The organism is Spirosoma arboris (genome assembly GCF_009754945.1).
GTDB classification, from domain to species: domain Bacteria; phylum Bacteroidota; class Bacteroidia; order Cytophagales; family Spirosomataceae; genus Spirosoma; species Spirosoma arboris.
This window is the reverse complement of sequence record NZ_WPIN01000001.1, coordinates 804050-919392: the sequence shown is the minus strand read 5'-3', so window position 1 is coordinate 919392 and position 115343 is coordinate 804050. Positions and strand designations below refer to the sequence as shown.

The 115343-nt window shown below is 47.6% G+C and carries 94 protein-coding genes and 1 pseudogene (2 of these 95 running past the window's edge); 52 read left to right on the top strand and 43 right to left on the bottom strand.

Annotation, left to right across the window (positions count from 1 at the left end; genetic code table 11):
- From GO755_RS03695 to GO755_RS03680, 4 genes are all read right to left on the bottom strand, one after another.
- A protein-coding gene (locus tag GO755_RS03695) for an ABC transporter permease (protein WP_157583197.1) crosses the window boundary here: on the bottom strand, positions 1-259 show its start. Its footprint begins 2414 nt before the window's first position; 259 of the gene's 2673 nt are visible here — the first part of the coding sequence; it begins with the start codon at positions 257-259; its stop codon lies off the left edge, out of view.
- 7 nt (positions 260-266) lie between these two features.
- Complete coding sequence (locus GO755_RS03690; protein WP_157583196.1) at positions 267-620, bottom strand: PadR family transcriptional regulator; 354 nt, start codon at positions 618-620, stop codon at positions 267-269.
- Positions 621-866: 246 nt separating this feature from the next.
- Complete coding sequence (locus GO755_RS03685; protein ID WP_157583195.1) at positions 867-2132, bottom strand: sensor histidine kinase; 1266 nt, start codon at positions 2130-2132, stop codon at positions 867-869.
- Entirely contained in the window at positions 2116-2808 is a 693-nt protein-coding gene (locus tag GO755_RS03680) for a response regulator transcription factor (RefSeq protein ID WP_157583194.1), read from the bottom strand. Before GO755_RS03680 ends, GO755_RS03685 begins: the two co-directional genes overlap by 17 nt.
- Positions 2809-3021: 213 nt before the next feature.
- Here GO755_RS03680 and GO755_RS03675 point away from each other — a divergent pair, with 213 nt between their 5' ends.
- From GO755_RS03675 to GO755_RS03655, 6 genes are all read left to right on the top strand, one after another.
- Positions 3022-3747 carry a phosphatase PAP2 family protein gene (locus tag GO755_RS03675; RefSeq protein ID WP_157583193.1) on the top strand — a complete coding sequence of 242 codons (726 nt, stop codon included), beginning with the start codon at positions 3022-3024 and terminating at the stop codon, positions 3745-3747.
- A 79-nt stretch (positions 3748-3826) separates the two neighbouring features.
- Entirely contained in the window at positions 3827-4453 is a 627-nt protein-coding gene (locus GO755_RS03670; RefSeq protein WP_157583192.1) for a hypothetical protein, read from the top strand.
- A complete protein-coding gene (locus GO755_RS03665; RefSeq protein ID WP_317165785.1) occupies positions 4450-4752 on the top strand; it encodes a winged helix-turn-helix domain-containing protein in 303 nt (100 codons plus the stop codon). Before GO755_RS03670 ends, GO755_RS03665 begins: the two co-directional genes overlap by 4 nt.
- A gap of 115 nt (positions 4753-4867) precedes the next feature.
- A complete protein-coding gene (locus GO755_RS41770) occupies positions 4868-4996 on the top strand; it encodes a hypothetical protein (RefSeq protein WP_262886977.1) in 129 nt (42 codons plus the stop codon).
- 34 nt (positions 4997-5030) lie between these two features.
- Positions 5031-6275, top strand: a complete 1245-nt coding sequence (locus GO755_RS03660; RefSeq protein ID WP_157583191.1) for a hypothetical protein — start codon at positions 5031-5033, stop codon at positions 6273-6275.
- Between the two features lie 118 nt (positions 6276-6393).
- Positions 6394-7038 (top strand): TMEM175 family protein, encoded by a 645-nt coding sequence (locus GO755_RS03655; RefSeq protein ID WP_157583190.1) that lies wholly within the window; start codon positions 6394-6396, stop codon positions 7036-7038.
- Here the strand turns inward: GO755_RS03655 and GO755_RS03650 are convergent.
- Positions 7035-8033 carry a glycoside hydrolase family 43 protein gene (locus GO755_RS03650; RefSeq protein WP_157583189.1) on the bottom strand — a complete coding sequence of 333 codons (999 nt, stop codon included), beginning with the start codon at positions 8031-8033 and terminating at the stop codon, positions 7035-7037. The two genes, GO755_RS03655 and GO755_RS03650, sit on opposite strands and share 4 nt — an antisense overlap.
- A 194-nt stretch (positions 8034-8227) precedes the next feature.
- Between GO755_RS03650 and GO755_RS03645 the strand changes: the two genes are divergently transcribed.
- Positions 8228-8833 (top strand): NAD(P)H-dependent oxidoreductase, encoded by a 606-nt coding sequence (locus GO755_RS03645; protein WP_157583188.1) that lies wholly within the window; start codon positions 8228-8230, stop codon positions 8831-8833.
- A 16-nt stretch (positions 8834-8849) separates the two neighbouring features.
- Here GO755_RS03645 and GO755_RS03640 read toward each other — a convergent pair whose 3' ends face one another.
- From GO755_RS03640 to GO755_RS03605, 8 genes are all read right to left on the bottom strand, one after another.
- On the bottom strand, positions 8850-10205 hold the full coding sequence (locus GO755_RS03640; RefSeq protein ID WP_198174741.1) for a GAF domain-containing sensor histidine kinase: 1356 nt from the start codon (positions 10203-10205) through the stop codon (positions 8850-8852).
- A 349-nt stretch (positions 10206-10554) separates the two neighbouring features.
- Positions 10555-11133 (bottom strand): NAD(P)H-binding protein, encoded by a 579-nt coding sequence (locus GO755_RS03635; protein ID WP_157583187.1) that lies wholly within the window; start codon positions 11131-11133, stop codon positions 10555-10557.
- Between the two features lie 99 nt (positions 11134-11232).
- Entirely contained in the window at positions 11233-12363 is a 1131-nt protein-coding gene (locus tag GO755_RS03630) for an aldo/keto reductase (RefSeq protein ID WP_198174740.1), read from the bottom strand.
- A gap of 206 nt (positions 12364-12569) precedes the next feature.
- Positions 12570-13556, bottom strand: a complete 987-nt coding sequence (locus tag GO755_RS03625; protein ID WP_157583343.1) for an aldo/keto reductase — start codon at positions 13554-13556, stop codon at positions 12570-12572.
- Between the two features lie 215 nt (positions 13557-13771).
- Positions 13772-14815 carry an NAD(P)-dependent alcohol dehydrogenase gene (locus tag GO755_RS03620; RefSeq protein WP_157583186.1) on the bottom strand — a complete coding sequence of 348 codons (1044 nt, stop codon included), beginning with the start codon at positions 14813-14815 and terminating at the stop codon, positions 13772-13774.
- Positions 14816-15005: 190 nt separating this feature from the next.
- Complete coding sequence (locus GO755_RS03615; RefSeq protein ID WP_157583185.1) at positions 15006-15431, bottom strand: nuclear transport factor 2 family protein; 426 nt, start codon at positions 15429-15431, stop codon at positions 15006-15008.
- Between the two features lie 87 nt (positions 15432-15518).
- Complete coding sequence (locus GO755_RS03610) at positions 15519-16433, bottom strand: helix-turn-helix domain-containing protein (protein ID WP_157583184.1); 915 nt, start codon at positions 16431-16433, stop codon at positions 15519-15521.
- Positions 16434-16512: 79 nt separating this feature from the next.
- Positions 16513-17097, bottom strand: a complete 585-nt coding sequence (locus tag GO755_RS03605) for a DUF1543 domain-containing protein (protein WP_157583183.1) — start codon at positions 17095-17097, stop codon at positions 16513-16515.
- A gap of 233 nt (positions 17098-17330) precedes the next feature.
- Between GO755_RS03605 and msrA the strand changes: the two genes are divergently transcribed.
- The 4 genes from msrA (at position 17331) to GO755_RS03585 (ending at position 19190) form a co-directional block, all read left to right on the top strand.
- A complete protein-coding gene (gene msrA, locus GO755_RS03600) occupies positions 17331-17861 on the top strand; it encodes a peptide-methionine (S)-S-oxide reductase MsrA (protein ID WP_227686855.1) in 531 nt (176 codons plus the stop codon).
- Between the two features lie 4 nt (positions 17862-17865).
- Positions 17866-18396 carry a peptide-methionine (R)-S-oxide reductase MsrB gene (gene msrB / locus GO755_RS03595; protein ID WP_157583181.1) on the top strand — a complete coding sequence of 177 codons (531 nt, stop codon included), beginning with the start codon at positions 17866-17868 and terminating at the stop codon, positions 18394-18396.
- Positions 18397-18510: 114 nt separating this feature from the next.
- Complete coding sequence (locus tag GO755_RS03590) at positions 18511-19032, top strand: hypothetical protein (RefSeq protein WP_157583180.1); 522 nt, start codon at positions 18511-18513, stop codon at positions 19030-19032.
- Entirely contained in the window at positions 19029-19190 is a 162-nt protein-coding gene (locus GO755_RS03585; protein ID WP_157583179.1) for a hypothetical protein, read from the top strand. The genes GO755_RS03590 and GO755_RS03585 overlap by 4 nt, the downstream gene beginning before the upstream one ends.
- A 171-nt stretch (positions 19191-19361) precedes the next feature.
- Here the strand turns inward: GO755_RS03585 and GO755_RS03580 are convergent, their stop codons facing one another.
- The 7 genes from GO755_RS03580 to GO755_RS03550 form a co-directional block, all read right to left on the bottom strand.
- Entirely contained in the window at positions 19362-21908 is a 2547-nt protein-coding gene (locus GO755_RS03580) for a TonB-dependent receptor (protein ID WP_157583178.1), read from the bottom strand.
- 248 nt (positions 21909-22156) lie between these two features.
- Entirely contained in the window at positions 22157-23284 is a 1128-nt protein-coding gene (locus GO755_RS03575) for an XdhC family protein (RefSeq protein ID WP_157583177.1), read from the bottom strand.
- A 137-nt stretch (positions 23285-23421) separates the two neighbouring features.
- Positions 23422-24321 (bottom strand): helix-turn-helix domain-containing protein, encoded by a 900-nt coding sequence (locus GO755_RS03570; RefSeq protein ID WP_157583176.1) that lies wholly within the window; start codon positions 24319-24321, stop codon positions 23422-23424.
- Positions 24322-24429: 108 nt separating this feature from the next.
- Positions 24430-26577: a molybdopterin cofactor-binding domain-containing protein gene (locus tag GO755_RS03565; protein WP_157583175.1), complete on the bottom strand. Its 2148-nt coding sequence runs from the start codon at positions 26575-26577 to the stop codon at positions 24430-24432.
- A 65-nt stretch (positions 26578-26642) separates the two neighbouring features.
- Positions 26643-27308, bottom strand: coding sequence for a hypothetical protein (locus GO755_RS03560; RefSeq protein WP_157583174.1), 666 nt, complete (start codon positions 27306-27308; stop codon positions 26643-26645).
- A gap of 141 nt (positions 27309-27449) precedes the next feature.
- On the bottom strand, positions 27450-27932 hold the full coding sequence (locus GO755_RS03555) for a (2Fe-2S)-binding protein (RefSeq protein ID WP_157583173.1): 483 nt from the start codon (positions 27930-27932) through the stop codon (positions 27450-27452).
- Between the two features lie 302 nt (positions 27933-28234).
- A complete protein-coding gene (locus GO755_RS03550; protein ID WP_157583172.1) occupies positions 28235-29095 on the bottom strand; it encodes a hypothetical protein in 861 nt (286 codons plus the stop codon).
- Between the two features lie 279 nt (positions 29096-29374).
- Between GO755_RS03550 and GO755_RS03545 the strand changes: the two genes are divergently transcribed.
- The 3 genes from GO755_RS03545 (at position 29375) to GO755_RS03535 (ending at position 32459) form a co-directional block, all read left to right on the top strand.
- Positions 29375-30421, top strand: coding sequence for a sensor histidine kinase (locus GO755_RS03545; RefSeq protein ID WP_157583171.1), 1047 nt, complete (start codon positions 29375-29377; stop codon positions 30419-30421).
- Complete coding sequence (locus tag GO755_RS03540) at positions 30421-31134, top strand: LytR/AlgR family response regulator transcription factor (protein WP_157583170.1); 714 nt, start codon at positions 30421-30423, stop codon at positions 31132-31134. Before GO755_RS03545 ends, GO755_RS03540 begins: the two co-directional genes overlap by 1 nt.
- Before the next feature lie 146 nt (positions 31135-31280).
- Entirely contained in the window at positions 31281-32459 is a 1179-nt protein-coding gene (locus GO755_RS03535) for a PQQ-dependent sugar dehydrogenase (protein WP_394350999.1), read from the top strand.
- A 60-nt stretch (positions 32460-32519) separates the two neighbouring features.
- Here GO755_RS03535 and GO755_RS03530 read toward each other — a convergent pair whose 3' ends face one another.
- From GO755_RS03530 to GO755_RS03470, 13 genes are all read right to left on the bottom strand, one after another.
- The gene (locus GO755_RS03530) at positions 32520-35210 is read right to left on the bottom strand and encodes an ABC transporter permease (protein WP_157583168.1); all 2691 of its coding nucleotides are present in this window, start codon (positions 35208-35210) and stop codon (positions 32520-32522) included.
- The gene (locus GO755_RS03525) at positions 35207-35545 is read right to left on the bottom strand and encodes a PadR family transcriptional regulator (RefSeq protein ID WP_157583167.1); all 339 of its coding nucleotides are present in this window, start codon (positions 35543-35545) and stop codon (positions 35207-35209) included. Before GO755_RS03525 ends, GO755_RS03530 begins: the two co-directional genes overlap by 4 nt.
- A gap of 228 nt (positions 35546-35773) precedes the next feature.
- A complete protein-coding gene (locus tag GO755_RS03520) occupies positions 35774-38413 on the bottom strand; it encodes a glycoside hydrolase family 2 protein (protein ID WP_157583166.1) in 2640 nt (879 codons plus the stop codon).
- A 104-nt stretch (positions 38414-38517) separates the two neighbouring features.
- Positions 38518-39618, bottom strand: a complete 1101-nt coding sequence (locus GO755_RS03515; RefSeq protein WP_227686854.1) for a glycoside hydrolase family 18 protein — start codon at positions 39616-39618, stop codon at positions 38518-38520.
- Positions 39619-39841: 223 nt separating this feature from the next.
- Positions 39842-42001: a plastocyanin/azurin family copper-binding protein gene (locus tag GO755_RS03510; RefSeq protein ID WP_157583164.1), complete on the bottom strand. Its 2160-nt coding sequence runs from the start codon at positions 41999-42001 to the stop codon at positions 39842-39844.
- Positions 42002-42025: 24 nt separating this feature from the next.
- Entirely contained in the window at positions 42026-43906 is a 1881-nt protein-coding gene (locus GO755_RS03505; RefSeq protein WP_157583163.1) for a 3-keto-disaccharide hydrolase, read from the bottom strand.
- Positions 43907-44110: 204 nt separating this feature from the next.
- A complete protein-coding gene (locus GO755_RS03500; RefSeq protein ID WP_198174750.1) occupies positions 44111-45259 on the bottom strand; it encodes a Gfo/Idh/MocA family protein in 1149 nt (382 codons plus the stop codon).
- A 47-nt stretch (positions 45260-45306) separates the two neighbouring features.
- Complete coding sequence (locus GO755_RS03495; protein ID WP_157583161.1) at positions 45307-46263, bottom strand: transketolase family protein; 957 nt, start codon at positions 46261-46263, stop codon at positions 45307-45309.
- 10 nt (positions 46264-46273) lie between these two features.
- Positions 46274-47131, bottom strand: a complete 858-nt coding sequence (locus GO755_RS03490) for a transketolase (protein WP_157583160.1) — start codon at positions 47129-47131, stop codon at positions 46274-46276.
- Positions 47132-47272: 141 nt separating this feature from the next.
- Positions 47273-48604 carry a xylose isomerase gene (gene xylA, locus GO755_RS03485; RefSeq protein WP_157583159.1) on the bottom strand — a complete coding sequence of 444 codons (1332 nt, stop codon included), beginning with the start codon at positions 48602-48604 and terminating at the stop codon, positions 47273-47275.
- Between the two features lie 14 nt (positions 48605-48618).
- On the bottom strand, positions 48619-50115 hold the full coding sequence (locus GO755_RS03480) for a xylulokinase (protein ID WP_157583158.1): 1497 nt from the start codon (positions 50113-50115) through the stop codon (positions 48619-48621).
- Between the two features lie 246 nt (positions 50116-50361).
- Positions 50362-51063 carry an NUDIX hydrolase gene (locus GO755_RS03475; protein ID WP_157583157.1) on the bottom strand — a complete coding sequence of 234 codons (702 nt, stop codon included), beginning with the start codon at positions 51061-51063 and terminating at the stop codon, positions 50362-50364.
- A gap of 165 nt (positions 51064-51228) precedes the next feature.
- The gene (locus GO755_RS03470) at positions 51229-56610 is read right to left on the bottom strand and encodes a fibronectin type III domain-containing protein (RefSeq protein ID WP_157583156.1); all 5382 of its coding nucleotides are present in this window, start codon (positions 56608-56610) and stop codon (positions 51229-51231) included.
- A gap of 265 nt (positions 56611-56875) precedes the next feature.
- Between GO755_RS03470 and GO755_RS03465 the strand changes: the two genes are divergently transcribed.
- On the top strand, positions 56876-57814 hold the full coding sequence (locus GO755_RS03465; protein WP_157583155.1) for a heme-dependent oxidative N-demethylase family protein: 939 nt from the start codon (positions 56876-56878) through the stop codon (positions 57812-57814).
- Between the two features lie 94 nt (positions 57815-57908).
- Complete coding sequence (locus GO755_RS03460) at positions 57909-58556, top strand: Uma2 family endonuclease (protein ID WP_157583154.1); 648 nt, start codon at positions 57909-57911, stop codon at positions 58554-58556.
- A 2-nt stretch (positions 58557-58558) separates the two neighbouring features.
- Here the strand turns inward: GO755_RS03460 and GO755_RS03455 are convergent, their stop codons facing one another.
- Positions 58559-59014: a hypothetical protein gene (locus GO755_RS03455; protein WP_157583153.1), complete on the bottom strand. Its 456-nt coding sequence runs from the start codon at positions 59012-59014 to the stop codon at positions 58559-58561.
- Positions 59015-59129: 115 nt separating this feature from the next.
- Here GO755_RS03455 and GO755_RS03450 point away from each other — a divergent pair, with 115 nt between their 5' ends.
- Together GO755_RS03450 and GO755_RS03445 are read left to right on the top strand one after the other, a co-directional pair.
- Positions 59130-59639 (top strand): GNAT family N-acetyltransferase, encoded by a 510-nt coding sequence (locus tag GO755_RS03450; RefSeq protein WP_157583152.1) that lies wholly within the window; start codon positions 59130-59132, stop codon positions 59637-59639.
- 43 nt (positions 59640-59682) lie between these two features.
- Positions 59683-60210, top strand: coding sequence for a hypothetical protein (locus GO755_RS03445; RefSeq protein WP_157583341.1), 528 nt, complete (start codon positions 59683-59685; stop codon positions 60208-60210).
- An 11-nt stretch (positions 60211-60221) separates the two neighbouring features.
- Here the strand turns inward: GO755_RS03445 and GO755_RS03440 are convergent, their stop codons facing one another.
- Together GO755_RS03440 and GO755_RS03435 are read right to left on the bottom strand one after the other, a co-directional pair.
- Positions 60222-63794: a carboxypeptidase regulatory-like domain-containing protein gene (locus GO755_RS03440; protein ID WP_157583151.1), complete on the bottom strand. Its 3573-nt coding sequence runs from the start codon at positions 63792-63794 to the stop codon at positions 60222-60224.
- A 42-nt stretch (positions 63795-63836) separates the two neighbouring features.
- The gene (locus GO755_RS03435) at positions 63837-64160 is read right to left on the bottom strand and encodes a putative quinol monooxygenase (protein ID WP_157583339.1); all 324 of its coding nucleotides are present in this window, start codon (positions 64158-64160) and stop codon (positions 63837-63839) included.
- A gap of 179 nt (positions 64161-64339) precedes the next feature.
- Here GO755_RS03435 and GO755_RS03430 point away from each other — a divergent pair, with 179 nt between their 5' ends.
- The 4 genes from GO755_RS03430 (at position 64340) to GO755_RS03415 (ending at position 69593) form a co-directional block, all read left to right on the top strand.
- Positions 64340-65311, top strand: coding sequence for an aldo/keto reductase (locus GO755_RS03430; RefSeq protein WP_157583150.1), 972 nt, complete (start codon positions 64340-64342; stop codon positions 65309-65311).
- A gap of 69 nt (positions 65312-65380) precedes the next feature.
- Complete coding sequence (locus GO755_RS03425) at positions 65381-66064, top strand: response regulator transcription factor (RefSeq protein WP_157583149.1); 684 nt, start codon at positions 65381-65383, stop codon at positions 66062-66064.
- Positions 66061-67320, top strand: a complete 1260-nt coding sequence (gene porY / locus GO755_RS03420; protein WP_157583148.1) for a sensor histidine kinase — start codon at positions 66061-66063, stop codon at positions 67318-67320. Before GO755_RS03425 ends, porY begins: the two co-directional genes overlap by 4 nt.
- Positions 67321-67388: 68 nt before the next feature.
- The gene (locus tag GO755_RS03415; RefSeq protein WP_157583147.1) at positions 67389-69593 is read left to right on the top strand and encodes a TonB-dependent receptor; all 2205 of its coding nucleotides are present in this window, start codon (positions 67389-67391) and stop codon (positions 69591-69593) included.
- Between the two features lie 82 nt (positions 69594-69675).
- Here the strand turns inward: GO755_RS03415 and GO755_RS03410 are convergent, their stop codons facing one another.
- Both GO755_RS03410 and GO755_RS03405 read right to left on the bottom strand, forming a co-directional pair.
- Complete coding sequence (locus GO755_RS03410; RefSeq protein WP_157583146.1) at positions 69676-71703, bottom strand: hypothetical protein; 2028 nt, start codon at positions 71701-71703, stop codon at positions 69676-69678.
- Positions 71704-71891: 188 nt separating this feature from the next.
- A complete protein-coding gene (locus GO755_RS03405; RefSeq protein WP_157583145.1) occupies positions 71892-72614 on the bottom strand; it encodes an SDR family oxidoreductase in 723 nt (240 codons plus the stop codon).
- A gap of 248 nt (positions 72615-72862) precedes the next feature.
- Here GO755_RS03405 and GO755_RS03400 point away from each other — a divergent pair, with 248 nt between their 5' ends.
- Both GO755_RS03400 and GO755_RS03395 read left to right on the top strand, forming a co-directional pair.
- Entirely contained in the window at positions 72863-73231 is a 369-nt protein-coding gene (locus GO755_RS03400) for a hypothetical protein (protein ID WP_157583144.1), read from the top strand.
- Positions 73232-73316: 85 nt separating this feature from the next.
- Complete coding sequence (locus tag GO755_RS03395) at positions 73317-75800, top strand: TonB-dependent receptor (protein WP_157583143.1); 2484 nt, start codon at positions 73317-73319, stop codon at positions 75798-75800.
- A gap of 95 nt (positions 75801-75895) precedes the next feature.
- On the opposite strand, the gene GO755_RS03390 is transcribed toward GO755_RS03395, so the two are convergent.
- Complete coding sequence (locus GO755_RS03390; RefSeq protein WP_157583142.1) at positions 75896-76423, bottom strand: YdeI/OmpD-associated family protein; 528 nt, start codon at positions 76421-76423, stop codon at positions 75896-75898.
- 52 nt (positions 76424-76475) lie between these two features.
- The gene (locus tag GO755_RS03385) at positions 76476-77546 is read right to left on the bottom strand and encodes a helix-turn-helix transcriptional regulator (protein ID WP_157583141.1); all 1071 of its coding nucleotides are present in this window, start codon (positions 77544-77546) and stop codon (positions 76476-76478) included.
- Positions 77547-77706: 160 nt separating this feature from the next.
- On the opposite strand from GO755_RS03385, the gene GO755_RS03380 reads away from it, so the two are divergent.
- The 13 genes from GO755_RS03380 to GO755_RS03320 all read left to right on the top strand — a co-directional run bounded on the left by GO755_RS03380 (position 77707) and on the right by GO755_RS03320 (position 90599).
- Positions 77707-78102: a pPIWI_RE_Z domain-containing protein gene (locus GO755_RS03380; protein ID WP_157583140.1), complete on the top strand. Its 396-nt coding sequence runs from the start codon at positions 77707-77709 to the stop codon at positions 78100-78102.
- Between the two features lie 114 nt (positions 78103-78216).
- Complete coding sequence (locus GO755_RS03375) at positions 78217-79575, top strand: ADP-ribose polymerase (RefSeq protein ID WP_157583139.1); 1359 nt, start codon at positions 78217-78219, stop codon at positions 79573-79575.
- A 1-nt stretch (position 79576) separates the two neighbouring features.
- Positions 79577-79834 (top strand): hypothetical protein, encoded by a 258-nt coding sequence (locus GO755_RS03370; protein WP_157583138.1) that lies wholly within the window; start codon positions 79577-79579, stop codon positions 79832-79834.
- Between the two features lie 203 nt (positions 79835-80037).
- Positions 80038-80490 carry a pPIWI_RE_Z domain-containing protein gene (locus tag GO755_RS03365; protein WP_157583137.1) on the top strand — a complete coding sequence of 151 codons (453 nt, stop codon included), beginning with the start codon at positions 80038-80040 and terminating at the stop codon, positions 80488-80490.
- Positions 80491-80589: 99 nt separating this feature from the next.
- The gene (locus tag GO755_RS03360; RefSeq protein WP_157583136.1) at positions 80590-81852 is read left to right on the top strand and encodes an ankyrin repeat domain-containing protein; all 1263 of its coding nucleotides are present in this window, start codon (positions 80590-80592) and stop codon (positions 81850-81852) included.
- Complete coding sequence (locus GO755_RS03355; protein WP_157583135.1) at positions 81815-82069, top strand: hypothetical protein; 255 nt, start codon at positions 81815-81817, stop codon at positions 82067-82069. Before GO755_RS03360 ends, GO755_RS03355 begins: the two co-directional genes overlap by 38 nt.
- Before the next feature lie 208 nt (positions 82070-82277).
- Positions 82278-83903: an amidase gene (locus GO755_RS03350; protein ID WP_157583134.1), complete on the top strand. Its 1626-nt coding sequence runs from the start codon at positions 82278-82280 to the stop codon at positions 83901-83903.
- A 93-nt stretch (positions 83904-83996) separates the two neighbouring features.
- Positions 83997-84356 carry a hypothetical protein gene (locus GO755_RS03345; protein ID WP_157583133.1) on the top strand — a complete coding sequence of 120 codons (360 nt, stop codon included), beginning with the start codon at positions 83997-83999 and terminating at the stop codon, positions 84354-84356.
- A 124-nt stretch (positions 84357-84480) separates the two neighbouring features.
- Positions 84481-85212, top strand: coding sequence for a hypothetical protein (locus tag GO755_RS03340; protein ID WP_157583132.1), 732 nt, complete (start codon positions 84481-84483; stop codon positions 85210-85212).
- 13 nt (positions 85213-85225) lie between these two features.
- Positions 85226-85858: an ankyrin repeat domain-containing protein gene (locus GO755_RS03335; protein ID WP_198174739.1), complete on the top strand. Its 633-nt coding sequence runs from the start codon at positions 85226-85228 to the stop codon at positions 85856-85858.
- An 84-nt stretch (positions 85859-85942) separates the two neighbouring features.
- Positions 85943-87025: a leucine-rich repeat domain-containing protein gene (locus GO755_RS03330; RefSeq protein WP_157583130.1), complete on the top strand. Its 1083-nt coding sequence runs from the start codon at positions 85943-85945 to the stop codon at positions 87023-87025.
- A gap of 126 nt (positions 87026-87151) precedes the next feature.
- A complete protein-coding gene (locus GO755_RS03325) occupies positions 87152-88468 on the top strand; it encodes a family 1 glycosylhydrolase (RefSeq protein ID WP_157583129.1) in 1317 nt (438 codons plus the stop codon).
- A 112-nt stretch (positions 88469-88580) separates the two neighbouring features.
- The gene (locus tag GO755_RS03320; RefSeq protein ID WP_157583128.1) at positions 88581-90599 is read left to right on the top strand and encodes a M13 family metallopeptidase; all 2019 of its coding nucleotides are present in this window, start codon (positions 88581-88583) and stop codon (positions 90597-90599) included.
- A 69-nt stretch (positions 90600-90668) separates the two neighbouring features.
- Here the strand turns inward: GO755_RS03320 and GO755_RS03315 are convergent, their stop codons facing one another.
- Genes GO755_RS03315 through GO755_RS03305 form a run of 3 tightly spaced genes read right to left on the bottom strand, consistent with a single transcriptional unit; the run spans position 90669 to position 92812 of the window.
- Positions 90669-91103, bottom strand: coding sequence for a hypothetical protein (locus tag GO755_RS03315; protein WP_157583127.1), 435 nt, complete (start codon positions 91101-91103; stop codon positions 90669-90671).
- Positions 91104-91159: 56 nt separating this feature from the next.
- On the bottom strand, positions 91160-91960 hold the full coding sequence (locus GO755_RS03310; RefSeq protein WP_157583126.1) for a class I SAM-dependent methyltransferase: 801 nt from the start codon (positions 91958-91960) through the stop codon (positions 91160-91162).
- A 12-nt stretch (positions 91961-91972) separates the two neighbouring features.
- On the bottom strand, positions 91973-92812 hold the full coding sequence (locus GO755_RS03305; RefSeq protein WP_157583125.1) for a class I SAM-dependent methyltransferase: 840 nt from the start codon (positions 92810-92812) through the stop codon (positions 91973-91975).
- Between the two features lie 277 nt (positions 92813-93089).
- Here GO755_RS03305 and GO755_RS03300 point away from each other — a divergent pair, with 277 nt between their 5' ends.
- The 15 genes and pseudogenes from GO755_RS03300 to GO755_RS03230 form a co-directional block, all read left to right on the top strand.
- Entirely contained in the window at positions 93090-95009 is a 1920-nt protein-coding gene (locus GO755_RS03300; protein ID WP_157583124.1) for a serine hydrolase domain-containing protein, read from the top strand.
- Positions 95010-95098: 89 nt separating this feature from the next.
- On the top strand, positions 95099-97384 hold the full coding sequence (locus GO755_RS41325; protein ID WP_227686845.1) for an ATP-binding protein: 2286 nt from the start codon (positions 95099-95101) through the stop codon (positions 97382-97384).
- 14 nt (positions 97385-97398) lie between these two features.
- Complete coding sequence (locus GO755_RS03285) at positions 97399-97785, top strand: response regulator (RefSeq protein WP_157583123.1); 387 nt, start codon at positions 97399-97401, stop codon at positions 97783-97785.
- Positions 97786-97807: 22 nt separating this feature from the next.
- Positions 97808-97933, top strand: coding sequence for a hypothetical protein (locus GO755_RS41765; RefSeq protein WP_262886976.1), 126 nt, complete (start codon positions 97808-97810; stop codon positions 97931-97933).
- A pseudogene (locus tag GO755_RS41320) lies at positions 97932-98103 on the top strand (ATP-binding protein); the annotation flags it as partial. The gene GO755_RS41765 and the pseudogene GO755_RS41320, both read left to right, overlap by 2 nt.
- 1 nt (position 98104) lies before the next feature.
- Complete coding sequence (locus GO755_RS03275) at positions 98105-100648, top strand: ATP-binding protein (protein WP_227686844.1); 2544 nt, start codon at positions 98105-98107, stop codon at positions 100646-100648.
- Positions 100551-102845 (top strand): ATP-binding protein, encoded by a 2295-nt coding sequence (locus GO755_RS03270; protein ID WP_198174738.1) that lies wholly within the window; start codon positions 100551-100553, stop codon positions 102843-102845. The genes GO755_RS03275 and GO755_RS03270 overlap by 98 nt, the downstream gene beginning before the upstream one ends.
- A 152-nt stretch (positions 102846-102997) precedes the next feature.
- Entirely contained in the window at positions 102998-104569 is a 1572-nt protein-coding gene (locus GO755_RS03265) for a serine hydrolase (RefSeq protein WP_157583122.1), read from the top strand.
- Between the two features lie 11 nt (positions 104570-104580).
- A complete protein-coding gene (locus tag GO755_RS03260; RefSeq protein WP_157583121.1) occupies positions 104581-105960 on the top strand; it encodes a DUF418 domain-containing protein in 1380 nt (459 codons plus the stop codon).
- Positions 105961-105985: 25 nt separating this feature from the next.
- Positions 105986-107386 (top strand): DUF418 domain-containing protein, encoded by a 1401-nt coding sequence (locus GO755_RS03255; RefSeq protein ID WP_157583120.1) that lies wholly within the window; start codon positions 105986-105988, stop codon positions 107384-107386.
- 21 nt (positions 107387-107407) lie between these two features.
- Positions 107408-108859 carry an amidohydrolase gene (locus tag GO755_RS03250; protein ID WP_157583119.1) on the top strand — a complete coding sequence of 484 codons (1452 nt, stop codon included), beginning with the start codon at positions 107408-107410 and terminating at the stop codon, positions 108857-108859.
- Positions 108860-108928: 69 nt separating this feature from the next.
- The gene (locus GO755_RS03245; protein WP_157583118.1) at positions 108929-110779 is read left to right on the top strand and encodes a serine hydrolase; all 1851 of its coding nucleotides are present in this window, start codon (positions 108929-108931) and stop codon (positions 110777-110779) included.
- Positions 110780-110781: 2 nt separating this feature from the next.
- The gene (locus tag GO755_RS03240; protein ID WP_157583117.1) at positions 110782-112458 is read left to right on the top strand and encodes a serine hydrolase; all 1677 of its coding nucleotides are present in this window, start codon (positions 110782-110784) and stop codon (positions 112456-112458) included.
- A gap of 57 nt (positions 112459-112515) precedes the next feature.
- Entirely contained in the window at positions 112516-114345 is a 1830-nt protein-coding gene (locus tag GO755_RS03235; protein ID WP_157583116.1) for a DUF885 domain-containing protein, read from the top strand.
- Positions 114346-114383: 38 nt separating this feature from the next.
- Positions 114384-115343, top strand: partial view of a serine hydrolase gene (locus tag GO755_RS03230; protein WP_157583115.1) — the 5' portion only. The gene runs 414 nt beyond the window's last position; 960 of the gene's 1374 nt are visible here — the first part of the coding sequence; the start codon lies at positions 114384-114386; its stop codon lies beyond the right edge, outside the window.

The window sequence follows — 115343 nt, the reverse complement described above, 5'->3', positions numbered from 1 at the left end:
TGTCAGTAAACAGGGGATTAGGATACTCGCTGTAATGGCTGGACTGGAACGTTTGTCGTTTGATAAAGAAGGGCGTTAAGCAATGCAGCACGGCCCAGACATAGGCACATCGGGCACGGGCCAGTCCCACCTGACCAACCTGCTTATGAAAGTCTTCATGTAAGTCACCCTGCACATACTCCAGCAGATGAGGGGCGACAAACCATTCTAATAGTCGGTCAGCCCAGCGAGGTGGTAGCGATTTAGGTTGCTTTTCCATGGTAGGTTTAGAGGAGAGTATCGGACAAGCCCAGTAGCTGAAGCTTACCCTGGGGAATGGCCTGCCAAATCCGGGTGCGCATCTGTTGACTATCTAACAAAGCCTGACCGCCAGCCTCTGTTAGGGCAAATAGGCGTTTACGCCTTCCTCCTCGTTCAGCAGTTGCCCCACCCACCGACGACGACAGAAAGCCTTTTTCTTCGAGTCTGTAGAGAGTTGTATGCACCGCACTGACGGTGAAACTTCGCCCAGTTTGCCGTTGGAGCTGCTCCATAACCGGTACTCCATAGACATCCTCAGTGCTAGCAGCAACAACCAGTAGCACCAATTCTTCCAACTCTCCCAGTACGGTCTTTTTCATGAATAAGCAAGCGAATCGATTAGATACAATATCTTAAATCAAATCCTGTGCCAGACATAAAAAATAGCTTTCAGCGCATTTATAGCCATAAATAGGAAGGTAACGCTGTCCAGAAACGGACGAATTATTGTCCATGATTGGACAGTAATTAATAAACATATAGATCGTTCATTACTGGAGTTAATTCCCTGTTAGGGAGGTCATAACTACACAGTCCATCAGGGCAACCAAAGCCATGCGGCTTCATTAGAAATCCACTTGAAACATGTGCCGACGCATGGCCCCTGTGTAGTCATACTCCACTCGCATTCCATACTGACTGGCAATTTCTTTCACCAGCGCTAAGCCCAGACCGGTCGACTGAGGTAGCGCCTGATTCCGGACAAATCGTTGAAAGAGCTGTTCCTGAGGGAAAGGCAAGGGGTCGCCTTCATTGGTGATAATAAAACTAGTTAATCCTACCTGCACAAAAATCGAACTGTTCGGGCTCCCGTGGCGAACGGCATTTTTGATCAAATTCGCAAAGAGGACTTCGGCTAACTGTCGGTTCATGGGTCGGCAAACGCCTTCTTTAATCATTCGATTGAAGGTGATGCCGTTGTGAGTTATATAGTCCATGTAATTATCAAGTACCTGATTAACCACCTGCCCAATGTCCACCGATTCACTATGGGTGAACTGATGGTTATCAATTTTAGCCAGCAGCAAAAGGGACTGGTTCATGGCCGATAGGCGCTTAATCGATTGCTGCGACCGCTGAATTCGCTCCAGATCAGCTTCGTCCAGATGATCTGACTGCTGCAGGAGGTCTAGCTCAAAAGACAACACACTCAATGGCGTTTGCATTTCGTGCGAGGCATTATCGGTAAACTGCTTTTGCTGAGCGTATTGATGGCGAGTTCGGTGACTCATTTCATCGAGTGACTGGCTCAATAATCGAAATTCGTCTACGTTGCTGACTGGAAAGACGGTTTCTTCTGGTCCGTCGACCCTATACTGTTGAAGCTGTCGGATGATCGCGTAAAAGGGCTGCCAGATTTGTCGGGATACGATTACATCTGCCAGCAAGAGCAAGGCCACAACCACCAGAAAACAAACAATAACCCCAATAGATAATGCACTGGCGATTTCGTCAAATTCCAGATACGATTGCTGAAGCGTTATCACAAAGTGTCGATTGCCTACCGTATAGCCGGTTCGTAGCATCCGAACGGCAACCTGTTCGTGTTCGCGAAAATCCAGCGTTGTCGAATCCCTGAAAGCTAGCCTATCAGATACAGGTGTCGTTACCAGCGCGAGCTGGAGGTTATGGTCCCAGCTATGGAGGTCGGTAGACGCGGGCGGATGCTGTCGAAGTTGATCTTTTACCAGTATCAGTTCACTAAGGAGTAGCTCGTCAATTTCATGCAACACCTCCCGATGAATGTAGTAATTCAGCAGAAAAACGCCCGCTAGTGCAATGGGAAATGCTGCGATCAGCAGATACAGTGCCGTTTTATGCAGTAGTTTCATTAGTTTCTGAGAAGATATACCCAGCTCCGTAGCGCGTAGTTATGTAATCCGGACTACCGGCGTCGAGAAGTTTCCTGCGCAGATTCCGCATATGAGTATACAGGAAATCGTGCGAGTCGATGCCATCCATATAATCACCCCAGACGTGTTCGACAATGACGGATTTAGATAAGAGTCGACCTTTGTTGGTCGTCAGAAACAAGAGCAGTTCATATTCTTTGACGGTCATTTCCACAGGCTCATGGTTAACCAGTACCTGTTTGCGAGCCGGCACAATCGTAATAGCACCAAATGTGAGCTGCATTTCACCCTCATGCTGGCGTCGACGCATCAACGACCGGATGCGGGCGTTCAATTCGGGCAGGTGAAAGGGCTTGGTCAGGTAATCATCGGCGCCTAATTCTAAACCTGTCAGCTTATCATCCAATGAGTTTTTGGCCGATACAATGATAATTCCTGCCTGCGAGTGTGCTTCCTTCAACTCCTTCACCACCGATAACCCATTACCATCGGGTAGCGTTATATCGACCACAATACAGTCGTAGTCATAATCATGCACTTTCTCCGAGGCTTTGTGGTAGCTGTTGGCCGTTGACACAGTGTATTTTTCACCTTCTAAATAGTGTCGCATAGCCACTAATAAGGACGGTTCATCTTCAATCAGCAGAATTTTCATGGTGCTTCACCTGACATATTTCCCCAAAGTACTGAGTCAAAACTGAATACATTTTGAAGTTGGTCACTCGATCTGACCAAAGTTGGCGTTCTGCCCAACTACAGATTCTCTTTAGGTTTCTCTCTTTATTTTACGCTGCCCGTATCAGCCTTACCAACCCACCCTTTGGGCCGCCAGTACGTACTGAGTAAATAGAACCTTGCATTATTCCCTATGAGTCGACCCCAACACAGGGCATCCTTACTTTACTTTTGGCTGTTAATCAGCTGGTTAACACTAGGCACAGCTATTGGGCAACCACTAAACGGCATGCCTTTCCGGGCGCAATGGGACAGTATTCCAGCCCAGCCCATTACGTTCCGCTGGGTTGCACCAACAGCGCTCATATCCATTGGGTTAGCCTTGTCGCCAGATTATCCGAATAGTCATTTCGACCGATTTTATATCAGAAGTGAGATTCAGGATAAAATTCATATTCGCACCAAAGTAGACGACTATCTACAATATGGCCCTGCAGCAGCCTGGGCTGGTTTAAGTCTGGCGGGCCTGAAAGGGCGCTCCCAACCGCTTGATCGGGCTTTTATCGGCTTGTTAGCCTATGGTATCAGTACAGGTGTAGTTCTGGGACTGAAACATACTACCAACGAACTTCGTCCCGACGGCTCTAATTACTTATCGTTTCCATCGGGTCATACAGCCAATGCTTTTACCGGGGCAGCTTTGCTGGATCGGGAGTTTAGTGGCGTTAGCGCCTGGATTCCTATTGGTGGCTATGCAATGGCTACCACAACAGGAGCCTTACGGATGATCAATGACAAGCATTGGGTATCGGATGTGCTGGTTGGAGCAGGTATCGGACTACTTTCTACGGAAGTGGCCTATCATGTCTATCCGTGGCTGAAGCGAAAATTCAGTCGGCATAAACCGGCTTTACCCTAAAAAATCAGTTATAAAAAATTCCGGTAGCTCTTGGATATTCGTAATCCTTGCATAACTTTGAATTTCAAAGCACTTTGAAATGAAAGAAGAGCAGGATTATATGCGGCATATTACTGAGATACGCTCAATGATGGAGCGTTCTTCGAAATTTCTGTCGCTTTCTGGTTGGGCAGGTATCATGGCAGGCATTTACGCATTGACAGGAGCTTATATTGCCTACACCTTTTTAGATTTCAATCCTGACAATGTTGTTTACAGCACCGCAAAAACAGGCAGTTTATCGTCTAGTTTGCCGAAGGTTATTTTTTTAGCTATAGTACTATTAATACTGGCGATAGGCACTGCTATTTTTCTTTCCTACAAAAAGGCTGCGAAAAGGGGCGAAAAACTTTGGAATGCTATTGCTAAACGGCTTCTAATTAATATGGCAGTTCCACTAATTGTAGGTGGACTTTTAGTACTCATTTTGATCGCCAAAGGATTAATAGGTCTTGTTGCCCCATTTACATTATTATTTTATGGCTTAGCCTTGTATAATGCCAGCAACTTCACTTACGAAGAAGTAAAAAGTTTTGGTCTTATTGAAATAGGGCTAGGTTTGATTAGTGCCTACTTTGTTGAATATGGATTAATATGCTGGGCTCTAGGTTTTGGGGTAGTTCATATTATTTATGGCATTTATATGCATTACCGATACGAAAGGTGAAAATATCAATTGAGGGATTAAATAAAGCATTTGAAAGTAGGATCAAGCTCGGCATCATGTCGGTGCTGGCGGTTAATCATATGCTTGACTTTAATGCACTGAAAGAATACCTTGATGTGACGGATGGTAACCTGGCAAGCCATATAAAGGCGTTAGAAAAAGAAGAGTTTATTGGTGTCGAAAAAACATTTGTCGATAGAAAATCCAACACCAAATATTTTATGACTAAAGAGGGCAAAAAAGCGTTCGATGAGCATCTAAAAGCATTGGAAAAACTGATTAAAGGAATTTCTGAATAGCTTATTACCTCCTAGGATAAAGACAGTTACTATTTTTTTTACATATCAACTTTGAATCTCAAAGTACTTTACAAGATTCTTTAAGATCACTTTTAACTTTTAAAACTAATTTAACATGACACAGAGAGATGAATTAACTACGCAATCGATTCATTCATTTTCATTAGGTAAACGAATGTTAGTGAGCGCAGGAATGATTGGCCGGTACGTTGTGGCATTAAACGCCCTGAATGATCAGAATTGACCGTTTTAACTCAAAAATTTAACTATATAAACTCATGAAAGAGGAAATACTCACCCACCTAAACGATCCCGGACAACTCGAAAAAATGTACCGAACAAACAAGGTGCCTTTCAAGCGAGAATTCAGTACACTATATCCGGAACTCAAAGGCAATATACTCGCGGATTTCTGGCATGAGCGACTGGCTTATGAAAATGATGAGATTAACTGGGGTACAAACAGAGAATTACTGTTTGTGATAATTGCTTCTGTACTGGCAGGTAGTATTGCAAAACTGCCCTCATTTTTGTCTATAAACGTCGACTTTTTCTATCCCAGAAATATTGGTTTTATCATTTTTCCGGTGCTATCGGCTTACTTCGCCTGGAAGAATAAATTATCAATCGGAAAAAATATTTTCATTAGTGGTGCAATTCTCGTAGGGTTAATTTTTATCAACTCCCTGCCCGATGTTAAGCAAAGCGACACATTAATTTTATCGTGTGTTCATTTAATTTTATTTCTATGGTCGATATTAGGTTTTGCATTTGTTGGCGAGAAGGGTAATAACGAGGAGAAGCGACTTAATTATTTAAAGTATAACGGTGACCTCGTGGTTATGACAACACTCATCCTGATAGCAGGCGGAATTATGACGGGTGTAACTATTAATTTATTCGATTTGATCGGTTTAAAGATTGAAAAGTTTTATTCTCAAAATATTATTGTATTTGGCCTTCCAGCCGCGCCAATTATCGGCACCTACCTCACCCAAACTAATCCTCATTTAGTTGGTAAAGTTTCTCCAGTAATTGCTAAAATATTCAGTCCGCTGGTATTGGTAATGCTGGTGATTTATCTCGTAGCCATCGTTTATTCAGGAAAAGACCCTTATAACGACCGGGAATTTTTATTGCTTTTCAATGGCTTATTGATTGGTGTTATGGCTATTATCTTCTTTTCTATTGCCGAAACAGCTAAAGCGACTAAAAGCCAAGCGGAAATTTGGGTACTTTTTCTGTTATCTGTTGTGACCGTAGTTGTTAATGGCATTGCGCTGTCTGCCATTTTGTTTCGGATTTCAGAATGGGGAATTACCCCCAACAGAACCGCGGTGCTGGGTAGCAATGCCTTAATTTTAATAAATCTGCTCTTAGTAACTGTGCAACTTTTCGGGGTTCTCTCCAGGAAGGCTAATTTAACCAAAGTTAGAAAAGTGATTGCTTCCTATCTGCCTATTTATTGCTTATGGGCTCTGATTGTCACCTTTCTATTTCCGTTATTATTTGGATTTAAATAAGGATAAGAATGTTTTCGTAAAGGATTCACGGGAAATGATTCATGTATCACACTAAAAATAGGCACGTTTTCGAGCGAAATAAGGAAGGGCAAATAGACTCAACCTATAAATTTGTTCTATGATAGAAATCGAAAAGGAAGAGTTGCCTTATGAACGAGTACTGTTTTTTAGCGATGCCATCGTCGCTATTGCCATAACATTGCTTGCTTTGGAATTAAAGATTGACATTCCAGAAGGGCAAAAAATCAACTTTGCCGATTTGATAAAACCCTGGCATCAATATCTTGCCTTTATACTTTCATTCATCAACATTTCCGGTTTCTGGAATACGCATCATCAGTTATTTATTTACATAAAAAAGATGGATGAGCGGTTGAAATGGTGTAATATGCTATGGTTGTTTTTCATCGTTATTCTCCCCTTTTCAACAAGTGTATTGAGTGATCATTTTAATGATAAGGCAGCCGTCTTTCTTTATGCGCTTAATATTTTTCTGATTTCCGTTTGTCAAAATTTTTTATGGGATTATTCGGTGTTGGATAGCTTTGTCGATAACCAGACTATTGACTCAGAACATCAAAAGCGATACCGGATCATGTTCAATCTGGATATGCTGAATGGACTGGTTTCGATAGTGGTTTCCTTCTTTGCCCCTGTTACCGCTTTTGTATTGTTGTTTTTCAAAATCCCTCTTATGCTGTTTGTCTATTTTTATATTGCTTCTATCAGAAGAAAGCAGCATGGAAGTGAACTACCTCGTTAAGGTGTATAAGGCTTACCGACGACTAACTTGTCACCCGAAAAGTCCACTTCGAATAAATGAGGAACCCGAACATTACGACCATTACTACTCCTATGACTGTGCAGGGACATTAACCATTTGCCATCCAGTGTTCGGAACAGCATACCATGACCATAGTTTGGGGGCGTTATAGGATCGCTTTCCTGTATCCAGGGACCATCCAGTGTACCACTTTTCGAATAGGCAACCCCTTGTGTATAAACATCATACACCCAACTAGTCCAGATCATGCCAAGTCTGCCGGTTCCTGTACGGAATAAATACGGCCCATCGGTCACTTTATTAGGCCCAACCTTATCGTTCACTTTCTCCCGACTCCATGGACTTTCGCTGGCCCGAAAGAGCAGTTTCCCTTCGCCAATCGAGCCGCTCAAATCAGGCTTCAGTTCTACTTTTTCAATGGTTCCATTCAGGTTTTGCAGCCATTCGTAACAATAAACCATATAGGGCTTTCCATCTTTATCCACCCAAAATGTGCCGTCTAAGGTGGGCTTGTCTGCGGGCAGATAGAGCGAATCCTTCATGGGAACATAAGGTCCCTCGGGATTATCGCTGACTAAAACATGACTGGCACGGCGTTCGATAACATTCTCGCCAACCGTATCAATCTTCACTGCCCTGTTGGTGAAGGTGGCAAAATAGTAGTATTTGCCTTTGTATGGGTGGAGTTCGGCAGCCCAAATCATTGGGTTCTTTCCCATCCAGGATGCAGGATCAGTCTTAGCTATGGAGACCGGACCAGTCCATTTTTTCAGGTCGTTGCTTTTCCACAACATGCCCCCGGTACCCGTCATATAGTAGGCTGATGTCTTTTTATCCGCCAAAATAAACGGGTCGCTCAGGCGAATAGAATCCAGGGGAATATCTTGTCTTAGTACTGGTACTCGGTTTTGAGAAAAAACCGAGGTCAGGCTACCTGCAAGCAATGCGGCTAGTAATAATGCTTTATTAATCATTGTATGATGCTATACTATTTTTGCTAAAACTTCATTTCCAATTACTTACTGCCTGTCGGCGTTTCGTTTGGAGGTTAGTTATCATCAGAAGAGAATGTACACCCATGAGTTACTTATTCTCGGACGTTGTCAATCCCCATTATGTACGACTTATTGCCATCTGAATCTATCGCGACCATTTCTGCCATTCGATTATGAATGTATTCATCGTGTACGCACATCCCAGTAAGAAATCATACACATATCAAGTATTAAAGCAGTTGACAGACGCACTGCTAGCCGAAAAGCATCATGTCGAGCTTTCTGATTTATACGACATGAATTTTCTGCCGGACATGACTGAGGAGGAATATGAACGTGAGGGGTTTTCAAATCTAAGTCTGCCCATTTCGGAGGATGTGCTGGAAGAGCATCGAAAAATAGAGAAAGCAGACTGTCTACTTTTTCTTTATCCTGTGTGGTGGAGCGATTGTCCAGCCAAACTTAAAGGGTGGTTTGACCGGGTTTATTCGGTGGGCTATGCCTATGGCTACGATGAGAATGGGCAACCGCTACGGCGTATGAAAACCCTGAAACTGGGCCTTGTTGTCTGTACGGCAGGGCATCCGACAGCGCATTTAACACAAACTGGCATAGCCCAAAGCATGCGAACAGTTATGCTGGACGATCGGTTGGGCAAACGATTTGACTATAAGAAGATGGTTATACTAGGGGGTACTTTGGCCTTAGATCAAGTCAGAGAAGATCACTCAAAACAGATTCGTGAACTTGTAAACGAACTAAAAGATCATCTAATGTAAGTCTAACGAAGTGCCGTTAGTTAGGCAGATACACACTAAAAGTTGCTCCCTGACCGGGTCGGCTACTGGCTGTAATCGCCCCGCCGTGATGAGCAACAACCTTATCACAAATAGCCAGACCAATACCCGTGCCTGCAAACTCGTTCTTGCCATGTAAACGCTGAAAAACCTGAAAGATCCGGTCGGCATGCTTCTGCTCAAAGCCAATACCGTTATCGGTTACATCGATTCGATAATAAGTCGGAGCCGAAAATGTAGGCTTTACCGAAGATGGTAAGTCCTTGACCAGTAGCGTATGGACACTGATTCGAATAAAGGGAACGATTGATCGGCCGGTTCGATCATTCCGACTAAATTTCAGGGCGTTACTGAGTAAATTCTGAAAGAGCTGGCCCAATTGAATCGAATCACCCAGCACGTCGGGTAACGGCTCGACCTGAACAATTGCCCTCGATTCAGCAATCACCAGTTCCAAGTCCGTGACTACCGTTTGCAGTATCGCTGACAAAGAGACCCAGGAACGCCTGTCCTGAATGGCCGAAATCCGGGAATAGCTCAACAAGTCCCGGATCAAGACCGACATGCGGCTGGCAGCCGACTCCATCCGCTCCAGATAGGTACGCCCTTCGCCGAGCTGGTCGGCATACTGGCTTTGCAGGATATGACTAAACGACTGAATTTTACGCAATGGCTCCTGCAAATCGTGCGAGGCTATTGAGGCAAATGCCTGCAGATTGCCATTGGACCGACTTAACAACTCATTGGCCTGGCTCAACTGGTCATTGGCTACTGTGAGCGCCTGAGTACGGGACTGTACTTGTTGCTCGAGTTCATCCACCAGGGTTCGATAGCGCTGTTCGCTAAGCTGCAAAGCGCTATTCGATTTTCGTAAGGTCAGCAGATTCACCACTTGTTTAGCTAAGGTTTGCAAAGCCGTCAACTGCAATTGGCTCAATTGTTTTGGCTTATCGTCAATGACACATAGTGAACCGAGTGGAAAACCATCGGCATCGACTAAAGGGGCACCAGCATAAAAAATGACATGCGGCTCACCTGTGACCAAAGGGTTTTCAGCAAAGCGTTCATCTAGCCGCGAATCCGGGACAATCAGGGTCTCCTGTGGATTGATGATGGCATGGGCACAAAAGGAAAATTCGCGGGGTGTTTCCCGAACATCCAGCCCATGATTTGATTTAAACCATTGCCGTTTATCATCAACCAGACTAATTAATGAGATGGGAGTCTGACAGATTTGAGAAGCGAGGTGAGTCATATTATCATAATCGGCCTCAGGTAAGGAGTCCAGGATAGCATAACTTCTTAAGGCATCCAATCTATTTATTTCCTCGGGAGAAGAGGGAGGAGTCAACATAATTCAGTAAAGTCAATGGCATTCCGGCACTATAAGTAGAGGTATAACTTGTTGGGAAAAAGTATGTTTACTAAATCGACTGTAGCTATTGCACAACATATCTTTTCTGGTGGGTATGTACGCAGAACCGCTGAACATAGTTCATTATTATTTTGCAATAACGCTATTCTTATTGATGCCGAGACTGGCACAGCCCCTTCCGTCAATAAATTAGCGTACGTGATGGCTACTCTAATCTCTGAGAGGGTTAGAGTAGCCATCACGTACGCTAAGGTTATAAAAGATAGAGAAGAGAGAAAGAAATCGTCTGTATAAGTGATTTGTATAGATAAAAGCGATTCGATCTACTCTAGGAATTAGGCTTGTTTACGCCCAGATTTGCACGTATATATTGTTCAGGGCGCTCGATAATATCGACAATCAAGGTTGCCAGGCTTTTTTGAGAAATGACTGATCCCTTCTCTGGCTCGCCTTTCCGGGTGGTTTCATAATCCACTTCGTCAACAGTAGTAAACCAGGTTGGGCGTAAAATCGTGTAATCCAGTCCGGATGCTTCAATTACATCGGCTCCTTTTCGATAAGGAATTAAAACGGATCGTAAAGGCGTATCGTAAATACCAATCGAACTGATGAAAATTATTTTTTTGACGCCTTCTTCCGACATAGCCTGAACGACGTTTTTAATCATCACTTCCAGGTCACCAGCCAAATTCACATACACGATATCCTGACCGGCAATAGCCTCTTTTAGTTGACTATAATTCAATACATTACCTTCAATAACGCGACGTCTGGAAACATCTTTATTACCTAACCGGCGGGCATCGCGTAGAAACAGCGTCAGATTGATATCTTCCTTTTTCACGAGCAGATTCGTGACCTGTTTGGCGATACTGCCACTGGCACCCAGAATGATTACGTTTTTCATATTCAGTTTATTGGCGCAAATCGAAAACAAGGCGATTGCCAGCGTAACCCGTAAAATGACGTTAGCAGCAAGGTTCCAACTTACCCTAAATGGTACTGTTCATTTTGTTTGTGGGGTTGGATAGCGGGCTCCAACAATGTTAATTTTTGAAATGGCCGCCGTAAAGTTTTTTAACTCGTCGGGGGTGAATTCAAAATCGGAAGACCATAGATTTTCCTGCAAATGAGCCAGTTTTGTTGTTCCTGGAATCGGGACAACCCAAGGCTTTTGCGCCATAAGCCAGGCTAATGCCACTTGTGCTGCCGTCAGACCTCGTTGGTTACCAAACTCACTCAGTACATCAATGAAGGCCCAATTGGCCTTTACTGCATCCGGAGCATAACGGGGTAGCGTAGGACGGTTATCATTGTCAGGCACATACATTGTCCGCTCATTGATATAGCCCGTCAGATAAGCTCGACAAAGCGGGCTGTAGGGCACAAAGCCAATGCCCAATTCTTCACAAACGGGAAATATATCGGTCTCCGGATCTCTCGTCATTAACGAGTATTCGGTTTGGATAGCCGTCAGCGGTTGTATAGCGTGCGCCTTGCGGATATTTGTCGGGCCTGCTTCGCTTAAACCAAAGTGTTTTACTTTTCCCTGGGCAATTAAATCTTTCACTGTTCCGGCAACATCTTCCATAGGAACAGCCGGGTCAACGCGGTGTTGATACAGCAGATCAATACGATCGGTCTTCAGTCTTTTTAGTGACTGTTCAACCACTTCTTTGATGTGTTGGGGTTTGCTGTTAAAGCCACCAGTCATCTTCCCATTCTGAATGTCGAAGCCAAACTTGCTGCACAGGGTTATCTTGTTTCGAAAAGGGGCGATGGCCTCTCCTACTAATTCTTCGTTTCTGAATGGGCCATACGCTTCAGCCGTATCAAACAAGCTGACACCCATGTCATACGCTTTTCGGATAACGGCAATCATGTCTTTTTTCTCCGGCACAAAGCTTCGATTCCAGCTCATGCCCATGCAACCGAGGCCAAGCCCATACGCCACTTCAATGCTATGCTTGCCTGAACCCAACGTGCGGGTCTTATTCTTTGCGGCCTTGTTACGGGCCTCGTTTCCCGATGATGCCTGTACTGCTGATGGCGTAAGGCTCATCAAGGAAGAAGCCAGAGCCGAAGCGCTTACCAGGGACCCAGTTTTTAAAAAGTTTCTGCGATCTTGATTTTTCATAATTGACCTATGTATCTAAAAATGATTGCCTTACTCAAGAAAAATGCACGCTTTCGCCTTCCGGTTCATCCCATAGCAGAAAGGAGGACAGCTCTGGTAAAAAGGCTGTCCCGGTTAAACCAGCATACAGAAGGAAGCCCTGACGGGAAAAGGATCTGGTAAGTTTAGTGATGGCCGATAGCGAGTAAATGCAGTCAATGAACTGATTACAGTCCTGTTGATTTCTCCATTTGTTCGGTGTATCGAGTGCCTACTATATCAATTTGGGCAGTCGCGGCCTTTATCTCCTGAAGTTCGTCGGCCATAAGCTGAATCGCAGCGGCTCCGTTGTTTTCTGTCAGGCGGTGTAGTTTTGTCGTACCTGGGATGGGAACAATCCAGGGCTTTTGGGCCAATACCCAGGCTAAGGCAATTTGAGCGTTCGTGGCATTGTGCCGCTCGGCAAACTGATCCAGCAAATCCAGTAGGGTTTTATTGGCCACACGGGCTTCTTCGGTATATCGTGGCAGAATGTTCCGAATATCACCTTCGGCAAATTTGGTACTTTCATCAATTTTACCGGTCAGGAATCCTTTTCCAAGCGGACTGTAGGCCACCAGACCGATACCCAATTCCTCGATTGTTGGAATGATCTCTTTTTCGTGCTGTCGCGTCCAGAGTGAGTATTCGCTTTGCAGAGCAGTAACGGGCTGTACGGCGTGTGCCCGGCGAATGGTTTGAGCACCGGCTTCCGACAGTCCAAAGTGCTTCACTTTACCTTCCTGAATTAGATCTTTTACCGTTCCTGCTACGTCTTCAATCGGTACATTGGGATCAACGCGGTGTTGATAGAACAGATCAATTACATCGATGCGTAATCGTTTCATCGATTCTTCGGCTACCCGGCGGATATTTTCCGGGCGGCTATTTAACCCAGTCTGTTTACCATCCTGAAAATTGAAGCCGAATTTAGTCGCAATTACGACCTTACCTTTAAACGGTTCCAGAGCCTCACCAACCAGTTCTTCGTTGGTATAAGGGCCATATACCTCTGCTGTATCGAAGAAGGTTACCCCCTGATCAACAGCGGCATGGATTAGCGAAATCATCTCTTTTGTATCCTTGGCCGGGCCGTATCCAAAACTCATGCCCATACAGCCAAGGCCAATGGCCGATACCTCAAGACCACTATTTCCTAGTTTGCGTTTCTGCATTGTTGTATTCATAACGATAGGTGTTAATTGTGGTACAAACCTACCAGAATGACAAAGGATTAAACAACGAAATCCAAACAGGAAATTACGAAAATCAAACAGCTAGAAATAACGCTAGACTTGACTGAACTGGGCTTCAACTATCCTCAGCACTTTACCCAGGTAGTTTTTAATCGCTCCGGGCTGCCGGAGCGATTAAAAATAACTTCATTTTACTACAGCGTTGCCATATCGATGACAAATCGGTAGCGCACATCGCCTTTGAGCATGCGCTCGTAAGCCTGATGAATGTCGTTGATGTTAATCAATTCAATATCAGATACAATGTTGTGCTCAGCACAGAAATCCAGCATCTCCTGCGTTTCGGCAATACCACCAATACTTGAGCCAGCCAGACTTTTACGGCCGATTATGAGACTAAAGGCCATCAGTGCTGCGGGCGTCGGTGGAGCTCCTACACAGATGTGTACGCCATTGGTTTTCAAAAGCCTTAGATATTGGTTGTAGCTATGCTCGGCAGAAACGGTATCCAGAATGAAATCGAAATAACCAGTTGCCGATTTCAACTGAGTGGGGTCACTCGTAACGATAAACTTATGAGCGCCCAATTTCCGGGCGTCCGCTTCTTTATTGGGTGATGTACTCAGAACGGTCACCTCTGCCCCCAGTGCCACTCCAAATTTTACGCCCATGTGTCCAAGACCACCCAGGCCCAAAACGGCCAGTTTGTGTCCTTTGCCTACCTTCCAGTGCTTCAGTGGCGAGTAGGTTGTGATTCCGGCGCAAAGTAATGGGGCTGCGGCTGCTAAATCCAGTTTCTCGGAGATATGAAGTACGAAATCTTCATGTACTACAATGGTGTTGGAATAACCGCCATAGGTAGGCGTTTTCTGATCCTGCTCCAGGCTATTATACGTAAGCGTATTACCATTCGTACAATATTGCTCCAATCCATCCTGGCAATTCGCACAGACGCGGCACGAGTCGACCATGCAGCCGGTACCTGCCAAATCACCGACTTTAAACTTGGTTACATGGTTACCGACTGCTACGACCCGACCAACAATTTCGTGTCCGGGAACCATTGGAAAGATTTCGCCACCCCATTCACCCCTGATCTGGTGAAGGTCTGAATGGCAAACGCCACAATAGGTAATATCAAATTGAACATCGTGCGGTCCCACTTCCCGCCGGTCAAAATTCCAGAGTGCCAGCTCAGTGTCTTTAGTTTGAGCAGCATATCCTTTCGTTGCAATCATGTTTTGGTTTTCGTTAGTGAAGAACTCTGAGGCATCTTTTTTCCGTTACAAAAGTGGGCAAACAATACGGTGATTTTTATATAGAAATCAATCAGATTTATATGAAAATCAAATAATCACGTTTGTCAGAGGGACTAAATCTGAACATGTAGCAAACGAAGATTGATCTCGTTGCTTTTGCGCTTAAAAACTAGTTCTGCTGAACAGCCTGACGAGAGATCAACTTCCACTGATTATTACGTTTCAGGTATACTTCGGTATAGACCATATTGTAGTTCATATCCTGCCCATTCATGGCAATATTGAACATGCCTTTACCAACTAAAATCGCCGTGTCGCCAAAGTCTTTTACGGTACTCTCTTTTATATCGATACTCTTGTAAATTGGTCGGCCATTTTTGATATCCTCGAAGTGTTCGGCGGTTGTTTTGATCAGGCCATTGTTATGCACCGTGATCGAGTTTGCATCATAGAGTGTCTTTAGCGAATCCAGTTTGCCTTCCACTAACCACTTCGCTCTTTTTTTAGAGAGAGCAACGATTTCAGATTCTGTCTTCGATTGACCGAAAGACTGGGAGACAAACAACATGGAGACTAGTGTAAGGAGCGTTTTCATTGTGTTTTATTGATTTAAATGACAACACAAAGTTCGCTCTGACACATCATGCCAGCTAAACACTAATCAAACAATACCCTATGGTATTCAAACATTTCTAAATTTTACCGGGCTAAGCTGCGTATATTTTTTAAAGAAACTGTTGAAGTAGGTCACTTCGGTGAAACCTAAGGCGTAGGCAATCTCAGACACCGTCCAGGCACTGTGCTTCAGGAGAATTTTGGCCTCATGAAGAATTCGTTCTGCAATGAGCTGCGAGGAGGTTTTCTGAGTAGTTTCTTTAACCGCCCGATTTAAGTGATTGACATGAATCATCAACCGACTGGCAAAATCGGAAGCTGAACGTAATTGCACGGTTTGTCGAGGATCGTCGATGGGAAATTGCCGTTCTAACAGCTCGGAAAACAAAGTAGAAATTCGCCGAGAAGCGTTGATAGCCTGTCTATCCAGATTGGCAGATGGCAGCATCTTCATGGAAAAATGAAGTAGTTCGAACACAAGATTTCGCAGGGCGTCATACTTGTAAATGTATTCAGAATCAAGCTCTTCGAGCATGCGCTCATAGATACCAACTGCCCTTTTCAGTTGCTCATCCGAGAGTTCAACTACATGATTTCCATTAGGCTGGAAGACGGAATATTGATTAAAATTTCCATACTGATGGAAGAACTCCTGATTGAACACAAAAAAATAGCCACTTGGCATAGCTCCCGTCTGTTCCCATTTATAAGGAATCGTAGGATGCGAAAATACCAATGCCTGTTTGTGTATCTCAATCACCTTATCGGCATAGTGTAGTTTGCAGTTCCCAATGACCAGGTTGACTTTATAATAGTCTCGCCTTCTGCTAGAGGCAGGCTTTGCCTTGCTTTCCAGATCGGAGTTAAGCCGAAATACATTGAAATGTCCAACATCCTGGCGAAGCGTATCAGGCATCCAGCGGAAGGCTGCTCCATCGAATTTTCGCTGATAAAACTCTTCTATAGTTTCAACCTTATCCATTCTAAAAACTTATGTATTTCAAACAACGCAGTCCAAAGATATTTGTTACTAATCTACCTTTGGAAAGATGTCTGGCGGCTTACGCTTTCGTTAAGCTGCTCAACTTTAGATAACCTAGAGAAATAGGATCTTCCGGTAAATCGGATGCAGGTAGTAGCTCGATCTGATACGTATCCTTTTGCGACAGCGACAGAATTTCCTCGATCTGATAAAGATCATCGACATCAATACCGTATTTATCATCGATATGGGAGACGGCCTTTTCGAAATGATTGTGCTTAAAAAAGAGCGTCTGTTTAGCTTCTTTGAAGGCGGCCGCCCGGTCCGATTTAACTGTCAGTAATACGTAGTGTTGTTCTTCGAATTTGTTCGGTTGATAACCTCCCAGATTAATAAAAAACAGTTTGCTGGTCTGCTGTTGGGACGTTTCGTCTGTAGGTGCAATCGTCCTTGGTGTGATTCTCACTTGATAGCCTTCTACGGCTGTCACTTTGCGCCAGGCATCAATGTGAAGCTTACCCGCAGCTTCCGGCCAAAACGCTTTCATGTCGGGAACAAGATCGTTCAGGGAAGAACCAATCCCGAAGAACACATCATGCTGTTCGACGTGTCTGCCTTGGGGTTTACAGCCCAATAAAACCATAAATAAGGTAACGCCTGGCATAAGTGATCCGGTTTATTATTGGCACAAAAGACGCATTTTTATCGTTACTAGATTGTGTAGGAAGCTGCTTTTTCTAGTGTGTTAACGTATTGATTCGCCTACGCAAAATCTATCATTTATTGATGAAAAGACGAATTGGTTATTTGATCGTATGGCTCACTGTGGGTTACTCTGCTCTGGCCTTTTATCCTGCTCCCCGTTTTAGCAATTCCGGCAATTCGACCATCCAACGGATGGATACCGCTACCTTTGCCACTGGCTGTTTTTGGTGTACAGAAGCTAAATTTCAACAGCTAAAAGGCGTCAAAAAAGTGGTGTCAGGATATGCCGGTGGGCATGTTGTCAAGCCCACCTACAAACAAGTGAGCACCGGTACCACCGGCCATGCCGAAGCCTGCAACATTGTGTACGATCCTTCAGAAATAACGTATGATGATTTGCTGGCCGCTTTTTTCAAAGCACATGATCCCACGCAACTTAACCGACAGGGTAATGATGTGGGGACGCAATACCGATCAGCTATCTTTTATCATTCAGCGGCTCAAAAGCAGAAAGCGGCTTATTATATCGGCAAGCTAAATTCAGAAAAGGTCTACAAGACTAAGGTCGTAACCCAACTGAATCCCTTTACTGTTTTTTATAAAGCTGAAGATTACCATCAAAACTTTTACAACCAAAACCCCAACCAGCGCTACTGTAAACTGGTTATACAACCAGAACTAGCCAAATTCAAGCAGGTCTTTAAAGACAAGCTTAAGCCATAAGTTCATGAAATTAGTCGTCATCTTTCTAGCAATTCTGCTCATGTCTCTCGATAACTCGTATTCACAGCATCTGAAATCAGATGAAAATCACAAAAACAATCCCTATTATTCACACACCGATACGCATCACCTGAACGTACCGAATGAGGAGTGGAGAAAGATCCTGTCCCCTGATTTATACGCAGTGGCGCGTCAGCAAGCCACAGAACGGGCGTTTACGGGCAAATACTGGGACAGTGAAACCAGAGGTACCTATTACTGTGCTGTGTGTGGAAACGTTCTGTTTAAGTCGGATGCTAAATTCGCCAGTACATGCGGCTGGCCCAGTTTTTTTGAACCCATCGGCCAAAATCATGTCCTCTACAAACCCGATAATTCGCACGGAATGCGCCGGACGGAGGTAACCTGTGGCCGGTGTGATTCCCACCTGGGCCACGTATTTGATGACGGTCCGGCTCCAACGCATAAGCGGTTTTGCATGAACTCCATTTCATTGGAATTTGAGCCAGACGGAGCGACAGTACACATGCCTTAACCTCAATTGAAAGGTCGATTTGATCGCTTGCGATCTAAGTGGAGGTTGGACTATCGATTTGCCCGTGGGGTCACGTCCTACAGGCAAGAGGTTGATTTATTACTCGATTCAAACTTGACTTTTATTCGTATCTTGTCAATACGTTTTGCCCTGCCTATTAATAAAGAATTGATTACCAATCGAATTAGTCAAGAACAGTTTCAAACAGTCTTTCTCGAAATTAGAACGAAAGACCTGCCTCGTTTAAATAAAAAGTTCTGGTCGTTTGACTGGAAAAGAGAAATTAAAGTGGCTAATCGGGTTGTTTATAAGTTAACTACTCAAGAAAACCCAGACGTCATACAAGGCTTGATCAGCTGGTCTGATTTAGGTGATCACATCTTTATTAACGTTGTTGAATCGGCTCCCTTCAATCGGGGAAAAGAGCGTTTGTATCAAGGCGTAGCCGGTAATTTATTTGCAATTGCTTGTCAGGAGTCGTTTGTGAGAGGATATGAAGGTTTCATTGTTTTTGAGTCTAAAACAAAACTGATCAATCATTACCAGGACTTATTAGGGGCCCAACGTCTGGGGAGCTCAATTCGAATGTTTGTCGATACACAGGCGGCTACCCATTTGATAAAACTTTACTTATGAAACCGAAAAACCCAAAGTTGATTGAAGAGGTAGACGTAGAAGTTGTCAATCGTCAACCAACGCTTGAAGAACGGCAAGAGATTAGTGCGTTCATCCGTTCTTACAAAGCGAAGCCTAAAGGAGCGCCTACTGTTTCAGCGCGCTCCATCAAAGCCTAGTGTTTTAGCAAGAGGTCGCTTGTTGCCTCAAAGTAGCCCAACGCGCTTTTTAACTGACCTAATCGGAACGGTTATTTGGTCATTTTTTAACCGCAGAGAGCGCAGAGTTTAGCGCAAAGTAGATTGACTCTGCGAGCTTTGCGCTAAACTCTGCGCTCTCTGCGTTAAAATCTAAAACCTTGGCTCCCACACCAGATTCGTGTAATAAAGTCCGCCTACGGCCGGGCCGCCGATGAAAGTATAGTAGTACTTATTGAGAATATTTGTGCCGCCTGCTTTCACCAACAGATTTAGTTTTTGAATCCGATAACTGACCTGGGCATCTACCGTGTTAATCTCCGATACAGTGCCCGTGGCCAACTCCGACTGCCATAAGAATGCGTCCTGATGTTTGTAATTCACCGAGAAGCCAATCCCCCGCCACAGGTTGCCATTCGAAATATTGACGTTCGTAATCCAGCGGGGTGTGTTGAATGAACTCTCCAAGCCGTCGCCGTTTTCAGCTCGATCAAGTTGCGCAAACGAGGCATTTCCGCCCACCGACCAGTTCGTCGTCAGACTATAGCGCAAGCCAAGACTAGCACCATAATTGAATACTTTAGTTTGCGAATTAGTCCAGAGCCGGTAACGATCCTGCGTTGTCGATGAGGAGAAATAATACGCTAATGAGTCAGGATTCGAACCTTTGGCTACGTTAGCGTTCACCTGGGCAATGAAATTCTTGTAGGCCATGTAATACGCGTCTATATCGACAAAAAGGCGTTGTTTAAAAAACAATCCCTTGTAACCCACTTCAAAACTGTTGACCTGTTCGGGCTTCAGATAGGTATAGGGGCTTTGTTTGAGTAGCCCTTTATTTTTCTGAATAGCCTGATCAGTCGTTAGGTGATTGGTATTTACATCTGTAGTGATAGCCGTCTGAAAGGCGTTGATGGAGGTAACGAGGTATGCGTTTTCGTAAATCCCTTTCGACATAATCGGTAAGCCACCAACACGCTTTACACCGCCCGAGTTGATATTGGTGAAACCTTCAAACAACGAAGGGAACCGATAGCCATTCTGGAAGGAAACCCGAATATTGTTATTCTCCGTTGGCGAATACACGACCGACAACCGAGGATTGAGCCGGGCATCGAAATAGTAGTTTTTGTCGAGACGCAACGATCCGAATACCTTTAGTTTATTGTCGAGAAACGTACGCGTCAGTTGAACAAAGCCCCCCGTTTTGCCATATACCAGATTTTTACCAGCCTCAGTAGGATTGATAAAATAGTTACCATCGGGAAACACCACGTACCGCCGAAAATCGAACCCAGCCTGAATTGTTAAGCCAGTCTGCTCTCGAAACCGCTTCCAAAGGACCCGTGTCGGTTCAACTTGTCCTTCTACATGATACATCCAGGACTGAACCCGCAGGGCCGCGCCAATGTCCCAGTTGTTAATGTCGCGGAGTTTGGCAATCAGGTCGTTAAAGGGTTGCGTTCCAGGAACTGGCCTTCCCTGGTCCGCTACTGACCGAGCATCTCGGAGCGCATCCGGAACAGCTGTACCAGCCTGCGTATCCTTATTGAACTGATTCGTAAAATCGGTGAACCACTGATTATCGGATTTAAACGACTTGTCAATGTTTTCAGCCATTGACCGGATGTTATACGAATCGCCCGTGTTTTCGCGGCTTCGATATGCCCGGACTTGGATCGAAGGTGTGGTTAAGGTTAAACTATGCTGGTCGAGCCGGTAATTCTCGAGTCGAAAGCGATTGGTACGCTGATAGACATTGTTTAACGTAGCGCCCTGATAAGTGTAGGCGAGTTCGACTGTCGGTGAGAATCGGTAATGCAGAGACAAATCACCCCGTAGATTTTTTAGTCCGTAATCGGTAGCCTCCGCTTCGTAGTAGCCCGTCCGCCCGATACTATATCGTTTACCGCCTAATGTGATCGTCCGTCGGTTAGCCGCTTCATTGCCATAGCCGTTGACGGGATCATACGCGGGATTATCAGCTCCGAACAAACTTAGGGATGCGTTGCCGTTGGGGTTCAAATCATCCCGGTTACCCGCAATCCAGTCGTAACCACTCTGATAAACCAGATTCACTTTGAACGCGAATCGCTGTCCAATCCGATGAGCATACCGAAGACTGGTTTCCGAATAGATCTTGGCCGATACAGCGGCATCGCCTACATGGTTGACACCGGTTTTCTGGCCGATGCTCAAGCCTTCCGAATCGAACGGGTTGCGAGTCAGGATGTTGACTAATCCGTTCAAGGCATTCATGCCATAGAGGGCCGACGCGACACCCGGCACCAGTTCGACCTGTTGAATATCAAGGTCTGAGGGAGCCAGCGCGCTGGCAATGGGTGCCCCAATGTGCGGAGCCTGATTATCGCGACCATCAACGAGTTGAACAAATCGAACGTTGGTCGTGGCGGCAAACCCACGGGTATTGTACACTTTAAAACCCAGGCTGGAGGTAAGCAGTTGAACGCCTTTGATATTTTCGATGGCATCGAAATAAGATGGCTGAGCGGATAACCTGATCCGCCGGGCATCCAGTACTTCAATACTAACCGGCGAGCGCAGGATTGATTCGGACACACGCGATGCCGAAACCACGACTTCGGTCAATTCTCTGGAACGCAGCGTATCGGGGTTAGGAATTGTATCTGTAGGAACATGGGTGGTTAGACTTAACCAAAGAAGTGTAGAATTAAGCATACAGGTTGGAAAAGTAAGTACTAATAAATTCGTTATGTTTTTTCGAATATAACGCCAGACAGACTGAGTCTGCCAACAAATAAAAATTTGTTAAGATTTTGTTAGGATTAGGTCTGTTACAAGCGGATTGATTTAGGAGTGTCTACAGTGATGTCGGTTACTTCTAACCGACATAGCGAGGTTTCTAAAAACCTAAACGTGTCAGATGAAAGCATCTGACACCACTAAAACTTAGCTTTCGTCCATCGTCACGCCAGAACCCGCTCAACAGGTAATCGTTCGTGAATCGGTCCGGGTTTCTCTTTCAAAAAGCCTCCCGATCGCTGACTGAAAAAGGCTTTGATTTCGCCCAGAATGGATAGCGCTATTTCATCAGGGGTTTCGGCACCCAGGTCCAAGCCGATGGGCGAATGCACTCGATTTAAACACATAGATGAAAAATGCTGGTCGGTTTTCGCCCACTCCATCTGCATCTTTTCATAACGCTTGCGAGGGCCTAATACGCCAATGTAGGGAATATCGGTCGTCATTAATTTCGTCAGAACGGCCATGTCATACTTGTAATTATGGGACATCAGAACCGCAGCCGTTCGATCGGTCAATGGAATTTTGTCCGTTACGGCCTCTGCATCGGCGTAGAGCAAACAGGTGGCAGCCGGGAAGCGTTTTGGGGCCAGGTGTGCAATGCAATCTTCGGTAATGGTGACCTGCCAGCCGATCTCGGTTGCCAGTCGCGTTAGGGGAATCGTATCGTAACCGGCGCCAAAAATCACCAGCTCGATGCCGGGATCGATTCGCTCGATAAATACGTCTACGATTCCTCCATTGACTTCATAAAGCTGGGTTACGGGTTTGCCGGAATGCATCACCGAATTCATATCCGAACGAAGCCAGTTGGGTATGTTTTCAACCGTTTGGTCGGTGAGCAAAAAACGGGCTCCTTCAGATAGGCCTGTTTCCCAGCCACTTTGGTAAACTGTAGCAATAACTCGTTTATCCCGAAGTTGTACAAATTCACGCAGCAAGGCAATGGGATTGGCCGGATTAGCAGGGTCAATTGGCTCAATAAAGACATCGATAATGCCGTTGCAGCCGAGCCCTATGCCCAGGCTGTTGGCATCGTCGTCCATGGTATCATAGCGCACGACCATCGGTTTCCCATCCAGCATAACTTGCCGGGCTTTACGCAGCGCGTCACCTTCCAGACAACCACCACTTATAGCCCCTTCCCAACGGCCATCGTCGGTGACAAGCATACGGGCACCAGGTCGTCGATAAGCCGATCCGGCCACATAAACGACCGTTGCCAGCGCCACTTTACGCGCAGACAAATCGATCTGTTTATAAACCTCCAACATGCGCTTTATCTCTTTCATACGGATTCTACGGATGTTATAAAATTAATCCGGCAGTACAACATGATTATGACTAATTGATGAGCTGTAGGTTTCCAGGGATGATTTACCATATCCCTGGTCTGAGAGGATACGATCTAGTGATCGACCTTCGTAACTCAGGCAACCTTAAACTTCATCGGGCTCATTTGAACATGCTTTTTGAAGAAGTTATTGAAGTGGGTCACTTCGGTAAATCCTAAAGCATACGCAATGTCGGAGACAGACCAGGCGCTGTGTTTCAGGAGCGTTTTTGATTCCTGCAAAATGCGCTCGGCAATGAGTTGGGAAGTCGTTTTCTGCGTCGTTTCCTTAACCGCCCGGTTTAAATGATTTACGTGCACATTCAACTGTGTGGCGAAATCGGAAGGAGATCGAAAGTTTACCTGCTGGTGGGTATCATCAAGCGGAAACTGGCGTTCTAAAAGCTCCAGAAACAGCGTAGAAATTCGTTGTGCTGCGTTGATCGGTTGCTTGTCAAATTTCGACGACGATTGCATTTTCAGCGCATAATGCAACAGCTCAAAAACCAGATTCCTGAGCACATCATATTTATGAATATAATCGGAGTTAATCTCCTCAAGTATACGCTCGTAGATACGCGCAACCTGAGTTACCTGCTCATCGGCCAATTCAAACAGGTGAGTACCGTTGGGCTGAAAAACAGCGTATTGGTTTAGATCGCCAAATTGAGCGAAAAAATGCTGATTAAAAATGCAGTAAAAGCCACTGCGAATCTGATCCAGATGTTCCCATTTATACGGAATATATGGATTGGAAAACGATAAAGCCTGTTTTTGTACTTCAACCACTTTATCGGCATAATGCACCTGGCTATTGCCAATAACCAGCATGACTTTGTAATAATCCCGCCGTTTATAGGGCACAGGTTTTGCTTTATCACCCACGATTGGCTCTAACCGAAACACGTTAAAATGCCCAATTTCATTACGAATAGTATCGGGCATCCAATCGAATTTCCGGGTATATAGCTCTTCTAACGTTTCTGCTTTATCCATTCAACTAGGGCGTATTTTTTCGACAGGATTTACAGGATGAACAGGATTTCTACCTACTCAAAAAATCCTGTTCATCCTGTAAATCCTGTCGAAAAAACTCTTTTATACTTAAACTGATGCCAGACTAAACGGAAGTTTACGGATTCGCTTGCCGGTCAAATCAAAGATAGCGTTTGTCAACGCTGGGGCGAAGGCCGGTAAGCCGGGCTCTCCTACTCCACCTGCGTCAGCATCATTTTCCATGATGTGTATGTCAATGGGCGGAATATCGGTGATGCGGGGCAGTTGGTACGAATAGAAATTCTTGTCGACGGGTATACCGTCCTGGAACGTTACCTGATGCATGGTGGCTGCGCCCAGTCCCATCACAATACAACCTTCTACCTGCGCTTTAATCGTATCTGGATTAACGTACCAGCCACAATCCATAACGGCCCAGACGTGGTCGATTTTTAGTTTACCCTCCGTATTACGGGATACTTTCACCACCTGGCCAACCGTGCTGCCAAAACACTCCGTAATAGCCGTACCGTAGCCTTCGTTTTTCTTCCGGCTTTTCCAACCCGATACTTCCTCCATTTTGTCAATCAGTTGGTGCAGGCGTTCCTCTTTTAGGTAATCTTTTCGGAACGCCAGCGGGTCTTTACCTGCTTCGATGGCTAGTTCATCCAGAAAGCTTTCGTAGGCAAAGCCGTTGGTAGATGCATACACTGATCGCCACCACATCGTTGGAATGGGGGTTTCAAACGGTACGTCCTGGATGCTCAGGTTTTTTATGCTATCAAAATAAGGCTTCAGAAAGCCTTCAGAAGCACTGCCATTCGGTTTATCCTTGCCACCTCCCCGCCAATGGCTGTTGTTTTGCCCGGCCAGCTTGACCTTGAACGCACTGATTTCGCCATTGACAACCACGCCCTCACAGCGATAGGAGATGCCCGGTCGATAAGGCCCCTGCGTGGCATCATCCTCCCGCGTCCAGACAACCTGCACCGGAGCACCAATTTCTTTCGAAATCACCGACGCTTCGTGCGGATAATCCATAAACGCTTTCCGACCGAAACCACCCCCCAGAAACGTCATATTCACAATAACCTTATCGCGCGGGATATTCATTTCTTTGCTGATGTAATCCTGCACCCACTCAGGCGCCTGGATCGGCCCCCAGATTTCGAGCTTACCATCCTGATAGTGAGCCACACAATTCAAGGGTTCCATGCAACTATGGTACTGATAAGGTGTTTCGTACACCACATCAATTTTCTTTGACGCCTGTGCGATAATGGCCGACGCATCTCCCTGCTGCTTAAAGGGCAGTCCTTCCTGTGTTTGTAGCGCTTCTGCCTGACGTTTGTAAATGTCAGCCGTGCTCAAATGCTCAAAACCGCTATCGTCCCATTCCACCTTAAGAACTTTCTTGGCCTGCATGGCCGTCCATATTGAATCGGCCACTACGGCAACCCCTTCTCGATAAGTGCTAAAGACGCCCATTCTCGTCTTGACAACGTGTTTAACACCGGGTATTTTGCGAGCTGCTGTATCGTCGAAGCTTTTTACTTTTCCACGAAGGCGAGGGTTACGCACCACCATCGCATAGAGCATACCTGGAATTTCTTTATCCAGTCCGAAAGTAGCGGTGCCATTGGTTTTCAGCTTGGTATCCTGCCGAGGGAGCGGCTTGCCAATGAGCTTGTAGTCCGAACGCTTTTTCAGGACGACATTCTTGGGTGTCTCCAGCTTCGACGCGTCAATAACTAGCTCTCCGTAGTGGAACTGCTTGCCAGATGGCCGGTGATACACATGCCCGCCCTGCGCGTAACACTCAGTTGGCGCAACACTCCACTTGTTGGCTGCGGCCTGAATGAGCATGGTACGGGCTGTGGCTCCTAGGTTCAGCAGATTCTTATATGACCCACGAACGGTCGAACTACCACCCGTGATCTGGTTACCGTATTTCTTATTATCGCCTTTAGCAAAAACGATGTTCACCTCATCCAGATTCACTTCCAGCTCTTCGGCAACCATCTGCGGGATAGCCTGATAAACGCCCTGCCCCATTTCGGCCCGATGACTGAAAATGGTAACCTTGCCCGATGTATCAATATGCACCCACGCATTCATTTCAATGCCAAAACTATCGGCCTCAACAGCTTTGATAATTTCGGCTTCTTCGGCATTGGTTGGGCTATAAAAACCCAAGGACAGAACCGCTCCGGTTAAACCCGATACTTTGAGGAAATTTCGTCTGGATACTGTCATGGTGTCTATAGTTGATGATTGGACTGACGATTCTTTTGGTTATAGGGCTTTCGCAAAAGCCTTACTTATGGCTTGGGCGCGTAAGCTCCTTTTTTGATCCAGGTAGTCCAGGCTTTGGTAAATTCGGCGTGGCTCATTGGGGGCAGCGTACGACCTTCGCCGGGATTCCAGCCCCCCAGCACTAATCCATCGTGGGCATGCTCAAGCAACTGCTCCTTCGTCTTATTCCCGTTCTGTTTTGGGTCCATTAGCTGTTTGGCTAGCTGATGCGGGGTACGTCCCTGAAAAACCATGCGCATCGTAGCGGGCGGTAAATGCCAGTTGGGGTTGCCCGGTGGCGTGTGTACTCCCGGTGTGTTGGTGGGCTGGTGACAGTTCGAACATTTCATGGCATAGAGTCCCTTGCCCTCTGCCCCCCGCTTAGGACCCATTGTATGTAAATGGCTGTCATCGCCTTGCAATGGCACATCACCTGCCGGATGGCAGTTCATGCAGCGAGGGCTCATCAACACTTTATAGACACTCGCAAAGGCTTTCACGGACTCAACGCTATCCCGATTAATGGGCGCCCGATTAGTCTTGTTCTTCGTTTTGACATCTTCCTCCGTCAACTTATCGGTAGTCTTGAAGGTAGACGCCATAATGGCCGTTACCGTCAGAATAACCCCTATGGCTATACCTGTTCGTATAGGTCGGAACGAATGTGTCTTAGGTTCAGTAGGCTGTTTCATTTCCTGAAATGGTTTGTAGCCCCTCTCCCGTTTTGGGAGAGGGGTTGGGGTGAGGGTAACTCCCAAGTTGCTTTTCCCCCACCCCCGGCCCCTCTCCCAAAACGGGAGAGGGGAGCATCTCTATGCTTGTTCTCAAAAGTTCTACTCATTTTTACCAACCTTCTGTTGCATGCCGCCGGCGGCTAAATGAATCGCCTTACGGATGCGCAGATAGGTGCCACAGCGGCAAATATTACCGGCCATTGCATTGTCAATATCCTGGTCGGTTGGATTTGGATTTTCCCGCAACAACACGGCGGCCGACATAATCTGGCCGGAGTGGCAATACCCGCATTGTGGTACGTCTATTTCCTGCCAGGCCAGTTGCAGGGGATGATTATTATTCTCCGATAAGCCTTCGATTGTCATTATCTTTTGCCCGTTAGCCCGACCAACTCGGGTAACGCAGGAACGTACGGCTTCTCCGTTTAGGTGAACAGTGCAGGCGCCACACTGGGCAACTCCACAACCGTACTTCGTGCCTTTCAGCCCTACCACATCCCGAATTGCCCACAGAAGTGGCATTTGCGGATCGACATCAATCGACTGATCCTTACCATTGATGTTAAAGTTGATGCTTGCCATAGCTATTATCGTTTAGCTGAAGATATTCAGAGCGGAAACTGGGCAAAAACCTGCTGTCTACAGCCCTCAAATTGACTTAAGTTTCTCATATACAACCACCTAATCATCCATTTGTTACTAACGAAAAACCAGCCCACATTACAACGGCTAAACTAGATATACGTATTCGCCTATCCTTATTGTATTCAAACAAAGAGTTACGAAAATCAAATAATTTGATCATTTAGTAGTTGCGTACATTCCTGTTTACCGAACAAGCAGTTTTTTATTCTCACCTGGCATTCCGAATTCAGGCTCTACTTCTATAAATCAATAGTCACGGGTATAAGCAAGGGTTTACTGTCTTGCCGATTTTGCTCAACGATTGCCTGCGGATTTGGGATTGACAATGGCTGGATCGTATAAGCCATCTTGTTCTCTTGTCGTTTTACCTTATAAGTAAACGGTTTGTTATCGATCTGTACAACTACCTGATAGGCATCGTGAGGCAGAGCCGATATATCCAGTCTACGGCGATACTGATCACGGTTTGTAAATTCTTCGTACAGCGCATTACCTATCTGATCGACGACCTTAACGGAGTAGCGTAGCCGCTCAGGGTTATCGACAATAAGGTACAATTTACCTGTCGAATTGACATAAGCGTGTACTAAGTAAGAAGCGGTCGCCGATGGGGATTCATGCGATGAGTTCGACCTTACAGATAGTCTGGGCGGGGTTGGTTCAACAGGTGTTGGAGGAAGCGTCTCGGTTTCAATGCGATTTGTCAGGAGCTGTTTCGCTAGTAACTGATCTAATAATTGATCAAACTGCTTCTGATTTTTTCGACTGAGTTTGACCCACTTTCCGGGTATAATTTCTTCATAAAGGAGTTCCTTAGCAGGGCCAAAAAACTGGATTAGTGTGCTACGGGTAGCTGCCTGGGTTTTTAATCGCCAATACCCTCGGCTTGAATCGATTTCGGCAGCGCTTTGCTGAGTCGTTGGATCGAACTGAGCCTGACCTGTATGGGCATGTAAGAGTAAAACGAAAACACTGAGCCATGCGAAATACCTCCGTCTAAAACCTACAATGTAGGTGGCAGGAATCACTAACCCGTTCGTTAAGAAGACTCTAAACAAGTGGACCAGGAGTGTGATCGGAATGATTCGACGGAGTAGCATAGTTAATGACCAGTTTAAACGTGACACGATTCATGGTTGTATTCCTATCGGCAAATCAATGAACTAGTTCAATACGTATGTGAGATTTTAGACTAACGACTCGAAAGCCCTTCCACACTACGTAAGCTATACACTCAGTGCTGTTGGTCGAGAAAATTGGTTGTTTGTCGAGTCATTTCCCTGTTGAGGAGCTTACGTACGTTGTTGAGCTAATTGGTCATGTTTTGATGAACAGAAGATGTAGATTTAGGCTTTTTTTGCGGCAGAAATCATTCAGGGATGGCTCGTTTCAGTACGCTTAGATCTTATCGGGAAGTTGGGGCTCAGGGTATTTTCTGGCTGGGGTACTTTCTGTTTGAATGGCTCAATACGGGGGCTTATCAGGATAATTTTCAGCAAAGTCTTTGTTTCATTACGCTGAACTTACCTCTGTTAATCGTAGCGGGCTACTGGCATCTGCTGGTAACTGTCCGTCACTTTCTGCTGTCAGGGCGTATGCCTGGGTTCTGGCTGAGTTTAATTGGTGGCTTACTGGTTTTCGGTCTGCTCAGACGAGCCGTCAATTACACCTGGTTCTACCCCGTCTATTATCCAAATGGTTTGCTCAAATCCTATTGGTACTGGCCTAAAATCTTGGCCGAATCCATGCAGTTGCATTTGGTAGTTGCCCTCTTTGTGACAGTTAATCTGGTTCGGCATGCTCTGCACCAGCAGCAATTGAGTGAGACCTATCGGCGAGAAAAGCTCTCGGCCGAATACCGCTTGCTTCAATCGCAGGTTCAACCCCATTTTCTGTTTAATACGCTTAATAACCTGATTTCCGTCTCGCTGCATCAGCCCGCCCAAATGCCGCATTTGTTGCAACGACTGGCGGGTTTGCTTAGTTATCAACTGCACGAAAGCCATCGTTCAACGGTATCGATTACGAAAGAACTGGCGTATTTGACCGACTATATTTCGCTGGAACAGATTCGCTACGGGAATCGACTGGATGTTCAGACAAACTTTAGTGAGTTAACGAATTTGACGAACCTACTGATTCCTCCCATGTTACTCTTACCCTTTGTGGAGAATGCGTTCAAGCATGGAGCCGCCCAAACCGAAGATGCTTGCTGGATACAATTACATTTGTTCCAGAGTGGCGACCGTCTGGTTTATTCGGTCGAGAACTCGGTGCCCGATGGAATTATATATCCGTCCACAACGGGTTTAGGCTTGACCAACTTAAAAAAACGGCTGGATATTCTCTTTCCCGGCAACTATGAATTAGTTACCCTACCAGAAGATGGTCAGTTTCTGGCCGTCTTAAAATTCAATGTAAACTAATGGCCATTCGCTGTTTTGTACTGGACGATGAACCCTTGGCAACCAATCTGTTGCAGGATTACATCAGTCGCTTGCCCGACCTGAATCTGGTCGGCATTTCCAACAGCCCGACTCAGGCCTTACAAACGTTACAGCATACACCGGTTGATGTCCTGTTTCTGGACATTCAGATGCCCCGTCTGACTGGTTTTGATCTACTGCGACCATTAGGGTACCGGCCTAAGGTTATTTTTACGACGGCCTTTCGGGAATATGCACTGGACAGTTACGAATTCGATGTTCTGGACTTTTTAGTAAAACCCATTTCATTCGAGCGCTTCCTCCAGTCGGTGGGCAAAATTTACCGTTTCTCCCCCATGACTCCTGTTGCTGTTGAGCCGCCGGAATCAGCCAAAACCGGAAAAGAGTACCAGTACTTCAAAGTCAATAAAGAGATGGTCAAACTCTTTCTGGAGGACATTTTATGGGTTGAAGGGCTGAAAGATTACGTACGGATTCATACGGTGTCGGGTCCTTTAGTATCTTACCTGCGGATTAGTTATCTGGAAGAGAAATTGCCCCCTGAACGATTTGTACGAATTCATAAATCGTTCATTGTCGCACTCGATCATATTCAGGCCGTTAGTGCGACCTACATCCGAATCAACAACGAGGAAATTCCTATTGGGCGAATTTATAAAGCCAAACTGGAGGAAGTCCTTCAACGGGACTAACCAAGTTGTGAGTTAGTAATTCGTTAGTATTTTTTGCCCTTAAACCTGTTTATTTGTCAAGCTTATTTACAATCAATCATTAATCCCAAATTCACGTTAATTAAGCAGTCAATAGCTGAACTCAAATGAAGAAAAGCATTCTAATCATGATAGCAGGCATCTCGCTGGCGTCGTCATCCTTTGGCCAAACAGCGTCACTTTCTCCTGTAGAGACCAAAGACCCCAATTCAGCCTATAAATCGGCTTTTCCTGGCCAAACCCGAATTGCCGGGATAAAATCAGCTACCAACTACGAAGGCAAGGTATTAACCGAAGCCTTGAAGAGTCCGTGGGGTATTACGAGCCTGCCTGATGGCCGACTGCTCATTACCGAGAAAGAAGGAACGATGCGGATCGTTACGACAGACGGTAAGGTGAGCGAGCCAATCACAGGTATTCCCAAGGTTAATCCATCTGGCCAGGGTGGTCTACTGGGTGTTCGGGTAGATCCCGCTTTCGAGACCAACCGAATGGTCTACTGGGTATTTTCAGATCCTCTTGCCGAAGGAAATCTGACGGCGGTTGCCAAGGGCAAACTGTCGGCCGATGAAAAAAAGATTGAAGGCGCAACGGTCATTTACCAGGCCACTCCTGCGTATAAAGGAAATCTGCATTATGGCGGTCGGATTCTGGTTGATAAAACCGGTAATCTGATCATTAGCACGGGCGAGCGTTCTGATCTGGTAACCCGACCACAGGCTCAGTCGCTCAATTCGGGACTGGGAAAAGTGATTCGTATCACGAAAGATGGTAAACCTGCTCCCGGCAATCCATTTGCGGGCCAAGCCGGTGTTCGACCCGAACTGTATTCGTATGGGCATCGTAATGTGCAAAGCCTTGCGTTTGATCCAGTAACCGGCGATTTATGGGAAGGGGAATTCGGGCCAAGAGGGGGCGATGAGATCAACCATATCAAACCCGGAAAAAATTATGGCTGGCCTACTATTACCTACGGGATTGAATACAGTGGCAAACAAGTGGGGGATGCCATTCAGCAAAAAGAAGGTCTTGAGCAACCCGCCTATTATTGGGACCCATCGGTATCGCCCAGCGGCATGACGTTCTACAGCAGTGATCGTATTCCAGAATGGAAGAACAATCTGTTTGTGGGTACGCTGAGTGGGATGCACATCGCACGGCTTGTTATTAAGGATGGTAAAATAGTGGGTGAAGAGCGATTGCTGGCCGATCAGTTCCAGCGTTTCCGCGATATAACTCAGGGTAAGGACGGTGCCTTATATGCCATTACCGACCAAGGACGGCTGTATCGCATCGATAAAAAATAGTGCTTAGCTGATCTGACTGATTTCCAGAAAGTAAGTACTTACTTTCTGGAAATCAGCATTTTACTCTGAACGTAAACTTTTGACCGGATTTATCAAAGCGGCTTTGATGCTTTGGAAACTGACTGTCAGTAGAGTAACCAATAGAGCCCCAAGGCCCGACACGGCAAAAATCCACCAGGAGATTTCAGTCCGATAGGTATAATTCTGGAGCCAACCAGTTAGAAAATACCAGGCCGTTGGGATTGCTATCCCCAGCGCAATGACGATCAGAAACACGAAGTCTTTAGAGAGTAATCCCCATAGATTCAGCACTGAAGCACCCAACACTTTGCGAACTCCAATCTCTTTGGTACGTTGTTCGGCGATGAACGAAGCCAGCCCGAACAGACCCAGGCAACTGATGAAAATGGCCAGTGTTGCAAAAAACGAAGCAAGCTTACTGATCCTTTCTTCATTACTGAATTTTTTAGCGTATTCTTCATCAACAAATTTGTAATCGAAGGCTGCCGAAGGGACTACTTTCTTGAAAACGGCTTCGATTTTTGGTAGGGCTTCGGTAGCACTGACGGTTGGTTTGATTTTTATAGCAATCTGGCTGGCGGCAGCATAATTAGCATCTAAAAAGAAAAACGCACGCTTCTGGGGCTCATAGGGCGAGGTCCTGACCATATCCTTAACCACGCCAATAATTTGCCGGGATGTTTTGCCGTCATAAAAGGTGATAAATTCTCCTATAGGGTTTTTCAGACCAAGGTAGTTAGCGGCCGATTCATTGATGATCATTTTCGTACTGTCGGTGGTAAAGGCTTTGGAAAAATCCCGACCTGCAATTAACTGCCAACCCACCACTTGACCGAATCCATACGATACATCGGTTAAAGCAAAATCGTCAGCTATCTCAGGGTCTTTGCCTTTCCAATTAAAACCACCCATATTGTTTCGAACGGCTGTCAGAGGGCTTGACGACAGCTCCATGCCAGCCACCATGCCTGTATTGAGCAACTCGCTTCGTAACACATCCAGTTTACCGGCATACTTGGGATCATTTTTCGGAATCGTAATCAGGCCTTCCCGATTATAGCCCACGGGGCGATCCTGGGCAAATTGAATTTGTTTGTAGACGACGATGGTGCCGATAATCAAAACAATCGAAACGACAAATTGGACAACCACCAGGATTTTTCGAGGTAAAGCCGCAAAGCGTCCTAATCGAAAGGTGCCCGGACTGGATGGTCCTTTCAGAACTTTTACTGGCTGAAAAGCAGACAAGTAAAACGCAGGATAAGCGCCAGCTAAAAAGGCGGTGACAGTAATAAATACCAGATTGAACAACCAAAAAAGTGGTCTTTCAACCGGCAACGATAATTCTTTGTCTGCCACTTGATTAAACCAGGGAAGAGCGATTGAAATGAGTACCATTGACACTACAAACGACAACATAACCACCAAGAAGGATTCGCTTAAAAACTGCTGAACAAGCTGATTTTTCAACGAGCCAATGGCTTTCCGCACACCTATTTCTTTCGCTCGTTTTTCGCTCCTTGCGGTACTCAAATTCATAAAATTGATACAAGCCAACAGCAAGACAAAAAGGCCGACAATACCAAAAAGCCAAACAAATGTGATGCGCCCACCCGCAGGCCTACCATTTTTAAGTTCCGAATACAAATGCCACTCGTTCATCGGGTACAAAAAAACTGCGTACTTGTATTTTGCTGCCCGCCCAGCCATGTCTTTTGGCGTGCTTTTCTGATAAAAATCGTTGATACGAGCATTGGCTGTTTCTAGTGAAATAGTAGGCTGCAACTGCACATAAATAGGAAATGAACTGTTGCCCCAATCGTTTTCAGTTTGTTTGATCCAATCATTTGACGCAACCCATAAGTCCCAGGGCGAAAAAAACTGCACTTCACCAAACCGATTATTTCGAGGTATATCTTCATATACACCTGTTACGGTCACCTCAATTCTGTTGTCAATTTTTAGTCGTTTATTGATGGGATCTTCCTGACCAAAAATGGCTTCCGATGCTGATTTTGACAGCACAATCGAGTGAAGTTCAGTCAACGATGCATAGTTTCCTTTGAGCATGTTCAGCGAAAGCATTTCCAACGCGCCTGCTTCAATAAATTCCCCTTTTTTGGGCATTTTTTTATCCTCCGTCGAAAGCGTATACTCCCCAACCCACCAGGCCATCAAGGTATGCTTAAAATAGTGCTGGTAATTCCGTTTTAGAGCGGTCCCCATCGGAAGTTGCATCGCATCTGTTCCATCCGTTTTTTGGATATTGGGGTCTGTATACAACCTCCTCACCTGGGCAATGGTCTCATAATTTTTATGATACTGGTTAAACGAAAGTTCATCGTAAATCCAAAGCCCAATGAGCATCGTCACAGCCATGCCCATGGCAAGCCCTGCAATGTTGATGAATGAGTACCCCTTGTTTTTGGCAAGGTTACGAAATGCGATTTTGACATAGTTGCGTAGCATATCCGTTAGTGCAGGTTGAGGATGTTTAGAAAGTGACTTATGAAAAAACGGAGTTAAGCAGTGGAGCACCGCCCAGCCGTACTCGCGCCGAGCGCGGGTCAGCCCTACCTGCTCCACGCGCTTATAGAATACTTCCTGCAAATCTCCCTGCACGTACTCCAATAGGTGTGGAGCCACGAACCATTCCAGGAGACGGTCAGCCCAACGAGGAGTTGGTGAGCCAGCATAGGGGGGCTCATTCGGGTTAGGTTGCTTACTCATAGCCCCAGCAAGTCAAATTTCCCCTCAGGAATGGACTGCCAGAGTTGATTACGCATCTGCTGAATCTCAAGCAATACCCGGCCACCGGCCGCTGTTAAGGCAAACAGCCGCTTACGGCGTCCTCCCCGCTCGGCAGTTGCCCCGCCCACCGAGGACGATAGAAATCCTTTTTCTTCGAGTCGATACAGGGTTGTATGCACTGCACTGACGGTGAAGCTTCGGCCTGTCTGGCGTTGAAGTTCTTCCATAACCGGAACGCCATAGACCTCTTCGGTACTAGCAGCCACAACCAGCAACACCAGCTCTTCCAACTCCCCCAATACGGTCTTTTTCATGCGAGTGTCAGGCTATTTTATTAGATACAATATCTTAAATCAAATCTGGTGCCAGAGTTAAAAAAGAGCCTTTAGAGCAAAACCAGCTTGATAATAGAAAAAGTGATGTCCAGAAACGGACGAATCATTGTCCATGATTGGACAAGAATAAGTTGGGAATTTTATTCTTTGAATCTATTGACGATAGGTAAACTGTAGCAGTGTCCGGTAGCCCGGAAATAGCATTTTTCACGGGATAGCTATCGGAATGTACTGCTCGGTCACGTTCCAACCCTCTACCGACACCATCGGTGTATTTGTAGTGGTCGGCGTGAACTCAATAAGTATACTTTTCTGCTGACCGGGCGGTATCGATATGTAGTTATCGCTGTAGAATACGGGTAGCAGACGCGTTTTCGTTGTCGCATCGACCAGCGACAGTCGATTGAAAAACGCAACCGGATTTCCGGCGGGGTTCGTTAGGGTTACGTCTATTTTTCCGCTGGCCACTAGCCGGGCTTTCACCTGAACGGGGGCTTTCGCCAGTTGCTGCAAGCCAGAATATGTCCCTTTTTCATCAGGTAGCCAGTACATATTTTCGCTGATGGGTTTCTTGTTCAGGTCGAGCAATTGCAACATCAGAAACGCTCCTTTGTCTTTGGTCAGCGCTTGCAACGAACGACCAATCGGCACGTACGGGCGAACCAGTGTAGAGCCTATTTCAGAAAACACCTGGGTAAGTGTAGTTTCTTTACCAGCCATGTCGTAGACCTTGATCACCATCATCATATCCCGATAGTAGCGAAATGTATTATTCACGACCATCACCATGCTATCGACGGGATTGTACATGATGTGTAGCGGTTCGCTCCCATTATGCAGGCCGTAGAGACAGGCATTGGGATCAAGGTAGTAATCGTACATCTGCCCCCGCAGGGCCGTCCAGGGGTTCTGCGTTTTCCAGATGATTGTTCCAGTATACCAGTCCCACATGTGCGAGCTGAATCCTTCCATCAAGGCCCGGTATTGATCGTAATTGACGAGCTGTGCTTTCCTGGCGAAATCGCGCACGTCGGTTGCTTTGCCATATGGATCGATGGAGGCATCGTAACCAATGTATTTGTGGTAATCCCAAACTGAATCGACCTGACTTTTACCGTTTTTCGCATAAATGGGTGCGACTAAGTTCTCCCTGGGAATGAACCGCTCCAATGACGTATAATCACCCACGCCAACCGAACCCACTTCTGAATTAAATGGCCAGGTTCGGTGCGACCAGAATTGGCTAATTGGCTGAATACCATACGGACCATCACCGTTTCCGCCCAGAAAGTTGAACGACATTTCATCCGAGTTCGAGTAATCAATGAACCAGCGCGTGCCATCCAGTTTCGTCAAAATCGAGTCACGGAGGGGTGTCATGATGTCTTGCGGCAAGGTAATTTCATTTCCTCCGCACCAGATCGCCAGTGATGCATAATTGCGGATCATCTTGATCTGATCAATCGCCGATGTTAGAAAAAGGCCGTGATCGTCGGGGTAATTCCGGCGTGTCCACTGATCTTCTTTCTTCATCGGATCGACCCAGCGACCATTACAATCGCCCGATCCCCAGAAATCCTGCATCACCAACAGCCCGTATTTGTCACAGGCCTGGTAGAATTCCGGTCGTTCTGATAAGGCACCACCCCAGATACGAATCAGGTTCAGATTCATATCGCGGTGGAATCGGATTTCTGCATTGTATCGCTCGGGCGTAAATCGCAGCATCGCATCGGAAACAATCCAGTTGGCTCCTTTGATGAACACCTTCTGCCCATTGACCAAGATCTGGCGACTTCGGGTCGTACTGTTCCACTCGGTCTGAATTTCTCGAACACCCACCAATAGATTTTCCTCATCCGATACGGCCTTATCACCCGCCAGGAACTGTATGTTCATCGGATACAGGTGTTGTTCTCCATAACCAGCAGGCCACCACAACTTCGGCTTAGCCAGCGTCAGCGCGGGTAAATCAACGATTGTTGTTGTGTTGGGAGCCAGACTAACAGCCTTCGTAACGATCTGCCCGTTTAGCGTATAACGTACCACGCCTGTCTGCCGGGTAGCAGATGTATTTTCCAGCTCGGCGGATACGCGGACAGTAGCCGGTTGTTGCAGCCCATCGGAAAGGCGTTTGCCGGGAACGATCGTAACAACGTGTGGATTTTTCAGGTTGACAGTACCTGTCTTTTCGATGGTCACTTTGTCCCAGATTCCCGTGTTCCGGTCCCGAATGGGCTGAATCCAGTCCCAGCCCGCTACGTATTGATGCGCCACGTTTTTGGCAATAGTCCCATCGCCCCCTTGTCCACCATTGGGATTTCCAACTGGATCGGGCGGATGAACAATAACCGCCAATCGGTTTTTACCATCCTTCCGAAGCAGCGACGTAATGTTAAACGACTGTCGCAGAAACATACCCACAAATGGGCGCTTGTTGACTTGCTGGCCGTTCAGAAACACATCGCAACTGTAGTTGATCCCCCTAAAATTCAGCCACACCTGTTCGCCCGCTTTGGGCACTTCCTGAAAATCTTTCGCAAACCAATAGGTGTAGTAGTCACGCCCAGTGGTATAGATATCCGGGATTTTGTTGTTGTTCATCCCGTAAAATGGATCAGGCACCTGCTTATTCGCCAGCATGGTTGTCAGAACAGTTCCCGGAACAACGGCGGGTAACCAGCTTGATAGTGAATACGTTGGCACAGAAATGGCTAAACCCGCATCCTTCGTCTTTGTGATCGGACTGCACTGCCAACCTGTATTCAGTTCATACTGTCTTTGCGCTTTCGTCCAGAACGGGATAGTCAATAGCAAAGCGATCAGTAGGTAGTTGAGGAATTTCATTAATCGGAATTCAGGTTGCGGGTGATAATTTCTGACAGGATTAACAGGATAAAAGCCCGTTAATGGTTGTCTTCTTCGTGGGTACAGGAATCGTCAGTATAAGGTTATTTCAGACCATTGACGACTGGATCAAGAAGCGCTTTGTGCTTTAGATCGTAGATGTACTCCCAGAACATAATTCCTCCCAGGCCTTTCTTTTTCACATAGTCCAGCTTCGGAACGAACGATTCGACATCGGCATAGGAAATAAAGGTTCGTGAGGTTGGATTCCACAAATATGGAGCCTTGGCATCAGCATCCCAATAGCGCACAAATCCGTTTTTATTGATGTATTTGTCCACCAGTTCATCGTGGCTAATGAACGAGTGTTTACCTGTAGAAGGCTGATACAGACCATTGTCAACCGGACGAACGTCGGCCCAGCCACGCCCGTAGAACGGAATTCCCAGTACGATTTTACGCGCAGGAACGCCCGTCCGAATATGTCCCTCTACCGCCGAGATAGAGCTATTGCGCGATTGATCCCCTTTTTTAGACTGCGCCAATGGGCTATGATGACCCGTAACTTTATCGTTGCCGTGGTAGAGGTCATACGTCATGATGTTAACGTAATCCAGGTATTTCTGAGCTTCTCCCAAATTGGTGTGGTTCACAAAAACCGTGTCGCCCCCGGTGGCGGCTGTCAGCAGATAATGATTGGCGCCAGTGCGCTTGTCTATTTTTCCCTGCTCATCGAGTCGATCTCGAATGGCTTTCAGATACAAGGTAAAATTGGCCTTATCTTCGGGTCGAAAGATATTGCCTGCGCCAATCTGATCTGGATATTCCCAGTCAATGTCAACGCCATCGAGTTTATATTTTTTCAGGAATGACACAGCACTGTTGGCAAATTTCCGACGTGATGCATCCGTCAGCGCAGCATCCGAGAAATACTTGCAACCACCCCAACCACCAACCGAGATTAGTATTTTCAGGTCTTTATTAACTTCCCGTAGTGAGGTCAATGCGGCCAGATTAGCAGCGTCTTTAGCCGAAATCGGAGCCAACTCGCCATTCTCGGCGGGAATGGCAAACGCATAGTTAATGTGCGTGAGTTTACGAGCTTCGATCTGGTCTTTTGTCCAACCGTTTCCGCTTACATACCCAATGAGTACATACCGTTTAGCAGGAGTCTGAGCAGCTACCTTCGAGGAAACTGAGATCAATAAGCCGAATAGACAAACGGCCAATGAAATAGATAGGAATGATAAATGCGGCTTCACTATTCTTTGGTGAAAAAGTGTAAGCGGCAAAGATACCTGCATTTTTAATTTTTTTTAATAATCTCAACGCCTAAGGTCACAGTCTCATCAGCAAAAGGGTCAAGTGCTCCATTGGAATCCCAACAGAGCGCTTGACCCTTTTGCTAATCTATACTCGTTTAACGGCCTATTTTGTTACCTTCATCGTGCCCTGCATTACATAAAAATGACCTGGAACAGAGCATTCGTAGGTATAATCGCCAGGTTTTTCGGGGGCAATGAAGTAAATGGTTTCGTTTGTGTTGGGCTGCAACAGATTGGTGTGATGCAGCACTTTATCGGTAGCCGGAATGTAATTTTTCTCTTGCCCTTCCAGCCCTAATTTCATAGCCAACTCACCCACCTGAATAGCCGAACCGGGTTGAACAACCACAAAGTTGTGAAGCATATCGTCCTCGTTATTAAAGATAATACGCACTTTACTACCTGCCCTGACCTGGAACTGCTCTGGCGTAAATTTTAGTCCAGGTTTAGTGCCTAGCGTGATCGTATAATCGGGTTCGCCCCAACCTGCCGGTAGTTCGGTTACGCGCTTGGCTGTTGCTTTAGTCGGACTGACTTTTGTTGTAGTAGCCTTTGCTTTAGCCGCTGTCGATTTTGCATTTACAGGCGGAGTTGAAGCCGTCGAAGCCATACCCATTTCGGCATGATCATGCTTGGGAGCGGCAGGTGCAATGGCAAGCTTTTCGCCATCAGGAAGGTTATTCAGCGTATAGTAACCAACATTATGCAACAACGCCCGACCCGTTTCCGAGCGAACTCCATTGGTCGTGATTTCGTGGATATAACCCAGTCGCAGGCTATCCACCACTAATCGCGCTTTCAGTCCATCTTTCGATACCACGATGCCCCGGATAGGGCAGCCAGCCCGGTTAATAACGGGACTGCCATACGTAGCATGGTATTTATAATTGAATCCGGTCACTTTGTAGGAAGCCGGATCGGCGGCTAATTCCTGATCAACCGGGGCCGTAAACTCAATTTCGAAGCCGTCGGGCATAGCGTGAATGGTCTTCATTTCGAACGGCATTCGCCCTGTCCAGACCACACGCTGCAAACTATACAACTCTTTCCCGGTCGACGACCAACCCCGGCTGGTCATGCCTACGAACATAGAGGCATCGTGACCCCATACCATCCGCAGCACGCCCGACGAGAAGCCTTCCCGAAAAGGAAAAACAACGCCCTGATACTCACCTTTCACTTTCTCGAAATCAACCCGCGAAAGAATGCTTTGTCCCTGATCGCCAACGAACACCTGATTCGCAAAAGGACCGAATTTACCGTTGGTATTGTCGGACAGAAATCCAGATGTCGATATGCCCAGAATACCATGTGGCAACCAGACAGCGGGCGCTTTCAGGGCTGGAAATCGTTTGGCTACGTCATATAAAGGTTCGCCCGTATTGGGCACCTCTTCTGGTTTTAGTTTCAATGGAGAACCCGGTAAATCCGTCCAGCGAAGGCTTTCGGCATTGCCCAGAAAATCGCCTTTCTCAACCTGTGAAATTCGCCCCGATCCAACCCAGTCACCCTGGTTTTCGGTGTAAAAGAAATCGCCAGCTGCGTTCATGCCATAACCCGCTGGCGACCGCATCCCAGCCGCAAAGGGCATCATTTTGCCGTCGGGCGTAATTTCCAGCGTCCAGCCGCGCCAGGGAGCCAGACTCACCCCGTGCCCTAGGCTATTGCTCCAGCCTACATTCAGGGTAACCAGCATGTTGCCATTCGGCAGAAAGGTTGGCCCATACGAATATTCGTGGTAGTTACCCGAGAGCGGCCACGAATAGATTTTGTCATAGGAATCAGCGCGTCCGTCGCCATCCGCATCATGCAGCCGGGTTATTTCACTCCGCTGAGTGACGTAGATATCCCCATCTTTGTAAGCCAGCCCCAGCGGTTCGTGTAAACCAGAAGCAAACCGTTTGTACGTTGGGCGCTCCGTACCACTTATGTACGGATTTGTCACTAGCCATACATCACCCCGGCGCGTACAGATCGCCAGACCACCGTCGGGTAGCGTAGCCATGCCACCCACTTCCAGAATGACATCTTCCGGAACAGATAGTGAAATCAGTTTGTAAAAATCGTCCTCTTTTTCGGGATCGGCTTCTACTTTAGCTAAGCCTTTGGGAGCCGGAGCTGGCTGCTTACTGCTCGAACTGACGGGTTGCCCGGTCTTGGATTGAATTTGCGCTAAACCAGGCTGGCTAGTCAGACAGAAAAGACCAGAGACAACCAGAGTGGCTATTCCCAGCTGGTTTAGGGTTTGATGAATTATCTTCATAGTGCTTTCGGGAAAATAGCCTCTTTACCAGACAATTGAATAGGTGACAGTACCGGCACCATTCACGGCTTTTACCGGTAGCAATAATTCTTTCGTGTTTTTGGCCGTCGTACGGATAACCGGTTTTTCTTTGCCCGGTAGTTCAATGAAATACTGTTTGTCATTGATGGCATACAGACCATTGGGCAGTTCGACAATATCCCTCCCTTCGGCAAGCCGGCACCAGATATCCTGTGTGGCGGGTGTAACAGTAAATGAGTGCGCCAGTTTCCGGCCTTCGTTGGCCGACATAAACGATTCCCGGACACTTGCAGTACCGAGTGTATATTTAAAAACCGGTCGTCCCGATTTATCGACATCGTAACCCAGGTTGTTATAGGTAGCATTGGAGTCGGGCCAGGCAGCATTCTGATCGGCCAGAAAAGCAAGCGACGGTTTTCCCGATCGTTCGATAACACTGCCGAGCGGAACCGACAACTGCGTTTCACCCCGACCATGCCACATTGGGGTCGTTTCTAAAAAATCACCCCGCCAGAATTGCAGGAACTCGCCTTTCCGGAGGTCAACCGTATAATTCACCAAATCCGGCTCACCCACCGATATGGTATGCGTGTGCTTAGTCCCCTGATGATTCACAAAGCCACGCTGCATGACCGGTTCGTTTTTAGCCAGCACAGCAATCTCGCTAACCGGATCTTCAGCCCGGATAACCGGATTCAACGTAGTGTAGGGAACACCGGGCCCTTCAATGGACAAGAGAATGTCGTTACTGCGAGCGTACCACAACCCGAAGTTTTTGTAATAGGCCAACTCAAGCGGATAATCACCTGCTGGAAGAGTCAATTTCGTGGCGACGAATCCGCCATCTTCTGTCGTAACACCAACCACTTTTTTGCCTGCAATTTTCAGTTCGCCAGCCCCGTTGCGAACTTTAGTGTTCACTTCGGCCGGAATCCAGCGCAGGTGCAGGTTGAGTAGATACTCGCCCGTGTGCGGGATGTGAAGAGTGCCCGTGATTTTACCGGCAAAATTATCCCGACTACCAGGTGCCAGATGAGCCAACACATCAATGGGCATTTCCCGTTTGGGTGTGAGCGTACTGAACTCATCGACAGACTGGAACTTGCCGTCGTAGGCTTTCAATTGAAGATTAGTTAGCGTAATGGGTTCAATGCCATAGGCTTTGTAGCTGATATTTCGAATAGAAACCGGGCCATGATCGCCCTGAATCATCAATGATCCTGTGGGTTTTTCATCCTGAAAGGCAGCTGATCTCGTGGGGCCGGTTACTTCAATATTTTGGTGAATAGTCACCCCATTCATCATGACTTTTACGAAGCGAGCGTTGGCAATTTTCTCCCCTTGCGCGTTGAAACGGGGTGCCCGGAAACTGATTTTCAGGTGCTGCCATAAACCGGGGGCGCGGCTGACATTTTGTACGGGAGGATGGCCTTCGTAGCCTTTCCGGCCTTCAGGTCGGCTATCGTCCCAACGCTCGTAGATGGCCCCACAATCCAACGATTTAGGGTCTTTGACTCCCCAGCTATCGAACAGTTGCACTTCATAACGACTCTGGAGATAAATACCCGAATTTGAGCCTTTCTCCATCATGAAATCCAGCTCCAGATCAATATCTCCGTGCTCCATTTTGGTGAAGATGTGATCTTTGCTCTTACCCGATAAATCATTGGTCAGGACGCCACTGCCCGATTTCAGACTTCCCCCACCGCCTTTATTGAAATCGTAGAAGACATCACTAACCAGTTTCCAGTTAGCACCGGTTGGCTTGAAATCATTCAGGGTCTGAAGGTTAATTGCTGTATAAGGCAATTCGTTTTGCTGGGCCTTTACGCCACTGATCATAACGAATAAAAGCAACAGGCTAAACCAGAATTTATGCTGCATTACTACCACAGTTAATATATTGACAATTAAACGCTTACAACTGGCTTTTCATTTGATATTTTTAACCATAGAGGCCCAGAGTCTTACTATTGACGGATATGACCCCGACAGGGTCAGATAGTTATAGTCAAGCTTGTTCTATATACATCTGACTCCATCAGGGTCATACCAATTTTCCTTAAAATTCAAGCTTACTCATAGCTGTTAAACCTCAAAAGCAGTCCACTTTTCGGTGCTTTGGTGGCTTTTAACAACGTTATCAATGAACGCCATTCCCCGAATACCTTCGTTAACCGATGGGTAATCCAGCGCTTCAGGAGAAGGCGTTGTTCCGTCGATTCGAGCGGCCAGCGTGAGTGCAAAATTACGGTACAAATTTCCGAACGCTTCCAGATACCCTTCAGGATGGCCACCGGGCGTGCGACTATTGTGTAGTGCAAACGACGACAGGTTATCCTTGTAGCCTGTTCCGGCGCGATAAATCTGGGTTGGCTTATCCTGCCATTTTACCAGTAACGTATTCGGTTCCTGCTGAGCCCACTCGATTCCCCCTTTTTCGCCATAAATCCGGATTTTCAGGGCATTTTCTTCACCAGCGGCTACCTGCGAAGCCATTAAAACGCCCGTAGCACCATCTTCAAATTTCAGCAATACATTGCCATCATCATCCAACGCACGGCCTTCTACCATGATCGATAGATGAGCGCATAAATCGGTGATCTTCAAGCCCGATATGTACTCTGCCAAGTGGGCTGCATGCGTGCCAATGTCGCCCATACAGCCACTTTTACCTGATCGTTTTGGGTCGGTTCGCCAGGCGGCCTGTGCATTACCTTCCCGTTCGGTGAGCTGGCTGAGCCATCCCTGTGGGTACTCAACCCATATTTTGCGAACTTTCCCAAATTCACCCGCCTGGACCATTTGTCGTGCCTGCTTCACCATAGGATACCCAGAATAGGTATGCGTGAGCAGTAACAAAAGGCCCGTTTCCTCCACTTTTTGTTTTAACTGTTTGGCTTCGTCGAGGGTGAAGGCAATGGGCTTTTCGATAACTACATGAAAGCCTTTCTCCAGAGCCAGCATAGCCGGGGCAAAATGGGCGAAGTTAGGCGTCACAATCGTGACAAAATCGATCCGTTTTTCGGCGGGAAGAGCGGCTTCTTTTTCCAGCATTTCCTGATACGTCAGGTACGTACGATCGGCGGGCAGAAACAACGATTGAGCACTATCCTGAGCAACTTCTGGATTAATGCTAAGGGCACCACAGACCAATTCAATAGTGCTGTCCAGATTGGCAGCATGCCGGTGAATGGCACCAATGAAAGCGTCCTTGCCGCCCCCAATCATGCCCATTCGTAATTTTCTATTCATGTGTGTTAAGCGTAAGTAATTAGTAGGATTTATTTTTTCCGCTGGATAACTGCCAGCGCTTTGGCAACAATCGACGCAGCCGTCAAGCCGTATTTTTCCATCAGTTGATCTGGCGTACCGCTTTCCCCGAACGAATCGTTCACGGCCACCATTTCCAGCGGTGCCGGATGGTTCAAGGCTAACACTTGAGCTACGCTATCACCCAGACCACCATTCATCTGATGCTCTTCGGCTGTTACGGCGCAGCCTGTTTTATAGACCGATTTCAGGATCGCTTCTTTGTCCAGCGGCTTAATTGTATGAATATTAATGATTTCGGCGTCAACACCCTGTTCGGCCAGAATTTTGCCTGCTTCCAGAGCTTGCCACACTAAATGACCAGTAGCAAAAATGGACACATCGGCTCCTTCGTTAAGATGAACCGCTTTACCAATCTCAAATGGCTGATCGGCGGGGGTAAAGTTGGGGACAACAGGACGACCAAACCGTAGGTAAACCGGGCCTTCATAGTCGGCAATGGCAATGGTAGCCGCTTTGGTCTGATTGAAGTCGCAGGGGTTGATAACGGTCATACCCGGCAGCGATTTCATCATGCCGATATCTTCCAGTACCTGGTGCGTAGCGCCATCTTCACCCAATGTCAACCCCGCATGCGATACGCAGATTTTGACATTCTTGTTGGAGTAAGCCACTGCCTGACGAATCTGGTCATACACCCGGCTCGACCCGAAGTTGGCAAACGTTGTGGCAAAGGGAATCAGTCCACTCAACGTTAAGCCAGCCGCCACGCCAATCATATTCGCTTCGGCAATACCGCATTGAATGAACCGATCTGGGTTTTCTTTAATAAACGTGTCCAGTTTGAGCGAGGCTACTAAATCAGCACACAAGGCAACCACGTCTGGGTTCGAGCGACCCAACTCAGCCATGCCCGCGCCAAAACCGGAGCGCGTATCTTTCTTTTCGGTAAATGTGTAGGTTTTCATGGTGTTTGAATTAGTAGTCGCCGAGAGTTTCTTCCAGTTGTGCGAGGGCGGCCGTAAGCTGCTCATTGTTAGGTGCCGTCCCGTGCCACTTGTGCGTATGCATCATGAAGTCTACCCCCTGCCCCATTTCCGTTTTCATGATGATACAAATGGGAGAACCCTGACCACTAGCCTGTTTGGCGGCTTTCAGTGTAGCCAGCACTTCATCAACCTTATTACCATCCATGTGGAGCACCGTCCAGCCGAAGGCTTCATATTTAGCGCCCAGATCCCGGTTATTTAAAACAACATCGGTTGGACCGTCGATTTGCTGTCCATTGAAATCGATAATGGCAATTAAGTTGTCCAGCTTTCGGTGAGGTATGAAAGCAGCGGCTTCCCAAATCTGACCTTCCTGCTGTTCGCCATCGCCCATTAAGCAATACACCAGGTGTGAGTCCTTCCGAATCTTTTTACCATAAGCAGCACCAGCCGCGGCCGATAATCCCTGCCCTAACGAGCCAGAGGCAATGCGGACACCCGGCAGATGCTCCGCTGTAGCTGGGTGCCCCTGTAATCGGGAATCCAATTTCCGGAACGTCGCCAGTTCACTCACAGGGAAATACCCCCGGCGAGCCAGAACAGAATACAGGACCGGAGAAATGTGCCCGTTGGATAGAAAGAACATATCTTCTCCCGTGCCGCTCATATCGAACACCACCGAATCCTGATCGTCCGTTTTTAGCTCCATTGCCTGGAAATATAGACTCACCAATAAATCGGTGCAGCCCAGTGAGCCACCCGGATGGCCAGATGCCACACCATGCACCATCCGGACAATGTCCCGACGTACCTGCGAGGCAGCTTTTGTTAATTCGTTCGTTGTCATGCGTTTGGTTTTATAGTCACTTACAAGTGTTGGTGTTACCCTCACCCCAACCCCTCTCCCAAAACGGGAGAGGGGCTAAAAACTAGTGGTCCTGCTCCCCTCTCCTGTTTGGGAGAGGGGCCGGGGGTGAGGGTAACACTATCAGATATATTGATTAATAATGCTTTCGAGCCACTCCTGTTTGCCACTGCGGAGTTGAGGTTCTCCGTTTTCCAGTGTGTAGCTGCGTAGGTCTTCCAGCGTCAACTTACCTTCTTCAAACGCTTTTCCCTGACCACTGTCAAATGAACTGTAACGCTCTTTTCGGAACTTGAGATAATCCGAATCCTGTAGAATAGCGTCAGCTACGATAAACGAACGAGCGAAAGCATCCATACCCCCAATGTGGGCAACGAACAGGTCCTCCAGGTCAGTTGAGTTCCGGCGTACTTTAGCGTCGAAATTGATGCCACCGGGTTTAATGCCGCCTGCCTGATGAATCACCAGAGCTGCTTCGACCAGTTCATAGAGATTGATCGGGAATTGATCGGTATCCCAGCCGTTCTGATAATCGCCCCGGTTGGCATCAATGCTGCCTAACATACCAGCATCAGCAGCAACCTGCAATTCATGGTCGAAGGTATGACCAGCTAGTGTCGCGTGATTGACTTCAATATTCAATTGAAAATCCTTGTCCAGACCGTACTGACGTAGGAAGCCAATTACCGTAGCGGCATCGTAGTCGTACTGGTGCTTAGTGGGTTCCATCGGCTTCGGCTCAATGAAGAACGTACCCGTAAAGCCCTGTTTGCGGGCATAATCGCGGGCGATGGTCAGAAACTGCGCCAGGTGCTCAACTTCCCGTTTCATGTTGGTATTCAGCAAAGACATGTAGCCTTCGCGACCTCCCCAGAACACGTAGTTTTCTCCGCCTAAGGCTATGGTTGCATCAATGGCGTTTTTAACCTGCGTTCCAGCATAGGCCAGCACCGCGAAATCTGGATTCGTCGATGCGCCATTCATGTAACGCGGATTAGAGAATACATTGGCCGTACCCCAAAGTAGCTTCACACCACTTGCTTTCTGCTTTTGCTGACCGTAGTCCACAATGGCTTGCAGGCGCTTTTCATAGTCACTTGCAGACGGTCCTTCATCAACCAGATCAATGTCGTGGAAGCAATAATAAGGCGCTCCGATTTTGGTAATGAATTCAAAAGCGGCATCCATTTTCAGCTTTGCCCGCACGTTCGCATCCTGATCCTGATCCCAGGGAAAAATGCGTGTTCCGGGCCCGAAGGGATCACCACCCGTTCCGCAGAAGGTGTGCCAGTAGCTAATGGCAAAGCGGAGTTGCTCGCGTAACGTCTTCCCGCCCAGAACCAGATCAGGATTGTACCATTTAAACGCTAATGGATTTTTAGATTTAGGACCTTCGTAGTTAATAGAGCCAATGCCAGGGAAAAACTCCCGGTCGCCCAGTGTGATGTTTGACATGATTAGTTACCTGATTATACGTTAATTGATTCTGTTGTTTGCAATTGAGAATGCCAGCGGTCAAACGCGTCTGCGTAGGCCACCTGTAATGCGGGTACAGGCTCGGTTAGGCTAACTCGTTTCAGAGAAGCAAAAGCTTCTTCAAACGTCGTGTAAATCCCCGCCCCCACACCTGCGCCCCGAGCTGCCCCCTGGGCGCCATCGGTATTATATAATTCTAAAGTAGCACCGGTCGTATTGACGAACGCTTCCCGAAACACGGGGCTAAGAAACATATTGGCTTCCCCTGCCCGAACGACCTGAGCAGACACGCCCACCGACTCCATAATTCGCAACCCCATCGTAAGCGCGAAAACGATACCTTCCTGCGCAGCCCGAACAACATGCTCAATCTGGTGAGTGGTCAGGCTTAGGTTTTTCAGATTTGCGCCCGGATTCGCATTGCCCAGAATACGCTCCGCTCCATTGCCAAAGGGATAGAAAAGCAGGTTAGCGGAACCAATTGGGGCCTGAGCAGCTAAGTCATTGAGTTGGTAATACGATAAATTACCCACCAGTCGACGCAGCCAGCTATTGAGAATTCCGGTTCCGTTCACACAAGCCAGAACGCCTAAATGCGGATCTTCTGGCTGGCTATTCACATGAACGAAGGTGTTTATACGTCCCTGCCGATCGGAAGAGGTTTCCTGCGTAATCCCGTAAATCACTCCAGATGTTCCAGCGGTTGCAGCTACTTCGCCCGCTCGCAACACATTGAGTGAAAACGCATTGTTGGGCTGATCGCCCGCCCGATAGGTAATGGGCGTACCTGCTTTCAGACCCAACAGATTAGCTGCCTCGTGACTTACCTTGGCCTGAAAACCAAAGGTTGGCACTACATCGGAAAGGAGCGACGGATCAATGGCAAAATAATCGAGCAGATGCTGAGCTACCTGATTGTTCTTAAAATCCCACAAGATACCTTCTGACAAACCCGAAATCGTCGTCTGTGCTTCCCCCGACAGGCGCAGGGCGATGTAGTCGCCCGGAAGCATGATTTTATGGATTTGCTCATACACCTCAGGCTCATGCTCTTTTACCCATTTTAGCTTAGCGGCCGTGAAATTGCCCGGCGAATTAAGCAGATCGCCCAGACAGTACGTCTCACCCAGATCACGAAGGGCCTGCTGTCCAATGGATACGGCTCGACTATCGCACCAGATAATAGCGGGTCGTAGTACATCAAAGTTTTTGTCAACGACCACCAGGCCGTGCATCTGATACGCAATACCAATAGCCAGCACATCAGCGCCATCAAATGGATACTTTTTTTTCAATCGGCCAGTTGCCCGGATTACTTCCTGCCACCAGTCTTCGGGCTGTTGCTCACCCCAGCCCGATTGCGGAGACAGGATTTTCATTTCCTGATCCGGGCTAGTGGCCGAAGCAACTAATTGCCCCGTATTGGCATCGACCAAAGCCACTTTTACGGAAGAACTGCCAATATCATAGCCTACTAAATAAGCTGCCATTCGTTTGTGTCTGTATAAATGTATGTGTTATAGTCAGCAACGGATGAAGTATGATGCACTGTTGGTAAGCCTAAAAACAGAAGCAACAGCTACCAATTCTTAGTGGTGTACTATTGACACTTATTTTTGATGTAAAATTGACACTTATTATTTTAATGTCAAATTGACACTCATTATTTTTTCAATAAATTTCTAACTAGCGTACAAACGTTTCGCCTGGTAGTACAGAATAGTGGCTATTTGCAGCTAGAAAGCCAATTCTGAAGTTGGAATGAAGTTCAGAAAGGAGTTGTTGATCTCCCGGTATTTGCTGGAGTCGACTTGATAAAAGTAAGCCCCCCGTTTCGAAAAGCCTTTTTGCTTCTCATCCAGTTTGATCAGCAGGTTCGTGGACAGGATCTTACGGCTAAAATTTCGCTTGTCAAACTCTGTATTGTAAACAGCATCGTACAACTTCTTTAGTTGAGGAATGGTAAATTTCTCGGGTAGTAGTTCAAACCCTAAAGGATGCTGGGCTGCTTTGTAGCGTAGTCGTTTAATGGCTAAATCGACCATATCGCCATGATCGAATAGCAATGGAGGGAGGTCATAGATCGAAAACCAGCGAGCCTGGAACGCTTCTGAAATCTTCGTCTCATAGTCGGCTATTTTAACCAGGGAGAAATAAGCTACCGATATCGTTCGGACAATAGGATCGCGTTGCGGGTCGCCAAACGCATATAATTGCTCCAGATACACATTGGATAAACCCGTCAGATCAAATAAAATTCGGGCCGCAGCCTGTTCAAGTCCTTCATTAGGCTGGAGCCATCCGCCCATCAGTGACCAGGTTTTTTCCTCCACTCCCCGTTTAACCAGTAGTACTTTTAGACTCTCTCCATCAAAACCAAATATGATTGAATCTAAAGCCAGTAAATAAGGCTGCTGCTCTTTGTATTGATCTAACATTCGTTGTTGAATTAACTCTCTCCAGGGATCGCACACGAAGGTAATCAATAGTTGTTTTTAGCGCTCATATACACTTGACTTTAGCCTTATGCAGACCAGGTTAAGCCGGATTAACACCCAGCGAATAGCCTCTGTCTTTACCAACAGTTGAGTCTGGTTAAAAACTCAGTTTCCTACTTTTACACTTGATCCCGCTCCCAAAGTGAGTCTGGCACCTGTTTCGTAGCGAATGGAGAGAGCCTTTGCCACATAGGCGTTCGGGATAACGAGTTTATGATTCAGTTTCACCTGATCGGTAAGCGTGGGGATGCGGTTGCACGACCATACGGTTGGGTCATCCCAGGAGCCCTCGCGGATGGTGTATATACTGAGCGAGCAATCATCTGCCAGTTTAAATAAAACGGTTAACTGAAACGGCGAACTGCCTACGCACTGACTCCGCACCTGCCATTCATAAGTAGAAGAAAACTCTAGTCCAGTCAGTACATAATTTGTATTCGTAATTCCGGATACGGTAGTCCAGACCGATGTTCCAAACGCACGCCACTGTAGCTCATAAGGCACACCTTCGCCCGAACTGTTCCAGTGAAGTTTGACAGATGTAGCACTCAGCGACTCCGACCATAAGCCCCCTGGCATAGCACAGGTTGTTTGAAAAACCTGAGATGAAGCATAATTCGTAGGCTCACACGCTGTGTGAAGCTGCCATTCGTAGGTTGTATTATTCGTTAAGCCGCTTAATGTGTAAGGCGATGTAACATAGCCAGGCACGTTTGTCCAGGAATTGCTCCCCACAATTCGCCATCGCAAACTATAGGTCAATACTGGATTGAACTCCCAATTCAACCGGGCAGTACCAGCGGTTATATTCGTCGTACTTTTATACTCATTGTAATAGTATTCAGGCACGCATTGGGGAGTAAATGAGTTAATTGGTAAAAACGGTCCATTGGCAGCAACAGCACAGGCAGCCCGAATTCGAGCTTCATAGGTCGTACCCGTTGTTAATCCGGTCAGCGTATAGGGCGACGTAACTGCCGGAATGGTATTCCATGCGGTGGCCCCCACAGCCCGCCATTGCAACTGATAGGTTGATTCAGCTCCATCCCAACTGAATTGAGCCCGGTCGGAGGCTGAAGCGTTTACGTATACATAATATGGCAGGCTACACGCTGTTGTAAACCGGATCGGACTGGTATAAATGCTGCTGATCGTTGCTCCACAAGTGGCCGATACGGCCCATTCATAAGTTGTATTCGTTACTAATCCAATCAATGCATAGGTGGTCGATGTAATACCGGTTACGGTAGTCCAGTTGGGTGTTCCGACGATTCGGTACTGTATTGAATATTGCGAAGCGGAGCCGCTCCAACTCAATCGAGCTGATTGGGTAGTCACATTTTGCGTAAATAAGGAAACTGGCAACAGACAACCTGTTCGGAATGAGATGGGATAGGTTACGTTCACTGCGTTGGAAGAGCAGACCGTTTGCAGACGCCACTCATAGACGGTGTTGTTGGTTAGCCCGGTCAGCGAATAGGAACTGCCGGTTACGCCCGTTGCAGAGCTCCAGAGCGTTGTTCCAGCCACGCGCCATTGCACCAATACAGGAGCATTGACGGGCGTCCAGTTTAGTTGAGCAGATGTAGTTGTAATAGCAGCCGTACTCGCACTCGAGATTCGAGGACAGTACATCGTAACATACATGGTGGCTTCGTACGTTACAGCGTTATCGTCAACATAACTGACCCGGATATCATAGGTTGTACCCGTTGTTAATCCGGTCAGCAGGTATTTTCTCGTTGAGAGCGGCCCGGTGCTAGTCCAGTTACCACCGCTTTCCCGCCACTGTAGTATATAGTTCGTACGATCAGAAGGGCCTGTCCAATTCAGGCGAATAGACTGATACGATACACTATCCGAATAGATCGAAAACGTCGTCGAATTGACGGGCAATGTCATAAATGTATACCCACTTGACTGGCCCTGATCATTGGCCGAGCAGACTCCCTGCAGCCGATATTCGTAAGATGTGCCGGGTGTCAGCCCAGTTAGCGAATAAACGGAACTGGTCAGGCCATTTACGGCATTCCAGGGCGCGCTTGAATTGATTTGCCGCCATTGTAAATTGACATAGACATTGTCGGGATTAGGCCGCCAGATAATTGAAACAGACTGAGTAGTAGTGCCATCTACGTAATAGCTATATGGGCTGGAACACTGGGTTACGAACGTGCTACCAAGCGCAAAGGCAGAAGCTGCACCTGACTCACAAATAGGTCGAACACGCCATTCATACATTGTTTTACTGGCTAAACCGGTCAGTGATGTTGAGGTACTTGTCAGACCATTTATCTCCGACCAGATAACCGTGCCGCTAATTCGGTACTGAAGGGTGTAGGTTAAGCCTGGAAACTGATTCGATCCATTCCAGTTTAACTGAGCACTAGCAGCGCCTACACTACCTACACTCAGGAACATAGAGTAAACCGATGGACAACTTGTTTGAAATGATTGTATGGTCGAAAAATCCGATAAGTAACCGCCACAGTCAGCAGCAACCTGCCATTCATAGGTCGTATTATTTGTCAGACCTGTTAAGGAATAGGTTGATGTTGCCACCGCTAGAGACGACCAAACCGTTGTCCCCACAATTCGCCACCGTAACACATAAGATTGACTGGATGAGGAATTGTCCCAGAATAATCGGGCCGCCGTGGCGCTCGTCTGCGTGTTATACCCGTACACATAAGGAACTGGACAGATTAATCCAAACGTGGAAGTTCCTGAAAAATCAGACACAACATTCTGCGAACAGATGGCTCGAACCCGCCACTCATAACTGGCTCCAGCAGTCAGTCCGGTCAATGAATAGGTAGTACCCAGAATACCCGTTACCTGTGTCCAGTCTGATGTTCCAGAGATACGATACTGCAACTCATGAGCAACCGTGGCCGCATCATTGCCATTTGTCGTGTAATACATCCAGGTCAATTGTGCCGACGAGGATGACAGCGGTATATTGGTCGTTATGGATGGGATTATACATTGCACAAACGTCGTTGCCGACCCCGAAAAGTCACTGACAGCACCCGTCAAACATTGCTGTCTGACTCTGGCTTGATACATGGTACCTGGTATGAGATTCGTTAGTACATAGCTAGTATTGGTCAGGCCATTAATTGTATTCCATGTACTGGCATCAATGGCTCTCCATTGAAGGTCGTAACTAGATGCTGCGGACGAGTAATTCCAGGAAATGGCGGCCGATGTATTCGTCTGCTGATACCAATAGATACCCTGGGGTATAGAACAGGCCGTTGTAAACGTCGGCCCATCCACAAAATCCGAATAAATGGAAGTCGCGCAAATCATTCGGACTCGCCACGCATACGTTTTGCCCAGCGTTAAGCCATAGAGAGTATACTGCTTATTGCCGTAACCAGGTATACCAAAATAAGGATCGGTTTCACTTCCTTCGGGTCGTATCACAATCCAGTCGCCCCCCGCTACATCACGGTATTGTATCTCATAAAGACCGGTGCTGGTATTATTCTGCCAGATTAATCGCGCCGAGTTTACATCAATAGCTCCTATAGTAAGGCCCGACAAGGCTGGCCCGCACTGCGTATGGAATGTTTGTATCGCCGAGAAATCCGATGCTCCAGCTCCCGAACAGGCCGACCGAACTCGCCATTCATACGTTATATTATTGCTGAGACCTGTAAAGGAATACGATGGCGTCGTCAATCCTGATAGTAGTGTCCAGTCAGTGGCGCCTGCCAGTCGATATTGAAGCTCGTAGGGTGGGTAAGTGGCGGTCCCATACCAACCGATTATAGCGGATGAATTCGTTAGCGTATTGGTATAAAAATAGGTTGGCTGAGAACAAGACAGTGTAAAGGTTTGGCTCGCAGTAAAGTCAGAAGCCACCTGATCGGAACATTGCTTACGAACCCGCCATTCATAAGGAACACTTGCCTGTAAACCCGTCAGTTTGTAGCTTACTGAATTGATGCCAGATATAGTTGTCCAGCTACTTGTATTGACAGCTCGCCATTGTAGCTCGTAACGGGCACTGGTTTCGCCTGCGCTCCAGGACAAGTCAATGGTTGTATTAGTGCCATTCGTGCTCTGCGTGTACGTTGGCACACTACAGGTTATCAGAACGGGCTGAGCCGTAGCAAAAGCCGAATATTCTGTAGTAGAGCATACTTTACGAACCCGCCATTCATACACAGTTTCGGGCGCCAAACCCGTAAGGATATAGGATGCACTGGGAATACCGGCTACCGAAGACCAGTTAGTTGTACCCGTAGCCCGCCATTGTACTTCAAATGGGCCCCCATCCGATGTGTCCCAGTATAGCTCCAGCCCACCCGTTGCATTTGGATAGCTTCGCGCATTCATTGGTGCCCGGCATTGAGTGGAGATTAGCTGCAAAGGCGTATAGCCTGACGTAGCCGACGCCGAACAGACCGTTCGTACGCGCCATACATAGGACGTATTATTCGCCAATCCAATCAGGCTGTAAGGCGATTTAGCCGATGGGACCGTATTCCAGTCAGCCGCCCCGGCCTCTCGCCATTGAAGCTCGCTCGAAGCAGCTCTCCATTCCAATACAGCTGAATTATAGGTTATCGAACTGGATGACAGATAAACAGGCAATGGACAACTGGTGTCAAACTGCTTTATATCCGAGAAGGCCGATTTTGATGCAGCCGAACAGGCTGTTCGTACCTGCCACTCGTAGGTAGTCGAATTAGTCAGGCCAGTCAACACATATTCGGGAAGAGAAATCCCTTCTACCAATGTCCAGTTTGATGCTCCGGCTGGGCGCCATTGCAAGTCGAAAAGAACATTAGCCTGGGGACCGTCCCATTTAAGTTCAACAGCCTCAGGATTAGCCAGCGTTAACCGGGTATTGGAAGGAGGCAGACAGTGGGTTTGGATGATCGGTCCATTTACGACATCAGAGGCAGCGGACGCCGAGCAGGTTGTCCGAACTTTCCATTCGTAGGAAGTTTCGTCAGCTAATCCTGACAGGTTTAGGGAATTGCCTGTCAAACCACTCACCGTGTTCCAGGTAGCGGCTCCCACCGGTCGCCATTGTACTTCATACGTAAGCCCATTAGTTGGCACATACCAGTAAAGTTGCGCCGACTCATGCGTCACATTGGCTATGTATAGGGAAGATGGCGGATCGCACTTCGTTTGAAAAGCCTGTGTGCTTGTATAAGCCGATGTATCGCCAGCTGCACATATTGATCGCACCCGCCATTCATACGTCGTGTTGTTTGTGAGACCTGTCAACGAAGTACCTGTGGTTGTCAGTACCGGATTTGTCGTCCAGGTTGCACTGCCCGATATACGCCATTGTACCTGATAGGAGGGAAAACTGCCTCCATAATACGACCAGCTAAGTGAAGCCGACTGATGAGTAATAGTATACGTATAGGTGGCTTGGGGAATTTGACAATCGGCATAAACCGAAGTGCATGATAAGCAATAGCCAATCAGCAAACTAAGAAGGTAACGAACGTTCATGGATAGAGGAAGGACTTGAGCAAGGCTCTTGACTCCAAAAGCAATAATTTGGCCAAATCTTTAACTCTTTATTTATCTAAACTTAAAAATAGTCTCTATTCCATATTCTGGCCTTCAGGGAAACTCAACTGAACAGCCTGGTTTCATCAATAACTTTAAAAATTCAGACAATAACTTACACAAAATCAGGATAATCCATTCTGACTAGCCAGAAAAGCGGGAGAGTGTTTATTTTAGTAGGTATTGATAACCTACCCATAAGAATATGCTCCCTTACTTCCCATTCAGCCATGCATTTGATCATCGCATGGGCACGGCTCCGCTCCAGGCCCACGAATTGCTAATCGAAGTTGATGATGAGTACAGACACGAAATTGCACTCAAACGAGACTTATTGGCCCAGGACCTTCGCTATTATTTTCAGGCGCTACCAGCTACCGAACTCGCCCAGTGGGACGTATTGGAACGGGTACTAACAGAGACCGCCAAACGGTATCCACAGTACTTTTCGCTTACCCAGACTGGCGATCAATGGCATTGGCAAAACAATCTGTTGGCAGAGGAATTTCACTTCATATTTGGCGATGCCGGTACGCTCCCACAAGCGCCACTTGATTGGGTTGGACGGCAAGTGCAGGAAGATTTACTGATCCTGAGTGCCGACGGCACAGCCGCGCTCGTGGCGGGGCAATTGTGCTTTCCGAACGGCTGGTGTATGGACGATAAGATCGGGCAGACATTTCTGGGCATTCACCGACCTGCTCCAACTATGGTTCAGCCAACCATGCAGGCGGCCCACAAACTACTGGAACATATCCCAGCCCATCGTCCCATCTGGCGGGCGAGCTGGAACTTCAAAATTACCGACCAACTGGACCTGTCTACAAAATATTCGGCTGGTTATAACAACGAGCTGGCACATCTGGCCCCCACGCTCACCTCCAGCACAGTTGGTGATCAGATTTTTATCCGAATCGAACGCCAAACCTTCAGCCGGCTCCCTCGTTCAGGCGCCATTCTGTTCGGCATTCATACGTATCAAAACACACTGGCCAACGAAGCGGCCGACATTGATCACGCAAAAAAGATACTCGGCACGCTTCAAACAACACCTAGAGACATGCTTGATTACAAAGCCATTACGCCTTTTGAGAGCGCAATGCTTCATTTTTTGGAAGAGAAAATTGCGTCGGCTAGTTTATAAAGCGATTATCTTGCCTGAATCACTCTTGATATTGGTCAGCCTCAAGTCGCCCCATCAAATTCTAAAAAGGTGTACCTTGCCAAAAAATACACGTATGCAAACAGTAGCGCAACAGCAACCTCGTAAGCGACGTAATTCGGTTACGGTCAGAAAACAGCCACCCGTTGCCTTGGAATCGCTGGTCTATGAAGTCCTGGATGGGCGTCCGCTCTATTATCGTGGCTATGAAGACGTATTGGCGGGCAAAAAATTACCAGAAGATATTATGGGTTCCAGTTCATTACAGTGGGTGCTTGTCTCCTATTTTATGCGTATTATGATTCGTCAGTTAGACGAAAAAAAATACTGGTTTGCGTCAAATGAAGCAGGAGTACATCTTGATCATCGCAATAATCTGTCGCACGACGTTGCCATTTACGACCGAAGCGTATTAACGCCAGATAAGATTAATACCCAGTACGTTACAGTTCCCGCTAAAGTGGCCGTTGAAATTGACGTGAAAGCCGATATTTCTAAAGTTATCGACTTTAATTACGTTAACCAGAAGACGAAAAAACTACTGGATTTTGGGTCGGATAAAGTTATCTGGATTTTCACCAGTTCGCAGCAGGTGATGATCGCCGAAAAGAATGCCGATGCCTGGCTCACAATGGACTGGAACCGCGACTTGGAATTACTGGATGGCAAAAGCTTCAATATTGGTCGATATCTGAAAGAAGAAGGCATTCAGGTGACCGAATGAGTTCACTTACGTTTCAGGAATGTATAAGCCGCAGCTGTTGCCAGGCCGCCAATCAAGTACCAGCCGATTGTCATAGCGGCTGTAGTCGGTGTGCGATTGCTGGGCGCTGTTCCCAAGCCTAAAGGGCCGGGCAAACCTACCGCTCCAACGCCTGCCACTACGCCTAGAGCCGCACCAGCCAGAAGGGCATCTTTCGGTTTGGCTAACCCAATCAGACTATAGTAAAGCGTATTTGATACCACGTCGCCCCCCAATGCCCAGTCGTGGAGTTCGTCATCGGCAGGTGGCTCTGCGTCTGCTTTCTCCATTACTTTTTTGATGGCTCGCATGCCCAGAATGTCAGCCCGAGGGGCCTTGTCAATAAATTGGCGGGCCGTTTCGTGGAGAGCGGTCAGTACGCAGGCCCCAATCAGGCCGCTGCCCAGCGATGGCAGAATTGTTTTGTTTAAATCAGTCATATTGGCTTAACTTGTAAGCCAGTCTAAATGTTAACGGGCCTCGGTTACTTGTTATCGTGAGGGGTTTGCCAGACTGATTTTTCGATTCTTTTTTAGCCAACAACCTGTTTTTTTGATGAAATTCTCCTTCCGCAATGACCAGACAGAGGTAGCCATTGAGGTGCTTCGTGAAGTTGGCCAGTGGCTCGTAGACAACGGCCAGGAACTCTGGCAAATCGACACACTTACACCGGAAAACCTGCTAAATGAACACACAACAGGCAATCTCTACGTGATGTATGCCGACCGCGAAGATGGTACAGAACCAGAACCTGCTGCCGTATTTATCCTTCAATGGGAAGATCCGCTCTATTGGCCTGATGTGCCGCCCAACACGTCCAGTTTTATTCATAAGCTAGCCATTCGTCGGGCGTTTGGTGGACAAAATCTATTCGCGGCTATCATTGATTTCTGGAAAAACGAATGCGCGCTACGAGGCATACGAACCCTGGAACTGGAGACCGATGCGACCCGCCCCAAGCTCATGCAGTTTTACGAACGCTATGGTTTCCAACCCACCTACCAACGGCAGATGCATGAGTTTGGGCAATCGTTTCTTTGCCAGTTTTACGTGATGGCATTTTAGTCACTGGCACGAGTAAATACCTGCGCCAGTGACTTATAGCTTCATGCGTTTGTTTGTTGTTATATTATTGCTCACTGGATTAACAGGTTGCCAGTCTGGTTCGCAACCCGAACCGATTCAATATAGCGTTCCGGCAGAGGTAGAACCTTACCTGAAGTCGTTTCGGGATGAAGCAACCAAGCGTAACAAATCCGTTTCGACGGCCAACCTGATCGTTACGTTCGGAACGGCACAAAGCGAAGATGTTTGCGGACAGTGCGTTCTCGAAAATGGAAAAACACCCCGAATTACGCTTAATTCCGACGATTTCTGCTGGAAAACAGCCAGCGCCAATGAACGGGAATGCCTGGTTTTTCATGAATTAGGTCATTGTCTCCTGAACCGAGGCCACAAAACGGATAAATTCCCGAACGGAGCTTATGTCAGCCTGATGAACCCTGATAATGTAGCGGTATATGCAACCTGTCGGTACCCGATTGGGAGTGACGAATGCGATAAGCGGGATCGACGGGAGTATTATATCGACGAATTGTTCGATGCCACAACTCCGGCACCAGCCTGGGGAAAGTAATAACTGATCACTTATTGCACCCGAATCAGTTCGGTAATTGCGATTGGCCGGCCATTTTCGGTAATTCCCTGCAAGGTCACACGCAACGTTCGGACAACATCCGATAACGGAAACACCAGTTGACTGTGACCCTGGCTATCGGTTTGCATAAGGGGTTTCCAATAGAGTACGTCCCGGCGATCAATCCGATCTGATGCCGTAGGTGTCTGCGTTTCTGCGGTATATTTTGGCATATAAAACTCCCGCTGAACCGACGCATAGCCAATGAGTTGCAGCGGCTTCATGCCACCCTTAGCCGCGCTTTTCTGCTGATCGGGCCGAAAGCGTTTTGTGTAAAAGGCAATTACCCCATTACCACCCCGAACCCCGTAGATACCCGCCGTGCCACCATTTTTTAGTACTTCGATCCGCTCAATATCACCCGGATTAAAGGAAAGCAGAGCGGTTCCATCGTTATCCTGAATGCTCACACCATCAACCAGGTACAGCGGTTGAGAGCTGCTTTTCAAGGTCCCAACTCCCCGAATAATCACCTGATAACTACCATTATTCATTTTAGTAGGATCAACAACCTGCATAACATTTACTCCTGATAATTTCCCACGCATCATTTCATAGAGGTTGGCAAATCGGGGAGACGTTTCGTCGAAGACAAGGGTAGCGTCAGCTTCGCTGTGGAGACTTGATCGCTGAACATCCAGGGGACGCTCATCCATTTTTTTGGCTCTCACAGTCACTGCCTTCAATAGTTTTGCGGTTTTGTCCCGATACAGGTCAGTGTCATTTTCCTGGCGAATCCGGGCTGCCGCCAATTGAGCATGTAGATTTGTCCAGTTAGAGGGAATACTAGTCGTATCCAGTTGCCAGGATACCCAGGGACCTTCCAGGATAAGGTGAGCATCTTTATCGGCATAATTCTTCAGTTGATGATCAGCCAGTTGGGTCATCAATTGAACAGTATCAGCAATCTCCAGGCCCGCCAGCCGAAATCGACCCTTGTCGTTCGTTCCGGCCGAGCGGACAAAAGCATGTTCGGGCACGGTTGATGCCACCATGACCTGCGCTCCCGATATGGGTTGATTCTTTGCGTTTAGTACACGCCCCATCACCGACACTCCGCCCATCAGTTCGGTCGACGGCGTACCACTTACCCGTCGCCAGCCTTGCGTGAGCAGGAGATCATCTAAAGCCCTGCGTGTTTCGAGCGAGTTGTCTTTCACATAAACGTTAGGCTGCTCAATACGCCCGCTTAACTCCCCTGTTAGCAATAGATGAGTCTGAATCGTAGCCGCAGCCGTATCTTCAGGTACCTGACCAGCATCTGTAATGGAAGCTGACAAAGCCGCAATTGACGGTATCCCTTCGTCGCTCAAATTGATACTCATAATAGCCTGTTCACGAGGCTGGTAGCGGGGTTTATTCAGTCCCACCAGTATTCGTAGAGGTGGTAATCGTTCGGGTATAAATACGAGCCGCTCGCCCTGAGGACGAGCAGCAGCGTTGTAGAGTGTAATCTGATTAAGACCCGATGGAAATCCTTCGGCTGGCAAACTCACACGAGCTACGCCATTTTGCAGAAGGATTTTCCGCTGGTCGATCAGGCGACCCCGTTGCTGAATGAGCACATAAACCGAATCCATCGAAGGCAGGTTTGTACCGGCAATCGTTAGCGCCAACAGGTTGGTATCGCTAACCACATCGGCCGAGAAAACATACCCTTCCTTGTCGGCTACAGGGAGCGGTACAAGCTGGTGCTGACCGTTATGGACAACATCAGCGTAGTATTTTTTACCGGCTTCAGGTGTCATCACAAAGCTGCCCATCCCAAACGCATTGATGGTTAATTGGCAAACCTCCGTACCCTCATTTGTTACAATCTGGCCCTGTGCCCTTACCCCCTGCCCATCCGAACCAACGATTTTAATGCCTAGTCTCGCCGGTAATCCTACTACCCAACGCCCTCCCTCAGGCAATACCTGCACATCCAGCGGTTTGGCGTCGGTGTCGACTTGTTTCTGTAGCTTATTCTGAAACAGGTTATTAATGGCAATCGAACGTTCAAAAGCGGGGCGAAGTTGCCCGTCGTCTTCATCGGTATAAGCCCGCAACCGATAGGTGCCGGTAGCTAAGGAATCCGATAGTCTGAAATTGCCCACAGCGCGACCATCTGTTACCCGCAACCATTGATGTTGAATGAGTTTTCCGGAGGGCGTTAGCAAATCCACATGCATGGCGGTTTCCCCCAAAAGACGGCGGTTCGTTACAGCATCGAGCAAATAGGAACTTAACCACATCCGATCACCGGTGGCATAAAATGGTTTGTCGGTATGCACAAATAGAACTGGTGCTAATGCCTGAAATCGCTCATTAAATGCTGCAGCAATTCGTTTCTGACGGGCATCAGGTAATAGAAATTTTCCCTGAGCCACTAGGGGTGCGTTGGTCACTGGGTCAACATCTGTTTTTGTTGGTTGCCAATCGGCAGGTAACAGTGTCGACAGGCGATCGTCAGACAATGATCCGGAGATGACCATCCCATTAGGTATTGTAATGGTTCCGTCGGTGGTTAGTTGTATCTGTTGGGCGGGTAATTTAATCTCTGAGTAAGCATAACGGGCATCCATGTACGGCGAATAAACAGAGATCGCATTGGTATAAAAAACAATCAATGTCTTGTCGGATAGCAATCGTCGTTCAAACGGCAATCGACCTGGCTGTATTAATTCGTTTAGTTTCAAGGGCAATAGGTGCCCTTTGGTTGTATCTGTTCCAACTGAACCTGCCAAAACGATCCGGTTGGCTATCGATTTCATGGGTAATACGGCCGGATCTTCCCGATATACCATAAAGCCTTCCTTTTCATAACTACCATCAACTAAGCTAGCCATTAGGTGTCGGGTTGAGCCTTTGTAGGCAATCATTCGGTTTCGTCGGAACCGTTTAGCCTGTCGCTCATCAGCGGGTTTCAATTCATCAAAATGCACGCTACCTGCATAGTACACCTTTTTAAACGATCCATCGAAATACAGAAGGTCATAGCGTAGCTTATAGCCTAAGGCCTGGTTCTCAATAATCAAAGGCTCAGAAGCCGTTGCCTTCAGCTGCCCATTTTCTTCTTTGAAGCTGAGCACATCGCTGTTCATGATCAGACATTGCCCGCCAAACGGTTCGCCGAGTAATTGGCGTTTAAACTGCCGTAGATGCCGCTCCCATTTCTTCTGATTGCCACGAACCGTCACGGTAAGCAAAGTCTGATCGCTCGGTTTCAGGCGAAAATTTGCTTTGTTATTCTGACTGGCATCCAGGCGCAGTGTTCGTTGTTGAGGTTGGTAGCCAACAAACGAAGCCACTATTTCTACCGTGCCGAGCGGCACACCGGAAAGTGAATAATTGCCCTGCTCATTGGTAACAGTACCCCGTGTGCTTCCATTTAAATACACATTAGCGAACGGCATTGCCTTACCGGTGGTGGCGTCGGCAACGGAGCCGGTTAGGGTGGTCGTTGCGGGTTGAGCAAACGCCAGCGAGGCAAGCCACGTTAGCAGGCAGGTAGTCAGGTAAACGACAGAGAGCCAGCGATTCATGAGTAGTTAACAGTTAGTTTGCCACGATGAAGAAGGCAGACTCTAAGTGATTTTACTCAAATTATCTCCAGGGATTACCTCTTCCAGTTTCTCTCCCGAAAAAGCCACTGCGCGTTCAGCAAATAGTGCTTTTGTGGCAGCCCAGGTTGTACGAAATAAGTCGCTCTGGCGGTAGGCTTCCAGGGCTTCGGCAGATGTCCACAGACTATAGGTCATGCGAACATTGGGATGAGTCGGGTCACGCAGGAGTTCAAGATGGCAATTACCGGAAAACGCACGAATGTGCTGTTTCGACCCATCAAAAATAGATTGAAACTCAGCGAGCGCCCCTTCCTGAAACGTCATACGAACAATTCGAACCAGCATCATTTTTCAGTTTAAACACGTCAGACCGTCAAAGCGAGCCACAAAGAACACTATGTTTTTTATTAGTCCCTGCCATAAAAACTTACTTTATACTTTTGAGGCCGATACAATCTTCTTTAAAACTTTGTGTTCTTTGTGGCTCGCTTTGGCGATCCAATGTGTTTAAATACCCTTATCTTATGAATTACCGTACATTTGGCCGTACCGGCTGGGAAATCTCTGAAATTGGCTATGGCATGTGGGGCCTTGCTGATTGGACTGGCTCCGAACGTTCACAAATTGACCAGGCTCTTGATCTGGCTGTTGAGCGCGGTTGCAACTTTTTCGATACAGCCTGGGGATATGGCTCTGGATTAAGTGAACAAATACTGGGTGGTCTCCTGAAGCGAAACCCTGACAAACAGTTATACGCAGCCACCAAAATTCCACCCAAAAATCGCATATGGCCATCGAGATCAGACTTTAAACTTGACGATGTATTTCCCGCTGATTACATTGTGGAATACACCGAAAAAAGCCTGCAAAATCTCGGTGTCGATACCATCGATCTCATGCAGTTTCACGTTTGGGAAGATGACTGGGCCAATCAGGACGAGTGGCAGGAGGCTGTCACGAAATTAACTCAGCAGGGAAAGGTTCGAGCATGGGGGGTTTCTGTGAATCGCTGGGAACCCAACAATTGCCTGAATACCCTCCGCACTGGACTAATTGATGCGGTACAGGTCATCTACAACATCTTCGACCAGAATCCAGAAGATGAGTTATTCCCACTCTGCCATCAGATGAATCTCGGTATCATTGCCCGTGTCCCTTTTGATGAAGGAACGTTGACAGGTACCTTCACCAAAGAGACCACGTTTCCGGCTAACGACTGGCGCTCAACCTATTTCGTACCCGAAAACCTGAACAGTAGCGTTGATCATGCGGATGCGCTCCGCCCGCTTATTCCGGCGGGAATGACCATGCCCGAAATGGCACTGCGTTTTATTCTGAGTAATCCTGATGTACACACGACCATTCCTGGTATGCGTCAGATTCGGAACGTCGAAGCCAACACCGCCGTTAGTGATGGAACTGGCCTGTCGCCCGAATTATTACACGAACTGAAAGGTCATCGTTGGGATCGTACGCCTACTGAATGGAGTCAGTAGTGGTTGGGCCAAGCTGGTGCTTGATCAGTATAGATAAAACGGGCCAGGCACCAGCTTGGCCCAGACTATATGAAAATCCTATTAGTTGAAGACGAACCGGATTTACAAAAGGCTGTACGCCAGTATCTGGAAAGCGAAAGTTATAGCGTTACCACAGCCGATACCTATTTGCAGGCCACCGAAAAAGCGCATGATTACGACTACGATTGCGTTGTCGTCGATTTAATGCTGCCCGGTGGCAATGGACTTGACCTGGTACGTGCCCTTAAAAAGCGACAGTCAACGGCGGGTATTATTGTCATAACGGCTAAAGATGCGCTGGCCGACAAACTCACCGGGCTCGATGCCGGAGCCGACGATTACCTGACAAAACCCTTTCATCTGCCCGAATTGAACGCCCGAATACGGTCGGTACTGCGTCGGCGGCTGTTTGGTGGACATGCACAGGTACAAGCGGGCGAGCTTACACTCTGGCCTGATCAACAACGCGTGAGCATCCGCAACAGCGACATTAAATTGACGGGAAAAGAATATGAACTCTTGCTCTTTTTAGTCACGAATGCCGACCGGCTCTTATCAAAGTCAGCGATTGCCGAGCACGTTTGGGGCGATGCGATGGATGCTGCCGACTCACATGAATTTCTGTACACACACGTCAAGAATCTACGTCGGAAATTAATTAACGCTGGTTGCCCCGATTATATTCAGACGCGCTATGGTGCAGGCTACGTTTTCTCAACCCGAACCCCATGAGTCTGCTTAGCCAAACCGCTCGTTATCTGCTCTTCACGGCTTTAGCCATCGCGTTGATTGGATCGGTGGGATTTTATACCCTTATCCACCGAAAAATTCGGCATGAAGTTGATGAGATTCTAGTGGCGGAGGTAAAGAAAACCGAACGGCGGCTACAGCTACAACCACTCCGCAAGGTGTCTGATTGGGATGATAACCCACATATTGAGCTTGCAACCAGACATTTACGGCCTCACTTCAGGGATATCGTTTTGATTGATTCGTTCGATACGAATGAACCGATTCAAGTTCGTCAGCTTAGGCAAACGGTGTCGGCAAACGGACAGACTTATTTAGTGACCGTTCGACTACCCTACTATGAGTTCAATGAACTGGCTCGTGAGATGTCGGCTGGTGTTATCGTCGGCTTTCTGATCTTAATGGCCCTGTCAGTTGCCATTGGGCTGGGCTTATCCCGTCGATTGTGGGAACCTTTTTACATGACCATCAGCCAGTTGGGTAGCTTTCGGCTCGATGGCGCGACTGATCAATCCTTCCCAGCTAGTCGCGTTAGGGAGTTTAGCCTACTCAGTCGATCGCTGAGCGAATTGACCCAGAAATTACGTCGGCAGTTTTCATTACAGAAACAGTTTACCGAAAACGCATCGCACGAATTGCAAACACCGCTGGCCGTGGCCTCGGCCGAATTAGACTTTCTGATGCAGTCGGAACGACTGAATGAAGCCGATCATACGCACCTGCAACGAGCGACAGATGCGCTTAGCCGGCTGAGTCAAATGAACCGTTCACTATTGCTTCTCACTCAAGTTGAGAACGATCAGTTTGCTGCCGATGAACTGGTGGATTTGAGCGCCTTATTGACTCAATACATTGATGAGTACGAACCCTTCTTCGAGCATAAAAACATGAGCATTGAGCGATCAATAGCTCCGGCAATACAACTACGGGTAAACAGGCAATTGGTGAGTGTATTAGTAACTAATTTGCTAAAAAATGCGGTTCGGCATGGGAATACTGGAGGCTCTGTTGGCATTGAATTAACGGCGCAATCCCTGCAAATTCGAAATACCGGCAAGCCCCTTCCATTTGCTGACAATCAACTATTTAACCGATTTGTAAAAGATCCAGCTCGCCCTGATTCAACTGGCTTAGGGCTTGCCTTAGTCAAACAAATCTGCGATCGCTACAGGTTGCCGCTAACATATGGGTACAATAGCGCGAAAGGTGAACACTCGTTTCAAGTGGGGTTACTATAACGAAGAGTGGGTTATCTTCAAATTCTCTTCATAATTCATCCCTTACTTGCAGGCAAAATCTGTACCTGATGAAATTAGTCGCCCTATTTACGCTACTCACGCTAGCCATTGCACCCGCATTTGGCCAGACCAACCGGATCATTCGGATTGAAGATAGTCTGACTCATGAAGCCGTCATTGCTGCTACGGTTCGTACAACCAGTAAACCAATAATTGGCGCTGTCACAGACGTCAGTGGCATTGCCCGTATTTCCGATTTACCAGCCGATGTCAAAACCCTGACAGTTAGTGCGGTAGGTTATGAAACTGAATCATTCTCTGTCACACCAGGGAGCGATACGCTTGTTTTTCGCCTGAAAGCGGCAGTAGAAGCCATCGACGAAGTGACCGTTACAGGCACACGTACCAACTCGCGCATTGAGGACTTGCCTATTAAGGTGGAAGTGCTTGGGCAGGAAGACATGGACGAAGAAAGCGCCGTGGTGCCCGGTAACGTGAGCAGTATTCTAGGCGACATTTCGATCATTCACGTTCAGCGAACATCGGCGGTTAATGGCAATCAGGCCATTCGGATGCAGGGACTTGACCCTAAGTACACTCAGATTCTGCGTGATGGGCTGCCACTTTATGAAGGTTTTTCGGGGAACCTCGGCGTCTTGCAAATTCCACCGTTGGATTTAAAACAGATTGAAGTCTTCAAGGGCTCTGTTTCCACACTCTACGGCGGAGGAGCCATTGGTGGGATGATCAATATCGTATCCAAAGCGCCTACGTCTACAACACCCGAATTTACGGCCCTACTCAATCATTCGAATCTGAAAGAGACGAATCTCAATGCCTATTACGCACAGCGCTACGGAGCCAATGGTAAAACTGGACTAACATTGTTTACAGGTTATACCGATCAGCTCGCCGTAGACGTAACTGGCGATGGGTTTACAGATAGTCCGCAGATCAAACAGTTCAACTTCCATCCCAAATTTTTCTACAACCCATCCGATCGCACTAAACTGAACATTGGTTATGCGTTCACCAACGAACACCGCGAAGGTGGTTATCTACCTGCCCTGGAAGGCTCTATGCCAAACGGCTATCGAAACATCACCGACCTCCAACGACATACGGTCGATTTCGACATCAACCATAATACTTCCGAAACAAACGCGCTGACGTTGAAAGGAGCGGTCAGTACATTTCATCGCCAAAACACGGATTACCAAAAACTGTCTGACGGGCGTCAGTCGTCCGTTTATCTGGAAGGCAATGATTTAGTGCGTTTTGGCAAGCAGCAACTCATTGTTGGTGCTAACCTCACCGTCGAGCAGTTTCGGAAAAATCCAGATAGTACGCTTCTGATCAACTATACCTACGCAACGGTTGGTGGGTTTGTACAGGACGATTGGCAGGTGAGCGAAAAAGTAGCCATACAGGCAGGACTTCGTTTCGATCATCACAACACATTTGGTAATTTCCTATTACCCCGGCTATCGGTCAAACTGAAACCAGCTGAGCCCTGGACTGTACGTTTGAGCGTTGGTACAGGTTATAAAACGCCTAATCTGTTCGTGAACCAGACGCCCGGCGCCTTAAATGTCAGTTTGATTTTCCCACGTCTGCTGCCGATTGATGTGAATACGGTGAAAGCAGAACGGTCGGTTGGCGGGAATATTGACATTGCTTATTCCAAATCGTTCGAGAGCGGCATCTCTTTACAAGTCGATCAGGCGCTTTATTACACCTATGTCAACTCACCAGTCGTGTCGGCTTTTGCCAGTACGTCGAATAACTTAGGAGCCTATACGCAACTTATTAACGCGCCCTATAACATCCTGAGCCTTGGAACGGATACTTACGTGCGACTCGAATACAAAGCGTACGAACTGTATTTCGGCTACAACCACACCCTCGCCCGGCGCGACGGTCCAACCGACAATACGTACTTGCCGCTGGCTCCACAAGACAAATTCTCGACAACGGTAGCCTGGGAAAACGACCATTTCCGGTTTGGTATCGAAACCAGTTATGTTGGCACGCAATACCTGTATAACAATCAAAAAGTATCGAATTACTGGTTCTTCGCCGGGGCCGCCGAATACCACTACAACGACCATTGGCGGCTGGTGTTGAACGCCGAAAACCTATTCAATATCAAACAGGCCAACTACGAAACCGTCGTTCTCGGCGCCAATCCAACGGTACAACCCACCTTCCGCCCCATCTGGGCACCGCTCGAAGGTCGAATTGTGAATGTTGCGTTGAAATTTACGCTGTGATATAGGATATATGATGTAGGGTGTATGATATATGCCTAGAGCAAAACATGTATCATACACCCTACATCATATATCCTATATCTTATTCCACCATCAATACCGAATGAATCCCCAACTTCGGCACAGTCACTGTAGCGATGCCATTAGCATAGTGAATCGGTAAGACTTTGTTTTCGGGTTGCTGCACGATGCGTTTTGGCTTCACATCGGTGCGGAGTCGAATGGTCAGGTTCGTTAGGGGTGGCACCTCGTCGTAGGTAAACACCTGCGGGTCGGCATGGCGACCGCCGGTATTGATCAGGTTCAGAGCCAGCCGACCATGTTGGCGGTTCAAGACAACATGTACTAAATGAGAACCACTTACCTCGACCAGAGGCTTCGGTAATAATGGCCGGGCAAGTGAGGCAATAAAGTCGCGTAGTCTGGCTGGCTGATGTTTCTGATAATCGCTACTCAAGTCAGCGTACACGGCTGTTAACTGGCCTTTACCAAATGACGTTTCGGTAGCGATAACACCCGCCACTGGATCAGCCGCTTCTGATTTTAGAAATAGGTCGATAGCTTTCGTATCCTTGCCTGTAATACGCACGGGCTGAAAAGGGCCCGTCAGCACAACCGTCGAACTATTATGCAATACCCATTTGGGACCTTTTACCACTGTGCCAGCAGGTTCAATCCCTAGTTCGCTGGCAAACGACCGGGTTGTTTGAGCGCCAATCAGGAGCAGATGCCCACCCTGCCGAACATAGTCAAGAAGTTCCTTTCGGAATCCCGTATCCAGCGAATCCTGTTGTGATACCACAATCACTGGATATTGATTCATTCGCCCTTGAAGGTGCTGTTCCGACAGTACTTCAACAGGCAATTGGGCATCCAAAAGTGCCGTCAACACACCACTGATCCGCTGTGTCTGCCCATTGCCGAACAACGATTGATTGAAAGCACTAACTGTCGAATTCGCATACAAAACGGCAATTTGCGGTACCGGCACGCTCCCTTCACAGAAGGGTTGTCTGGCCCGTACAAAACGACTCAACGCAGCCATAACGGGCAATTCGCGCAAGCCAATTGAGGCATTATGACGCTGCTGATAATAGGCCTGAAAGCCACCTCCAAGCGAGATTATTTCGGCTGCTTCCTGCATTAGGTGAACAGCCGATTTTTGATCACCCTGCCTCTGTACTGGATTGAATTCATACCAAAAACTCCACGACATCAAATCCCAGGGCTTATGGTAAAGCTGACCTTGTGCGGCCATAATTCGCCCTTCCAGCGCAGCTGAGTTCACACTGTTACTGGGCGTGAGATCGCCCGACAGAAAGTCAACGTTAGTTTTAATAGGTTCTGGCATCATGGACGAATACGCCCAGTTCGACGCAATTCGGAACGTTGGTCGATGGCGATGAACAGCATCTACATAATGTCCAATGTACTGCGCAAATGACCGACGGGCGAAAGCTTTAAACGCACCATAGTTGGCATCTTTGTCCGAACGCGGCACCGTCTGAATACCGGTCTCAGCCCGAAACTTCGCCAGTGCCGTTGGCGAATAATCCAGCACTGTTGCCCAGCATTCTCCATCGACCCATACGCCGTTGGCCCCATAATCGGCCAGTTCATTCAACTGCGGAATCAGCAATGAGTCAGCGTAAGGACCGTGGACAGATGTTCTCGATGAATTGATAGAGCCATCTGCTTTCTGAACTGCCCAGTTTGGATGTTTAGCCAAGGCAGCGTCATCGTACACACCCGAATAGTGTAAGTACAAATCCACACCATGTTTCCGGGTAACAGATCGGTAAAATGCCAGTGGATCGCCAACAATATGCGGGGCGACGGTTGCATTAGCTGCTTTCGACGGATAACTCGACACGCCCGTATGCCCTTTACAATCGACCTGAATAAAATCGGGCTTGACCGCCGTCAACAACGAATCAAGGCTTTTTTCAGACAGGTTTCGCCCAATCAACGAATCGTCCTTTATTGCATGAAAATCGAAATGGAGCCCAAAGTAGCGCTTTGAGGCAGGTTTGGGACTGCTTACGCCAGACTGTGCTAGTACCTGAAAACTGAACAGAGTAAAGAGTGATACCAGAAAGGTAGCCTTCATTATCAATTGAATGAGAATAAAAATGGAGCAACCTAATGAAGCGTAATCGACAAAAAGCCTACTCTCACGGCAAGCGTTTAGAAAAAACACGAGATGAAATCATCGTACGATAACTTCATCTCGTGTTTACAAAGTACTAAGGGATATATGAAGTATAGGCTGATGAATACATATATCCTATATCCCTCTCAATATTCCTGCGACAAGGGGTGCACCATGAACTCATCAATGACCACATGGGCCGGGCGGCTGACGATGAACAGCATCGACTCGGCCATGTCTTCGTTTTGGAGCCAGCTTCCCCGTGTGTCCGCACGATCGCCTTTGGCGTGGAAATTCGAGTCCACCAGACCAGAGTAAACGCCCGTCACTTTGATGCCAAACGAACGGACTTCCTTCCGCAGAGCGCCGGTGAACGCTTCCTGCGCGTACTTGCTCGCCGTGTACAGCGAACCACCCGCAAAGGTGCGCTTAGCTACGTCCGATGCCACTACGACAATATGTCCCGAACCCTGCGCTTTCAGGCTTGGCAACGCAGCTTTGGTCAGAATAAACGTGCCTTTAACGTTGGTCGCCATCAGGTCGTCCCACTCGCTAACGGAGAGTTCGTCTACGTTTTTGAAAATGCCGTAGCCTGCATTATTGATGACAACATCGATGTGTTTGAACTGATCAAGGGCTGTTTTGACAACCGCTTCCATGTCTGATTCACTGGTAACGTCGCCGGGTACCGCTACGATTTTACCGCGCGTATGGCCTTCAGTTGCTTCTTTTTCGAGTTGACTGAGTTCGTCGGCGTTGCGGGCAGTTACGACGACATTGGCACCGTGTTCGGCTAAGAGCATAGCGGTTGCCCGGCCAATACCACGTGATGCACCAGAAATAATGATGGTTTTATTTTCGACGGTCATAGGTTTTTTTTAAACGCAAAGGTCGCTAAAAGTTTCTGACAGGATTTACAGGATAAAACAGGATTTTTCTAGGCGATTAATCCTGTTTTATCCTGTAAATCCTGTCAGAAAAATATATTTCCTCGCTCGCCAACCCCACAAAGTGGCCATTTAATCAATGAAACATTTTTTTTAGACTCGTCTAAAACCAATTATAATTAGCCTGCGTATCTTTGATACAGGTTTGATAAACTGATTCCCACGAGTTAATGATCGGTTTGCTCCACATACATCGGTTGCGCGTAGCCCGTTTGCTGCTTGGCCTGTTTCTGGCTATGTGGCTCAACGGTGTGGTTTTCCGCCATGCGCACCGCTTGCCAAGTGGTAAACTTATTGTTCACGCCCACCCCTATTGGCCTTTTGGGAAAAGCCCAATCCTCCCCAATAATCACACAGCCCAGGAAATCCTACTACTCGATCTGGCGGCCCATCTGCCTGTCGTTATCGGTAGTTTTTTTGCGTTTCTGTTTCTTCTGCGTGAGCGTTTAGCGTCGGTTTTTCTGTTTAAAAACCGTTCGTTTCAGTCTCATTTTCGCTTCCGCTGCTTCTCTCACAGGGGTCCACCCGTCGTTTGGTAATTTCCTGACTGGCAGACATCGACCTTCGAGTTGATGCCTCATGCCGTATTCTCCGGAGTAATTCTACCAAACGATAATACCCTGAATGAACAAATTTTTCCTGCTGATTGGCTTAGGACTTCATGGTCTTGGGCTAAACGTGCTGTGTGCGCAGCCATCTCCCACTCGACTAATTCGTGGATCGGTTACCGATGCCGACAGCCACAAACCCATTCCATTTGGCAACATCAGCCTGACTGGGCAAAATAAAGGGGCCATTACCGATGCCCGAGGACAGTTTTCGCTGTCCATCAAAGCAGATACATTAGCGCACGAACTGATTATTTCCTGCGTCGGCTACAAATCTGACACACTACAAGTTAGTGCGCAAACAGATCAGTATAATGCCGTTTTGCTCCCTGTTGTGAATGCGCTCAACGAGGTCGTTGTCACAGGTGTTACGCGCGGTACGCTCCTCCGCCAGAACCCAGTAGCGATTCTGGCCATTTCCTCACGCGCTATCGAAAGTTCATCCAGCAGCAATATCATCGACGTATTAGTGAAGAACGCGCCCGGCCTGAATGCGGTTAAAACAGGCCCCAATATTTCCAAACCCTTCATTCGTGGATTAGGCTACAACCGGGTACTCACGCTGTATGATGGCGTTCGTCAGGAAGGGCAGCAGTGGGGCGATGAGCATGGTGTTGAAGTCGACAATTACAACATCAACCGCGCCGAAGTAATCAAAGGGCCAGCGAGTTTGATGTATGGTTCCGACGCTCTGGCGGGTGTGGTAAGCATGATGCCAAATTATCCAAAAGATACCGAAGGCAAACTCAAAGTTGGTTTTGTAACGGAATATCAGTCAAACAATCGGCTACTGGGTGAGTCGCTGAGTTTGGCATCGGGCGGGTCGCGCTGGGCCTGGAATCTGCGTGGATCAGTGCGAGCTGCGACCAATTACAAGAACAAGATTGATGGACGAGTTTATAATACGGGCTTTTCAGAGCGGACATTAACTGCTATGCTTGGGTATTCGGGACATCAGGGTTATTCTCGTTTCGGCGCTTCGTTGTATGATAATTTGCAGGGAATTCCCGATGGAAGCCGCGATTCGTTGACTCGTCAGTTTACCCGGCAGGTTGCTGAAGCTGATCTGGACGATATTCGAAATCGACCTATTGTGCCGTCTAGTGAACTGTCGTCTTATCACCTTAGTCCGCTTCATCAGCGCATCCAGCACTATCGACTACACACCAACAACCACTATCAGATTGGCAATGGCGAGATCGACTTACTGTTAGCTTTTCAGCAGAATATCCGTCGCGAATACAACCACCCAACCCAACCCGATCAGGCCGGTTTATTCGTGCGACTCAACACATTCAATTACGGGTTGCGGTACAACCTTCCCAATCTGGGCCAGCTGGCTACTACGGTGGGGGTCAATGGAATGTACCAGTCGAACAAAAACAAAAACGGCACCGCTTTCCCCATCCCGGATTACAATCTCTTCGATGTTGGCACGTTCGTTTTTCTGAAATGGCAGGCCGAAAAACTAACGTTGAGTGGTGGACTTCGCTATGATCGTCGGCGATTAACGGGTGATGATTTTTACATCAGCATCAATCCTAAAACGGGTTTCGAACAACACGCAACTCTGCCTGATACTGCCGGAGCGACATTGCAGTTCCCGGCACTTCACCAGTCATTTACGGGTATTTCTATGAGTCTGGGAGCTACTTATGAGTTCTCAGAAAAACTGGCACTTAAAGCCAATATTGCGCGAGGCTACCGGGCACCGAGCATCACCGAAATTGCTTCCAACGGGCTTGATCCAGGTGCGCACATCGTGTATATCGGGAACCGTAATTTCAATCCCGAGTTCAGTTTGCAGGAAGACATTGGTCTGACGGCTACTTTTCCCGACGTCAATTTTGGGGTGAGTGTATTCAACAATTACATTCAAAATTATATCTCCCTATCGCAACTGGTCGATGCACAGGGCGAGCCAGTCGTGATTGTGCCTGGCAACAAAACCTATCAATATCAACAGGCATCGGCCCAGTTGTACGGCTTTGAAACGCAGTTCAGTCTACACCCAACCGGCTGGCGAGGGTTCACGTTCGATAATAGCGTAGCAGTAGTTTACGGCTATAATCGGGGGCAACGATTTACTGATGCAGGTGTTCAGGGCGAATACCTCCCCTTTATCCCACCGCTGCGCATGTCAACGGGTGTGAGTCAGCTTCTCACTCTGAAATCCAAGTGGTTGTCAGATATTACAGTTAAAGCCGACGTCGATTACAATGCCCGGCAGGACCGATATATGGGTCTGAATAATACCGAAACCGCTACGCCTGCTTACACCTTAGTCAATGCTGGTCTGGATGCGTCGGTCCACGTTGGGCAGAACAAGCCCACCTGGCATGTGGTATTTCAGGTCAACAATTTGTTTGACGTAGCGTACCAGTCGAACCTCAGCCGATTGAAGTATTTCGAGTATTTCACCCAGTCGCCCAATGGCCATTTGGGTATGTTCGGCGTAGGCCGGAATGTTTGCCTGAAGTTGATACTGCCGTTTAACTAGTCTGAACCGGGATTACGCTGATTTTAGGATTAATCTGATTTTGCCTATCGATTCGCTTCAAAGAAGCGCAAAACAAAATCCTGTAAATCCCAAAATCAGCGTAATCCCGGTTTAAAATGCCTAATCATCTCACCGAAATTCATGCCTAACGACAAACCCGTGACAGCCTGCGTCAGTCGTTTGGTTTTGGTGTCGATTGTTTTAGCATCTTCAATCCAGTTACTGAAATAGTTCTGGTGGCTTGGGCTCAATTTCCGAAAGTTTGCTAATGCAGTCGGGTCGTCTTCCAGACACTCAAGCAGATCGGCTGATTGTGGCAAAGGGTCATTGTCTACCTCAAGACTCACCCGAATAGGCGTTCCTTCTTCCTCCTTCCCAAGTCCCCGACGCATCGTAGCGTTGATGGGCATCATAAATCGCCCTTCCGGATTTACCGAGCGACCCAACGGAAGCAGAGCCACTAATTTAATCGGGTAATTATCCAATGTTCCCTTCACCCGAAACGACTGTTTCTGTCCGGGTTTCAGCTCATCGCTAATGGCAATCGGAATCTCTATGTACGTCCACCGGGTTTTATCGCCTTTTTCGCCAAATTTTTGAAGGGTCGTTGTAAATGTGGGCATAAGAAAATGGGTAAGGGTTATCAGGGTATAGTCAGGTATAGTTCGCACTGACTTAATACTTCGCCAGCGTGGCCTCTAGCGACGTTTTCATTTCTTTTACCAGACTCTCAGGTTGCAGTACCGTCAGGTGTTCGCCGTAGCTGCGAAGGTGCATGAGCAAATCGCGGTTGGGAGCCAGACGAAGCCGTATTATGCACTCGGTTTCGGTGTCGCTTAGAACTTCCTGTGTTTGGTGAATAGGTTTAGTCGTTACGTAGCGACCAAACAACGGACTGAATGATAGCACAATATCTTCAACCGGCCCGTGACTATCTGTTATACCGAAGATATGCTCGAACAACTCACTCACGTTGGTCAATATGGCGGGCGGTACGTCGCAGGGGTCGTCCAGCAGTTCGAGTTCGCTCATACGATCCAGCGCGAAGGTCCGTTCGCCACCACTGGCCGCATCGTAGCCAATGACGTACCAGCTATCGGCCACTTCTCGTAACAAAATCGGGTGCAGGATGCGCAGTTTGGGACGCTCAGGTGTAATCAGGCCTGGGTCAATCGTGCGGGCTTTGGCTTTTCTTACGGCTATACTGCCACTCATTGACACGGCATCTTCATGTTTGAGGTACCGAAATGCCACCTGCCGATTCTGGTTTACTGCCCGAATCAATACGGGTACGTATTGGCGATTGCCGCCCAGAATTTTCTCTTCCACGTACACCACACGTCGCGTAGGTGCATCCGTTTTTACCTCCCGAATAATGTCGAGGCTTTGCCGCACGCGTTGCAACGCATTGTCGAGTTCATCGGCCACCGACGCGCCCTGTGTAGCAGCCAATACTTCCCGAGCCTGTTCCAACGCTTCCATGTCATCGGGAGTCAGCATTAAGTTCAGTAACCGGAACTGTGGGTTGCTGTAGTAATAGCCATTGGCCCGTTTGTCGTACTCAATGGGCGCATCGTGGTCTTCTCGCATCCGCTGAATATCTTTTTCGAGTGACGAGATGGACCGGATACCGCATTTGTCCTGGCAGAGTTCAAAAAGTTTCTGCTTGGAATACCGACGTGGGTATCGGCTGATGATTTCGTCGATAAGTCGATAACGTTGAAAGGCTGAACGGGTTATAGGCATACTGTATTATATATAGTACAAATAAAATATAATCAGACGTATTGTAATTATATTTGGCGACCACAAAGGAGCGAAACTTTTTTTCAATAAAAAAGAAGACCGTAAATAGATTACGTTTTATAGGATATACTTTTGAATCGGACAATCACTTAGACTTATCATGACTCATACCTCACGTCCTCGCGCAAATACCCCGGCTTACACGCCACGCCCGTCGCTCTCGACCCGGCAATTAGTTGATCTCGAACTGGGTTTATTCCTGCTTCAGCAACTGCATCCAGATGCCCCTGCAACAGCACTCCCCGACTTACTCCGGCCTGACGATACGGATTGGTCTGGTCTGACACCCAAACAGAAAAAATACCTGAATCGGGGACGATTGCTGCTGTCTCACTTTGCCTATAATCTTCAATGGCAGGAATTATTAACCGCCTATGCCTCTGCGCCCGGTCATCGGCTAGCGTATGATCTCAGTCCCGATTGCAGCCACTTCGCCGAAAAAACCGTTGGCTTCTCTCGCAATCGACTTGGCGTTCTACGCAAAATGCTGGCGTAATATAAAATCGAGAGTCGGTAGTCATTAATCAAAAGCGGATGACACCTAATACCATCGACTCTTGCCTGGCGACTAACTACTCCAAACCATTCTTGACAAATCCTGACTAAAACTATGCTGAACCAGTTGCTCCAACGGGTATGGAACCGCCCTGCCCCAGTCGATACCGATGCCACCGTGCGTCCACATCCGAATACACTGGCCCTTTCTTCTGCTGAACAGGATAAGCCTTCGCCAGCCGAATCGCCTAACCCGAATCTTCGGACGGTGAAGCTGATTATGGTGACTGCTGAAAACAACAACAAATACTATGAAATGCGTGAAAATGAGAACGGTACGTTCGATGTATTTTACGGCCGGGTGGGTGGCTTTCGCAATAAAGCCACCCATCCAATAGCGCAGTGGAATCAGAAACTCCGCGAAAAAAAAGCCAAAGGCTACACCGACCAGACTCACCTTTACGCAGAATCCAGTCCAGCAACAGATGCCAGCACCATTGCCGAACCAGCAGTGCGTGGTCTGATGAGTCGACTGTTGGAATTAGCCAATCTGTCTATTTTCCAGAATTATGTCGTTTCGGCTCAGCAGGTAACGCGCAGGCAGGTTGAAACCGCTCAGCAAATGCTTGATGCATTAGCCGCGCAATTGATGGTGGGCATGGACACAAGCGCCTACAACGCCAAACTCCTCGACCTGTTCAAAGTAATTCCGCGCCGGATGACCCACGTAGGTCAACATCTGGCCAGCGAAACTCCTCAATCGGCCGACGATCTGCAACCTCTCCGCGATCACCTTGCCAACGAGCAATCCACGCTCGATGTCATGCGCGGGCAGGTCGAATTATCGCCTGTTCCGACAGCATCAAATCAGACTCCGCCTACGCTGCTCGAAAGCATGAATCTGACGATTGAGCCCGAAACGGACAACAACGTACTGAAGCTCATCAAGAAAATGATGGGGGACGATGCAGACAAATTCGACGCGGCTTTTAGTGTGCGCCATGCCGCTACTGACGCGGCCTTCAATGCCTATGTAAGCAAACAACAGAATCGTAAAACGCTGGCCCTCTGGCACGGAAGCCGGAGCGAAAACTGGCTGTCAATTCTAAAAAATGGCTTAGTGCTACGTCCAGCCAACGCGATTATTACAGGCAAAATGTTCGGGTATGGCATCTATTTCGCTGACCAATTTAGTAAGTCACTCAACTACACCTCGCTGAATGGTTCGGTTTGGGCCAACGGTCGGCAGAGTGAAGCGTATCTGGCCATTTACGAAGTCCATGTTGGGGAGCAATTGGAACTGACGAAGCATGAATCTCATCATATGCGATTGGATGGCGATGCCTTAAAAAAACTGGATACCCGCTACGATTCGGTGTTTGCCCGTCAGGGAGTTAGTCTGCAGAAGAACGAATTTATTGTTTACAACCAGGCGCAATGTACAGTTCGGTACATCGTCAGAATCAAATCGTAACATGGAGGCACAACGTAAAAAATTAGATCCACTCGTCATCCGATTTGTGGCCACGGCGCTTATCCTGGCCAATGGCAGTACAACTACACTGGACGTAAAAAAGTCGCTACGTCAACGTGGCTACGAAGCCCGTCAGGCCGATGTCTCGCAATGGCTCCTGGTAATCTGTTTCTGGGAAAGCTGGGCCGTTCAGGACAACGGTAAGCACCGGGTCTACTCCTTCCCCAAATTCGCGATTCCCCAGCCGATCAACAATTAATTTTTTCGACAGGATTTACAGGATAAAACAGGATTAGTTGTTCAAGTGAATAATCCTGTTTTATCCTGTAAATCCTGTCGAAAAAAATTTTACCCTGAACTCATTATCAGACAGGCAAAAATAATTTCAAAAAAATAGTACAACGTAAAAAGATTACGTTCTAGTGGGATGATATTTGTATAGAACAATAAACAAACATACAAATGAACACGCTCCTCACCACCGCCCCTGTTGCTCGCCCAGCCCTTGCTAGTTTGTTACGCTGGCAGGAGCCGCTGGCCAGCCGAATTCGGTTTCGGCACGCATTACCGGGCATGGTGGCGAATCGCTTGCTTAACGTTGAATTAGGTTTGTATCTGCTGGCCGAGCTAGTTCCAATGGCACCGCCACAATCTCTGCCCGATCTGCTGAATGGTCAGGGATACATTTATCGGCAGCGCCCAATCTGGTCGCCCCGGCAGCACCGTGCGCTGAGCCAGGCTCGTATTCTGTTGGCACCTTACCTGGATCGGAGCGCCTGGTTCAAGGCGCTGGACAAATACGCCAATCTGTCTCCCGAGTTGCGAGCCTTTACCCTCAACGGCAACCTCCGCACCGACATCGGTAGCTATTTGCTCCGCGAGCGTGTGGGTCTGTTCTCTCGGGCGCTAGCTTAAGCAAATCACGATCTGCGTACGTACCAACTCGCGGGAGTAGACACTCCCGCGAGTTTTTCCACTTGTAGACTCAACCACCCTTCCTACTCATTTGCCCGAATGCCACCTATACAACCTCTACCATTCGATGCCCCCTTGAGCCACTACGAGAAACAGGCTGAGGAAGTTTTAACAAGTTATCAATCAGGAAATTCCAGCTTTATTCGACAGTTCAATGAACATCATCTTAGTTTCCGAAACTGGTCAAAGGCAACTAATCAGGATGGCGAATTTAATCTGAACGACTCCCAACAACTCGTTGCCCGACTATATGGTTTCGAGACGTGGGAAAAGCTGATTGAGTATATCAATGACGTAACGCAGGCAGATTCATCGGTCTGGCAATTCGAATCGGCTGTTGAAGCAATTATCAATGGAGAGACAACTACACTTGATTCGCTGCTGCGGGCAAATCCGACGTTGATTCGGATGCGTTCGACGCGGGTACATCGAGCAATGCTTCTTCATTACATTGGGGCAAATGGTGTTGAGAATTATCGTCAGAAATCACCCCGAAACGCTGTTGACGTAGCCCGTATATTGCTCAAAGCCGGTGCCGAAGTCGACGCCTTAGCCGACACATACGGAAAAGGCACAACGCTCGGCCTGGTAGCTACAAGCATCCATCCGAAGCAGGCTGGCGTACAAATTCCATTGATCGACACGTTGCTGAATTACGGTGCCGACATCGATTGCACGCCAACCGGCTGGCCACCGCTCATGGCCGCACTGGCAAACGGATGCCCGGAAGCCGCCGAGACATTAAGACGAAATGGCGCACGTATAGACAGTATCGTCGCTGCCGCCGGATTAGGGCGACTCAAATTGGTAAAGAGCTTTTTTTCGGAAGACGGCCAATATTTCCCAAACGAGTCCGATACATCGGTTTGGGGAGTACCTAAAGAGCCAACGGCGCAATTGGAGCGTGCTTTCCTGTACGCCTGCACCTACGGGCATATAACCGTTGCCGAATTTTTATTAAGCAAGGGGGTTAACCCAAACGCCCAGGATACTGACGGACAAACCAGTCTGCACGTCGCCGTACTTAGCGGCCAACTCGACATGGTGAAGTGGCTGATAGACCGAAACACCCCGCTCGAAGTCAAAAATGGTTACGGCGGAACCGTATTGAGTCAGGCGCTGTGGTGCGTCGTTAACGGAAATCCCGACCTTGATTACGTTCCCATTGTTGAGGTATTACTCAACGCGGGTGCTCTAATTGAACCCGGTACACTGGACTGGTTAGCGCAACAGGATACCCTCTCGCCAACAAAACGAACACGTATTGAGGAAGTGTTTCGGAAGCACGGCGCGAACTCATGATTTGTTTCGGGACATCAAGAAAAGCTATCCGAATGATACAATACGGTATTACGCTTGGTCGCCATCTTTACTGGTTCCATCTGAATCTACTCGGCTTATTGATCTGTCAATCCAACTTACTCTGTTGGGTTTACCAACCGATAGCGCGATCTATAGTCTGTCGATTTATGCGGCAGGTGCTGCGGTTTCGGTGAAGGAAGATACTCTGTTAGCTTAAATTGAATTGTATTTCCTGTGTGACCCCGATGGGGTCAGATGTTTATAGAAAGACGCCCATTCCTATAAACTTTTGACCCCATCGGGGTCACACAAAATACAATTCAATTTAAGTTTTATAGTACGTTGCAAGAAGAACTCTAAACGGGTTGACTAAGGCAGTCTAAAATATCCTAAATTGTGGGTTTCTGTCAGCCCCATTTCGCTTTATGAATCGTCGGAGTTTTATCAAAGCCAGTTCAGTCGTTTCGGTTTCAGCCAGTACAGTAGCTGCAACTGCCTGCGCGTCGCCCAAGTCGGAGAATCTTGAAAATGGAGTAGCTCCTTTTGTTGATGATTTTGCGCTCAATGAACTAACCATCAACGACCTGCAACAAAAAATGCAATCAGGCGAGTATACGTCCGAAGCGATTACAAAACTCTATTTAGACCGCATAGACGCCATCGATAAAAAAGGGCCTCATCTTAACGCCATCATTGAAGTAAATCCCGAGGCCCTCACGATAGCCAAAGCGATGGATCAGGAACGAAAGTCAGGAAAACTTCGTGGCCCGATGCACGGTATTCCGGTACTCATCAAAGACAATATCGACACCGGCGATCAGATGATGACCACCGCCGGGTCGCTAGCTCTCGAAGGACACAAAGCGACTCAGGACGCGTTTATCGTCGCCCAATTACGGAAGGCAGGCGCTGTCATTCTGGGAAAAACCAACCTCAGCGAGTGGGCCAACTTCCGCTCAAACCGCTCTACCAGTGGCTGGAGTAGCCGGGGCGGACAAACCCGCAATCCATACGTATTGGATCGTAATCCAAGCGGATCTAGTTCAGGATCTGGTTCGGCAACATCGGCCAATTTGTGTGCCGTGTCCGTAGGCACCGAAACCGATGGTTCCGTCATTGCCCCTTCGTCGCATTGCGGACTCGTCGGCCTTAAGCCAACCGTCGGACTGGTTAGTCGTAGCGGTATCATTCCCATCTCGCATACACAAGACACCGCTGGACCAATGGCCCGAACCGTGACCGATGCGGCTATTCTACTGGGCGCGCTGGTCGGCGTTGATCCAGCCGACGCGGTCACGCTCGAAAGTCGGGGGAAAAGCGTAACCGATTATACACCGTTTCTAAAAGCCGACAGTCTGAAAGGCAAGCGGATTGGCATCGAGAAGTCGTTTCTGGAAGGGCATGAAGATGTGGTTGCTTTATACAAATTGGCCATTGACGTTCTGAAAAAACAGGGTGCAACGGTTGTCGAAGTTGAGTTGCGAAAAGGGCTTCAGGAAACGGGCGGAGCCGAATTTACTGTCCTGCAATACGAGTTTAAAGATGGTCTGAACCGCTATTTGTCGAAAGCAAATGCACAGGTAAAATCGCTGACCGATGTGATTGCCTTCAATAAGCAGAACCAGGCCAAAGCGATGCCATTTTTCAAGCAGGAAACCCTCGAAAGCAGCGAAGCCAAAGGCGACCTGACCAGTAAAGAATACACCGAAGCCCTGGCCAAAACACGAAGCTGGCGCCAACGTATCGACCAACTCATGACAGCGAACAAGCTGGATGCCATCGCCGGTACCAGCATCGGCCCAGCGGGTTGCATCGACCTGATCAACGGTGACTACGACACTGGCTTTTACTTCTGCCCACCAGCGGCTATGGCAGGCTACCCGCACCTGACCATTCCGATGGGCACTGTCCACAGCCTCCCCGTCGGTTTATCCTTCATCGCCGGAGCCTATCAGGAAGGAGCTTTATTGGCGATAGGTTATGGGTATGAACAGGCTTCTAAGAAACGAGTAAGGCCGGAGTTTACTAGGACGTTGGTTGCGGGTGCTTAACCTTCGTGGTATTGCAACCAGCTATGCTCTTAAACCGTTATCCTGGCGAATCATGATAATAAATCATGATCAATATTTAAACCGGTAAAGCGTATGCAGGACTTCGCCCAACTACGAAATCGAATCGCTGACTTTGTCGCGAATCAAGACCATATTAATGGGTTTTACATTCAGGCCTGGACCGTCGATGAGGTAGAAACGGACGAGTACATCTTTAGAGTGGAGCTTCGCTTCAGCGGATTTAGGCTGCTCTTTACCCAACCCAAATCCATCTATCGTACCCTGGCCGACTTTCCCTATTACATCACAACAGTGTTGACAGGTATTGAGGGAATGTATCTGGGCAAAGTTGCTTTTCTGGCCAACGAAACGGCCTATGCGATTAAAGAGGTCTATCTGGATGGTCTGGTAGACAAGGTATATATTTATCCGCCTGTTCAGGATTGGAAGTGATTAGCGCAATGCCACTTGCAGGGCTACAGGTACCACCCTTAAAGTCAAACCATCCTCTTACCTAGATTCAACCTCAGGCCCCTACTTCCTGTCGTAACTTCGGTTCCTTCTAACCTACTACGACATGGACTTTTTTCGAGGTTCTCAGTGGCAACAGTTACCTTTTTCGGCAAGCGATCTTGGGATAACCAATACCGGCGATGTGTACTTGTTAGGGGAAGAGCCGGGAGATTATGGCCAGTGCCTCTATAAACTTGATCAGCAGGGATTGCCTCAACGCGTTAGTCAGGATTCGAATGTGTCGGGTGTGGCGCTGAACACAAATGGGTTATATGCGAGCTTAATTTCCCCCGATGGGCGGCTTAATCAATACAATTTATACACCCAAAATTTTACCCCTGGTGCCACCTATGCTCTTGAGGCTGGTTATGGAGGTGACGGTTCATTCTACTGGCTGGGTTCCGATACCTATACGGCTGATAACAGGCTTTATAAACTCACGCTGGGCGACTATGGGGAGTATACACAAGCACTTCCCGGTCATGGCGCCCGGTTAGCCGTCGATTCACACGGTAATCCGTGGATCGTTACCAGGAGCCTGGACATCTATCGATTCCGAAGTGACACGCCCATGACCATTCTTGGAAAGGCTCGGGATATCAGTGCATCGTCCAACTATACAGTCTGTATTATAAGCATTGACTTTCGTATTTACGGAGCTAGTTATACCTACCAGACGACTGATCCGTGGGTAGGTATCCCTGATATTATTAACACCCCAGTGCGCGTGGCGATCAGTCCCGAGGGCGTCCCCTGGTATATCGACCAGTTTAACAATGTCTATAAGCGAGTGTAACGGCGTACTTATCATGACTAAACCTATCGTGTTTTCGGAGTGGGTTTTAGAGGCTATCTGGCTTTGTATTCGGGCATCTAAACGACTGATTGATACGCCACATGCCCCCACAAAACAGGCTTTCCTATCCCAGTACACTCAAGTTAACCCGACTCCTGTGTTTGCATGGGATGATCCCGTTCATGGCGTAACATATCAATACGATTTGCGCCTTAATCAGGTACAGCTTACTCCTGCTCTGAAGCCGTATGCAAGAGCTGTAGTCCAGCTTAATAATTGTCTTGGCGAGATTTTGCCGGCTGATTTGCTGAGCACAGACGACAACTGGGAAAAAGCCTGGTTTAGGGCTGCCCGGCATTTGGATATCACGTCGATGCGCTTCCTCATTGATCAGGGGATTGATGTCGACAGGGTCGATGAGAATTATTCTACGGCATTAGACTATGCGGTAACGCCCTACGGAGGGAGTCTGGAGGTAGTTAAGCTTTTAGTGGAATCGGGTGCTGATCTGACTCACCCTGCCAATAGGGTCGATTTGCTGATTCAGGCTGGTTTAGAGGGTGTAATGAGTAGCCTTGAGGCCATCGAAGCCAGGCAAATTGCCGACTATTTGAACCATATGTTGATGGAGCTTCGGCAGGTGTGACATTGACGAATTAATTGCCCGTTGAAAGGGAATAAATATGCCCAATACGGCACTAGAAAACGAACCTCAAAATCACTACTCCTAATGCCCCGCAGACGTAACCAGATTCGTCAACTTCTTCAGCAGACAGCGGCTCAGCGAACGCCTGTGCTGGATCTTTCCAATTGCCAGGCAAGCGATTTGATCGACCAGGTTTGCCGGATGACCTGGCTGACCGAACTAAATCTCTCGCACGGCCATGTGAGTCAGTTGCCCGATGCCTTCGGAAATTTAACTGCTTTGACGCGACTGGATTTGTCTGAAAACCAATTACCTACCCTACCCGAGTCGATGAGTCAGTTGACTTCCCTGACCTATCTCAATTTGAATCAGGCAGGTTATGAATTTACACTGTCAACTACGCTGAAGGAATGGATTCAACACATCCCGGAAGTGGTTGGACTCCATAATGAGCCTCCTGTTGTTGAGGAGCAGCAACGATTCATCTTGAGTGCCGATCATCCCAATCAGTTGCTTGCGTCAATTAAGCAGTCAATGAAACTTTACGATGACGCCTTTAATATGGAAGAACGCAATTTCGATGGCGGGGAGACGCGTAGCCGTGCCGATACTGACATTCAACAGCTTTTCGACCAGATACCCGAACTGAAACAGGTACTGCCAGCCTTTTATGCTGATTTTAAAGATCATCGGTTTTATTGGTCAAGCTCTGATTCGGAAAGGACGCTTGACGCGAATCCCTTTAATCTGCCTACGGAAGCCGACCAGGTATGGCTGGACACGCAGGACCCAACCGATGTACTACCGGTCCAGCTCGTGGATGAACTTCATGATGCCAGTCGAATCGTGTCATGCCTTAACACGGTCACCGGCCAACAGACGAAGATCGTTTGGAGTGAGTACGGAAATTTTCTCGTGTCTAATCAACCCTATGCAGAAGACGAGGTCTATCAGGCTGATTGTGAAGCCGTGCTTTATCAGGCTGGCAGCAACCGGTTGTATGTGCAGGTTACGCTTTACGGCCGGGGGGAGACACCTACTAGTAAATGGGTAGGCAGTGCAAATGCGGGACAATATTGGCAGGAACAGGCGCACCTAACGTACGACTGGCTGACAAAAAATTGCCACCTCTGGCGCGAGTTGTACCGTCTCCCCCGGCGAGATTAAGGAGAATATAGTATCCGCAATCTTAATTGGCTCTTAATCGGCGTCGATAAACACTCTTATTCTTCATGAGTTACGCTACTACCTCACCTGAATACACGCTATTTTTAGGAGCAGCTAACTCACAGTATGGTCACTCAATTCCTATTTGCCACCGGCATCGAAAATAGTAATCCTACCATCCAGAACGGTACCTATCGCCAGGACGAACTGGAAAAATGCGGCCACTACCAGCACTGGCGAACAGATTTTGACCTGGTCGAGCAACTAGGGATTCGCTTCCTGCGCTACGGCCCGCCTATTCATACTACTTTCCTGGGTCAGGGTAAATACGACTGGTCCTTTGCTGACCAAACGTTTGGCGACTTGCGTCAGCGTAACATCGTGCCCATCGTCGATCTGTGTCATTTTGGTGTACCCGACTGGATCGGTAATTTCCAGAACCCCGACTTTCCGGCCCTGTTTGCCGAGTATGCCCGCGCATTTGCCCAACGCTTTCCCTGGGTTCAACTCTACACGCCCGTCAACGAAATGTATATCTGCGCTGAGTTTTCGGCGCTCTACGGCTGGTGGAACGAGCAGCTCCGCAGCGATGCGACCTTTGTAACGGCTCTGAAGTATATTGTAAAAGCGAATGTACTGGCCATGAGCGCCATTCTGGAAGTAAGGCCAGACGCCCTGTTTATTCAAAGTGAATCCAGCGAGTATTTCCACGCCGAAAATCCGGCAGCCATAAAACCCGCTGAAATCCTGAATGCCAAGCGGTTTTTATCCCTTGACCTCAATTATGGGCGTCGGGTCGATTCCGAGATGTATGAATACCTGCTGGACAATGGCATGAGTCGCGACGAGTATCACTTCTTTCTGAGCCATAACCTGAAGCAATATTGTATTATGGGCAATGACTATTATCAGACGAACGAACATCGAGTGGCGGCCGATGGTAGTACCCGTGCGTCAGGAGAAGTATTTGGTTACCACGTTATTACCCGCCAATACCACGACCGGTATCGCCTGCCAGTTATGCATACAGAAACCAACCTCTGGCAGGGGCCCAACGGTGACGAAGCGGTGAACTGGCTCTGGAAAGAATGGGCTAACGTGTTACGCGTGCGCAATGATGGCGTGCCGATGGTGGGGTTTACCTGGTATTCACTCACCGACCAGGTAGACTGGGACTGCGCCTTGCGCGAAAATAATGGTACGGTGAATCCGCTGGGCCTGTTCGACCTCAATCGTCAGATTCGCCCTGTAGGTCAGGCGTATAAACAGCTTATCAGCGATTGGCAACAGGTACTGCCTGCCCAGAGTGTATGTTTACAGGTGCCCATTATCATGCCCAGCGAGAGCGACCAGCCCTGGGCTCAGCAAAAAAAGGCCGATGCCAAACAGGCACGCCAGCATGTAGCCAACAGCATTTCTAAAACCAATCAGCCCGATGCCTGACGATAGTATTTTTTTCTGCTCACCATTGTCGATAAATTCAGATTGATTCAATTTTTTAATCATGAATTGAATTAGTAGGTGTACATTGGCGAGTACCAATAAACTACAAACCATGAAAAAACTAGTCTACTTAGCCCTAGTGCTGTTGGTGGCGGGAGCCTGTAAACACGTTTCTGATACGGATACAAAACGCGTAGTCCTGACAGGCATAGACTCGACCAAAAAACCGGGGGATGATTTTTTTATGTACGCCAACGGTATTTGGTACGATACCGCCCAGATACCACCCAGTCAGACAGGCGTAGGTTCGTATTCCTTTATGAATTTCCCCCAACGCATACGGCTGCAAGGGATTCTGGACAGCATTTCGGCAGACACTCATCCGGCAGGAAGCATCGAACAGAAAGTGGGTGATTTTTATGCGTCAGGCATGGACACATCTGCAATTAACAAACGCGGCTATGAGCCCATAAAGCCCGTGCTCGCACGCATCGATGCCGTAACCGATATTCCTTCGTTGTTGAAATTGGTCGCTGACGAACAAAAAGCAGGGGATGGTTCCATCATTGGGTTTAATGTAGGTCCTGATGACAAACACAGTACGGTTAATATTGCGCAGTTTTATCAGGCCGGAATTGGCCTGCCAGAACGGGATTATTATTTCAAGACCGATTCCTCGACGCTCGCCATTCAAAACGCGTACAAAAAATACCTCACCCGCTTGTTTGAATTGACAGGGACCGATGCTTCTACCGCGCAGAAAAACGCAACAGTGACCTATGCCATTGAAAAACAACTGGCTACCGCTCACCGAACGAATATCGAACTCAGGGATGTGAAGGCGAACTACAATAAACTGGCGGTTGCGGCTTTGTCAAAAAAACAGCCTACCCTAAGCTGGACAACGTTAGTAAATGATCTGGGCATCAAGGCAGATTCAGTCAACGTAGGGCAGCCTACTTATTATGACAAGCTGAATACGCTGTTAAAATCGGTTTCCCTCAATGACTGGAAAGTCTATTTAAAAGCCAGTGCGCTGACCAATTATTCAAATTTCCTGAGCCAGCCTTTTGTTGATGCGTCGTTCGAGTATACAAAAATTCTGACCGGTCAGGCGGTCAAGAAAACACGCGCCGAAGAAATGACACAAGCCGTTGATCGCTCGCTGGGTCATGCACTGGCCCAGTTGTATGTAAAAAAATACTTCCCGGAGGATGCCAAGAAACGTATGGCGGCCTTGGTAGACAACCTGGAAAAAGCATTTGAAGCCCGCATCAACAAGCTGGATTGGATGAGCGATTCCACCAAGGCCAAGGCTAAAGAAAAACTGTACGCCTTCACGGAGAAAATCGGTTACCCGGACAAATGGAGGGATTATTCAAAGGTGGACGTGAAAAGAGACGCTTATTTTGAAAACCGATTGTCGGCGAATAAAAATGATTACCTCTACAGTCTGGCTAAAGTGGGACAACCTGTCGACAGAACGGAATGGTTTACGACTCCGCCGACGGTTACGGCATACAACAATCCTCCGATGAACGAAATTGTTTTCCCGGCTGGAATCTTACAATCTCCTTATTTCAATTTGTATGCCGATGATGCGCTTAACTATGGCGGCATCGGTATGGTAATTGGCCACGAAATCACGCACTCGTTCGACGATCAGGGCGCCCAATATGATAAAGTCGGCAACGTGACCAACTGGTGGAAAAAATCGGACTATGATAAATTCAAAGCGAAGACCCAGCAGGTAATTGATCAATACAATTCGTTTACCGTGCTTGATTCGATGCATGTAAAAGGCGCCTTAACCGTGGGCGAAAATACCGCCGACATTGCCGGGGTTGCCATTGCGTATGACGCCTTCAAATTGACGGATCAGGGAAAAGACACGACGAAACTGGACGGCTTTACCCCCGATCAACGTTTCTTCATCTCGGTAGCCAGAATATGGCGTGTAAAAACAAAGGATGAGTTTATGCGCATGTACGTAAATACCAATCCGCATTCACCAGCTAAGTGGCGCGTAAACGGACCGCTGATGAACTTCACCCCTTTTTATAAAGCCTTTAATGTGCAACCGGGCGATAAACTGTATAAGCCCGAAAATCAACGGATAACTGTCTGGTAAGTTTGTAGTGTTTTATAGATGGCCATACGCCATATCTTGGAGATATGGCGTATGGCCATCTATAAAACACTACAAACTTACGGCAATCTGCACGCTTACTTTACCGGCTCTTACTTCACTGACTTTCCCTTGTTTATAGGGCCCATAAGCAGCTGTATAATAGTCAATTACCGTATCGCCGATTTTAGCCACTTTCCCCTGTTTGTCAGGCCCATAGGCAGCGGTGTAATAATCAATCACGGTATCGCCAATCTGAGCGATTCGGCCCTGCTTATCTGGTCCGTAAGCAGCCGTATAATAGTCAATGGTCATACTCCCGATTTTGGCTATTTTACCCTGTTTATCAGGCCCATATGCGGCTGTATAATGGTCAACGTATTGATTGCCCTCCTGGGCTACGCCCACAATCCGCCCATCGTTGCTAATGAGGATCGTACTTTGAGCGTGACCGTATAGAGAGCTCAGAAAGAGCGTAAAAGCTATTATTGACGGAATTAGTTTCATTGTATTTTTCGGTGGTTCCCGGTTGATTTTTGTGCGATGAGCTACTGGTTCTGGATTTACTTAATGGCGGTAAACATGAATCTGGATAATCTTTTTTCTGACGTTAGCAGATGGACCACCCTGGCAAAAGCCTGTAATCCATGAAACGTATCTTCTGTTTCGATTTTCAGCAATTCGTCCTTCCAGTTTTCCCTGGCGTCAAACCAGTTTTTTGAGGTTGTGGCAATATTCTCCGTTACATCCTCACATTGAATGTGTGTAAAACCGGCTTCGCTCAATAATTTCTCATTTTCCCCAACGGGCACAAATAGAAAATAACCAATTGAGCTTCGAATCGCCAGTTCTTCATTGGTAACAATGCCGGTAACGACGACTGGGTCTGTATACAATAATCGACCGCCGGGCTTTAAAACGCGTTTAATTTCGGCGAGAACCTTGCCCCTGTTTTTAAAATGGTTGATCGAATCAATTGTCATGACCACATCAAAGCATTCATCCTCGAACGGAAGTGGTTCACTAGCATCGCCCAGCCTAAAGTTCAGTTTATCGTTCAGCGCATTTTCTGTGGCAAGTCGGGTTGCATTGGCAACGCCATTTTCGTTACTATCGATACCTACCAGATTAACGCCCGTTTCTTTCACCATGAATACGGCCGGCCCACCTGAACCAGTAGCTAATTCAAGTACGTTTTCATTGGGAGCCAAGCCAAGAACAGCAAAAAAATGCCTGTACTCTTCGGCTGTAATCCAGCTATTTTGCCCAATATCTTCGCCATAGGTTTGTACGCGAATGTTCGCATACACCTCATCTGCATAGTTCTTATAGGTTCCTGAGTAAAGCTCAACTTTCGATTTCATAAGTTGATAGCGCTAGGCTGATTTTTGTTTCCAGGTAGCAATCATTAACGGCCAGTTAGCCGTGTAATACGTAGCACTGGTAGCCAGTTCGGGCAAACCCTCTATAAAGCGACGACTCTTCTCCGGTGTTGTTAGTCCCAGATTCAGGGCCACGGGCAGTAAACTTTTGTAGACAGACACCAGCATAGGATACATCTGTTTCAGTGGTTGAATAACCCCATACACATCTGTCCCCGTGGGTTCACCAAGTCCCGCTTCGACAAACAATCGGGGCATTCGGCTCCCAATACGAGCGTCCTTCCCGGTGGCGTCGAAGGTGCGAAATAAGACGTTCTCAAATTCTTCAAATAACTCGCTGGCTGGATAAAGCTGCGCATAACTCAAATCATAATCCTGAATCAGCAGTGTACCGCCGGGTTTAACCAGCGTCCATAAGTGCTCAAGGACTGCCACTGGGTTTTTCAGATGGATCATCGTCAATCGGGCATACACCAGATCGTAGGGAGCGTTCGGCAAATCGGGTAAGGTTTCCAGGTCCTGGGCGCTAAAACTAAATTGAGGACCGACGGTAGCTGTCAGAATACCCAGCGCTTCCTGACCAATAACCGGATCAACATCGACACCGGTCACATGCCCTTCCGTACCTACCATATTTCCCAATACCCGCATTACTTCGCCGGGCCCACAGCCGGCATCCAGGCAGTTCATCCCCGGCCTGACCCCAACAGCTTGTAGGGCACGTCGGGTTGAGGCTTCCCATACACTGGCCTGAGCACGCAACCGCTGATATTCGGCAGATGTACGTCCCAGTACGTATTGATTAGCGATATCCGTTTCCACAGTCGAATTCATAAGGGTAAAGGCTAACTCGTTTCGGTCTTTATTGGCTTGATGCTATAAACTTACAGGTGCCTTTCGACCGCTACGGAAGCACTCTATATAGGGTTGAAATCACTTTAAAAACGGTTGCCTTTAGGCTACAAATGGCAAAGGAGTTAGTTACCTGTATGATCTATTCCTTAGGTCAGCACAAATTGTCCTAAATGAGCTAGGCTTTGTCCCAAACGAACTAGGTATGGCTTTCCCTGGTAGCTTATCTTTGGCTTAGTCAAACCTTCCTTCTTCTGGCATGAAACGTACCTTTCCTTTAGTCCACCGTCATTTTCTGTTTGTGGTTCCAGTGCTCACCAGCTTATTACTTATGCTGGGTAGTCAACCAACAGCACTGGCTCAATCACCTCATCCGGCTATCCAGTTTGATACGCTGACCCGGCGCATACACCAGATCATGAAGCAGGAAAAAACGCCGGGTGTACAGGTGCTTGTTTTCACCAAAGACAGCCTGCTCTATAAGCTCAATGCGGGCGTTATGAATCTGAAAACCAAAGCGCCCGTAACCGACCAATCCATGTTTCGACTGGGGTCGATCACCAAAAGTTTTGTAGCAGTTTCGGCGCTGATGCTGCTCGAAAAAAAACAACTGGCCTTGTCCGAAGAGCTTAAGAAAGCCGCCCCCGACATCCAGTTCACCAATCCCTGGGAAGCTACTGATCCAGTTCGGATTGTCCATCTGCTTGAACATACCACCGGCTTCGACGATCTGGCGCTGAAAGATTATGCCGTTAATGTTCCGGCCCTAAGCCTGCAAAAAGGACTGGATACCGCTGCGGCATCGCGCCATTCGCGCTGGCGGCCGGGCACCTTTATGGCCTATTGCAATTCGGGGCCAGCGGTGGTGGCTCGTATCATTGAGAAAAAAACAGGGCAGGAATTCGAGTCGTTGGTACGGCAGCGTATTTTCGAACCACTTGGCCAGAAAACCATCACCTTCCGCCGAGACGGAGCCGCTTTGACGCAGTTAGTTACCAACTATTCGGGGGGCAAAACACCCAAAGAAGAACGGTATTGGGATATTGTCGAGCGGCCTGCCGGAAGCCTGAATGCCCCCGCTCTGGAGCTAATGCCGTTTGTACAAATGCTACTGAATCGGGGAACGTATAAAGGAGCCCGACTGCTGGACGCATCTTCTGTTGACCGCATGGAAACTCCAACCGCTTCTCTGGCGGCTAAAGCAGGCTTGAAAGAAGGGTATGGTCTGCATAACTACACAACCTCATACAAAGGCTATGTTTTTCACGGCCACGATGGGGGTGTCAACGGGGGACTGGCGCATTATCTCTACAATGCCGAACTGAATCTAGGCCTGGTTGTTCTGGTCAATTCTGATGGAGCCGGGTTTGGCAAAATCGACGATGCCGTACTGGATGTGATCCTGAAAAACACCCCGAAACGGCTGCCACCTGTTTACACATTAACGAGTGCCGAAAAAGAGTCGTTGCTGGGTTACTACCGAGCCAGTAACGTACGAATAGGGCTCAGTTACTGGTTCGAATGGTTAGCGAGTATCTATCGGGTTTTTGAACGGGATGGTAAACTGATGATGACAAATGTGCTTGATGGTGAAGCCGTGCCTCTCCAGCCAGTAGCCGCCAATCAATTTATCCGCCTGGAGAAAAAGGGATACACACCTACCTGGGCACTCGTCCGAAATGATGAAGGGCAGACCGTACTGACGAATAATGACTTCCAAACCATGACGACCACCTCGTTCATTGGAGCCTGGTTCCCTCTGATACTGGGTGGTATCGTTATGCTACTGGCCGTTGTCAGCAGCGTGGCTGGGCTTGTCTGGCTGATTCAGTACGGCTTGCAAAAACGAAAGAGACAACCCATCAGCGGCATGCCGGTACGGATGTCTTTATGGGGGTATTCACTCTCGCTCCTGCTGTTTTTAACCACGATTATCACAGGAATTTCAACCGATCCTTTCACACTCGGTTTGGTAGGAGCCGCTTCTATCACAATCTTCCTGACCACGCTATTGGCTGCCGTCTTTGCGATTTGGGCGTTCATTTCCCTGGTCCGCTACCAACGTCAGATTCCTCATCGAGCCGACCGGATTTTTCTATGGGCGGCAGTGTGTTCCGCCTTGATCGTCATTGGTTATATGGCAATTTGGGGATTAGTTGGCTTGCGTATGTGGGCGTAACAACGATCAACATATGGTCCCAAACGGGTAAGCCGTATTGACGATCCAGACAGTATATGGACTTTTGCTTCGCTTCACAACTACACCCTATGCCTCGATTTTCCCTTTCTTGTCTGTTGTCCTGTTTCTTTTCCTGGTTGTGTTTATCCCCCGTCTGTGCCCAGGATACGACTCTGGTGCTCGATACGGCCCAGTTAATCAACCTTTCCCGGTTGGACGGTTGGGTATATGCACCAGGCCATAACCCCGACTGGGCCAAACCAACGGTCAATTCAGGAAACTGGCGCAGGTTTAAACCCGCCGACTTATCGATTAAAGACGCGGATAAAAACGGTAAGGTTGAAGGCTGGTTCCGACTCAACATCAGGCTCGATTCGACTTGGGAAGGTATGGATTTAGGGGTGAGAAATGGTACCTGGGCAGCTACCGATGTCTACATAGACGGCCAATGGGTGGCCTCTTTTGGCAATACGGGCATAAACGGGAAGCCCTACCAAGATCATCATTACCTGGATAAACTTCCGAAAGCAATCCGGTTAACTACCGGGCAGGCACATCTGCTAGCAATCCATTTGGTGGATTATGTATCTCCTTTTCTTCATTATCCCAGTCGAAAACTACAATTAGAAGTATTTTCGAACCCCGCGCAAATTGTCCAGCTTACTGGGCCGCGTTATCCATCCATTCTACAGGATGATCTCAAAGAGGATGTAGGCTATAAAAGCCTATGGTTCGGTTCATGGCTTCTGATGACGATCTGTTTCTGGCTACTGTCCTGGCTGAAATTCTCCGAGAAACATAGCTTACAATTATTAGCCATTGGTGGGACGTTTGCGAGTCTTTCGAGTCTGGCTCGCCTGTTGCAATTTGGCAATCCTTCCTTCGCAGTTTTGTTTGGGGAAGCATGTATTGTTGGGCTGTCTCTGTGGCTTACGACGATTTTTATACTACTTACTATAATGACTATTTTCGGTTATCAACCTAATCGTAGATGGTCTACTTTGTTAATCATCACGGCCATTGCAGGGGCTGCACTGGATGCATATGTGGGTAATGATACGATTATTTCGATTGCCAACTTTATGCAGCAAATAACCATCATTTATTTGCTTATAACCTCCTGGAAACGACTGCAAGGGGCTCAGTGGGCCATTGTGATTGGAACGTTGGTCAGTGTTCTGGCTGCTACGGCGTATGCGATTTTCGCTTTTGCTAATGTATTGTTCAACTCCAATTTAGTATATTCTACATTTCATATCGTGTATTCCGTTGTCTCTCTTGGCTTTCCATTTGGATTTCTGGTCTACATTGCCCTTCGGTTCAGGGAGATTTTAGCCGAAATTCGGGCGAAAGCGGTTGCGGTTGTGCAGATCACGGAAGAAAAGCGGGCGATTCTGGCCGCCCAAAACCAACTCCTCGAACAACAGGTCGAAGCCCGTACTGCCGAATTAAAAGCCTCTCAAGTTCAACTCATTCAGAAAGAGAAACTCGCCAGTCTGGGCGAACTGACCGCCGGTATCGCCCACGAAATCCAGAATCCCCTCAACTTCGTCAATAACTTCTCGGAAGTATCCACTGAATTAGTGGACGAATTGAAGGAAGGACCATTCCAACAGCTCCCCGATTCAGAACGGGAGTATGCAGAAGAAATTTTAGGCGACCTGACCAGTAATCTCAAAAAAATTAATCACCACGGCGAACGAGCCAGTAGCATTGTCAAAGGTATGCTCGAACATTCCCGCACTGAATCAGGTGAGAAACGACCCACCAACCTCAATGCGTTGGCTGATGAATACCTAAAGATTGCTTATCACGGCTTCAGAGCCAAGGACAAGACCGGTTTCAACTGCCAGTTAGTCACTGACTTTGATTCTACGCTGGCGCTAATAGACGTAGCTCCTCAGGAGATTGGGCGAGTGTTGTTGAACCTGTACAACAATGCCTTTTATGCTATGTCTGAACACCAGCAGGCAGGCGTAGCTGGCTTTCAGCCAATCCTGAGCCTCACCACGCGCCTTACTCCCCATCCCGACTCGTCGGACCGCCCTGAAGGGGGACTGCTTCGAGTTGAGACGGTTCCCCCTTCAGGGCGGTCCGACGAGTCGGGATGGGGGGTAAATCAGGTTGAAATTCAGGTATCAGACAACGGTACAGGAATTCCAGAGTCAGTGAAGGCTAAAATTTTTCAGCCCTTCTTCACCACCAAGCCTACGGGCGAAGGAACAGGATTGGGACTGAGTTTAAGTTACGACATCATCACCAAAGGGCATGGGGGTGTCCTCGCTGTGGAAAGCACCCCCATGCAGGGAAGCACCTTTACGATCTGCCTACCTTTAATTTCTCTTAAAACGACTGCGAATCAATTAATCGCTTAACCTTCTATTTCGTTATGACCATCTTAGTTGTCGATGATGAAGTTGACATTAAAGAGCTGTTTTTACAGCGATTTCGCCGGGAAATCCGTACGCAAGTTCTTCAACTGGCCTTTGCGCTTTCGGCTCAGGAGGCATTAGATTATCTGGATAAACATGGCGGTTTGGAAATACTTATTCTGTCGGATATTAATATGCCGGGAATGAGTGGACTGGAATTACTTCGGCGTGTCCGATCGCAGTATCCGCTGCCTCCTCCTCCTGTCATCATGATGATTACGGCCTATCATGATTCGCCTAACTACCAGCAGGCGATGGCCGACGGAGCCAATGACTTTCTGGGCAAGCCACTAGATTTCAACCTCTTAAAAGAGAAATTGAAGCCGTTTGTAGCTGGTCTATAATTAACCTGACGTAACAAACGTAATGAAAGTTTTAGCCACCCTTTTACTGCTTGTTCTGAGTACTGCTCTTGTTCAGGCGCAGGATTCGACCCTTACGCTGACAAGCCAGATGCTCACGTCGAATCAAAAACAGCTTATTAACCTGTAAATCCAAGATCTTCCAGCCCTTCTTTACCACCAAGCCCACGGGTGAAGGGATTGGGCTTGTCACTGAGCTACGACATCGTTACCAAGGGACATGGAGGAGCGATTGAGATGGAAAGCGTAGAGGGCGAAGGAACGACATTTATTGTAAAATTACCTGTCAGCATTAACTAAAATGAGAAGTTATTTTACTGCCTTTTTTCTTGTTTTTTCCCTCCTGGATTATGTCCATGCTCAAACAGTAGATAGTTCATACAAGGTACAAATTGACAGTCTTCAACACCTATTGAGCAAACGACCTGTCGGTGATACATTGCGAGTGATACAACTTAATAGACTGGCTCAAGCCTGTTTCTATGACTTACAGTTTAAACGGGGTTTGCTGGCAGCAAAAGAAGCCCGTGCTTTAGCCAGAAAATTTAGCTACCTGAAAGGCGAAGGATTGTTTTTGCAAACAATGACTATTTTCCACCTTCACACAAATCTTTACACCCATTATTCCTTACAGACGAAGTGGTTTTTTGACAAGATTTATGACAATGAAAATGTGGTTGACTTTAGATCGAATCCATTTTTCAAAGGAATATTTTTTCCTGCCAAAGATTATGGAAAAGAAATTGCCCAGTTACTTATTGCTGAAAAATACTTTAGGCAAGACTTGGAAATGAGTTCGCATATAGATTATGCTATTGGAGAATATTATTGGGCAAACAAGAAGGCAAATGAAGCCTTAACTTATTTGGAAAAAGCGATACAAGGATTTAAAAAGATTAATCATAGAAATGAAGCGACTATAGGATTGATGCTCAAGCTATATATTTTAGAAAAAGACAACAGATTAAAAGAATCAAAATTAGTTGAAAAAGATATTTATACTAGCATCTTTAGTGCGTCTAATGAGCGTGATAAGGCCTATCTTTTGTTTTACTTAGGAGGTGTTTACTACATGCAAAATAAGATTACGGCTGCAATTGGCCAATCGTTGAAAGCTAACGCTATTCTCGAAAAAATTGATACAAATAGACTTCGTATTTTAAATTTACAGAACCTGGGCCTCTATTTTTCAACGGCTCAGATGTTCAAAAAAGCAATAGAGTACTTAAAAAAGGCAGATCCGCTAATCAGACGATCTGGGCATCAGGATTTTACTACATTTTTTATTTACTATATGTTAGGGTTTTACTCAATCAGATTAAAAGAATTTAAAGAAGCAGAAAAATATATAGAAATTGGGAATGCCATAGGAAAAAAAGTAGGTATTATTGAGAATACATTTAGATATTACGATGCTACAGGGCAGGTCCTGATGAATCAGGGAAAATATCAGGAAGCTTTAATTGATTTTTCTAAAGCAAATGAGTATGTTAATCGAGTGCGTAAAATAACAACAGGAAACTCCTGGATAAATCTCTATATAGCTCGATGCTACCAAAAAACAGACAATTTAATAGAAAGTAATAAATATGCCAAGAAAGCATACGATTTAGTTTCATTAAGGGACGACGGTGATTCGAAGGAAATCAGGTTTCAACTTAATTTGTTGCTCTCCGAAAACTATGAAAAGTCAGGAAAAATTCAGGAAGCATATCGTTATCTAAAAGAATATCAGAAATTAAAATATTTTTTTGAGGAGCAAAATAAAAATAATTACTTAACAGATTTAGAATTACAGGCAATTGTTACAAAAAGCGAGCAAGAAAAAAATCGCCTGGAACAAGCTCGTTTACTTAAGGAAAAAGAAAATCAGAATCAACGCTGGTGGCTATTCAGTATTGCGGCCGCTTTACTTTCAGCCCTGATATTAACGGTAATCCTTTACCGTAATAACCGGCATAAGCAAAAAGCCAATACCCTCCTGCATCGCCAGAAAGAAGAAATAGATTATCAACGAAGCAAAGCCGAGCAAGCTCTCACTGACCTCAAAGCCACTCAGACCCAACTCATTCAAAAAGAGAAACTGGCCAGCCTAGGCGAGCTGACAGCAGGCATTGCCCATGAAATTCAGAACCCGTTGAATTTCGTCAATAATTTCGCCGAGGTGAGTACCGAACTCATTGACGAATTGAAGGAAGGTCCATTTCAGAAATTACCAGACGACGAAAAAGAGTATGCCCAGGAAATCTTGGGGGATCTAACCAGTAACCTCAAAAAGATCAACCACCACGGCGGTCGAGCCAGCAGCATTGTCAAAGGTATGCTCGAACATTCCCGAACCGAATCTGGTGAAAAACGACCCACGGACCTCAACACGTTGGCTGATGAGTACCTTAAAATAGCCTACCACGGATTTAAAGCTAAAAACCAAAGCTTCAACTGCGAATTAATCACTGACTTTGATGCCGACTTGAAACCGGTGGATGTAGCTCCTCAGGAGATTGGGCGAGTGCTCCTGAATCTTTATAACAATGCCTTCTACGCCGTTTCGGAGCGAGCCAAATTACACCCAGAGGACTATCAGCCAATGGTTCAGGTCAGTACCCAGCAGATTGGTCATGGCATCGAGTTTCGGGTTTCCGACAATGGTACGGGCATTCCTGAAACCGTAAAGGCTAAAATTTTTCAGCCCTTTTTCACCACCAAGCCCACGGGCGAGGGCACAGGATTGGGCCTCTCATTGAGTTATGACATTATCACCAAAGGGCATGGGGGAACGCTCACGGTGGAAAGCACTGAAGGCGAAGGGACAGAATTCATTATCACCTTACCGACGACGGTTTAATCAGTCTATTATGAAGCTGACCTTACTTTCTGTTTGGCTATATCTGGTTGTTATGCCTGCTTTTAGTCAGACTGTTTTTCGCATGGATAGCCTGCCTTCCAACGGTGTGGTACTGGATAAAAACTGGAAGTGGCATCTGGGCGATAACCCCAATTGGGCTAATCCTACTTTTGATGATTCCCGCTGGGATACGATCAACCCAACGCAGGATATAGCTTTGGTTCGCCAACTCCCCCAGCAAGGCATTGGCTGGCTACATATTCATCTGCATGTTGCACCCAGACTTCGGGGACAGTTGGTAGGAATACGTTTAGAGCAGGCCGGAGCAACCGAATTCTTTTTAAACGGGAAGCTCTTGCTCCGAAACGGAAAAATAAGTACCCACAAAGACATCCAAGCGGGCAGTATTTGGAGCGATCATACTAGTCAAACGATCCAACTTGAGGCTGATTCTGTGCAGTTTATTGCGATTCGCTATGCTTTTTCAAGAAATAAACTACCGATCAATCGGTATCATTTCGCCTTCTTCAACCTAAGGCTGCAGCCAATCGAAGTAGGAGAAAAAGGCGAATTAAAACAAAGGGTTGAAATCGTTATTGAGGCTGCTCTTTTTGGTGTGTTTCTGTTTTTAGGTCTTTTACAACTGTTGCTTTATGCGGTTTCGACGGTACAACGAACGGCTTTGTTTTTAGGCTTGTTTCTGGTCACCCAGAGTATTGTCCACTTCATGAATTTAGTACGTAATGGCGCTGACAGTTTCTTCTTTACATTAGTTGGAATTACCAATGTTCTTGCCGTTTTTGAGGCTATAACCATTGGTTTTATCGTAGCTATTACCATTTCTACTTTTTATTACCTGCTGGGTATTTATCAGTATTTTGGCCAGCCTAGAAAAACTACCTTTTGGGCAATTGCCTGCATCACGTTTACGACCATTCCGGGGGCGCTCTTTTTAAATTACCCGTATAATTTTCTTTCTCAGTTTATTCCGGGCCTTCTTATTCCCTTTGTTGATATTTTATGGATTGGGATTCTGGCGATCAAGCGAAAGCATCCGGGAGCTAAACTGTTTACCCTTGCTCACAGCCTTGTACTGCTTATTTTTATTAGCTGGACAGTAAGCGTGTTTTTGCCAAATGTTAGTCCATTTCTGTCAGAAAATGTACTTTACCTGTTCAGTATCAGTTTCCTGGCCCTAGCTCTGACTATTTCGCTATTGCTGGCTCAGGAACGGGCTGCTATTAATAAACTCCTTCGCCAACAACTCCTTGATCTGGAAGTGCTTTCCGGGAAAACGATTGCCCAGGAGCAGGAAAAACAACAGATATTATCAACTCAAAACGAACGACTCGAACAGCAGGTCGAAGTGCGCACTGCCGAATTAAATCAGTCGCTTACAGAATTAAAATCCACGCAGACCCAACTCATCCAGAAAGAGAAGCTCGCCAGTCTAGGAGAACTCACGGCGGGCATTGCCCATGAGATTCAAAACCCCTTGAACTTCGTTAACAACTTCTCGGAGGTATCCACCGAGTTGGTCAGCGAACTCCAGGAAGAAGAAACCAAGACTGATCGCGACACCGAACTGATTCAGGAACTGCTCAACGATCTCAGCAGCAATCTCCAAAAAATCAACCACCACGGCGGTCGAGCCAGTAGTATTGTCAAAGGCATGCTCGAACATTCCCGTACCGAATCCGGCGAGAAACGACCTACCGACATCAATGCGTTGGCGGATGAATACCTAAAGATTGCTTATCACGGTCTGAAAGCTAAAAACAAATCCTTCAACTGCGAGCTAGTCACCGACTTTGATCCCACATTGGGTCTAGTAGAGGTAGCTCCTCAAGAGATTGGGCGAGTGTTGCTGAATCTCTATAACAATGCCTTCTATGCCCTTTCGGAAAAGCAAAAAATCACCCCGACCAATTATCAGCCTACTGTCAGCATCAATACCCAACGGAGTGAATCAGGCATAGAAATTCGGGTAAAGGATAACGGAACTGGCATTCCTGAATCCGTAAAGGCTAAGATCTTCCAACCCTTCTTCACCACCAAACCCACGGGCGAAGGGACGGGATTAGGCTTGTCGCTGAGTTACGACATTATCACCAAAGGACACGGCGGAACGCTTACCGTGGAGAGCCAGCCAGGATCGGGAACCGAATTTATCATCCATCTGCCAACCAAAGGCTAACCGATTTAGGCACCAAAATTTGACAACGCATATCCACTGTCCCAAATGGGATAGTTTATGGCCCAAACGGGATAGCCTCCCCTGTTTGGGTTCTTTACTTTTGACTATCCAGTAAGTCATCGCCAATCAGCCTATTCTGTCATCCTCCTACCATGAAAACCTGTTACACCTTCCTCTTTTTTAACCTTTTATGGATAGTGCCCCGGCTGCTTTCGGCACAACCCATCACGTCTTCCCAAATCGACGCACTGGTGCAGCGTACCTTAACTACCTTCGATGTGCCGGGTATCGCGGTGGCTGTCATTAAAGATGGGAAGGTCGTCCACCTGAAAGGCTACGGGGTGCGCTCGCTTAAAACCCACCAGCCTGTCGATGAAAACACACTTTTTGGTATTGCATCCAACTCCAAAGCCTTCACGGCGGCAGCCCTGGGGATACTAATGGACGAAGGAAAACTAAACTGGGACGACAAGGTGATTGATTACATTCCCGAGTTCAGGATGTACAATCCCTACGTAACCGCCGAGTTCACCATTCGGGACTTGCTTACCCATCGCAGCGGTTTAGGTCTTGGCGCGGGAGATTTAACCCTTTTCCCCGATTCGAGCGATTTCACGCCCAAAGACATCATTCGGGCAGTTCGTTACCAAAAACAGATTTCGGGCTTTCGAACCAAATTTGATTACGATAACCTGCTTTACATTGTGGCGGGTGAGGTCATTGAGCGAGTGAGTGGCAAAAGCTGGCCTGAATTCGTGGAAGAGCGGATTATGAAGCCGTTACAAATGAATCACAGCGCAGGTTCGTTCCAACGCTTGGCAGACAAAAGTAACGTCATTGATGCCCACGCACCCGTCAACGGCAAGGTACAGGTGATCAGTCGCTATGCATTCACAATGGGATTTTCGGCAGGCGGCATTAATTCCAGCGTGGCCGATATGAGCCAGTGGGTCATTGCCCAACTCAATAAAGGCAAGTACGGTCCTGGCTTGGGTAAACAACTCTTTAGCGCAAAAGCGCATACGGACATGTGGAGCCCGCAAACTATTTTGCCCGTCAGCCCTACCCCTATCCTTCCCTATAACACGCATTTTTCTGCCTATGGCCTGGGTTGGGGACTGAGCGATGTAAAAGGCTATAAACAGGTAACGCATACGGGCGGGCTACCGGGAAATCTAACGCAGGTTACACTCCTGCCCGAACTCCAGCTCGGTATTCTTGTCTTTACCAATCAGCAATCGGGTGCTGCGTTCAGCGCAGTGACCAACACCATCAAAGACAGCTATATGGGTATTTCCAATACCGACTGGGTCGCCCAGTTTAGCAGTCGGGCAACTAAAGCACAGACCCAGGGGGATAGCATCACCAATACCGTCTGGACTGCCGTTACGGATTTACAAAAAACGAATACGAAGCCAGTCAATTTTTCAGCCTATGCCGGCACCTACCGCGACCCCTGGTTTGGCGATGTGGTATTGAGTCAGGCGGGTGGTAAACTGACTTTCCGGTCGGTACGATCGCCAAAACTTACGGGTGAAGTATTCGCGTATAAGGGTAATACGTTCGTCGTAAAATGGAACGACCGCAGTCTGGATGCCGATGCCTATCTGACGTTTACGCTGGATGACAATCAGAAACCGACCTCGATCAAAATGAAAGCCATCTCGCCCCTCACCGACTTCAGTTTCGATTTTCATGACCTTGATTTACAACGAGTAAAGTAAATTGATATCCTATGCCTCCCTTATCGACCACATCTGTCGCTGGTACTGCTGTGTACCAGCCTGTTGCTCAAACTGAACGCATCCAAACCCTCGACATCCTGCGGGGGGTAGCCTTGCTGGGTATTCTCATCATGAATATCTGGACATTCGGACTAAGCTCGCAGCAATTTGTACGTGGGCTACATGGTGTCAATTATTGGCTCTTTATCGTTATTGATACCCTGTTCGCCGGTAAAATGCGAGCCTTGTTCTCCATGTTATTCGGAGCGGGAGTTGTCCTGTTTCTGATGAAAAAACAGCAACCCGGTCAACTAAACCCCATCGAACTGTTTGTTCGGCGGCAATTGTGGCTGATGGTGTTTGGCGTAATCAACGCTTATATTTTGATCTGGCAGTGGGACATTCTGTTTCATTACGGCATTGTGGGTATCCTGCTGTTTTCGTTCCGGCAGGTTTCGCCCAGAACATTACTGGTGGCAGCTATAGCTGTTGGACTCATTTACAGCGGCAAAAACTACTGGACTTTTGCCGAGCAAAAGACCAAATACGAAAAATACCAGACGGCTATCGCCATTGAGAAGAAGAAGGCCAAACTAACCGCGACGGCGGACCGCGACGCGCAGAAAGACGACAAGGTGGCCTGGGAAGAGTTGCGAAAGAGTTATCAGTATGATTCTAAAGCGGAGAAGGCCGAAATCGCAGCCATGCGCTCCGACTACGCGACGGTATGGGGGTATCGTATTCCCAAAATTCAGAAAATTCAGGCGAACGGCTTCTACCAAATCTGGCTCTGGGACATCGCGTCGATGATGCTATTAGGTATGGCTCTCTTTAAATGGGGCTTTTTTACCAACCAGTTGACAACCCGCCAGTACGCCCTGCTGGCAGTTGGTTGTCTGCTGATCGGACAGGCGATGGCCTGGGGTTCGCTGTCCTCGTATGAGCTTCGCTATACTGACTTTACCCGGTATGTCAGCACCAATGTCCTGCCTGTTTACGGGGTTCTGATGCCCTTTGAGCGGGCGTTTACGGCAGTGGGTTGGGCCAGTCTGGTCGTGTGGATGTACCGCATGGGTATACTTGGCTGGCTCTGGCAGGGACTACGTTCGGTAGGTCAAATGGCGTTTACCAACTACCTCATGCAGTCGGTGATGGGGACGCTGTTTTTCAACGGTTACGGCCTGGGTTATTTCGGGAGTCTGCAATTCTATCAACTCTATTTCGTAGTCGCCGAAATCTGGCTTATTCAGATCGTATTCAGCGTGGTCTGGCTGAAATACTTCCGTTTTGGTCCGCTCGAATGGCTCTGGCGCAGCCTAACCTACGGAAAACGCCAGCCGATGTCACTAACCCCGGCCGCTCCCTCATCTGCAACATCTATTCTCGCCTAACCTTCCTCTTTTTACCAATCTGACTATGGAAACATACACAAGCCTGTCGGGTTTACCAGAAGCCATTGCAACAGGCAATACTACTGACTATCAGGACTCTGGCAAACTCTCTACGCCACGACCCGTTGCCAAAGCCAATCGAATTCAAACCATCGATCTGATTCGGGGTTTTGCCCTGCTGGGGATTTTATTAATGAATATTCCGGGTTTTGGTTTGGGTATGCTATTCTCGACCTTCTACGAATTTGTTCGTCGGGGAGCGGGACCTGATTTTTATACCTGGACTGTCGTATCCACTGGTTTCAGCGGAACCATGCGTGGGCTGTTCTCGATGTTGTTTGGAGCAGGCATGCTGCTGTTCACGATAAATAAATCGGCAGATACAGATGCCACTACTGTTGCCGGGTACTATTACCGTCGGCTACTCTGGTTGATTTTATTTGGTGTCTTCAACGCCTATATCCTGCTCTGGGATGGTGATATTCTGTTTCAGTACGGGCTTTGTGGATTGGTGCTGTATGTGTTTCGTCGGGCCAAACCCATCTGGCTTATTGGCTTGGCACTGCTCTGTGTAGGTATCAATCTTATTCGCCCTGCGGTGTCCTACAGCGAGATACGGGCCAATCGGGCAAGTTATCTGGAAGCGATTCAGCTCGAAAAAGCCCACCAAAAGCCCAGCGAAAAACAGACGGCGGCTAAAGCGGCCTGGGAGAAATATACAAAATCGTTTCAGAAAGATGCCAGGCAAGAAGCGGAGGAGTTAAAGGCCATGCGAGGCACCTACAGCACAGCCTTCGTCCACCGGATTCCTGAAAACAGCTTCTACGAATCGAACTTTGTGTACTTCAACAGCTGGGATTGTTTGCTGATGATGTTTCTGGGCATGGCCCTACTGAAATGGGGCTTCTTTTCTAACCAACTACCCACCTCGACTTACGCACTGACCCTGCTGGTCGGATATGGGTTGGGCTTACCGATCAGTTGGGTTTATGTACAGGGGCGGATCGACCTGCTTCAGCATATTGACGTATTTGTAGACAGCTACCGGGTGAACCCGGCGCAGGTGTATGATCTGCGTCGGATTCTGCTGGCCTTAGGTCATGCCAGTCTACTAATTTTAGTTTACCGGGCCAACATCGTGCCCTGGCTCATGAAGGCCCTGACCGCCGTTGGCCAGATGGCCTTCACCAATTACCTGATGCAGTCGATTATCTGTACGCTGTTCTTCAACGGCTACGGACTGGGCTATTTCGGCAAACTGGCTTACCATGAACTGTTTTATCTGGTAGCCGGGGTGTGGCTGTTTCAACTGATTGCATCGCCCATCTGGCTGCATTATTTCCGATTCGGTCCATTCGAATGGCTCTGGCGCAGTCTGACGTACTGGCAAGCCCAGCCCATGCGCCGTGTGTCGACCCGTTTTTGACTAACTCTCACTATACCTTCCATGCAAACACAACCCCTTATGGTAGCACTGCTACTACCTGTCCTGGCTTTTGCGCAACCGAAATCGAAGAAATTACCTGCTCTCGATCCCGATAAGCAAGCTATCCTCACTGATTTAGACAGGCAATTCTCTAAGTATGCAGCCATCTCCAGGCAGATATGGGATTTTGCGGAAGTGGGTTTTCATGAAAACAAAAGCTCTGCCTTATTACAGGATGAGCTAAAAAAAGCCGGATTCGATGTTAAGACGGAGGTAGCCGGTATGCCTACGGCTTTTGTCGCTACGTTTGGCTCAGGAAAGCCTGTGATTGGCATTTTGGCGGAATTCGATGCTTTACCCGGTTTAGCTACCGACGCTAAGCCCGAGTTTACACCGATTTCAGGACAAAAATATGGGCATGGTTGCGGGCATAATCTCTTTGGAACGGCTTCACTGGCAGCTGCCATCGAACTAAAAGAATGGCTGAAAAAGGAGGGGCGTTCGGGAACGGTCAGGCTCTATGGCTGTCCTGCCGAAGAGAACGGCGAGGGGAAAGTCTATATGGTACGTGAGGGTTTGTTTAACGATGTCGACGTGGCCCTGCATTGGCATCCCACCAGTGTTAATAGTGCCGATCCCTATTCTACATTAGCCCTGATTGCGGCCCGCGTCAGATTTAAAGGCATTGCCGCTCATGCTGCGGCTGCACCTGAGCGGGGCCGGTCGGCATTGGATGGGGTAGAAGCCATGAATTATATGGTTAATCTAATGCGCGAACACATACCCTCCGATGCCCGTGTCCATTACGTCATCACGAAAGGTGGCGAAGCTCCCAATGTAGTTCCTGCTTTCGCCGAAGTCTATTATTATGCTCGTCACAAAGACCGGGAGATATTGAGAAGCATCTGGAAACGGATTGAAAATGCCGCCGAGGGAGCCGCCAAAGGCACCGGAACTCAGGTAGATATTGAGATCGAAGGGGGTGTCTTTAATATGTTGCCCAACGTAACGTTATCTGAATCGGTTTACCAAAATCTGAAAACCGTAGGTGGTATTCACTACACGCCTGACGAAGCGGACTTTGCCCAAAAAATGGCGAACAGCTTGCAGTCAAAAGTAGCCATAAGCGATGCGGAACAAGTCAGCGCGTTTGACCCTTCCTCAGCAATGGCAGCCGATAATAGCTCTACAGATGTTGGGGATGTAAGCTGGGCTGTACCAACCGCCGGATTTGGCACGGCGACCTGGGTGCCGGGTACTTCGCCCCATAGTTGGCAGTCCACGGCAGCAAGCGGCATGAGCATCGGTCAGAAAGGGATGCTCGTAGCGGCAAAAACCATGGCCCTGACAGCCTTGGATTTATATAAAACTCCAGCTCTTATTGAAAAAGCCCGTAAGGAATGGGTAGATCGGCGAGGAGCTAATTTCAACTACGAGTCCTTTATCGGAAATCGTAAACCACCGGTAGATTAGCCAAATGTAAGTATGTCCAATGTATCAGAAATTGCTCAAAACTAATTCCATCCTTCTTGACTTAGTACCATGAAAACTAGCTTGTACCTACTGCTCATCAGCCTTGTACTGACCACCTTTTCGGCTTCGGCCCAGAAACGCAAATCCGTTCCGGCGGATCGCTTTGCCGGATTAGACACTGCTTTCGCACGCGTTCTCACCGACTGGAAAGCCGTCGGGTTTGCAGTCGCCGTGGTCGAGAAAGGCAAGGTCGTTTATGCCAAAGGCTTCGGCTACCGCGATCTGGACAAAAAACTACCCGTTACGCCCAACACGCTGTTTGCCATTGGCTCCTGTACCAAAGCCTTTACGTCATCACTGATCGGGTTGCTCCAGAAAGACGACAAACTCGACCTCGACGAACCCGTCACGAAGTACCTGCCTAATCTGAAGTTTTTTAGTAATGACCTGACCAACAGCATTACCCTCCGCGACATGATGTGCCATCGAACAGGCTTGCCTCGTCATGATTTGTCATGGTATCTGAATCCCACCTCACGCGATAGTTTGGTAAGTCGATTGGCGTATCTGGAGCCATCTCTGCCACTTCGCCAACGTTTTCAGTATAATAACCTCATGTTTGTTACCCAGGGCGTAGTTATTGAAAAATTATCGGGGAAGCCCTGGGAATCCAATGTGCGTGAACGACTGCTGGAGCCGCTGGGCATGAATAGCACCGTATTCTCGGTGACGGACATGACCAAAAACACCGATGCTTCTCTCGGATATGAGGTGATGAAGGATAGTCTAGTCCGAAAAATGGCCTATTACAACATCGACGCGATGGGGCCTGCCGGTAGCATCAACAGCAATGTGCTGGACATGGCCAAGTGGCTAAGTATCTGGACGAACGGCGGCAAGTTGGGCCGTAAAGAAATTTTGCCAGCCGCTTATGTAAATGAAGCGATGAGCTCGCAAATGGCTATTATCGGTGGTTTGCCGAGGAAAGAAATTTCGGGTAATTATTTTTCCAGTTACGGCTTCGGCTGGGGGATTTCTTCCTACAAAGGACATTATCGGGTAGAACATAGTGGAGGAATTGATGGCTTTACATCCTCCACCTCCTTTTTTCCCGCCGACAGCATAGGGATTATTGTATTGTCTAATCAGGATGGTTCGTCGATGCCGCCCATTGTTCGCAATTTCCTAGCCGACCGAGTGTTGGGATTACCTTCTTTTGATTGGAATAAATTCATATTGACGGATGTCAACAAAGCAAAAGCAGCAGAGAAAGAAGCAGCGAAAAAAGCCGTAAGCAACCGGAAAGTCGGCACAAAACGTTCGCACCCATTGGCTGATTATGCTGGAATATACACGAATCCAGGCTATGGAAACTATGCCGTTATTGCCAAAGGCGATTCGTTGTTTTTGCAGACACAGACCCAAAAATGGTGGCTTTCCCATTACCATTACGACATTTTTGACGTCTTTGATACAAGAAGAGGTATTGATACGACGGATAAAGTCCCTTTCCGATTTCAGTTCACAACTGGTTTGACTGGCGACATTGATGGCATCTCCATTACCGGTTTTGAGCCGTCGATCAATAAGCCCTTGGTATTCAGCCGGTACGTACCTGCCAAACAAATAAGCGCGGGCGAGCTAAAAAAATATGTGGGTGAGTATGAGCTAGGCGGGGTTACCATATCAACTGCGCTTCGGAACGACCAAGCCCTCTTTCTGATAGTACCCGGTCAGCCAGAACATGAGTTGGCTTATACCGGCAACCATACGTTTGCGATCAAAAAACTAAGCGGTTATTCAGTTCAGTTCGACACCAACGACAAAGGGGAAATCATTGCCATGACGGCCATACAACCCAATGGCAATTTTAAAGCAACCCGAAAAGCTGCTACGCCAACCACTGAAGCAAAAAACTAACCATGAAAAAATACCTACTTCTTTCCGTTCTGGGTCTCCTGACAGGACGTAGCCTGCCCGTATTTGCCCAATCACCCAATTTGACGACTAAAGTAGACTCCCTCTTTGCTACCTGGAGTAAGTCTGACTCACCGGGCTGTGCCTGTGGAGTAATCAAAGATCAAAAACTGATTTATACCAAAGGCTATGGCATGGCTGATCTGGAACACGATGCCCCCATTACATCCCAATCGGTTTTTTATATTGCTTCTACCTCCAAACAGTTCACGGCAGCCAGTATTGCGTTGTTAGCGATCGATAAAAAGCTATCGCTCGATGATGACATTCGCACGTATATCCCTGAAATGCCCAGTTATGGCAAACCGATTCGGATTAACAACTTACTTCATCATACCAGCGGCTTACGAGATCATTTTGATGTAATGAGCCTGGCGGGTTGGTATGAGTCGGATTATGTCAACAATGAGATGTCCCTTCAGTTGATGGCCCAACAGCGTGCGCTGAATTTTGAGACAGGAACCAAGTACGAATACAGCAACACCAATTATATGCTGCTGGCCGAAATCGTACGGAGGGTTTCCGGCAAATCGTTGCGGTTATTCGCGCAGGAACGACTCTTTGCTCCTCTGGGCATGAACCATACGCATTTCGATGATGACTATCGTCAGGTGGTTAAACAGCGCGTCATTAGTTACGATCCAGTCAAAGGCAATAGCTACGTTCAGTTGCTGAAGGATTTTGATTTACACGGCGATGGAAACTTGCTCACGACCGTAGAGGATTTGTACCGATGGGATGCTAATTTTTATACTGGCAAAGTGGGCGGGAAAGAGCTTACAAAACTGCTGTTAACAAAAGGCGTATTGGCCAACGGGGACACGATTCCGTATGCGTTGGGCCTGTCGCATGGGAAATACAAGGGCTTGCCGACGGTGTCCCACACGGGAGGCTTTAAGGGATTCCGAACCCAACTGATCCGCTTTCCGCAGCAGCAATTTTCAGTAGTTGTACTGTGTAATCTGGGTTCATTAAACCCCTCCGCCTTAGCCAATAAAGTAGCTGACATTTATCTGTCCAGCTATTTCACCCAGGCCAAGGTCGAGCAACCCAAACAGACCGCCAGTACAAAACCATATCCCTTTGTCCCCGCTACGTTTGACCCCTATGTGGGTCAGTATGAACTGTCTTCCGATTTTATTATCTCTTTCAAACGAGACGGCGATCGCTATTATTCGCAGGCAACTGGGCAGCCCGAATTTGAGATTTTCCCAACCTCCGATACTACCTTCTCCGTAAAAGCCTTCGAGGCAAGCCTTACCTTTCATCGACAACCCGACGGGAAAGTCAATAAGGTTACGCTGCATCAGAATGGCAATCATCCGGCCAATCGGGTTGCCACAGTTGTTCCCTATTCCATTCCGCCCGAGCAACTGACCCAGTATGCAGGTACGTACACCAGCGCTGAGCTAAATGCCAGTTATTCATTGGTGGTAGAAAAAGATACCCTACATGTGCGTCATAGTCGCCTGGGTGATATGGGGAGCTGCAAACCAACATCAAAAGACAAATTCAACTGGAATGGCGATAAAATCGATTTTGTACGATCGGCCGATGGTCAATTAACTGGCTTTCGCATTGCCCACTGGCGAATTCGTGATGTATGGTTTGAAAAGCGCTGAGTCAGCATTGACTTGACCACGCCTTTCCTCTTTTAAATCTATCCACCCATTTAACCAATGACAATCAAGAAACGAACCTGGAAACCCTGGGTATTCCGCTCGTTAGCCGTGCTGCTGCTGGCGGGTTCTATCTGGATTATTAATCTCATCTGGTTTCGCCCTTTCAGCATTCGGCACTTCTACGACCGCGTATTCATTTCTGTCATGTTGCGCAGCCCGGAAATGATTACCTATCTGGGCCTCCCCATATTGTACGATTGGACTAAAGATCAATGGGATGACCTGTCGGATGCCCAGCAATGGCATAATTTCGAGTTGCTTAAAGACGATTACCAAACGCTCAAAAGCTATGATTTCGAGAGTCAGTCGACTGAAAATAAGCTGAATACCAAAATTCTGGACTGGTATCTGGAAAGTAACGTCGGTAGTGAGGCATTCTTCTATTACAACTACCCGCTTAACCAGATGGACGGGGCTCAACTGAAAGTTGTCGATCTGCTTCTGAACAAGCATCAGCTACGAAACAAAAGCGATATGGATGCCTACATCACCCGGCTTACGGGTATCGCCACCAAGTTCGATCAGGTGCTGGAAGGGCTCCAGATCAGGGAGCGAAAAGGCATCGTACCGCCGAAGATTATTGTCCAGCGGGTGCTGGAACAGATGAAAGCCTTTGTCAATGGAGGAGTTAGTAAGAATATCCTTTATACCAATTTCTGCCAGAAAATAGCGAGTATCAAGGATCTGCCGGCCGACGACAAAAAGGATTATTCGAACCGGGTAGCCGAAGCTATTCGAACATCCGTTTTTGGTGCTTATCAAAAACTAATCGCCCATAACCAGGCATTGTATGCCCGTGCTGCTCCCGACGAGGGCGCTTGGAAACATCCTCATGGAGATGCCTTTTACAGCCATCAGTTAAGGGTACATACCACAACCAATCTAAGTTCAGAAGAAATTCACCAGATTGGCCTACAGGAAGTTAACCGGATTTCACAGGAAATGTGGAGCATTTTAAGAACCCAGGGTTACGCCGATACAAGCCAGTCTATTGGAAAAGTTATGCAGGGCTTAACGAAACAAGAACGCTTTCTGTATCCAGAAACGCCTGCCGGAAAAGCGCTGATTCTAGCTGAATACAAACGCATCATCGACGAAGCCAGTAAGCGGGTAAATGTAGCCTTTGCCCTACGCCCCAAGGCCAGCATTACTGTAGAGCCGGTTCCCGTGTTTCAGCAAGCCAGTACACCTCTTGGCAAGTATGATTTACCCGCTCTGGATGGATCGAAAGGGGGAGTTTTTGTGGCGAATCTGCGAGCATCGTCCGATCACCCGAAGTTTGCCATGAAGACGCTGGCGTATCATGAAGCCATACCCGGCCATCATTTTCAATTGGGTATTCAGACCGAGTTAAAAGGACTCCCCATTTTCCGCACGGTCATTCCCTTTACCGCTTACCTCGAAGGATGGGCGCTATACACCGAGCAGTTGGCTTACGAACTGGGCTTTTACAAAAATGATCCATTCGGTAATCTGGGCCGCTTACAGTCCGAACTATTTCGGGCCGTTCGACTGGTGGTCGATACGGGTATTCACCACAAAAAATGGACGCGCGAAAAAGCCATCGATTATATGACCTCCCATACCGGTATGTCCAGTGGCGAGGTAACGATCGAAGTCGAACGATATATGGTCTGGCCGGGGCAGGCCTGCGCGTATAAGATTGGGATGATGAAGATTCTGGAGCTGCGCGAAAAAGCCAGACAGGTGCTCGGTTCCCGATTCGATTTAAAACAGTTTCATCAGGCCGTACTGGCCAATGGCTCCGTACCACTGCCCATTCTGGAAGAGATTGTAAATACCTATATTCAGCAGTCGAAGCCTTGATTCAAAACCAGAAACGTTCACCTTACTCCACAATAACGATGTATAAATCTCTTACCTTCCTCCTTATTAGCTGGCTAGTCGGCTGTTTAATCACCTTTGCCCAGCCTCAAACCGACACGCAACTCTCGACCCAGTTCGACAAGTTGCTGGCCGAACAATTCAAACCTGACAGTTCCGGTTGTACTGCCCTGGTAGCCCGCAAAGGGAAGGTTATTTACCAGAAAGCCTTTGGTATGGCCAATATCGAACTAAACGTACCGATGCGGCCCGACCATGTCTTTCGCATTGGCTCCATCACCAAGCAGTTTACCGCTGTCGCCATTCTGCAACTGATGGAGCAGGGCAAACTCTCCCTCCAGGACGAGATCACCCGTTTCATTCCAGACTACCCGACGCAGGGCAAGAAAATTACGGTCGAGCATCTGCTCACCCATACCTCGGGAATTAAAAGCTATACGGACATGAAGGAGTTTGAAACCATTATGAAAAATGACATGACCCCGACGGAGTTGATCGATTTCTTCAAAAATCAGCCGATGGAATTTGAGCCGGGTACCCAGTGGAAGTATTGCAACTCCGGGTATTTTCTGCTGGGCTACATCATCGAAAAAGTGTCGGGCAAACCCTATCCGCAATACCTTGATGACGTATTTTTCAAGCCACTCGGTATGACCAGCTCCTACTACGGCGACAACGCGAAACTTATCAAAAACCGGGCATCTGGCTATCAGGCAGGCAAGGATGGCGTCGACAATGCAAGCTACTTAAGTATGACGCAACCCTACGCAGCAGGCGCTATAGTGTCGACGGTTGGTGACCTCTGGAAATGGCACCAGGCGGTGCATAGTTACAAGCTGGTCAAAAAAGAAACGCTCGACAAAGCGTTTACCCGCTATAAACTACGTGATGGCAAACTAACCGATTACGGCTACGGATGGGGTTTGGGCACTATAAAGGGCAGCCCGACAATTGCGCATAACGGAGGAATCAACGGTTTT

Coding starts and splice junctions, on each gene's coding strand:
- GO755_RS03690 (WP_157583196.1), bottom strand. CDS start 620: ATGAAAAAGACCGTACTGGGAGAGTTGGAAGAATTGGTGCTACTGGTT.
- GO755_RS03685 (WP_157583195.1), bottom strand. CDS start 2,132: ATGAAACTACTGCATAAAACGGCACTGTATCTGCTGATCGCAGCATTT.
- GO755_RS03680 (WP_157583194.1), bottom strand. CDS start 2,808: ATGAAAATTCTGCTGATTGAAGATGAACCGTCCTTATTAGTGGCTATG.
- GO755_RS03675 (WP_157583193.1), top strand. CDS start 3,022: ATGAGTCGACCCCAACACAGGGCATCCTTACTTTACTTTTGGCTGTTA.
- GO755_RS03670 (WP_157583192.1), top strand. CDS start 3,827: ATGAAAGAAGAGCAGGATTATATGCGGCATATTACTGAGATACGCTCA.
- GO755_RS41770 (WP_262886977.1), top strand. CDS start 4,868: ATGACACAGAGAGATGAATTAACTACGCAATCGATTCATTCATTTTCA.
- GO755_RS03660 (WP_157583191.1), top strand. CDS start 5,031: ATGAAAGAGGAAATACTCACCCACCTAAACGATCCCGGACAACTCGAA.
- GO755_RS03655 (WP_157583190.1), top strand. CDS start 6,394: ATGATAGAAATCGAAAAGGAAGAGTTGCCTTATGAACGAGTACTGTTT.
- GO755_RS03650 (WP_157583189.1), bottom strand. CDS start 8,033: ATGATTAATAAAGCATTATTACTAGCCGCATTGCTTGCAGGTAGCCTG.
- GO755_RS03645 (WP_157583188.1), top strand. CDS start 8,228: ATGAATGTATTCATCGTGTACGCACATCCCAGTAAGAAATCATACACA.
- GO755_RS03640 (WP_198174741.1), bottom strand. CDS start 10,205: ATGTTGACTCCTCCCTCTTCTCCCGAGGAAATAAATAGATTGGATGCC.
- GO755_RS03635 (WP_157583187.1), bottom strand. CDS start 11,133: ATGAAAAACGTAATCATTCTGGGTGCCAGTGGCAGTATCGCCAAACAG.
- GO755_RS03630 (WP_198174740.1), bottom strand. CDS start 12,363: ATGAAAAATCAAGATCGCAGAAACTTTTTAAAAACTGGGTCCCTGGTA.
- GO755_RS03625 (WP_157583343.1), bottom strand. CDS start 13,556: ATGCAGAAACGCAAACTAGGAAATAGTGGTCTTGAGGTATCGGCCATT.
- GO755_RS03620 (WP_157583186.1), bottom strand. CDS start 14,815: ATGATTGCAACGAAAGGATATGCTGCTCAAACTAAAGACACTGAGCTG.
- GO755_RS03615 (WP_157583185.1), bottom strand. CDS start 15,431: ATGAAAACGCTCCTTACACTAGTCTCCATGTTGTTTGTCTCCCAGTCT.
- GO755_RS03610 (WP_157583184.1), bottom strand. CDS start 16,433: ATGGATAAGGTTGAAACTATAGAAGAGTTTTATCAGCGAAAATTCGAT.
- GO755_RS03605 (WP_157583183.1), bottom strand. CDS start 17,097: ATGCCAGGCGTTACCTTATTTATGGTTTTATTGGGCTGTAAACCCCAA.
- msrA (WP_227686855.1), top strand. CDS start 17,331: ATGGATACCGCTACCTTTGCCACTGGCTGTTTTTGGTGTACAGAAGCT.
- msrB (WP_157583181.1), top strand. CDS start 17,866: ATGAAATTAGTCGTCATCTTTCTAGCAATTCTGCTCATGTCTCTCGAT.
- GO755_RS03585 (WP_157583179.1), top strand. CDS start 19,029: ATGAAACCGAAAAACCCAAAGTTGATTGAAGAGGTAGACGTAGAAGTT.
- GO755_RS03580 (WP_157583178.1), bottom strand. CDS start 21,908: ATGCTTAATTCTACACTTCTTTGGTTAAGTCTAACCACCCATGTTCCT.
- GO755_RS03575 (WP_157583177.1), bottom strand. CDS start 23,284: ATGAAAGAGATAAAGCGCATGTTGGAGGTTTATAAACAGATCGATTTG.
- GO755_RS03570 (WP_157583176.1), bottom strand. CDS start 24,321: ATGGATAAAGCAGAAACGTTAGAAGAGCTATATACCCGGAAATTCGAT.
- GO755_RS03565 (WP_157583175.1), bottom strand. CDS start 26,577: ATGACAGTATCCAGACGAAATTTCCTCAAAGTATCGGGTTTAACCGGA.
- GO755_RS03560 (WP_157583174.1), bottom strand. CDS start 27,308: ATGAAACAGCCTACTGAACCTAAGACACATTCGTTCCGACCTATACGA.
- GO755_RS03555 (WP_157583173.1), bottom strand. CDS start 27,932: ATGGCAAGCATCAACTTTAACATCAATGGTAAGGATCAGTCGATTGAT.
- GO755_RS03550 (WP_157583172.1), bottom strand. CDS start 29,095: ATGCTACTCCGTCGAATCATTCCGATCACACTCCTGGTCCACTTGTTT.
- GO755_RS03545 (WP_157583171.1), top strand. CDS start 29,375: ATGGCTCGTTTCAGTACGCTTAGATCTTATCGGGAAGTTGGGGCTCAG.
- GO755_RS03540 (WP_157583170.1), top strand. CDS start 30,421: ATGGCCATTCGCTGTTTTGTACTGGACGATGAACCCTTGGCAACCAAT.
- GO755_RS03535 (WP_394350999.1), top strand. CDS start 31,281: ATGATAGCAGGCATCTCGCTGGCGTCGTCATCCTTTGGCCAAACAGCG.
- GO755_RS03530 (WP_157583168.1), bottom strand. CDS start 35,210: ATGAGTAAGCAACCTAACCCGAATGAGCCCCCCTATGCTGGCTCACCA.
- GO755_RS03525 (WP_157583167.1), bottom strand. CDS start 35,545: ATGAAAAAGACCGTATTGGGGGAGTTGGAAGAGCTGGTGTTGCTGGTT.
- GO755_RS03520 (WP_157583166.1), bottom strand. CDS start 38,413: ATGAAATTCCTCAACTACCTACTGATCGCTTTGCTATTGACTATCCCG.
- GO755_RS03510 (WP_157583164.1), bottom strand. CDS start 42,001: ATGAAGATAATTCATCAAACCCTAAACCAGCTGGGAATAGCCACTCTG.
- GO755_RS03505 (WP_157583163.1), bottom strand. CDS start 43,906: ATGCAGCATAAATTCTGGTTTAGCCTGTTGCTTTTATTCGTTATGATC.
- GO755_RS03500 (WP_198174750.1), bottom strand. CDS start 45,259: ATGGGCATGATTGGGGGCGGCAAGGACGCTTTCATTGGTGCCATTCAC.
- GO755_RS03495 (WP_157583161.1), bottom strand. CDS start 46,263: ATGAAAACCTACACATTTACCGAAAAGAAAGATACGCGCTCCGGTTTT.
- GO755_RS03490 (WP_157583160.1), bottom strand. CDS start 47,131: ATGACAACGAACGAATTAACAAAAGCTGCCTCGCAGGTACGTCGGGAC.
- xylA (WP_157583159.1), bottom strand. CDS start 48,604: ATGTCAAACATCACACTGGGCGACCGGGAGTTTTTCCCTGGCATTGGC.
- GO755_RS03480 (WP_157583158.1), bottom strand. CDS start 50,115: ATGGCAGCTTATTTAGTAGGCTATGATATTGGCAGTTCTTCCGTAAAA.
- GO755_RS03475 (WP_157583157.1), bottom strand. CDS start 51,063: ATGTTAGATCAATACAAAGAGCAGCAGCCTTATTTACTGGCTTTAGAT.
- GO755_RS03470 (WP_157583156.1), bottom strand. CDS start 56,610: ATGAACGTTCGTTACCTTCTTAGTTTGCTGATTGGCTATTGCTTATCA.
- GO755_RS03465 (WP_157583155.1), top strand. CDS start 56,876: ATGCTCCCTTACTTCCCATTCAGCCATGCATTTGATCATCGCATGGGC.
- GO755_RS03460 (WP_157583154.1), top strand. CDS start 57,909: ATGCAAACAGTAGCGCAACAGCAACCTCGTAAGCGACGTAATTCGGTT.
- GO755_RS03455 (WP_157583153.1), bottom strand. CDS start 59,014: ATGACTGATTTAAACAAAACAATTCTGCCATCGCTGGGCAGCGGCCTG.
- GO755_RS03450 (WP_157583152.1), top strand. CDS start 59,130: ATGAAATTCTCCTTCCGCAATGACCAGACAGAGGTAGCCATTGAGGTG.
- GO755_RS03445 (WP_157583341.1), top strand. CDS start 59,683: ATGCGTTTGTTTGTTGTTATATTATTGCTCACTGGATTAACAGGTTGC.
- GO755_RS03440 (WP_157583151.1), bottom strand. CDS start 63,794: ATGAATCGCTGGCTCTCTGTCGTTTACCTGACTACCTGCCTGCTAACG.
- GO755_RS03435 (WP_157583339.1), bottom strand. CDS start 64,160: ATGCTGGTTCGAATTGTTCGTATGACGTTTCAGGAAGGGGCGCTCGCT.
- GO755_RS03430 (WP_157583150.1), top strand. CDS start 64,340: ATGAATTACCGTACATTTGGCCGTACCGGCTGGGAAATCTCTGAAATT.
- GO755_RS03425 (WP_157583149.1), top strand. CDS start 65,381: ATGAAAATCCTATTAGTTGAAGACGAACCGGATTTACAAAAGGCTGTA.
- porY (WP_157583148.1), top strand. CDS start 66,061: ATGAGTCTGCTTAGCCAAACCGCTCGTTATCTGCTCTTCACGGCTTTA.
- GO755_RS03415 (WP_157583147.1), top strand. CDS start 67,389: ATGAAATTAGTCGCCCTATTTACGCTACTCACGCTAGCCATTGCACCC.
- GO755_RS03410 (WP_157583146.1), bottom strand. CDS start 71,703: ATGAAGGCTACCTTTCTGGTATCACTCTTTACTCTGTTCAGTTTTCAG.
- GO755_RS03405 (WP_157583145.1), bottom strand. CDS start 72,614: ATGACCGTCGAAAATAAAACCATCATTATTTCTGGTGCATCACGTGGT.
- GO755_RS03400 (WP_157583144.1), top strand. CDS start 72,863: ATGATCGGTTTGCTCCACATACATCGGTTGCGCGTAGCCCGTTTGCTG.
- GO755_RS03395 (WP_157583143.1), top strand. CDS start 73,317: ATGAACAAATTTTTCCTGCTGATTGGCTTAGGACTTCATGGTCTTGGG.
- GO755_RS03390 (WP_157583142.1), bottom strand. CDS start 76,423: ATGCCCACATTTACAACGACCCTTCAAAAATTTGGCGAAAAAGGCGAT.
- GO755_RS03385 (WP_157583141.1), bottom strand. CDS start 77,546: ATGCCTATAACCCGTTCAGCCTTTCAACGTTATCGACTTATCGACGAA.
- GO755_RS03380 (WP_157583140.1), top strand. CDS start 77,707: ATGACTCATACCTCACGTCCTCGCGCAAATACCCCGGCTTACACGCCA.
- GO755_RS03375 (WP_157583139.1), top strand. CDS start 78,217: ATGCTGAACCAGTTGCTCCAACGGGTATGGAACCGCCCTGCCCCAGTC.
- GO755_RS03370 (WP_157583138.1), top strand. CDS start 79,577: ATGGAGGCACAACGTAAAAAATTAGATCCACTCGTCATCCGATTTGTG.
- GO755_RS03365 (WP_157583137.1), top strand. CDS start 80,038: ATGAACACGCTCCTCACCACCGCCCCTGTTGCTCGCCCAGCCCTTGCT.
- GO755_RS03360 (WP_157583136.1), top strand. CDS start 80,590: ATGCCACCTATACAACCTCTACCATTCGATGCCCCCTTGAGCCACTAC.
- GO755_RS03350 (WP_157583134.1), top strand. CDS start 82,278: ATGAATCGTCGGAGTTTTATCAAAGCCAGTTCAGTCGTTTCGGTTTCA.
- GO755_RS03345 (WP_157583133.1), top strand. CDS start 83,997: ATGCAGGACTTCGCCCAACTACGAAATCGAATCGCTGACTTTGTCGCG.
- GO755_RS03340 (WP_157583132.1), top strand. CDS start 84,481: ATGGACTTTTTTCGAGGTTCTCAGTGGCAACAGTTACCTTTTTCGGCA.
- GO755_RS03335 (WP_198174739.1), top strand. CDS start 85,226: ATGACTAAACCTATCGTGTTTTCGGAGTGGGTTTTAGAGGCTATCTGG.
- GO755_RS03330 (WP_157583130.1), top strand. CDS start 85,943: ATGCCCCGCAGACGTAACCAGATTCGTCAACTTCTTCAGCAGACAGCG.
- GO755_RS03325 (WP_157583129.1), top strand. CDS start 87,152: ATGGTCACTCAATTCCTATTTGCCACCGGCATCGAAAATAGTAATCCT.
- GO755_RS03320 (WP_157583128.1), top strand. CDS start 88,581: ATGAAAAAACTAGTCTACTTAGCCCTAGTGCTGTTGGTGGCGGGAGCC.
- GO755_RS03315 (WP_157583127.1), bottom strand. CDS start 91,103: ATGAAACTAATTCCGTCAATAATAGCTTTTACGCTCTTTCTGAGCTCT.
- GO755_RS03310 (WP_157583126.1), bottom strand. CDS start 91,960: ATGAAATCGAAAGTTGAGCTTTACTCAGGAACCTATAAGAACTATGCA.
- GO755_RS03305 (WP_157583125.1), bottom strand. CDS start 92,812: ATGAATTCGACTGTGGAAACGGATATCGCTAATCAATACGTACTGGGA.
- GO755_RS03300 (WP_157583124.1), top strand. CDS start 93,090: ATGAAACGTACCTTTCCTTTAGTCCACCGTCATTTTCTGTTTGTGGTT.
- GO755_RS41325 (WP_227686845.1), top strand. CDS start 95,099: ATGCCTCGATTTTCCCTTTCTTGTCTGTTGTCCTGTTTCTTTTCCTGG.
- GO755_RS03285 (WP_157583123.1), top strand. CDS start 97,399: ATGACCATCTTAGTTGTCGATGATGAAGTTGACATTAAAGAGCTGTTT.
- GO755_RS41765 (WP_262886976.1), top strand. CDS start 97,808: ATGAAAGTTTTAGCCACCCTTTTACTGCTTGTTCTGAGTACTGCTCTT.
- GO755_RS03275 (WP_227686844.1), top strand. CDS start 98,105: ATGAGAAGTTATTTTACTGCCTTTTTTCTTGTTTTTTCCCTCCTGGAT.
- GO755_RS03270 (WP_198174738.1), top strand. CDS start 100,551: ATGACATTATCACCAAAGGGCATGGGGGAACGCTCACGGTGGAAAGCA.
- GO755_RS03265 (WP_157583122.1), top strand. CDS start 102,998: ATGAAAACCTGTTACACCTTCCTCTTTTTTAACCTTTTATGGATAGTG.
- GO755_RS03260 (WP_157583121.1), top strand. CDS start 104,581: ATGCCTCCCTTATCGACCACATCTGTCGCTGGTACTGCTGTGTACCAG.
- GO755_RS03255 (WP_157583120.1), top strand. CDS start 105,986: ATGGAAACATACACAAGCCTGTCGGGTTTACCAGAAGCCATTGCAACA.
- GO755_RS03250 (WP_157583119.1), top strand. CDS start 107,408: ATGCAAACACAACCCCTTATGGTAGCACTGCTACTACCTGTCCTGGCT.
- GO755_RS03245 (WP_157583118.1), top strand. CDS start 108,929: ATGAAAACTAGCTTGTACCTACTGCTCATCAGCCTTGTACTGACCACC.
- GO755_RS03240 (WP_157583117.1), top strand. CDS start 110,782: ATGAAAAAATACCTACTTCTTTCCGTTCTGGGTCTCCTGACAGGACGT.
- GO755_RS03235 (WP_157583116.1), top strand. CDS start 112,516: ATGACAATCAAGAAACGAACCTGGAAACCCTGGGTATTCCGCTCGTTA.